This is a genomic window from Streptomyces sp. NPDC007856 (assembly GCF_042868225.1).
GTDB lineage: Bacteria > Actinomycetota > Actinomycetes > Streptomycetales > Streptomycetaceae > Streptomyces.
The window spans coordinates 1-98501 of the sequence record NZ_JBIAEC010000009.1; the positions used below are offsets into that span (position 1 = coordinate 1).

Sequence of the window (98501 nt, forward strand, 5' to 3'; positions counted from 1 at the left end):
TCACCCTCTCGGGCTTTCCTCCGGGCGCTTCCCTTCGGTGTTTCCGACTCTATCAGACCTTTTCTCGATCCGATTTCCTCGGTGCTTTCCAGGTTCCCGCGCTTTCTCGCGGTTTCCTTTCCGGCGGTTCCGACTTTATCAGAAGTTCTGAGTCGGGTTTCCCGCCCCCTCCGGGCACCCGTGTCCAGCGCGTGAAGTGCTGGGGTTCCCGGTTGGGCGGAGCCGTAAACGTACTGGAGCGGGGCGCCTCGATGCAAATCGAGGCGCCCCGCTCGGGTGATGCTCCGACGGGCCGTCAGACCTCCACGACCACAGGCAGGATCATCGGCCTGCGGCGATACGTGTCCGAGACCCACTTGCCGAGAGTGCGCCGGACGAGTTGCTGGAGCTGATGCGGCTCCACGACACCGTCCTGGGCGGAGCGCTCCAGCGCTTCCGTGATCTTCGGGATGACGTCGGCAAAGGCCGAGTCCTCGATGCCGGAGCCGCGCGCCTGGACGTGCGGGCCACCGGTGATCTTGCCGGTGGACGAGTCCACCACCACGAAGACCGAGATGATGCCCTCGTCGCCGAGGATCTTGCGGTCCTTCAGGGCGGGCTCACCGACATCGCCGACGGAGAGGCCGTCGACGTAGACGTAACCCGCCTGGACCTTGCCGGAGATCTTGGCCTTGCCCTCGACCAGGTCGACCACGACGCCGTCCTCGGCGATGACGATCCGGTCGTGCGGGACGCCGGTGAGTGCTCCTAGCTCGGCGTTGGCGCGCAGGTGGCGCCACTCGCCGTGGACCGGCATGAGGTTCTTCGGGCGGCAGATGTTGTAGAAGTACAGCAGCTCGCCCGCGGAGGCGTGGCCGGAAACGTGCACCTTGGCGTTGCCCTTGTGGACGACGTTGGCGCCCCAGCGGGTCAGGCCGTTGATCACGCGGTAGACCGCGTTCTCGTTTCCGGGGATGAGCGAGGACGCCAGGATGACCGTGTCGCCCTCGACGATCCGGATCTGGTGATCCCTGTTCGCCATCCTCGACAGTGCCGCCATCGGCTCGCCCTGGGAGCCCGTGCAGACCAGGACCACCTCGTGGTCGGGCAGGTCGTCCAGCGTCTTGACGTCGACCACCAGGCCCGGCGGGACCTTCAGATAGCCGAGGTCACGGGCGATGCCCATGTTGCGGACCATGGAGCGGCCGACGAAGGCGACCCGGCGGCCGTACTCGTGGGCGGCGTCCAGGATCTGCTGGATGCGGTGGACGTGGCTGGCGAAGCTCGCCACGATGATCCGCTTGCGGGCGCCGGCGAAGACCTGGCGCAGCACGTTGGAGATGTCGCGCTCGTGCGGAGTGAAGCCCGGGACCTCGGCGTTCGTGGAGTCGGTGAGCAGGAGGTCGATGCCCTCCTCGCTCAGCCGGGCGAAGGCGTGCAGGTCGGTGAGGCGGTTGTCCAGCGGGAGCTGGTCCATCTTGAAGTCGCCGGTGTGCACCGCCATGCCGGCGGGGGTGCGGATGGCGACGGCCAGCGCGTCCGGGATGGAGTGGTTGACGGCGACGAACTCGCAGTCGAAGGGGCCGATGCGTTCACGGTTCCCCTCGGCCACCTCAAGGGTGTACGGGCGGATCCGGTGTTCCTGGAGCTTGGCCTCGATCAGGGCGAGGGTCAGCTTGGAGCCGATCAGCGGGATGTCCGGCTTCTCGCGGAGCAGGAACGGGACACCGCCGATGTGGTCCTCGTGGCCGTGCGTCAGGACGATGCCCTCGATGTCGTCGAGGCGGTCCCGGACGGACGAGAAGTCCGGCAGGATCAGGTCGATTCCGGGCTGCTCCTCCTCGGGGAAGAGCACTCCGCAGTCGACGATCAACAGGCGGCCGCCGTACTCGAAGACCGTCATGTTTCGGCCGATCTCGCCGAGACCGCCGAGCGGGGTGACCCGAAGACCGCCCTCGGGGAGGGGCGGGGGCGGGCCGAGTTCAGGATGCGGATGACTCAAAAGACTCTCCTCACCACACGCGCCACGTACCGGTCGGGCACGTGGCGCGTGAGACGTTCGTGCAGAAGCAGTTGTCGTTGTGGGGTGCGGGCACCGGTGGCCCGTCTTTTCTGTTGATCTTCAGTTGTGAAGCCTGGGTGGTGCCAAGTCTGTTGTCAGAGCTGTACCCCGCCTGCGGCAAGATCGATCTTGAGCTGGGCGATCTCCTCGGGCGAGCACTCCACCATGGGCGGGCGCAGCGGGCCCGCGGGCAGTCCCTGGAGGGCGAGCGCGGCCTTGGTGGTCATGACGCCCTGGGTGCGGAACATGCCGGTGTAGACCGGGAGCAGCTTCTGGTGGATCTCGGTGGCCTTGACGACGTCGCCGGAGACGTACGCGTCGACGAGGGCGCGCAGGTCGGGGGTGACGACGTGACCGACGACCGAGACGAAGCCGACCGCGCCCACGGAGAGCAGGGGCAGGTTGAGCATGTCGTCGCCGGAGTACCAGGCGAGGCCGGACTCGGCGATGGCCCAGCTGGCGCGGCCGAGGTCGCCCTTGGCGTCCTTGTTGGCGACGATCCGGGGGTGCTCGGCGAGCCGGACGAGGGTCTCGGTGTTGATCGGGACGCCGCTGCGGCCGGGGATGTCGTAGAGCATGACCGGCAGGCCGGTGGCGTCGGCGACGGCCGTGAAGTGCCGGTACAGGCCCTCCTGCGGGGGCTTGTTGTAGTACGGCGTGACGACCAGCAGGCCGTGCGCGCCGTCGCGCTCGGCCTGGCGGGCCAGCTCGATGCTGTGGTGGGTGTCGTTGGTGCCGACGCCGGCGACGACGTGGGCGCGGTCTCCGACGGCCTCCAGGACGGCTCGTACGAGGTCCGATTTCTCCGCATCGCTGGTGGTGGGGGACTCGCCGGTGGTGCCGTTGATGATCAGGCCGTCGTTGCCTGCGTCCACCAGATGGGCGGCGAGCCGCTGCGCGCCGTCGAGGTCGAGTGCGCCGTCCGCCGTGAAGGGCGTGACCATGGCGGTGAGGACCCGCCCGAAGGGGGTCTGCGGAGTCGAGGTCGGAGCCATGGGTAACACGCTACTCGGTGCTCCCTATGCGGTCTGCCCTCGGGGGGTCGGGAAAGTCAGGACAAATGCGGAGCCCGGCACTGCCTGCTCGGGGGTTCAAGCAGTGCCGGGTCCGTTTGATCAGGCTAGATGAACTTCTCTAAATGCCGCAATACGGACACTTCGCGAGGCTGATCCGTACATCCGTTCCGCGCGGGCGAAGAGGGCTTCGCTACGGAGCCACCCGTCCGTTGGCGTTGAAGGCTGCGTAGGTCAGCGGCATGAGCTTCGCCCACTCCGCCTCCATCTTCTCGCCGACCATCTCGATCTCCCGCTGCGGGAACGACGGCACCTTGGCCAGCTCGTGCTGGGTGCGCAGGCCGAGGAAGTGCATCAGGGAGCGGGCGTTGCAGGTGGCGTACATCGAGGAGTAGAGGCCGACGGGGAGGGCCGCGCGGGCGACCTCACGGGCGACGCCCTCGGCGAGCATCTTCTGGTACGCCGCGTACGCCTGCTCGTACGACTCCCGCAGGGTGCCGGTGACCGCCTCGTGCTGGGCCGGGGTGCCCTCGACGAAGACGTACTTGCCGGGGCGGCCCTCCTGCACGAGCTTGCGCTCGGCGCCGGGGACGTAGAAGACCGGCTGGAGCTCCCGGTAGCGGCCGGACTCCTCGTTGTACGACCAGCCGACCCGGTGCCGCATGAACTCGCGGAAGACGAAGATCGGAGCGCCAATGAAGAACGTCATCGAGTTGTGCTCGAACGGGCTGCCGTGCCGGTCGCGCATCAGGTAGTTGATCAGGCCCTTGGAGCGCTCGGGGTCCTTCTTCAGCTCGTCCAGGGACTGCTCGCCGGCGGTGGAGACCCGCGCGGCGAAGAGGACGTCGGCGTCCGAGGCACTGGACTTCACCAGCTCGACGGTGACGTCAGTGCGGAACGTGAGCGACTCGGGGGTGGTCACGGGGGTTGGGGTCCTTCCCATCACAGCTGTGGTTCGCGCCCACCTTACGGGGCACCCGCCCGGGCCACGGCAGTACCTCGACGGTACCTGGCCTCAAAAATCCCACCACGGATTTTTTCCGACATGGGCACCTTTTGTGTCACTCGAGCGTCTGTATCGGTGAGGCCTACACGTTCGACCCCGAAAGGAGACGTTCCCCCGATGTTCCGTCGGCGCGAGCCCGTACCCTTCGCCTTCCTGGCCGAGGCGGACAGGTTCCGCAGCAATGTCACTCCCCCGCCCCGTCCGCGCTCTTCCCTCGGGGAGATAGCCGGGCGCTGGCTGCTGGGACTCACCCTCGTCGCCGGGCTGGTGGGAGCCCTGATCCTCGGCATGCCGGCGATGTCCACCCCGTCCAGTACGCCGACACAGCAGTCCCAGGCCTCCCAGGGGCACTGACTCTTCCGGCCACCCAAGGGTGGTGGGCGGGCACAGCGGCGGATAGCCTCACCGGCACAGCCACGCATGCACCGAGTGAGGAACAGCCGTGCCCCTGTCCTTTCTGACGGCCGACCGCACCTTCGAGACCTTCGAGGCCGCTTCCGAGAGCGCGCTGCCGTACGACGACCGGGAGCGCTGGCGGCGCCCCTACCGTCCCGGTCCCTGGCGGGTGGCTGTGGCGGCACTGGCGCTGCTGCTCGCCTCCTTCGTGCTGTTCGCCGCGGTGGCCATCGCCCTGACCGGCTCGGTGTCCTCGGCCGGGGCGGTCTTCGTCGGGGCACTCCTCGTCATCGCGGGCTCGCTGCGGCTGCTGCGCATGGGCGTGTGGGTGAGCGGGCGGGGGCTGCGCCACGTCGGCTTCCTGGTGACGCGTACGGCGCCGTGGGCGCGGGTGCTCTCGGTGCGGACGGTGCAGCAGCCGGTGCGCTGGCTGGGGCTGCCGCGGACGGTGCAGGGGCAGGCGCTGACGCTCGTACGCAGGGAGCGGGCGGCCGAGGACACGTCTGAGTTGCTGACGACGCACACGCTGGACTTCCTGGGCCGCCCGGCCGCGTTCGATCGCGCGGCGGACACGGTGGAGGCTTGGGCGGCGGAGTACGGCGGCAGGCGCCGCTGACCGAACTGCGGCCCTGTGCTGGTGCGGGCCGGGGGCGGGGACGGCCGCCGCGCGCCGGGAGGTGCCGCCGTGCCGCCCCCAGCGGCATGACTGCCCGTAGCCAGGTGGGTACGGCCGCCGGCCGGCGTCAGGCCTCGACCGGCCTGCCGTCGTGCAGGGCGATGGCCCGCTGCATCGCCTTGCGGGCGCGTGGGGTGTCGCGGGCGTCGTGGTAGGCGACGGCGAGGCGGAACCAGCAGCGCCAGTCGTCGGGGGACGCCTCGGTCTCGGCCTTGCGCTTCGCGAAGACCTCATCGGCCGAGTCGCGGTCGATCCGGCCGCTGGGCAGGCGCTTCAGCTCGTCGACCGGCAGGCCGCCCTCGGCGTCGAGTTCGGCGGCGAGGGCGTTGGCCCTGCGGACGAACTGGGTGTTCTTCCACAGGAACCACAGGCCGATGACCGGCAGGATCAGCACCGCCACCCCGAAGGTGACGGTCAGGACCGTGCCGGACTGGATGAGCAGCACGCCGCGGCTGCCGACCAGGACGAAGTAGAAGACCAGGACGGCGGCCGTGACGAGGTAGGTGATCTTCGCGCGCATCGGGGAGTCTGTCTCAGCTCAGGTCCAGGAAGTGTTCCAGGCCGAAGGTCAGGCCCGGAGCGGTCACCACGCGGCGGACGCCGAGGAGGATGCCCGGCATGAAGCTGCTGTGGTGCAGGGAGTCGTGGCGGATGGTCAGGGTCTCCCCCTCGCCGCCGAGCAGCACCTCCTGGTGGGCCAGCAGGCCGCGCAGGCGGACGGCGTGGACCGGGATCCCGTCGACGCTGGCGCCCCGCGCGCCGTCCAGGGCCGTCACCGTGGCGTCCGGCGCCGGGGCCGTACCGGCGGCCCTGCGGGCCTCGGCGATGAGCTGAGCCGTGCGCGTGGCCGTACCGCTCGGCGCGTCCACCTTCTTCGGGTGGTGCAGCTCGACGACCTCGACCGACTCGAAGTACGGCGCGGCGATCTGCGCGAACTTCATCGTCAGCACGGCCCCGATGGAGAAGTTGGGCGCGATGAGCACACCGGTCTCCGGAGACTCGGCCAGCCAGCCCTTCAGCTGCGCGAGGCGCTCCTCGGTCCAGCCCGTCGTACCGACGACCGCGTGGATGCCGTGGTGCACGCAGAAGTCGAGGTTGTCCATGACCGAGTCGGGAGTGGTCAGCTCGACGGCCACCTGAGCGCCGGTCTCCGCCAGCGTCTGGAGCTTGTCGCCCCGGCCGAGGGCGGCGACCAGCTCCATGTCCTCGGCGGCCTCGACCGCCTTGACCGCCTCGGACCCGATCCGGCCCCTGGCACCGAGGACCGCCACGCGCAGCTTGCTCATCTCTTGTGCTTCCTTGTCAGGAGTGGTTAGGCGACGGCGTCGTGCAGCCGCGCGGCCTGCTTGTCCTTCAGCGGGCCGATGACCGACAGCGACGGGCGCTGTCCCAGGATGTCGCGGGCGACCGAGCGGACCTCGTCCGGGGTGACCGCGGCTATCCGGTCCAGCATGTCGTCGACGGACATCTGCTCGCCCCAGCACAGCTCGCTCTTGCCGATGCGGTTCATCAGCGCTCCGGTGTCCTCCAGGCCGAGGACGGTGGAGCCCTGGAGCTGGCCGATGGCGCGGGCGATCTCGTCGTCGGTGAGGCCGTTGACGGCGACGTGGTCGAGTTCGTCGCGGCAGATCTTCAGCACGTCGTGCACCTGGCTCGGCCGGCAGCCGGCGTACACCCCGAACAGACCGCAGTCGGCGAAGCCGGAGGTGTACGAGTACACGCTGTAGGCGAGGCCGCGCTTCTCCCGGACCTCCTGGAAGAGGCGGGAGGACATGCCACCGCCGAGGGCGGTGTTGAGCACGCCCATGGCCCAGCGGCGGTCGTCGGTGCGGGCGAGGCCCGGCATGCCGAGGACGACATGCGCCTGCTCGGTCTTGCGGCCGAGCAGCTCGACCTTGCCGGAGGTGCGGATCGTACGGCTGCCGTCGCGCGGGCCGATGGGCTGCGCTTCTAGGCCGTTGAACGCGCCCGCCCTCTCGAAGGCCGCGCGGACCTGTCGTACGACCTTGTTGTGGTCGATGTTGCCGGCGCAGGCGACCACCAGGTGGGTGGGGTCGTAGTGCTTCCGGTAGAAGCGGCGGATGCGGTCGGCGGTGAGGGCGTTGACCGTGTCGACCGTGCCGAGGACGGGGCGGCCGAGGGCGTTGTTGCCGAACATGGTGTGCGCGAACAGGTCGTGCACACAGTCGCCCGGGTCGTCCTCGGTCATGGCGATCTCTTCGAGGATCGCGCCGCGCTCGACGTCGACGTCCTCCTCCAGGATCAGCGAGCCGGTCAGCATGTCGCAGACGACGTCGATGGCCAGCGGCAGGTCGGTGTCGAGCACGCGCGCGTAGTAGCACGTGTACTCCTTGGCCGTGAACGCGTTCATCTCGCCGCCGACGGCGTCGATGGCGGAGGAGATGTCCAGCGCGCTGCGCTTCTGCGTGCCCTTGAAGAGCAGGTGCTCCAGGTAGTGCGTGGCGCCGTTGAGGGCCGGGGTCTCGTCGCGGGAGCCGACGTGCGCCCAGATGCCGAAGGTCGCGGAGCGGACCGAGGGCAGGGTCTCGGTGACGATGCGCAGGCCGCCCGGAAGGGTGGTCTTGCGGACCGTGCCGATGCCGCCTGTGCCCTTGATGAGGGTTTGGGTACGGGCGACGGCCCGCGCCTCCGAAGAGGGGCGGGCCGTCACCTTGGAGCTACGGGACGTCACTGCTCGGCGTCGTCCTTGTTCTCGTCGTTGCCTTCCTCGCCCTCGATCACCGGAACGAGGGAGAGCTTGCCGCGGGAGTCGATCTCGGCGATCTCGACCTGGACCTTCTGGCCCACGCCGAGGACGTCCTCGACGTTCTCCACGCGCTTGCCGCCGGCCAGCTTGCGGATCTGCGAGATGTGCAGCAGACCGTCCTTGCCGGGCAGCAGGGAGACGAACGCACCGAAGGTGGTCGTCTTGACGACCGTACCGAGGTAGCGCTCGCCGACCTCGGGCATCGTCGGGTTGGCGATGCCGTTGATCGTGGCGCGGGCGGCCTCGGCGGAGGGGCCGTCGGCGGCACCGATGTAGATCGTGCCGTCGTCCTCGATGGTGATCTCGGCGCCCGTGTCCTCCTGGATCTGGTTGATCATCTTGCCCTTGGGGCCGATGACCTCGCCGATCTTGTCGACCGGGATCTTGACGGTGATGATCCGCGGGGCGTGCGGGCTCATCTCGTCGGGCCGGTCGATGGCCTCCATCATCACGTCGAGGATGTGCAGGCGGGCGTCGCGGGCCTGCTTGAGGGCCGCGGCCAGGACGGAGGCGGGGATGCCGTCCAGCTTGGTGTCGAGCTGGAGGGCGGTCACGAACTCCTTGGTGCCGGCGACCTTGAAGTCCATGTCGCCGAAGGCGTCCTCGGCACCGAGGATGTCGGTGAGGGTGACGTAGTGCGTCTCGCCCTCGATCTCCTGGGAGATCAGACCCATGGCGATACCGGCGACCGGGGCCTTCAGCGGCACACCGGCGTTCAGCAGCGACATGGTGGAGGCGCAGACCGAGCCCATGGACGTCGATCCGTTGGAGCCGAGGGCCTCGGACACCTGGCGGATCGCGTACGGGAACTCCTCGCGCGTCGGCAGCACCGGCACGAGCGCGCGCTCGGCGAGGGCGCCGTGGCCGATCTCGCGGCGCTTCGGGGAGCCGACGCGGCCGGTCTCACCGGTGGAGTACGGCGGGAAGTTGTAGTTGTGCATGTAGCGCTTGCGGGTCACCGGGGAGAGGGTGTCCAGCTGCTGCTCCATGCGGAGCATGTTGAGGGTGGTGACGCCCAGGATCTGGGTCTCGCCACGCTCGAACAGCGCGGAACCGTGCACCCGCGGAATCGCCTCGACCTCGGCGGCGAGCGTACGGATGTCCGTCACGCCGCGGCCGTCGATGCGCTTCTTCTCCTTGATCACGCGCTCGCGGACCAGCTGCTTGGTGAGCGAGCGGTACGCGGCGGAGATCTCCTTCTCGCGGCCCTCGAACTCCGGCAGGAGCTTCTCGGCGGCGAGACCCTTGACGCGGTCCAGCTCGGCCTCGCGCTCCTGCTTGCCGGCGATGGTGAGCGCCTGGGCGAGCTCGGGCTTGACCGCGGCGGTCAGGGCCTCCAGGACGTCGTCCTGGTAGTCCAGGAAGATCGGGAACTCGCCGACCGGCTTGGCGGCCTTGGCGGCGAGGTCGGACTGGGCGCGGCACAGGACCTTGATGAAGGGCTTGGCGGCCTCCAGACCGGCGGCGACGACCTCCTCGGTCGGCGCCTCGGAGCCACCCTCGACCAGCTTGATGGTCTTCTCGGTGGCCTCGGCCTCGACCATCATGATCGCGACGTCGCCGTCCTCCAGGACGCGGCCGGCGACCACCATGTCGAAGACGGCGTCCTCGAGCTCGGTGTGCGTCGGGAAGGCGACCCACTGACCGCGGATCAGCGCGACGCGGACGCCGCCGATCGGGCCGGAGAAGGGCAGACCGGCCAGCTGCGTGGACGCGGACGCGGCGTTGATCGCCACGACGTCGTACAGGTGGTCGGGGTTGAGCGCCATGACCGTGCAGACGACCTGGATCTCGTTGCGCAGGCCCTTCTTGAAGGACGGGCGCAGCGGGCGGTCGATGAGGCGGCAGGTGAGGATGGCGTCCTCGGAGGGGCGGCCCTCACGGCGGAAGAAGGAACCGGGGATCTTCCCGGCCGCGTACATCCGCTCCTCGACGTCGACCGTCAGCGGGAAGAAGTCGAGCTGGTCCTTGGGGTTCTTGGAGGCGGTGGTGGCCGACAGCACCATGGTGTCGTCGTCCAGGTAGGCCACGGCGGAACCGGCGGCCTGCTTGGCCAGGCGGCCCGTCTCGAAGCGGATCGTACGGGTGCCGAAGGCGCCATTGTCGATGACGGCCTCGGCGTAGTGGGTCTCGTTCTCCACTAGCGTTTTCTCCGTTACATATCGTCTTTCGTCCCTTGGCTGCCCGTGTGGCAGGGGGACTGCGGTGGAGAAGCGCGCCGTGCGGTGCGGGCCGGTCTTCGATCGAAGCACCCGGGGCTCGCTTCCCCCCGGGGGCCACTACCGAGGACCGGCGGCGGCTAGGTGCGCTTCTCCTCGTTCTGTGTCGTACGTCGTTCTGTGTCGTACGTATTGCGTTGTGCTACCACACTACAAAGCGTGAGTGACACTCCGCACGTTTCCGCACGTGCAAGGAAGGTTTCCGCACGTACGACGAAGGGAGCGGCCCCCGGGTCCTTCCGGGAACCGCTCCCTTCACGGCGTCTTACTTGGCGCCGGCCGCACCACGGCGGATGCCGAGGCGGTCGACCAGCGTACGGAAGCGCTGGATGTCCTTCTTCGCCAGGTACTGGAGAAGGCGGCGGCGCTGACCGACGAGGATCAGCAGGCCACGACGGGAGTGGTGGTCGTGCTTGTGGGTCTTGAGGTGCTCCGTCAGGTCGGAGATCCGACGGGAGAGCAGAGCGACCTGGACCTCGGGGGAGCCGGTGTCACCCTCCTTGGTACCGAACTCGGCCATGATCTGCTTCTTCGTAGCGGCGTCGAGCGACACGCGTACTCCTCATAGTCTGTTGAATGCCACCGAGTGCCCCCGGTCTACGTCTCGGGGGAGCTTCCGTTACTCGGGAGGCGGGGATCCGCTGGGCGCGGCCACCAGAGCCCTTTCAGTGGGCTCCGGAGGTGCGTACACAAACGGCCGTCACTCAGGGTACCAGTACGGTTCGGCCGTCCGTGTCACCCGTCGCGCCGGGCGTTCCAGATGAGGACGGCCACGATCACGAGGACCAGGACGATGACCGTGATCCACACGAAGCCGCCGCCACCGGATCCGTGGCTCCCGTAGTGGTGGTGGCCGCTGGAGTAGCTGCCGTGATAGCTGCTGTGGTAACCGCCGCCCCGGCCGCGCCCCAGGGCAAGGGGGTCGGTCGACGGGAGGGACCATGGGGCGGTGCCAGGCATGCTCATGCCCGGGAATTTACGTGCCCATGGCATGTCATGGGCACGCGCATTGCGTGCCTGTGACGAAATCTCCGCGCTCCGGGCACAAGCGGCCGCCCGGTGAGATCGGCCGTCCCTCCTCCAGGCGTTGACCAGCCGGTTTCACGGTACGCGTGCGTGGTCTCCCAGTAGGGTGACGGCGCAACGCCGTCCGTATGCCGAAGGGGGCCGCTTCACCATGGCCGAGACACAGGGCACGAGCGCCGGGACACCGGCGCCGGAATCGCAGGAAGACGTCAAGGCGCGCAAGGAGCGGGAACGGGACGAGCTGTACGCGCTCGACATCTCCGGCGTGGAGTGGCAGTGCGCGCCCGGCACGGAGGAGCACGAGGAGCGGGTCGAGATCGCGTACCTGCCCGGCGGGGCGGTGGCGATGCGCTCCTCCCTCGACCACGACACCGTGCTGCGCTACACCGAGGCGGAGTGGCGTGCGTTCGTGCTGGGGGCGCGGGACGGGGAGTTCGATCTGGAGCCGGCGGAGCGCAACGGGGGACTTTCGGCGCAGTGAGCGGAAGACGGAAAAGGGGCGGCACGGATGCGTGCCGCCCCTTGTCCTCTCCGTGGCTTTCCCGGCGTCGGTCCTCAGCTGGTCATCGCCCGTGCACGCGCGTACACGTCGAACACGGCCAGCGCCAGCGGGATCAGCGTGAGCAGGACGAAGCTCTCGGCGATCTCCAGGAAGCGGCCCCAGAAGGGGGTGACACCGCGGCGCGGAGTGATCAGACCGATCGCGGTGACCAGGGCGGTGGCCGCGCCGACCGCCGCGGCGAGCCAGATGCTGCGGATGTCGAGCGCCGAGGTGTCGCCCTGGAAGGCGTCGATCAAGTAGCCCCGGGGCGGGTTCAGGGCGAGCCCGAGGCCGAGGAAGACGAGGGCGGCGAGGCCGGCCGCCAGGGTGGCACCGACCTGTGCGGTGTAGCGGAAGAGGTGGGCCCGCATCAGCATCGCCACGCCGGTCGCGAGGGCCAGGAGCTGGGCCCAGATGTTGCTGGAGAAGCCGAGGACGATCGACGCGCCCACGGCCACCAGGGCACAGCCTCCGACGAGGCCGACGAGGAGTTCATGGCCGCGCCGGGCCTGGGCGGCCACCCGCTCGGCGTCCACGGGCTCCTGCGGGGCGGGCTCGCCGGTGTCGTAGCCGCCGCGGGAGGGGTTGGGCGGTTCGAAGCCGATGGGCAGCCTCGCGAAGCGCATGGACAGGCCCGGCAGGAAGGCCAGCGCCACGACGGACAGCGGGGCGCAGATGGCGGCCGTCTCGATGGGCTTCAGATCGGTGAGGGTCGCGATGAAGGTGGTGACCAGGCCGATGGTGGAGGCGAAGAGGAACGCCACGAAGGGGCCGTCACCGCCGGGCGAGACCAGGGTGAGCACCAGGGAGGCGACGAGGACCGCTGTGCAGGCGAGGAGGAACTGGAGCCGTCCGATGCCCTCGTGATGGGCGAGCGGCAGCAGTCCCGAACCGGCCACGCCGATGTTCGGCAGGGCGCCGAGTCCCAGCGCGACCGCGGAGCCCCGGTCGTCGTACACACGCGCGCGTACGCAGGCGATGGTGACCAGCAGGATGCCGGTGACGCCCGCGATGATGCCCTGCAGGCTGTGCATGTCGTGGTGGATCTGGGCGCTCCAGGCCACGAAGGCGAGCAGCGCGGGCAGGATGCCGCCCGCGACGAGACCGGCGGCGCGGGTGAGGTCGCCGCTCCACAGGGTGCGGTCGCGGGTGACGGCGGAGGCCACCGCCTCGGAGACGTCGTCGAGGACGGCGGGCGGCAGCGACTCGGCGAACGGGCGCAGGGTGAGCAGCTCGCCGTCGAGGATGCGCTGCGCCGTGAAGGACCGGGCGCCGTCGAGGACGGTGCCGTCGCGCCGTACGAGGTGGTAGCCGACCGGAGCGCCCTCGGCAGGGCTCTGCTGGGCCAGGCGCAGTATCTCCGGGTACAGGTCGGCGACCGGTACGTCGTCGGGCAGCGCCACGTCGATGCGGCTGTCGGGCGCCACGATGGTGACCCTGCAGAAGCCGAATCCCATGCCCGCCCCGGAAGGGGCTCCGGTGCCGTGTCCGCCGGTCGCGCCGGCCGGCGCGGAGGCCGTCATGCTCACCTGCTGTTCCCCCTCGTCGGTGGTGGGGCGGCCGCGGTACCGCCGCGCACCTTCCGCCCGTAAAAATCCTGTGTAGGTTGTGCGGCGCCACACGCTCCACCGGTCAACCGAGCGGTCGCATCCGGGGTTTGCGGGGAGGCGCCTCCTTCGAACCGTTGCGGATTGCCCGAGTTTTCCCGGAACGATTCGCAACTGCTCACGCGTCTCACCGGCACCCTACCGCCAGCCGTTGTCAGTGGTTGTCAGTAGGATCGCGCTTCGCGATCGACGTTCGCCTGACACGGGGCGGCGGACGAAAAATCTCGGTCCGGCAAGGGAATTGGTGCGTAGTGAGCCACATCGTCGTCAAGCGCCCACCGCGGGCACTGCCGAAGGAAGTGCCCACGGACGAGGTCCTGCTGCAAGCTCCGCCGGAACTTCCGCGCGGCCAGCAGGAGAGCGCTTGGATGCAGCTCCTGCCCATGCTCGGCATGGGCGGGTCGGTGGTGTTCTTCTTCAATCCGCAGGCCCAGCCCTTCATGAAGATCATGGGCCTGCTGATGGTGGCCTCCACTGTCGCCATGGGCATCTCGATGCTGGTCCGCTACCGGCGCGGCAACCAGGGGCAGATGGCCGACATGCGCCGTGACTACCTGCGTTACCTCTCGCAGACCCGGCGCGCCGCCCTGGACACCGCCAAGGCCCAGCGCGACGCGCAGTACTACATGCACCCTTCGCCGGAGCAACTGTGGGCGCTGGTCGCCGAGGGCAGCCGGGTGTGGGAACGGCGCACCGGGGACGAGGACTTCGGACAGGTGCGCGTGGGTCTCGGTCCGCAGTCCCTGGCCACTCCCCTGATCCCGCCGGAGACCGCCCCGGTGGACGAGCTGGAGCCGCTCACCGCGGGCGCCATGCAGCGCTTCCTGGCCACGCACAGCACCCTCGACGAGCTGCCGATGGCGGTCTCGTTGCGCGCCTTCTACCACGTGACGATCAGCGGCGAGCCCGGCACCGTGCGCGGCGCCGCCCGTGCCGTCACCGCCTCCCTCGCCTCGCTGCACTCCCCCGAGGACCTGGTCATCGCCGTCGTCGCCGAGCGCCGGTCGGCACCCGAGTGGGAATGGGCCAAGTGGCTGCCGCACGTGCAGGCCCCGGGCCTCGCCGACGGCGCCGGCAGCATCCGTCTGATCACCACCGACCCGGTGGAGCTGGAGGACCGGCTCGCCTCCCGTCTCCAGGGCCGCCCGCGCTTCCACCCCGGCGGCCCCCCGGTCCCCGAGCAGCCGCATGTGGTGGTCGTGCTCGACGGCGCCTCCCTGCCCCCGACCTCCTTGCTGGCCAGCCCCGAGGGCATGCAGGGAGTGACGGTCCTGGAGATCGTGCCGGGCGACCTCACCATCGGCCGCGGCGACCTGTCCGTCGTCGTGCAGCCCAAGGAGCTGCGCCTGGAGTCGGCCCACGGCATGGTCTACGAGGGGACGCCGGACGTCCTGTCGTACGAGGCCGCCGAGGCGCTCGCCCGCCAACTGGCGCCGCTGCGGGTGGCGTCGGGCGGGGACGACGACGAACCGCTGCTCGCCAACCTTGAGTTCACGGACCTGCTGAACCTGGGCGACGCGGCCTCGGTCGACCCGAAGCGGACCTGGCGGCCGCGCTCGCAGTCGGAGCGGCTGCGGGTGCCGATCGGTGTCGGTGAGGACGGCCGGCCCGTCATGCTCGACCTCAAGGAGGCCGCGCAGGAGGGCATGGGCCCGCACGGCCTGTGCGTCGGCGCCACCGGGTCCGGCAAGTCGGAACTGCTGCGCACGCTGGTTCTCGGCCTCGCCGTGACCCACTCCTCCGAGACGCTGAACTTCGTCCTCGCCGACTTCAAGGGTGGCGCCACGTTCGCGGGCATGGCCCAACTGCCGCACGTGGCGGCCGTGATCACCAACCTGGCCGACGACCTGACCCTCGTCGACCGCATGGGCGACTCGATCCGCGGTGAGCTGAACCGCCGCCAGGAGCTGCTGCGCGACGCGGGCAACTACGCCAACATCCACGACTACGAGAAGGCCCGCGCGGCCGGCGCCCCCCTGCAGCCGATCCCGTCCCTCGTGCTGGTGATCGACGAGTTCAGCGAGCTGCTGACCGCCAAGCCGGACTTCATCGAGATGTTCGTGCAGATCGGCCGTATCGGCCGTTCGCTGGGCGTGCACCTGCTGCTGGCCTCGCAGCGCCTGGAGGAGGGCCGGCTGCGCGGCCTGGAGACCTATCTGTCGTACCGCATCGGCCTGCGCACGTTCTCGGCGGCCGAGTCCCGCGCCGCGATCGGTGTCCCGGACGCCTACGAGCTGCCGAACGTGCCGGGTTCCGGTTTCCTGAAGTTCGGCACCGACGAAATGACGCGGTTCAAGGCGGCGTACGTCTCCGGCGTGTACCGCACGAGCTCGCAGCAGGCCGCGGCGTTCGGCGGCCCGCTGCCCGTCGACCGCAGGCCGGTCCTGTTCACCGCAGCGGAAGTGCCGGTGCAGTACGCGCCGATCCCGCAGCAGCGCAAGGAGGTGGCGACCGAACAGCAGGACGACGCGCTCGCCGACACCGTCCTCGACGTGATCGTGCGGCGCCTGGAGGCGCAGGGTCCGGCCGCCCACCAGGTATGGCTGCCCCCGCTGGACAGCCCGCCGTCGCTCGACGCGCTGCTGCCGGGCCTCGCTCCGGTGCCCGGCCGTGGCATGACCCAGCCGGGCTACGAGGGCGCCGGCCGGCTCGTCGTCCCCGTCGGCCTCATCGACAAGCCCTACGAGCAGCGGCGCGACCCGCTGTGGCTCGACTTCGGCGGCGCGGCCGGCCATATGCAGATCATCGGCGGCCCGCAGTCCGGCAAGTCGACACTGCTGCGCTCGATCATCGCGTCGTTCGCCCTCACCCACACCCCTCGAGAAGTGCAGTTCTACGGCCTGGACTTCGGCGGTGGCGGTATGGCCGCGGTGTCCGGCCTGCCCCATGTGGGCGGCGTGGCCTCACGCCTCGACCCGGAGAAGGTCCGGCGTACGGCGGCCGAGGCGTACGGCGTCATGACCCGGCGCGAGGAGTACTTCCGCTCGGCGGGCATCTCCTCCATCGCGGAGTTCCGCTCCCGTCGGGCGCGCGGCGACATCTCGGTCACCGACCAGCCCTGGGGTGATGTCTTCCTCGTCATCGACGGCTGGGGCAACTTCCGCACGGACTACGAGGCGCTGGAGCCGCTGGTCCTGGACATGGCCCAGCGCGGTCTCGGCTACGGAATCCACGTGATCATCACCGCGTCGCGTTCGATGGAGGTCCGATCGAACCTCAAGGACCACCTGATGAACCGCCTGGAGCTGCGGCTCGGTGACCCGATGGACTCGGACATCGACCGCAAGGTGGCGGCCAACGTGCCCACCGGGGTGCCGGGCCGCGGCCAGACCCCGCAGAAGCAGCACTTCATGGCGGCGGTCCCGCGCATCGACGGCCTCTCCTCCGACACGGACCTGGCGGAGGCCACGACCGCGCTGGCGGCCGAGGTCACCCGGCACTGGCAGGAGCCCGGCGCGCCCGAGGTGCGCCTGCTGCCCCGCGAGTTCCCGGCGGCCCAGCTCCCGCCCGGCGACCAGTTCCCGAACCGGGGTGTCTCCTTCGCCCTCGACGAGGACAACCTCGAGCCGGTGTTCGTGGACTTCGAGCAGGACCCGTTCTTCCTGGTGTTCGGCGAGAGCGAGTCCGGCAAGTCCAACCTGCTGAAGCTGCTGATCAAGCGCCTCACCGAGCGCTACGACGGCCAGAGCTGCAAGCTGTTCGTCGTCGACAACCGGCGCTCGCTGCTCGGGGTGACCCCGGACTCGCACCTGGCCGAGTACATCCCCATGTCGAACCAGATGCAGCACCACATGGACGCGCTGGCCGACCTGATGCAGCGCCGTACGCCGACGGCCGACGTGACCCCCGAGCAGCTGCGCAACCGCAGCTGGTGGCGGGGCCCCACGGTGTACGTCGTCATCGACGACTACGACCTCGTGTCCACGTCGAGCGGCAACCCGCTGGCAGGCCTGACGGAACTGCTCCCCTTCGCCCGCGACGTCGGCGTCCGCTTCATCATCGCCCGCTCCACGGCGGGCGCCGGCCGCGCCGGCTACGAGTCCTTCATGCAGCGCATCAAGGAACTCGGCGCCCAGGGCGTCGTCCTCGCCGGCGACCCGGCGGAGGGCGAACTGCTCGGCGGGGTCCGGCCGCGGCCGATGCCGGCGGGGCGGGGGATCTTCGTTTCTCGGAAGCGGGGGAAGCCCATGGTGCAGGTGGGGTTGGTGGAGTCCTAGCGGACAGTCACCCTTTCGAGCGATACGGCTCTCGAGCCGAACCGGATGCCGCGGACCGTGATGGTCCGCGGCATCTTGGCGTTCTGCACAGAGCTGAGGTGGAGGCGTTGTGCGCAATCGGGATCGCCGCTCTGTCAGTTCGTACGTCCTGATATTTTTACCCGCATCAGACGATCCACTGGGGAACGCTAGACGGTCCTGCGGCAAACCCATGACCGAGCGGCCACTTCGCGGGGGATGATCACCCATGGCATGGGAAGAGTGGGAGCAGCTGAAGACGGACGCACAGGCGCGTCGGCAGGGCGGTGTGACACACACGCAGCTCAACCAACTCGCCGCTCCCGATGGAGGAGGCGGCGGCAGCACCCGCGGTGACCTCAACGTGCACCAGAAAGACCTCGCCTCGATCGGATCAGCGGCACGCGCACTCTTCAACGACTTCGACCGGTACCACGACCGGGCCCGCCTCTCTTCCATGAAGGCGGCCGGAGGGCTCAAGAGCGAGGGATTCGCGCTCGGGGCGGCACTCGATCATGTCGCCGAGCACTGGGTCGACCAGGCGCAGACCCTGCTCGACGCCTGCGCCCACATCTCCAATCACCTGCGCTACACCAAGAACCAGCATGCCGCGGACGACACCTACATCGCCGGCACGCTCAGCAGCATCTCCCAGCTGGACAAGGGCTTCGACGAGCGGAAGGGCAGCTGACGGCGATGGATCTCGATGCCCTGCGGCATGGCAACTTCTCGCAGCTCGGTGAGGCCATCACCGACTGGGAGGAGATGACCAAGGATCTCGCGAACCTGGAAGAGGACGCCCGCAAGAACCTGAAGGGCGCTGCGGACAAGGCGAGTTGGGCCGGAGTCAACGCGCAGGTGAGCCGGGAGTTCATCGACAAGACCGCAAAGGAGTTCGCAGACGCCCACACCCAGGCGGACTCCATCACAAAGATCCTCAAGGACACACGTGGCGAACTCATCGGCTACCGCGACCAATTGAACGACACGCTCGAGCGCACCCCCTACAAGTACTGCACCGTCATCGACACCGGTCACGGCACGTTCACCGTCACCGGGAATCCCCGTCCCGACTGGGCCTCCGATCCGAGCGGCAAGACAAGCCCGGTCAGCCAGAAAGACGTCGACGATCTCCGCAACGAGGTCCAGCGCATCCTCAACAATGCGACCGAATGCGACAACACTGCGGCAAGGGCACTCAAACTTCTCGTCGACCAGGCCAAGTACGGATTCTCCAGCGCCCACTACGAGAACCGCGACGAAGCCGCCAAGGCGGTCGCGGACGCCGACCGGATGGCAGCAATCCTCGCGAAGAACCCGCATGACGTGACGAACACGGAGCTGGCGTCGCTCAACTCCACCTTGGCCAAGTACAAGGACGACCCGCTCTTCGCGGAAGAGCTCGCCACGCAGTCCGGCCCCAAGAAGGTGCTCACCTTCTGGGCCGGCATCGCCGACCCCTACCAGGGCACATACGACCCCGACCGTGCCGAGCAGGCCAAGGAGCTCCAGAAGAACCTCGGGACCACCATCGGTCTGGCCACGCTCTCCGACAGCGACAGGATGCAGAGCTGGGAGAAGCAGATGATCAAGCTCGGTCCCGACCTGCTCGGGATCGACGACGCCAGCAATCCGACCGGTTACGCCGTCATGAGCAACCTCATGCGTTTCGGCGACTACGACGACCAGTTTCTCAACGACTACGGCAACGGGCTTCTGGCTTACGACAAGAAGGTCAACGGCGAGGGCATCAACCTCTGGGTCAACAACGCGAACCAGGGCGACCTCAATTACTGGGGGTACAAGAACGACCGGGGTCGCGACCCAGTGACCGGCTTCCTGGAGGCGCTCGGCCACAACCCGGATGCGTCGACGCAGTTCTTCGCGCAACCCGACGGCACCGGTGACACCGTCAACAAGGACTCCGAGGTCAATGACCATCTGAAGTACCTAACCAAGGAACGCGTCTGGGTGTCTGACACCACTCTTGAGGGCAAGCACGACTACGTTGCGGGGCGGGACTCGCTGGGTCATGCTCTAGAGGCGGCCACCACCGGATACTCCTCCGACGCCGACGCAAAGGACGTGGTGGCGGGCGACCGACGCACCGCGGCCACGGCAAGTGTCATGGAGCAGGTGGTCCATCTCTACGGGGGTCAGGATGGACCGAGAATGCTGCATGACCAGCCCGAACTCGCCGACAGCCTGGGCAAGATGGGCGGTGCGTACATCGATGACATCGACTACGAGCTTTCCGGCATCGGCGACCACAGCAAAGACACGGCTGACTTCCCTGCCCGGTACGCGGGGCGCGCGCACTTCGGGAGCCAGGGAGCCATCGATTTCCTGAGCGTTCTCGGACAGGACGAGAACTCGCACAAGGTTGTGACGACGGCCCAGCACCTCTACACCTTGAGCATGCTGGATGCGCACCCGCCGACCAGCGATGCGAACATAAACCACGCGCGGGACATCATGACGGTGGGTGCGGAATCCCGCGGCATCCTGGACAACTCTCGTGTACAGCAAGCAGAAATGACGTACGGCGAGAATTCTGATGATGCCAACAAGGCACTGGGCAGGTCGGCCGACTGGAAGAAACTGATGGTCGGGGCAGTCGTCGCGGGTGGTGTGGCAGCCGTTCCCCTTCCTGGATCAACCGCCGCTGCTCTCTTCATCGCCCCTCTCGCGGCGGACACGGTCACCGACGCGGCCAACACGCTGCTGGGCCATGAAATCGACAAGGCCACGGACGATGCGGAATCCGATCCGCTTGTCCCGTCGCAGATGACCAGCCGCAAGTTCTATGGCCAGGGAGTGGACGACCTCGGTTCGACCTATGACTCGTACTTCAAGGACCATCCGCAGGCGAGGGACAAGGCTGATGAGCAGCAATGGGTCCAGGAAGTAAAGATCAGCTATTTGGGTACCGGCTCACACGAGAACGACTACCGAGGCCGACCGCCGTACAAGGACTGATCATGGATGGAAGATGCAACCTCTGCCAAGATACTGTAGGCGCAGCACGGCCCTTTTTGTAGCAGCCGTGACGCTGCTCGTCGGCGGTTGCGGAGACAACTCCAAGAAGGGTAACAAGGAGGAGTTGGGCACGGGCGTCGCCGCGGGCAGAATCTGCGATGGAACGCTCGACACCACAGCCGGCGAAGCGCTGCAAAGCCTGGGCGGCACGAGTCGGTTCGACGAAGGCTCAGGAACCAATGAGGCAGGTGAGCCGCGCAAGTTTTCGTTGAAGACCGCGGTCGAGCACCTGCATGACGAGTACCGCAAGCGAAGTGCGTGCTGGGTTTACAAGGCGGGTGACGACAGCGGGGAGCCTCTTCTCGAGATCCGGTTCTCGGCATCAAGCAGTTACCCCTCGGCCACTCAGCAGGAATCCGGCGGCCACCAGACCAGGTATGCGCTTGGCGTGTATGCGCACGCGGGGCCCAATGGGGCTGATCTGTTCTTTCGATGCACCACCAAAGCGCCGTCCGAAGAGGCGTACGTCGGCGATACGCGATACGTGAAGGCGGAGCTGTATTCCACCGCCGCCAAAATGCGGGGCAACAGCATCGACAAGGACCGGATGGTGGTCCTCAATTCCATGTCTCGCAAATTGACCCAGGAAGCAGGGTGCTCTTCCGAGGCCGGCCTTCCGGCTGTGGTGCCCTCTCAATGATCGACAACATCGGGGCCGGGGCACGCCCTGCGCGGCACGCTGCAGCGCTCAGAACGCCGCAACAGCGATGACCGAGCTGTCGTGCAGGACAAAGACACGATTGCCGGCGGCGGCAAGGCGGACGTATTCCGACTGGGGCAGACGGTAGCTTCGTGCACTCTGTCCGTCGGCCACCCGCACGGAATTGACCAGCAGCGCCGGCTGGTCCGCACGGTCGTCGAGCTCGACCGCCCAGACGGCGTGGCCCTGCCGTACCACCGGGCTCGCGGGGTCCGCACAGTCGAAGGCATCCCACAGCACCGTGCCGTCCTTCTTGGACAGGTACCGGATGCCGTCCCCCGCGCTGGCATAGACCGCGTCCTCGTAGGCCGCCGGAGGGCCCCACTTGTCCCAGTCGTTCTCCCAGTCGCCGAGCTTGGTGCTCCAGATATTCTCCCCGTCGCTCAGCCGACGGGCGTCCAGTGACTTGCCGTTGATGTACACGGTGTTGTCGTAGACAGCGGGACGGACAGTGACTTTCTGGTGGTCGAGTCGGGTCCACGCCGTGCGGCCGTTACTGGTGTGCACCACGAGCACGGTGCCGACCGAGGTCGACACAACCAGCATGCCCTGGCCGATCACGGCCGGGGTGAGCAACTTGCCTCGGAAGTCGGCGGGGACCGGCGTCGTCCAGCGAATCCTGGCGTCTGAGCGGTTCACACTGCGCAACTTGTTGTCCTTCGTCACGAAGTACACCGCATTCTCGTCGGCGGCGAGGAGCGTGCCCGCCTCGGCCGCCGGGCACGTCCACTTGGGTTCACCGGTGGAGGGCACGAAGGTCCGCAGCACGCCCTTGCTGTCAGCCCCGATGACGAGCCGATCGGAGAGGGAGAGATAGCCGCTCTTCGTTCGGAGGTGAGGCGCCGTCCAGCGGCGCTTTCCGTTCGTGATGTCGAAGGCCGCGACACCACCGGTCGCCACACCGAAGACGATGACGTCTCCGACCGGCAGCAACGGCCGGGAGTAGGCGTCTGCTTGGTCAGGGACTTCCCACAGGTCCGTCGGCTGGACGTCATGGGTGAAGGGGTCCTTGACCCCCTCGATGTCCAGCTTCTGTACGGGCATGCGCACCGCCGGAGGAATGCCGAAGGGGTCGCTCTTCCTCTTCGATGAGGCAGCCCGCGAGCCGATCCACCACGCCGCCGTACCACCCCCGCCTGCCAGGATCACGCCTCCCGCGGCCAGCCCCGTGAGCAGACGCCTCCGGGTCACGGACGGGGCCGTCTCGATCGTGACGGGCGCGGTCAGCCGGTGTGCCGCGGCCTCCCGTTCCTTGATGGCGTCAGCGATCGCTCCACGCCGCCACATCCGGTCGGCCCCCTTGGGCGCCGCCATGGCCTCGCCGATCCGGGCCAGAGCAGGACGCGCGGCGGGGTCCTTGGCCAGGCAGGGCAGGATCAGCTCTTGCAGCTGCGGGGCAATGCCGTCGAGCCGAGGCTCGCCGTGCACCACTTCGTACTGCACGGCTGCGATGTGCGAGCCCTGGTACGCCCGGCTGCCACTTGCCGCGTAGGCCAGCACCGCGCCGAGCGAGAACACGTCGGCCGACGGAGCCACTCGCCGGCCGAGCACCTGCTCGGGGGCGCCGTACCCCGGTGTGACGGGCACCTGTCCGGTCGTGGTCAGGGTCAGCCCGTGTTCGGGCCGGGCGATGCCGAAATCGATGATGCGCGGTCCGGACGAGGTGAGCACGATGTTCGGCGGCTTCAGGTCCCGGTGGATGAACCCGGCCGCGTGGATGTCGGCGAGGGTCCGGGCGAGCACACCGGCAAGAGCGCGCAGAGCCGGCTCGTCGAGAGGACCGTAGGTGTCGACCGCCTGGTCCAGCGTGAGCCCCGCGAGGAATTCGGTGGCGATCCATGGCCGTCCGCCCTCGGTCCACGCGCCGAGCACGTTAGCGATGCCATTGCTCCGCACCGCCCGCGCGGCCTGCGCCTCGCGCACGAACCGCTGGGCGAGATTGGTGTCATGGGTGAGTTCGGGCCTGAGTACTTTGACGGCGGCCAGGCTGCCGGCACTGTCCTGTCCGACGTAGACCTTGCCCATGCCGCCTTCCCCGAGGACCCCGAGGACGCGATAGGGACCGAGACGGAGTGGGTCGCCGGTACCGAGGGGTTTCATAGATGGTCTTTCTGCCGGGAGGCGATGGTCACGTCATTTGAAGGGATAGGCGGTCAGGTCGGTGCTGTTGACGCCGAGGAGCAACTTCGAGTCCGTGTCGGCGTGGAACTGTTTGCCGCTCGTCTGGTACGTCAGCGCGGTGGTGCGGTCCGACAGGCTGACCGCGTGCAGCAGGGCCGCGTTCTTGTAGTAGGCGTAGTCGGTGCCGAGGACGGGTGGCCAAGCGGTGGAGGCCTCGTCCGTCGCTCCGCCCTTCTCGGTCCAGAGCACTCTTCCGGTGTCCGCGTCGAACGCCGTCAGCCCGGTCCCCGCACCCACCGCATGCACCACACCCGCCCTGAGCGTCGGTGGACTGTATGCACGGTCCGTCGTGGTCTGCCAGGCGACGGCCCCGTCGCTCAGCCGCAGCGCACGCAACCGGCTGCCCCCGAGATACACGTGATTGCCATCCGCGGCGATCCCGCCGCGCAGGATGTCCGGATCGTCGATTTCATACGGCCTATCCCACACGACGGCGCCGGTCGAGGCGTCTCGTACGACGATGTGCACGGTCCACTCCTCCACTTCCTGGAGTGTCACCAGGCGGCTGCCGACGGCCCAGGCGGCGAGCATGTGCAGCCTCTTACTGTCGTCCGGCCGCGCAGGCAATCCCTTCGACCACAGCGGCTTGCCGGTCCGAAGGTCGGCGGCGCGGATGGTGAAGGTCTGCCGAGCCATCATGTAGCCGGTGCCGTCCTCCTTCCCGTTGCCGACGACGACGTACGCGACGCGGTCGGTAACGCAGAGGAGTTGATGTGTGGTCAGCTGGTTGTTGCTGTCCGCGAACCGGGCGAGTGTCTTGGCTGTCTTCCCGTTCCGCGGGTCGACGGTCCGCAGGGTGACGGCGGACCCGATCCCGTCGTCGGTCTCGTACCCCAGCTTGAGCCCATAGAGGCGGCCACCCGCCACGACCATCTGCCAGCCGCTCTCCAGGCTGTACATCCGCCACATGCCGGCCCCGGTCCTGGGGCTGACGCCATGGGTGTATCCGCCCATGGGAACCACGATCGTTCCGCCCACCCCCTGGGGGACGACCATGCCGTAGATGTCCGTGAGCATCATGGGGTCGAACGGGTACGACCACAGCGGCTCGAGGTTCCGCGTCTGACGGACGCTGCCCTGGCCGGTCGTACCTCCGCCGCCCCGCGCTGCGGCGCGCTCCTGCCACCACCACGCGCCTCCACCGGCCGCCGCGCCGACGGCGAGCGCCCCACCGAGCGCGAGGAACCCGCGGCGCGACGGGCGACGGCCGGCCTCCGTAGTGCCCGCCGCCTCCGGACCGGCCGCCGGCGCGGGCAGCCGCTCGGGCAGCAGCTTCCAGATGCCGGCGGCCCGTCGAGCGATGTCCGCGAGCAGCTCGTGGGGCAGGTGGTCGGCGAACTCGCCCTTTCCGTCGTGGAGTTGCGTCGCGAGTTCAGCCGTGCTGGGGCGGGCCCCCGGCTCCTTGGCCAGGCAGCGGGCCAGCACCGGCACCAGGGCGGCCGGTACGCCGCTCAGGTCCGCCTCTGCATACCGCACCCGGTACAGCAGATCCGCCGCCTGCCCGTGCCCGAACGGGCCGCGTCCGGTGGCCGCGTACACCAGCACCCCGGCGAGCGCGAACACATCGCCGGCCGCGTCATGTTCCTGACCGGTGGCCTGTTCCGGCGACATGAAAGCCGGCGTACCGACGGCCGCGCCGGCGCGGGTCAGACGGTCGTCGCCGATCGCCCGCGCGATGCCGAAGTCGATGACCTTCGGGCCGTAGGCGGTCAGGAGGATGTTGGACGGCTTGAGGTCGCGGTGTACGACGTCCGACCGGTGCAGCTGGCCGAGTGCGGAGCACAGGGCGGCGCCGAGGGCGCGCACGGACTGCTCGGGCAGCGGTCCCCCGGCCTCGACGACCTCGTCGAGCGGGGGGCCGAGCACGTACTCGGTGGCCAGCCAGGGTGTCTCCGCGAGCGGATCCGCGTCCATCACCCGCGCCCCGAACTGCTCGCCGATGACCCGGGCCGCGTCCACCTCCAGCCGGAACCGCATGCGGGCCGCCGGATCGGTGGCGATGGCGGCGTGCATGGTCTTCAGGGCCACGGTCCGACCGCCAGCGGAGCGCGCCACGTAGACGGTGCCCATACCGCCGCTGCCGAGCCGGGCGGTGAGCCGGAAGGGGCCGAGGACAACGGGATCGTCATGGTTGAGGGGAGTCGGCATAGGGTTCTTGTCGTCAGTGGCTGGGGTGGGTGACGGGGGCCGGGTACGGCGCTGCGCCGGGCGTCCCGGACACGTGCGCCGGTGCCGGCGTGGGCAGCTGCGCCTCGGCGGCCAGGACGGACGCCGACTGGTGGACGACGGCGGCGATGAGCCGGGCGGGCAGCCAGCCGGGGCCGAGGAGGGCGTCCGCACGCGTGGGCGGAGCGAAACCGGCCGGAGTGTCCGGTGGGGCACCTCCCGCCAACTCGCCGATGACCTCGGAGAGTTGCGGGCGATGGGCCGGGTCGCGGGTCAGACACCGCGAGACCAGCGAGCGCAAAGCGGGCGGAAGTTCCTCCCGTTCCGGCATCGTGTACCCGGTGGCGGCGTAGGCCAGTGTCGCACCGAGGGCGTACACGTCGCCCGGCGGGCGCGGCTGCCCGCCAGCGGCCTGCTCGGGCGGCAGGGAGCCGGGGTCGAGCCCGGGCACCTCCTGTCTCGCGGCACCGTCCGGCGCGGCGGCCCGTACCGCCCCGAAGCAGGTGAGCCGGGGTCCGTCCGCGGCGATCAGCACAGCGGCCGGGCAGAGCCCAGCGTGGGTCAGGTTCTGCCCGTGGATGACGGCAAGGTTCTCGGCCAGCGCTACACCGAGCGCCCGTACCGTCCGCGCGGGCAGCGGGCCGCCGTGGACGGCGAGGGCGACGGGCAGCGGAAGCGCGGGCAGATACGGACGCGCATGCCACGCCGGCTCGCCCGGGGCGGCGAGTTCGGCGGCCGGGAGGACCCAGGGCCCCAGGAGATAGCGGGAAACATCGGCTTCGGTCATGAAGCGCTGCGGGTCGACCGTAGCCAAAGGGCTGCTGAGCAGTACGGTGCGGTTACCGTCGGCGCTGCGGGCGATGAAGCGGTGCTCGGGTACGGGCGTGTGCGCGGAAAGGCCGGAGTCGAGCCGCGTGACAACCGTGTACGGGCCGATCTGCCGAGTGCTTCGGGTACTCGGTCCGGTGGCTGACGCGCGCATGCTCACTCTTCGTTCCTCTGATTCAACCGCTCGGCCTTTGTCCCTCGGCACAACAGCAGGGTGGGCGCCTCCCGCGCGCGCCCACCCTGGAGTTGCTTCTGCGAGCCGTGTCCTACTGGAAGTAGGAGGCCGCCTTCTTGTCGCCTTCCATGTACGTACCGCCGGACTGACGGACGACGTGACCGATGCCCTGCAGGGCCTGGTGGATGTCATTCGCCGCCTTGTCCCAGTGCTGCAGCTTCTCGTGGAAGGTGCCCTGGGCCTGGCCCTCCCAGTACTGCAGGCTGTTCACCACCAGGCCGCGCAGGTCCTGCAGATCCTGCTCGAGCTGGCTCGCCTGGTTACCGATGCTGGTAGCCGCGGTGTCGAGCCCGTCGTAAGTGACGGAGAGCCCCTCAGCGTTGTTGGCCATGCCTGTTTACCTCGTCTCGCTGGTGTGTAGCTGGTGAGTGCGCCGGTCGCCCGGCAGATGTGCTGTGGTTCGCTCGACTCAGTAGGAGCTCAGGGAGGACGTCGGAACGGTGGAAGCGCCGTCCTGAAGGCTGATCTTGTTGACGGCCGCGCGCACCTCGTCTTCCTTGCTGTCCTTGATGTTGCGCGTCGTGGTCATGGCCTCGATGACGTCGCCCAGGATGTTGCCGATGTTGCGCAGCGACAGGTTGATCTCGTACTGCTTCTTGTCGAACGCGGCACGGCCAATGCCCTGCCACTGGCCCTCGAGGCTGTCGATGACGCCCTGAAGCGCGTGCACGCGCTTCTGGATGTTCTCGTACTTCTCGAGCATCTGCTTCTCGAGACGGATTACTGCATCATCGTGGAGCTTCTGCGTTCCGCCGGCCATGATCGGCCCTGCCTTTCGTGTGTCCGATGTTGATCTGATGGGCTGCTACGGCAGTTGATGCCGAGGAACTCACCTGGCTCGCCGTGCCCGCGCGATGGCCAGGGCGCCACCGCCGACCACGACGATCGCGCCGACGGCGCCGAGTGCGATCCAAGTGGTGTTTCCCCCGCCACTCGACGACTCCGCGCTCGATCCTGCCGCCGAGGTTGCGCCGGTGGAACCCTTTTCCTGGGCTTGTGACGAGGCTGACTCAGAAGGAGAAGAAGAGCTTTTAGGGGCCACAGGCGCCACACTTGCCCACTCGTGTCCGTCCTGTTTCTGGAGCGGATCGACATCGGCAGGGCCGGGGTTGTAGTTCTTGTCCGCCAGGACCAGGCGGGGACGGATGACTCCGTAGCCGAGGTACTTGCTCGGCTTGTCCTTCGGCCAGGTGCGTCCAGCGGTGTCGAGGAGGGCCCGCTCGACCTGGTACAGGGTCCAGTCGGGGTGCGCGGACCAGATCAGGGCGGCGGCGGCTGAGGTGAGGGCGGTGGCGGGGCTCGTACCTTTGTAGTTGTCGCAATACGAGCGGAAGGTGCCGTCACACCAGCCGGGGTATCCTTCACCAGGGGCTGCCAGGTCGGCATAGCCTCCACTCGAGGAAAAGTCCGACACAGTGAGGGACTTACCGACGGACGCGACACCGAGGACGTATGGGTACGCTGCGGGATAGTCGACTTGGCCGTTCTTCCCGGCGTTACCCACTGACGCGATCAGCAACTTGCCCTTTGAGAGCGCGTATTTGACAGCATCCTCATCCTCGTTGGTGACCAGCCCACCGAGCGAGATACTGATGATCTTTACGTCGGTATCGGCAGCGGCCCTCAGTGCCGTATCGACATCCGGAGTCCGGGCCCTTTCCTTCGCCCCTTTGAGGGCGTCGAGCTTGATGCGGTACGGAACGATCTTCGCGCCTGGTGCCAGCCCCTTCAGCCCACCGCCCGCCCCGGTACCTGCGATCAGCTCGGCCATGGTCGTGCCGTGGCCCAAGTAGTCGTCAGTCGCGTGGTAAGCCATCGCTTTGGGAACCTCATCGGTCAGGACCTGGCCCCTGAGTGACGACGTGTTCGCGTTCACCCCGGAGTCGATGACCGCGATCTTGACGCCCTTTCCCGTGCTCACCTTCCACATTTGTTCGGCTTGCATGGGGCCCAAGTACCACTGCTTCGACTGTTCGTCGGAGGCAGCGGCACCTGGAGCCAAACCGACGGTCACGACGGTCAGGGCGCCAACAACCGCACCCAACGCACGCACTCGTCTTCCGCAGCGCGCCCTGCGGACCTCGGCCCGGTCGGCTCGTCGGCTGGTCCCTGACTTCATGGCGTTGACTGTCCTCGCTTGCGTTCAGTTGGTGACCGGCGGTACATCGCGCCGGCGCGTGTTCGGCAGGTGCGTCTCTTCGTCCTCGACCAGGTAGTCGGGGCGCGGGATCCCGTTCCGCTCGTCGCGGGACTTGCCCGTCTGGCCGGTGCCGCGCGTGAGGCCGACACCACCACGGGTCATGCCGTTGCGTGCAGCTCCTGCCTCGGAGCTTCGCGCGGCCGGCCTGCCCGTGACGGCCTCGGCCGACCCGGCGCCGGCACGGGAACCAGTGGCACCCGAGCCCCCCTGCGCCGAGGACTCGGACGCGCCGAAGACACCACGCTGGCCCAGTCGGCCGGTCGTGGACCGCGAGTTGGCCTCTTCCGCGCCGCCGATGACCGTGCCGCGGGGGATCTTCGACCCGTTCTTCGCCGATGGATTCGTGGTTGAGGGCCGCCCTCCGACCACTCCGTTGGTCCGGCCGGCGCCTGTGGTCGGGCCGCCGGCCGTACGCGATGCCGACGTTTCGGCAGGTCGTGGTGTACCGCCCGTGACTCCCCGACCCATGGGGGAGGATGCCCTCGGCCCGGTACCAGCGCCCTTGGCGACGGATTGGCCCGTCGACGCCGCCCGGCCCATCTGGTCCATGGGCCCTCGCCCGGTGGCGCGGCCGGGACCCGGCTCGGACAAGCCGGACGTACCCGCGCGCCCCTGGGCAGTCGCGGGGTTACGGAATCCGCCGGCGCCACTCAAGGCGCGGCCCGAGGTCGGGTTGGGCATGGGGAGCCTGAAACCACCGCCGTCGAACACGTTGTGCTGGCTGCCACCTGTGGGCGGCGTCCCAGTGACTGGCGGAGTGTGAGTGGGCCCGGGAGTGGTGGTCGTGGGAGGGGGCAGTGTGCCGGTGGTGTCGATGTGCGTACCCACCGGGACGTCCGGGTGCCTGACTCGGTCCGTAACGTCCCCTGCGGGTGGCGGTGTGTCGGCTACATGTGCCGTTGTGTCGCTTGTGCCGGTCACAGCCACATGGCGCGCCGGCTCCACCGTCGCATGATGCCCGCCGACCGCGCTTGAGCTCGGGGCTCCGGAACCATGCGAAGCCGAGCCCTGCGAAGCGGAATCGACATAGGGACCAGGCTTCGGCACCCCGACGTTCGGGAGGCCTCCGAAGTCAGGCGCGCTCTTGTGCAGGTCCTGCAGCGATTGGTTCGACACCGCGTAATACGACGCCAACCGGTTCATCTGGTTGACCGCCTCTTGGCGGTGCTTCTCCACCGTTACGGCAGTGGCATACCCCTCTTTGTCCGCCACCTTTTCGGCCGTCGTGAATTTTTCGGGCCGCGTCGGAACCGCTCTCGTGTCCCGGGGAAGCTGCATGGCGTTGCGAACAGAGGCCAGCCCCTCGGCGGCGGTGGCGATCGAGTCACCAGCTCCGCCTGCGAACTCGGCCAGTGCGTGTGCGTGGCTGACGAGTCCGTCGCCCCATACCCGGAAGTCGTGGCCCGCCTGGCCGACCCAGGGGACCGTGTCGAACTTACCCTTGAGCGTGTCAGCTGCCGCCTTGATGGCATCGCGCGCGTCCCAGAGGGCCCGACCGGAGGACTCCAGGTCCTCCGGGTTCGTCTGCTCGACCAGGTCGAGCATCGCGTTCAGGTCATAGTTGTCGAATTCCGTGCGCTTGACCATGGCCTGCCCGTACGGGGTGGCCTTGGCAAGAGAGCGAAGGATCTCGACGGGATTGAAAAAGAGGCCGCCAGTGCTGGGCTGGTCCCCGAGGCCCCGGGCGAGGTCGGTGAAGTTGTTCTCCGCGGAGACCCGATCCATGTCCGCCTTGTGCTTGTCGGTCATGCTCAGAGCCCTCCCTTCTCCCCGCCGCCGGAGTTCTTGTCGCCCTTCGGATTGAGTCGATTGATCTCCGCCTGGATCTCGTAGAACCTGCGACGCTGCTCTTCCTCGAGGTTCTCGAAGGTGCCGTGCGCCCCCTTGACGGCGATTCCGATCGCCTCGATCTGCAGATGCAGGGTCCTGGAAAGATTCGTCAGCGCCTCGTGAACCGCGTTGAACGTCCCGTACAGGGCGTCGGCCTCATGGAAGGCTGCAGACCCGCTGCGGAGCGACGTGTGCCGGATCGTCTGGTCTCCGACTCGCGCCGGATTGCCCGCCGACTTCTCAAGATCCTGCAGAACACTGTCCACCGTGTTGACGAACTGCTGCAGCGCGTCACCGCTGACCTTGAGGTCCGGCCCTGGCCCGCCCCCGCTCATGTTCCTCCCCGTTTCCCCGTACACCATCGGCCCCGACCGAGGCGAGGCCGGTCGTCCGCCCGCCGTACGATCGCAAAGCGAGCCGCGACTCACAGCACTTGACCACTCTAGTCAACCTGCCCAACGGGTCCAACCGGCATATGTGTTGACTCGGTTACGAGACTGAATCAGGCGTCACGGTTTGCCCTGTTTGCGGGTATGCGGCGAGGTGGTGTGGGGGGGTGCCGTGCGCTCTCGAGGTCGCCGGCCGACCCTGTCCGCGATCGCCTGGGGCGGTGCGGTGCCGACCGGATCTTTGCAGAACTTCCACATGCGACTGGTCGATACCGAGCACCGGCACGCCTGAAGTCGCGCCGGTTGCACCTGCCCGAAGTCCCCTTCGTACGCTGGGCACATGGGACTCTTTGACAGACTCACAGGCACCCGGCATCCACCGGAGGGGCTTTCGCCGGTCCCGAGGGAGGAGTTGCGGGCGGCGCTGCTCGGGCTCAATCAGGCCGATGCCCCGTACGTCATCCGTTACGGCGGCGGGGAGCAGTGCGACCTGGTGGCGGAGTGGCGGTTGACCGCGCCCGCCTGGCAGGGGATCTTCGTCCGGTCCGAGATCAGTCACGCCGTGCGGATCCGGATGCGGCTGAGCCACAAGGAGCACGAGGTGCGTGCGCTCGAAGAGCAGTGGGAGGTCGAGCGGATCGGGACTCCGGCGAGGCTCCAGATGTCCAAGGAGTACTCGCGTGGGCCGAACCGGGTCGTCAGCCGCAAGTGGACCGTCGGTCGGGGGGAGAGCGGTCGGCTGGAGGCGAGGGAGACCTTCGGTTTCGACAGTTCCGAACTGCGCGACCCTCTGCGTGACACCGTCCTCAAGTCCGGCTGGACCTGGCGAGGAGTGGTCTTCGGCAAGCTGTGACGTAAGCCGGTCCGCCTTCGCGTACGCCCATGGCCGGCAGCAAAGGCGGACCGGGGACTGGAACAGGCCAGGGCGTTCAGCGCCCCGTCTGCAGCCTGCCGCGCCTGCGCCGCGCGTCCCGTACCGCCACCGCCGTACCGCTCAGGCCCGCCACCAGGACCAGGGCGCCCACGACCACGTAGGTGGCCATGCGGCTGTCGCGCTGCTCCGCTGTCTCGCCGAAGTGCAGGGGCGTGACGTCCGGGGCCTCCGCCTTGGACACGCCGCCCTCGGGTTGCGGGGACTGGACGGGGTGCTCCGGATCCACGTCCGACAGCGCCTTCACCGGGTCCACCACGCCCCAGCCCACGAGCCGGTCGTGCCCCGGGATCGAGCGTTCCGCGGTCTGTTCGATCTGGGCGACGACCTGCTGGGCCGTCCAGTTGGGGTACTTGGCCTTCAACAGCGCCGCCACGCCCGCCACATAGGGGGCCGAGAAACTCGTGCCGTTGTCCGAGCAGTGGCCGCCGCCCGGGACTGTGGAGATCATGTCGACACCGGGAGCGGCGACTCCCACGAAATAGCCCGACTGTGAGAACGGCGCCCGTTCGTTGTTGCGGTCCGACGCCGCCACCGCCAGGACGCCCTGGTACGACGCCGGGTACGTCACCTTGACGTTGCCGCCGAGGCCGTCGTTGCCGGCCGAGGCCACCACCACGACCTTCTGCCGCAGGGCGTAGTCGATGGCGTCCTTCAGCTTCGAGTCCTGCGGGTCGAGCGCGTTGGCCGTGTCCTGGGAGATGTTGATGACGCCCGCGCCGGTCTGGACCGCGTACGTCACCGCCCGGGCCAGCGTGTCCGCCGTGCCGTCGCCTTCGGCGTCGTTCTGCTTGATCGGGATGATCGTCGCGTCCGGGGCCAGACCGACGAAGCCCGTTCCCTTCATCGGGCGGGCCGCGATGATGCCCGCCACGCGCGTGCCGTGGCCGACCGTGTCCGTGGTGCCGGAGCTGTTGCCGCGGTCGATCTTCTCGCCCTTGGAGTTCGTGGGCGGCAGCAGGTTCTTGCCCTTGGCGGCGTCCACGGCCTTGGTGAGCTGCCGGTTCTTGACGTCCACCCCGGTGTCGATCACGGCCACCCGGACGCCCTTGCCGGTCGACAGCGCCCACAGCTCGTCCAGGTTGACGCGCTGCAGCGCCCACGGCCGGCCCGTGTAGGGCTTCGACGGGAACGTGCACTGGCCGTCGTCCGCCAGGGCCGGGGCGGCGGGGAGGGCGAGCACCGTGGTCGTGGCGGTGAGGGTCAGCGCGGCGGCCAGGGCCGCCGTTCTGGCCACGGTGCCCGAGGTCCTCGTCACGGGCGTCCTTGCCTTCAGCATGATTCCGTTCTCCTCCGCCCCGCCGCTAGGAGCCCTGCGGCTGCCGCGCCGCCGCCTCCGACAGGCGCGGGCCCGTCGGCAGGAACGTCGACCACTCCATGGGGACGGGGGTGGGAGACACCTTCTCGTAGCCGAGATGGGTCTGGGCGATCCTCGCCTCCTGCAGTTCCTCCTTGCGCTGCTGGGCGGAGGTGCCGATGCCCTCGTTGTTGCTGTCGCTGTCGCTGTTGGACTGCAGGGCGTAGCGCAGTCCGGTGTCGGTCACCAGGAAGACGCCGCCGACCGAGGTCTCCGTGCCCTGGAACTGGCGGTAGAGCTGGCCGGAGCCCGGGGTGACGTAGCCGCTGGAGGATCCGGTGGGCAGCTGGGCGGGGAAGTCATCGCCCGCCCAGGTCGACAGGGTGGTGCTGCCCTGGGCGCCGACCGAGCGCAGGACGTTGCAGACCGTGTTGCGGCCGCTGGTGGCGCTGGAGCTGTCGTTGACCGTCCTCGGCTTGTACGCCGGCCAGTTCTTGTCGCCCTCGAACGTGCTGCTGTCGGCGATCGCCCCCGGAGCGACCTGCTGCGCCTCACCGGCCTGGCCGACGTTGACGAGCTGTCCGCTGTTGAGCAGGAGCGTGGCGGTGAACTCGGAGATGCGGGCCACCTTGCCCTGCAGCGCGACGTAATACCGGAGCGTATGGCCGTCGTACGCCTTGATGACCTCGCCGACCTTGTCGTACTGCGCCGGCAACCCGGCACCGGCCTTCGCGCCGGGCGTGCCCTGGATGCGGGGGATCGAGACCGGGCTGCCCTTGTGCAGGGTGGCGAGCCACTCCTGGGAGACGCGCTGGGGGGCGCGGCCCTGGGTGTCGAGGGCCTTGAGCAGTTCCTTGTCGTCCGGATTCCCGATCGGGTACGCGGTGCCCTGCGCGTCGACGACGTACTGGGTCTTGCCGTCCGGGGCGACGACGTACATCAGGTCGCCGCCGGTGAGCCGGTCGGATCCCTCCGTCTTGGGCCATTCCTTCTTCGCGAGGACGAAGGCCGCCTTCTGGATGGCCCGGCCGCCGGCGCCGGGCCGTTCGCAGACCGCCCAGCGCTTGGCGGCCGAGGCCTCGTCCGCGGAGGGCAGGCGGTCGGGGGCGTAGGGGATGCCGATGGTGACGCCGTGCGGGGGCTTGCCGCTGTCCAGGACCTTCTCGTCGACAGTGATGACGCTGTCGTTCTCGGGGCTCAGCAGGAGCTTGGCGGAGGCCATGTTGAGGACCGGGTGCAGCTGCACCTGCTTGCCCGTCTTCAGGACGACGTACCGCGTCGTCGACTCGCTGGCGACGATGACGTGTTTCCCCGGGTCGTCCCAGCCCTTGGGCGCCGTCGGGCTGAACATGCCGATCCCGCCGAACACCGCGAGGACCACGGCGCCGACGACGAGACCGGGCACCAGTGCGCCCAGCGGCTTGGGGGCGCCCTCCTCCGAGCCGGAGGGCGAAGGCTGAAGGAATGCTGCGAGCGTGCGGCGCTTCGCGAAGGTGTAGGCGTTGAGTTCGTCCCGCCGTGATGCCATCTGTGTCCGCTCTCTCCCCGTTGCGGAGCCGTGGGGGACCTGTGAAGATCCGTCCCCCGCCCTCGGTTGCCTCTGGTGCCTCGACTGTCAGACCCGCCCCCTACTATGCCTGTTGCGTGGGTGTGGTTGTGGCACGGGTAGGGTGCTCACGGCTTGAAGGGACCGGAGCTCAGAGGGTTTCCGGGTGAGTTCGGGGGTTTTGGAGTGATGGCTTCCGCAACGCGGACCCGGTCGCGATCGCAATCGGGATCACGACCTGGTCGCACACGCCGGTCGGGTGCCCGTGGCGCGTCCGCCTCTCAGCCCACCACCCAGCAGGCACCGACTGTTTACCGGGGTTCCTTCGCGCCGCATCTGGAGTCCCGCTCGGGCCGTGGCGGTTCGTTCGCGCTGCAGCGGCTGGTGCTGCTGGAGATCGCGGGCGCGCTCGTGCTGTGCGGGTGGCTCGTGGGGACGGTCGCGCTGATCGCCGTCGCCCCGGTCGCCGTGCTGTTCGTGGTGCTCGCGGTCGTACGCCGCCGGGGACGCTCCCTGCCGGAATGGCTCAGCACCCTCCTGGCGCTGCGGGCCCGCAATCGGCGGGCGGCGAGCACACCGGTGCCGGCGGGCACGGACGCCGGACTCGCTCCGGCCGTGGAGTGCGACCCGACCCTGCGCACCTACAGCTACAGCCGCGGCGACGACCGCGACCAGCGGCCGATCGGCATGGTCGGCGACGGCGGCTTCCTGACCGCGGTCCTCCAGGTGGAGTCGGACGCCGACGCGCTGCGCGCGGAACGCGGCCGCAGACCGCTGCCGGTGGGTCTGGTGCGGGACGCCCTCGAAGTCGACGGGATCCGGCTGGAGTCGGCGCAGATCGTCGTGCACACCCAGCCCGCGCCCGCACTGCACCTGCCCCAGCAGTCGGTGGTCGTCAGCAACTACGCCCCGCTGCAGGCCCAGACCGGCTCCCCCGCGGTCCGCATCACCTGGATCGCGCTGAAGTTGGATCCCGAGCTGTGCCCGGAGGCGGTTGCCGCGCGCGGCGGCGGACTTCAGGGCGCCCAGAAGTGCCTGACCCGCTCGGCCGAGCATCTGTCGAGCCGGCTGACCGGTGCCGGGTTCCGGGCGAGCGTGCTCACCGAGGAGGAGCTGACGGCCGCCATCGCGACGTCCGCCTGCGCCAACCCCATGGTGACGGCGCAGGCCGGGCGCGGCGAGGCGCCGCAGCGCCGCACCGAGGAGTCGAGCCGCAGCTGGCGCTGCGACAACCGCCGGCACACCACCTACTGGGTGCGCCGCTGGCCCCAACTGGGCGGATCCGGCGGCTCGCTGGCGCAGTTGGTCGCGCAGCTGACCGAGGTGCCCGCTCTGGCGACGACCTTCAGCCTGACCCTGGCCAAGGGCGCGCAGCAGGATGTGGCTCTCACCGGCCACGTCCGCATCACCGGCCGCAGCAACCAGGAACTAACCGACGCCCGGCGCAGTCTGGAGCAGGCGGCTCGGCAGACGCGGACCGGACTCGCTCGCCTCGACCGTGAACAACTCCCCGGCGTTCTGGCCACTCTGCCGCTCGGAGGTGCCCGCTGATGGCCCTGTCGACCTCTCCCACGCCGTCGCGCACGGCCGCGCCGACGCCCGGCCTCGGCGAACGGCTGCGCACCGGCTTCGGCCTCCTCGGCCCCCGCAACCCGCGGCACGTGCTGCCCGTGGAGCAGGCCGACGCGCTGTCGTTGCCCATCGGCGACGACGGCGTGGTGGTCGGCGTCAACGCCGAGGGCCAGCCCGCCGTGCTCGGCGTGAACCGCCCCACGCCGTACGACATCGTGCTCATCGGCGGCCTGTGGACCGCGCAGGTCATGGCGCTGCGGGCGGCGGCGACGGGGGCGCGCGTTGCCGTCGAGACGGGGCGCGCGCAGGCCTGGATGCCCATGGTGCACGCGATGGGCGGCGGACAGAACGGCCTCGCGGTGTACGACGTCGGGCGGGTGCCCCCGCAGGGCGCCTCGGCCGGCACGCCCGTGCTGGTGGTGCGGGACTGCGGCATGCGGCCGCCGCGCGGACGCGTGGTGTCGGCTCCCTGGCAGTCGGTGCTGACGCTGCTGCCGTATCTGAGCCCGGTCGCGCCGCGGTTGATGCGTCAGGCGCGCCTGGTGGGCGTGCAGCGGGTGTCGCCGGACGAAGCGGTGGAGATCGGGCGGGTGATGGGGCTCCCGCGCCCCGAACTCGACACGCTGCCCACGCTTCCGGACGGGGTGACCCTCTGGTGCACCGAGCGGGACCGGCAGTACGTGGTGACCCGGGCGACCGACGCCGAGACGGGACTGCTGGGCGTGGCGCGCCGGATGGACTGACACGTCCAACTTGCCTGGTATTTCAGGAGCGCTGTTGTCACGGTTTGGTGTACGTCCGCATGCGCCGTGGCCGTCTCGGGCCCGGTGTGACGCGTCGGACGGGCAGGAAGGGGCAGCCGGGCCTGCCAGTTGCGTCGCTTTGGTGATTAGGCTGGGGTCGGGCGGTGCGCGCGCTGCGACGCAGGGGTCCGTCGACCCAAGGGGAAGCCCGGCGAATCGTACGACAGGAACGGTCGCCCCCAAGCACGGCATGAGGGTGTTCGACCACACCAGGAGGAACTGTGAACAGCGATCGGGACGGGATCCGCGGGGGCTGGGACACACCCGACGACGACCAGACCGACGCGGAGTCCGCCATCGAGATGACGGGCGAGTTCACCATCGACTACGCGCCGCCCGCCTGGTACACGCAGAACGCACAGGGTTCGTCGGGCGCGCCTGCGACGGCTCCGGTCCCCCCGCCGCCCCCTCAGGGCGCTCCGTTCACGCCGCCCCAGGGGACGTCGTACGCGCCGCCACCGCCCCCGCAGGCCCAGGGCGCTCCCTACGCCGCGCCCGTGCCGCCGGCGCCGCCGGCGCCGCCCGTCGGAACTCCTGTCCCGATGCCGCGGTTGCCGGAGGGCTACGAGGCGCAGCAGCCGCAGGCCGCGCAGCCGGCTCAGCAGGCGCAGCCGGAGCCGCCGGTGCCCGCGGTCGAGCCGGAGACGAGCAACGGGGACCTGGAGAGCGGGGCCACCATGCGGTTCTCCGCCGTGGCCCTGAAGCGCGAGATGGCCGAGATCGCCGAGCGCGCGGCCGCGCTGCGGGACGGCGCCGGCGACGAGGGCGCGGCGGAGGGTGCGGACACGGGCTCCGCCGGTGCCGAGAGCGACGCGGTCGAAGCGTCCGCGCCGGAGGGCTCGGCCGAGGACGCCGAGGGTGCCGAGGAACGGTCGGGTACGGAGCCCGCGGACGTGGTCTCCGCGGAGGCCGGGTCCGGGGAGGACGCGGCTGTCTCCGAGGCCGGCACCGCTGAGGACGAGGGCGAGGGCGAGAGCAAGGCCGAGGTCGAGGACACGACCGAGGGCGACGCGGGGGCCGGGGCCGGGGACACCGACGGTGCCCGGGACGCGTCCGCCGACGACGCCGACGCCGACTCCAAGTCCGACGACGCCGAGGCCGAGGCCGACGCCTCCGCGTCCGTGGACGCCGCCGTGCCGCAGGACGCCGCGCCCCAGCCCGGCGTACCGGAGAGCGGCGCCCAGCCGGACGGCTCGCCGCAGACCGGCGCGCCCCAGGCCGCCATACCGCCCGCTCCCGCCCAGGACGCCCATCCCGGCTGGACGCCGCCGCCCGCGCCGCAGAGCGGGGTGCCCCCGCTGCCGCCGTCCTACCAGCCCGCGGCGCCCGCTCCGGCGGCCCAGTGGCCCGCGCAGCAGCAGCCCGGCCCGATGCCCGGCCAGCAGCCGCCGTTCCAGCCGCAGGCCCCGCAGCCCGCGCCCGCCGCCTGGCACCAGCCCAACCAGGCGAACCAGCCCGGCGTGCCCGCTGCACCGCAGCCCGGTCAGCCGAACCCGGCGGGCCACGCCGCGGCGGGCGGTTACGGCTTCCCGCAGCCCCCCGCGCCCCAGCCGAACCCCAACCACCCCAACACTGCAGGCGGTTACGGCTTCCCCCACCCCGGCACCCCCATCCCCCAGCCCCAGCCCCAGCCCCAGCCCCAGCCGGGTGGTTACGGCTTCCCGCAACCGCCCGCACCCCAGCCGAACCCCAACCACCCCAACGCCGCAGGCGGTTACGGCTTCCCCCACCCCAGCGCCCCCACCCCCCAGCCCCAGCCCGGCGGTTACGGCTTCCCGCCGCCGCAGAGCCCGCAGGGTCCGGACGGCGCGCCGGCGGCCGAGGCCCCGCAGGCACCCGCCTCGCAGGCACCCGCACCGCAGGCCCCGCAGGCACCCGCACCGCAGCCCCCGCAGGCGCCGGTCGATCCGCGGTCCGGTGCCGCGTGGCCGCAGCCGGTCCAGCACGACCAGCGGCAGCCGACCAACCCCGGTGCCGCGCCGCTCGGTTACACGGCCGCCGTGGAGCTGTCCTCGGACCGGCTGCTGAACAACAAGAGGCAGAAGGCGAAGAGCGGACGGCCCGCGGCGGCGGGCGGCAGGTTCAAGCTCGGCGGCAAGAAGGAGGAGGCCGAGCGGCAGCGCAAGCTGGAGCTGATCCGCACGCCGGTCCTGTCCTGCTACCGGATCGCGGTCATCAGCCTCAAGGGCGGCGTCGGCAAGACGACCACGACCACCGCGCTGGGTTCCACCCTCGCCACCGAGCGGCAGGACAAGATCCTCGCGATCGACGCGAACCCGGACGCCGGCACGCTCGGGCGGCGCGTGCGCCGGGAGACGGGTGCGACGATCCGTGACCTCGTGCAGGCGATCCCGTACCTCAACTCCTACATGGACATCCGGCGGTTCACCTCGCAGGCGTCCTCCGGTCTGGAGATCATCGCCAACGACGTGGACCCGGCCGTCTCGACCACGTTCAACGACGAGGACTACCGGCGCGCGATCGACGTCCTCGGCCGGCAGTACCCGATCATCCTGACCGACTCGGGCACGGGTCTGCTCTACAGTGCGATGCGCGGGGTGCTGGACCTCGCGGACCAGCTGATCATCATCTCCACGCCGTCCGTGGACGGCGCGAGCAGCGCCAGTACGACGCTGGACTGGCTGGGCGCGCACGGCTACGCCGACCTGGTCTCCCGCTCGCTCACGGTGATCTCCGGTGTCCGGGAGACCGGCAAGATGATCAAGGTCGAGGACATCGTGGCGCACTTCGAGACGCGCACGCGCGCGGTCGTGGTCGTGCCCTTCGACGAGCATCTGGCCGCCGGTGCCGAGGTCGATCTCGACATGATGCGGCCGAAGACGCGCGAGGCCTACTTCAACCTCGCCGCGCTGGTGGCCGAGGACTTCGTACGGCACCAGCAGGCGCACGGCCTGTGGACCAGCGACGGCAACCCGCCGCCGGTGGCCGCCCCGCCGATGCCGGGCCAGCCGATGCCGGGCCAGCCCTATCCGCCCCAGCAGGGCCAGCCGTACCCGCAGGTACCGGGCCAGCAGCCGTACCCCCAGGCCGCCCCCGGCCAGCAGCCGTACCCGCAGGCCGCGCCGGGTCAGCAGCCGTACCCGCCGCAGCAGCCCGGCCAGCCGTACGGCTACCCGCAGCCGCCGCAGCCCGGCTACCCGCAGCAGCAGCCACCGCAGGGCCCGCCCCCGCAGCAGTAGCAGCAGTGAACGAGAGGGCGGCCGGTGCGATCAGCACCGGCCGCCCTCTCATGTCGTAGAGCCCGCCGAAGGCCTACTCCTCCGCCGCCACGATCTCCCGGCACCGCTTCACATCGGCGGCCATCTGCTCCAGCAGGGCCTCCAGCGAGTCGAACTTCGCCTGGCCGCGCACGTAGGCGAGGAAGTCGACGGCGACGTGCAGGCCGTACAGGTCGAGGCCGACGCGGTCGATGGCGTACGCCTCCACCGTGCGCTCGGTGCCGTCGAACTGCGGGTTCGTGCCGACGGAGATCGCGGCCGGCATGACCTCGCCCTGCGCGTGCAGATAGCCGGCGTACACACCGTCGGCGGGGATGGCGGTGTGCGGGAGGGTCTCGACGTTGGCCGTCGGGAAGCCCAGTTCGCGGCCTCGCTGGGCGCCGCGGACGACCACGCCCTCCACGCGGTGCGGGCGGCCCAGGATCTCCCGGGCGCCTTCGACGTCGCCCTCGGCGACCAGGCGGCGGGTCAGGGTCGAGGAGAAGGGCCGGCCGCCGCCCGCCTCACCGGTGACGTACAGGTCGACGATCTCGACCTCGAAGTCGTAGGTCTTGCCCTGCTCGGCGAGGAACTCCACGTTGCCCGCGGCCTTGTGGCCGAAGCGGAAGTTCGGGCCCTCCACGACCGCCTTCGCGTGCAGCTTGTCCACCAGGACCTTCACCACGAAATCCGCGGGCGAGAGCTTCGAGAACTCGGTGGTGAAGGGGAGGATGAGGACCGCGTCCACGCCCAGGTCCGCCATCAGCTCGGCGCGGCGGTGGTGCGGGGCGAGCAGCGGCGGGTGGCTGCCGGGGCGGACGACCTCGCTGGGGTGCGGGTCGAAGGTGACCACGACGGCCGGGACGCCCAGCTCGCGGGCGCGGTCGACGGCGTGCCTGATGATCAGCTGGTGGCCGCGGTGGACGCCGTCGTAGGAACCGATGGTGACGACGCTGCGCCCCCAGTCCTGGGGGATGTCCTCCAAGCCACGCCAGCGCTGCACTGTGACCGCTCCTCGAACCCGTGTCCATATCGACGCCTAAGACTTGCGCAGGTCTAAGGGTGCCATGCCGGGTGCCCCGGACCCGCATCGGTATCGGGGCTGTGACCGGGCGCACGTTCCCGGCGACGCCCTGTGGCCGCTCACGCCGGTACGCGGACGCCGGCGAGGTTCTCCAGCATGCGGCGGGTGCTGGGGCCCACGACGGCGGCCCATTCGTCCGGGGTGGCGGCCAGCCAGCCGGCCATCCGCGCGGCGAAGCCGGGAACGTGCCGGCCCAGGTCGACCAGGCCGCGGTCGAAGCGGGTGGCGCCCTCGGGGGTGCGGACGAGGAGCAGACCGGTGCGGTGGACGAGCCCGCGGACCTCCTCCTCCCGGCCGTCGCCGTAGTCGTCCCCGTGCTCGGCGGCCGCGTGCAGGACGGCGTCCAGCACGGACGGCTCCTGTTCCCGGGCGAGCAGCAGCTCCAGGAGCTCGCGGCGCAGCGGACGGGAGGCGGGGGTGCCGGCGGCGGCGAGGACGGTGGCGAGGGCGGCACGGAGCTGTTCGGGGGCGTCGACCAGCAGACCGGTGACCAGGGGCAGCAGAACGGCGCGGGCGGTGGGGCCCTCGGCGAGGCGGCGGTCGACATGGGCGGCGAGGTGGCCGGCGGTCTGGGGGTGGAGCCGTACCGCCTCCTGGAGCAGGGGCGCGATGCGGCGGGCCAGGGCCGGGGTGGTGGCCTCGGCGAGGGTGCGCAGCGCCTCCCCCGCGTGCGGGCCGCGCAGCCGGGCGCGGAAGGCCTCCAGGACCGGTTCCGGGTGGCCGGCCAGGACGGGGACCAGGGCGCTCGGCGGGAGCTGCGGGTCGCCGTCGGAGAAGTGCCGTAGGGCCGCGGCGAGGTGCCGGTCGCGGGTGTGCGGGTCGCGGACCAGCAGGGCGAGGGCGCCGCCGTGCAGGGCGCGGTCGGCGGGGCGGGCGAGCAGGGCGAGGGCGGCGTAGCGCAGCAGCTCGCGGTCGGCCTCCGCACGGGCGTGCGGCGCCGCGCGCAGGCCGTGGGCCACGGCCGCGGCCCGGCGGGCGGGGCGCTCGTCGTGCGCCCAGCGGTCGACCGCCCGGCAGATCGCCGACGGCTCGTCCTCGGCGAGGGTCGCGAGCAGTTCGTCGGCGCGCCGGTGCGCACTGGCCACCAGGTTCTCGACGAGCTCGTCCAGCGCGCCGTGCCGGTGGGTGTGCAGCAGCGCCTGCGCGGCGGTCGCGACCGTGGCGTGCGGGGTCGCGGGCAGCGGCCGTTCGTCGTCGAACCAGCGGGTCAGCCGCGGCTGTACGACGGCTGGCGCGGCCGCGAGCAGCCGGGCGACGACGTCCAGGTAGCGCTCGCCGGTCTCGGGGGGCACCGGGTCGGCCAGCACGAGCCGGCGCAGCAGATCGAGCCGCTCGGTGTCGTGGACCGGCAGCTCGGTCCAGAAGCCGGGGCCGAACTCGGCGGGCACGGGCCGCTGGGCGCGGCGCCAGGCGACGATCCGGTCGGCGAGCAGCCGCAGCACGTCGGTGTACGGCGTAGCGTCCGGGATCTGCAGCAGGGTGCGGGCGAGCAGCCGGGCGGCCCACCAGGAGCCGGTGTCGCGGTCCAGGGCGTCCGTCAAGTCCCGCAGTCGGGCCGCGAGTTGGCGGTCGCCGTGGTGCCGGGCGAGGAGCAGCAGGGCCTGGACGACGGGACCGACGCAATGGTGTGGCACCGGGACGGGAGCGGTTTCCCGGGCGGTACGGGGGCGGTGGACCAGGGCGCGCAGGGCCTCGTCGAGGTCGAGATGCATGCCCTGGATCCAGTCGGCCAGCTCCTCGTGCGCGAAGCGGTAGCCCCGGCCGGCCGGAACGAGCAGACCCTCGGTCAGTACGGCGGACGCCCAGCCGGTGCCGCCGCCCAGCCGGGCCGGGGCGGGCCCCCAGGGGAACACCGCCTCGAACGACGCCCGGTCCAGCTCGCCCTGCCCCGCGCCGAGGCTCCGCCGGGCGGCCTCGTGCACCTGCCCGGCCACGCGAGCGGCGAGCCGGCGTACGGCGGTGCCGCGCAGGCCGCTCTCCGCGGCGAGCCGGACCGCGATCCGCAGGCACATCAGATCCAGGTGGGCGGCGAACACCTCGTGCCGTTCGACGGGTCCGGCGCCGGTCTGGACGTCCGGGGCGGCGGCCCGGACCTCGGACAGCAGCCGGAGGGTGAGCGGATGCCGGGCGTCGCGATCGGAGAGGGCGCCGTCGGGGACCTCATACCGGACCCGGGCCAGCCGGGCCTCGTCCGGTGTGAGGTCGGGGAGGCGGAGGCAGGGCGGGAGGGGGGTGGAGGCAGTGGCGGGAGCCTCCGAAGCCGCCGATGCCGCCGGAGCCGCCGGAGCGTGCAGCAGGTCGGCGGGGAATTCCGCCCCCGCTCGCTCCCAGTGCTCCTCCCGGCAGGCCACCACCAGTCGTGCCCCGGTCCGGCGCAGCCACGCGGCCGTTCCCCTGGTCCAGTCGGGAAGGCGGTGGGCGAGCACGGGGGGCATCTCCTCGGGGCCGTCCAGCAGGAGCAGGAGCGGGCGGCCGGCCCGGACGGCGAGGTGGGCCAGGTGTTCGGGGCTGACGTCCCCGAGGGATTCCGGGTGGACGGAGCGGGCGGCGGCGACGATCCTGGCGGCCCGTTCCAGGGTGCGGCGGGCCGCGTCGGCCACGGAGTCGTCGGCATCCTCCAGGTCCGCGCCACGCAGCCAGAGCGTCGGGGCGGGCCGCTCGCCGGCCCGGCGGGCGGCGAGGGCAGCGAGTGCCGTCGTACGCCCGCTGCCGGGCGCGCCGACGAGCCCGAGCACGGCCCGGTCACCGGCCGTGAAGGCGGCCAACTCCCGTGCGACACCGTGGCGTTCGACCGGCTCCACGACGCCGGCGAGAAAGCCCTGCGGGCCCTCCTGGCCGACCGAGGTGGCGGTCAGCTGCAGAACGCCGGCCTGGTTGAGGTCGGTGCCGTAGACGGGCACCGTGGCCGCGTTGCGGGCGAGCAGCTCGCCGAGGGGGCCGCCGGCCGGCCGGAGCGGCACCGCGAAGCCCGTGTCACGCTGCGGGGAGTGCAGGGCGGTGCCGAGGACGCCGATCACCGCGCCGGTCTCCGCGTCGAGCACCGGTCCCCCGGCCGCCCCGCCGCCCAGCCGCAGCGCGTCCTGTCCCGCGGTGCCGACCGCCAGCTCCAGCGCGTCCGGGAGGAGGTGGAAGCGGTCGGTGGCGGTGTACGTCACCTCGGTGGCGGCCAGCACCCGTGCCTCCCGCCAGCAGCCGGCGGGGATCCGTACATAGGTTCCGGCGTCGATCCGCTCCCGCACGGACAGCGGCAGCGGGTCGAGACCCAGGCCCTCGGTGCGGACCAGGGCCAGATCGCGCTCGGGCAGCGGGGTGACGGCGTCGGCGGCGACGACACAGGTGCGGTCGCCGCCTGCGATCTGCAGCACGAGCCGGGTCAGGCCGTCGACCGCCTCGTGGCTGGTGAGCAGGGTGCCCTGGTGATCGGCGAGGAAGCCGACGCCCCGGGGTCGCCCGGCGAGGTCGCGGATCTGGACGAGGGCGGGGTCGGGGCCGGGGTGCGGGTCCGGGATGACCGAGGGGTTCGAGAGGCCTGCTGCGGGGTTCGAGAGGCCCTTGGTGCCGCCGATACCTGTGGTACCGGTGGTGTATCCGGTGGCGCCCGCGGCGCCCGTGCCGTCCGTACGGTTCCGGTCCCCCCGCTGGAAGTCGTCCGCTGTCTCCCGCGTACGGTCCGCCGCTGCCCGTCGACCGCCTCTGTTGCGCGGGCCCCGTCCCGCCATGGCCGTACCTCCCCGCCCTTGCCCATGTGCCCTGTTGACGACGGTAGGCGCGCGATGATCGGCGGGACAGCTCGCGTGGCGAACGCGCCCCCTTCCGCTCCCCCGGTTCACTCCGAGCGCCTGCCCGGTCGGGTGAATAGGCGGGAGCCGATGGATAACCCTAGAGGTGGGGGAACCGAGGGGGGATCGTGGAGCGGCGGCAGGGGCCCACCCCGTGGCCGGCCGCCGCTCCACGGGCAGCGCCCACGGCGGGTGTCTCGGCGGATGTCTCGGCGGATGTCTCAGCCGAAGACGGCCACGCTCTTGGCCTTGCCCCTGTGCTGTTCGACCAGTGCGAGGAAGCGGCCCTCGGGGTCGAAGACGGCGACGGGACCGGCGCCCGCGTACTCGTCGGGCATCTCCAGCCGGACGCCGTTCAGCAGCAGCCGGGCGCGCCGGGCGTCCACCTCCCAGCGCGGGAACGCGGCCGCGGCGGCGTCCGCGATCGGCATCACGGTCAGCTCCTGCTGGAGCTGGTCCAGCGTCTTCGCCGTATCGATCTTGTACGGTCCGACGCGCGTCCGGCGCAGCGCGGTGAGGTGGCCGCCGACGCCGAGGTCGGCGCCCAGGTCACGGGCGAGGGCGCGGATGTAGGTGCCGGAGGAGCAGACGACGGACACGACCAGGTCGAGGACCTGGGTGCCGTCGGCGGCGACGGCGTCCCGGACGTCGTACACCGCGAAGGAGGAGACGGTCACCGGACGGGCCGGGATCTCGAAGTCCTCGCCCTCGCGGGCCCTCTTGTACGACCGCACGCCGTCGATCTTGATGGCGCTGACCTTGGACGGCACCTGCATGATGTCGCCGGTCAGCTTGGCGATGCCGGCGTCGATGGCGTCCCGGGTCACCCTGGAGGCGTCGGTGGACGAGGTGACCTCGCCCTCGGCGTCGTCGGTGATCGTGTTCTGGCCCAGGCGGACGGTGCCCAGGTACTCCTTCTCCGTGAGGGCGAGGTGCCCGAGGAGCTTGGTGGCGCGCTCGACACCGAGGACCAGGACGCCGGTCGCCATCGGGTCGAGGGTGCCGGCGTGGCCGACGCGGCGGGTGCGTGCGATGCCGCGCATCTTGGCGACCACGTCGTGCGAAGTGAAGCCCGACGGCTTGTCGACGATGACGAGGCCGTCGGGCGTGGTGTGCTTCTGGGTCATTCCGCGGCGTCGCCGTCCGTCTCGTCGTCCGCCGGCTTCTTGTACGGGTCCGCGCCGCCCGCGTAGCTGGCGCCCGCGGAGGCCTCGCGGACCTTCTCGTCGGACTGCCGTGCCTTGTCGAGGAGGTCCTCGATGGTCCGGGCGGTGTCCGGCAGGGCGTCCGCGACGAAGGTCAGGGTCGGCGTGAACTTCACACCGGCCGCGCGGCCCACCTCGGAGCGCAGGATGCCCTTGGCGCTCTCCAGGCCCGCGGCCGCGGCCTTCCGCTCCTCGTCGTCGCCGTAGACCGTGTAGAAGACGGTCGCCTCCCGCAGGTCACCCGTGACCCGGGTGTCCGTGATGGTGACGTGCGAGCCGAGCCGCGGGTCCTTGATCCCGCGCTGCAGTTTCTGGGCCACCACCTCCCGGATGAGGTCCGCCAGCCTTTTCGCCCGCGCGTTGTCGGCCACTGGTCCGTCTCCCGTTCTTTCTTCTGCTTGCTCTGGTGTTGGGTCTGGTCGTCAGTCGTCTTCGCCGTGGAAGCGCCGTCGCACGGACAGCAGCTCGACCTCGGGGCGGCCGGCGACCAGCCGTTCGCACCGGTCCAGTACGTCGGTGAGGTGCGCCGCGTCGCCGGAGACCATGGCGAGGCCGATGACCGCTCGCCGATGGAGGTCCACGTGGTCCACCTCTGCCGCGCTCACCGCGTACTTCCGCTGGAGTTCGGCGACGATCGGGCGGACGACGGAGCGCTTCTCCTTCAGCGAGTGGACGTCGCCGAGGAGGAGGTCGAAGGACAGAGTCCCCACGTACATGTGTGTAACCGGTTCACCCGCCGGTACGGGATCGATGGCCCCGGGCCCGTGTGGGCCGGGGACACCAAAAGGTTACGCGAACCGGCGCGGTCGCTCGACGGGGTTTCCGTGGCCCCCGCAACAGCTCCCGCAACGGCAAGCTGGCCGGCAGGACCGTGGTCCCGCCGGCCAGCTTCAGAATCCGTGGGCCATTACGCCCGCGGCTTCTCCCGCATCTCGTACGTCGCGATGACGTCGTCGACCTTGATGTCGTTGAAGTTTCCGAGGTTGATACCGCCCTCGAAGCCTTCGCGGATCTCGGTGACGTCGTCCTTGAAGCGACGCAGGCCCTCGATGTTGAGGTTCTCCGCGACCACCTTGCCGTCGCGGATGAGGCGGGCCTTGGTGTTGCGGCGCACCTCGCCGGACCGGATGAGGACACCGGCGATGTTGCCCAGCTTGGACGACTTGAAGACCTCGCGGATCTCCGCCGTACCCAGCTCGACCTCTTCGAACTCCGGCTTGAGCATGCCCTTGAGGGCCGCCTCGATCTCCTCGATCGCCTGGTAGATGACCGAGTAGTACCGGACGTCCACACCCTCGCGCTCGGCCATCTGCGCCGCGCGGCCGGCCGCGCGGACGTTGAAGCCGATCACGATGGCGTCGGAGCCCATCGCCAGGTCGATGTCGGACTCCGTGACCGCACCGACGCCGCGGTGCAGGACGCGGATGTCGACCTCTTCGCCGACGTCCAGCTGGAGCAGGGAGGACTCCAGGGCCTCGACGGAACCAGAAGCGTCACCCTTGATGATCAGGTTCAGCTGCTGGACCTCGCCGGCCTTGAGCACCTTGTCCAGGTCCTCCAGGGACACGCGGCGCGTGCGCTTGGCGAAGGCCGCGTTGCGCTCACGGGCGGCGCGCTTCTCGGCGATCTGACGGGCCGTACGGTCCTCGTCGACCACCAGGAAGTTGTCACCCGCGCCCGGGACGTTGGTCAGGCCCAGGACCTGGACCGGCGTCGACGGGCCGGCCTCGGCGACGTTGTTGCCGTTGTCGTCGAGCATGGCGCGAACCCGGCCGTAGGCGTCGCCTACGACCATCGTGTCGCCGACCCGCAGCGTGCCTCGCTGGACGAGGACCGTCGCCACGGCACCACGGCCGCGGTCGAGACGGGACTCGATCGAGATGCCCTGCGCGTCCTGGGCCGGGTTGGCCCGCAGGTCGAGCGAGGCGTCGGCCGTGAGGATCACGGCCTCCAGCAGCGAGTCGATGTGCAGACCCTGCTTGGCGGAGATGTCGACGAACATGGTGTCGCCGCCGTACTCCTCGGCCACCAGGCCGTACTCGGTCAGCTGACCGCGCACCTTGGTCGGGTCGGCACCCTCGACGTCGATCTTGTTGACCGCGACCACGATCGGCACGTCGGCCGCCTTGGCGTGGTTGAGCGCCTCGACCGTCTGCGGCATGACGCCGTCGTTGGCCGCGACGACCAGGATCGCGATGTCGGTCGACTTCGCACCACGGGCACGCATGGCGGTGAACGCCTCGTGACCCGGGGTGTCGATGAAGGTGATCTTGCGCTCTTCGTCGTTGACCTCGGTCGCGACCTGGTAGGCACCGATGTGCTGGGTGATGCCGCCGGCCTCGCCCGCGATGACGTTCGTCTTGCGGATCGCGTCCAGCAGTCGGGTCTTACCGTGGTCGACGTGACCCATGACGGTGACGACCGGCGGACGGACCACCAGGTCCTCCTCGTCGCCCTCGTCCTCGCCGAACTCGATGTCGAAGGACTCGAGCAGCTCGCGGTCCTCCTCCTCCGGGCTGACGATCTGAACCGCGTAGTTCATCTCGTCGGCGAGGAGCTGGAGCGTCTCGTCGGAGACGGACTGCGTCGCGGTGACCATCTCGCCGAGGTTCATCATGACCGCGACGAGCGACGCCGGGTTGGCGTTGATCTTCTCCGCGAAGTCGGTGAGCGACGCGCCGCGGGAGAGACGGATGGTCTCGCCGTTGCCGCGCGGCAGCATCACGCCGCCGACGCTCGGGGCCTGCATGGCCTCGTACTCCTGGCGCCGCTGCCGCTTCGACTTGCGGCCACGACGCGCGGGACCGCCGGGACGACCGAAGGCGCCCTGCGTGCCACCGCGGCCACCGGGACCGCCGGGACGGCCGCCGAAGCCGGGACGGCCACCGCCGCCACCGCCGGGACCGCCGCCGAAGCCGCCGCCACCGCCGCCGGGACGACCGGCGAAACCGCCGCCACCGCCCGGACGGGCGCCGCCGCCACCACCGGGACGACCGGCGAAACCGCCGCCGGGACGACCGCCGCCGCCGCCGGGACGACCGGCACCGGCCGGACCGCGACCGCCGCCGCCGGGGCCGGGACGCGGGCCGGCAGCGGGACGCTGCGGCATCATGCCGGGGTTCGGACGCGGACCGGCCGGGCCGGGACGCGGACCGCCCTGCGGCCGGGGCATGCCGGCCGGGGTCGGCCGCCCGGAGGGACCGCCGTGCCCGCCGGGAGCCTGCGGACGCGGACCGCCGCCCTGGGCGCCGGGCGCCTGCGGACGGGGACCGCCGCCGGGGCCGCCGGGGCCGGGACGCGCGCCGCCCTGCGGGCGCGGGGCCTGCGGGCGGGCCATGCCGGTGGAGCCACCGGAGGTGAAGGGGTTGTTGCCCGGACGCGGACCGGCCGGACGGGCACCCGGACGCGGGGCCTGGCCACCGGCACGCGGGGCACCCTGGCCCGGACGGGCCTGGCCCTGACCGGGACCGCCCGGACGGGCACCGGCGGGCTTCGGGGCACCCGGACGGGCGCCGGGACGCGGACCCTGCGCGGCCGGGGCCTGCGGGGCCTGGGCGGCCGGCGGAGCGGTGAACTCCGGGGCGGCCGGAGCCGGACGCGGCGCGGGCTTGGGACCCGGCACCGGACGCGGGCCCGGGGCGGGCGCGGACGCCGCAGGGGCCGCCGGGGCGGCCGGCTGCTGGGCAGCGGGCGCCGTCGGAGGCTTGGGGGCCGGCCTCGGGGCAGCCGGACGGGCCGCCTGCGCCGGAGAGGGCGCCGCGGGCCTGGGGGCAGCCTTGCGCGGGGCGGGCTTCGCGGCGGACTTGCCGTTGCCACCGCCCTGGAAGGCGTCAGTCAGCTTGCGTACTACGGGCGCTTCGATGGTCGAAGACGCCGAACGGACGAATTCACCGAGCTCCTGGAGCTTGGCCATGACGACCTTGCTCTCAACGCCGAACTCCTTGGCGAGTTCGTAGACCCGGACCTTAGCCACTTCGCTCCTTTGAGGTCCGGGTGAAGCCGGACCGTCGCTAGTTCATGGGCGTACTCATCGCGTACTCATCGAGTGCTCATCGCAATCTCGACCTGCTTTCGACTCGCGAGGTACCAGGCCGCACGGGGTTCCGTGCGGCACGTCTTACGGTGTTGCCTGCTCGGCAACTGTTGTCTGCTCGACGTATCGGCGCAACGCCTTTGTGTCGAGCGGCCCCGGGGCGCGCAGTGCCCGCGGGAACGCCCGGCGGCGTACCGCCTGGTCGAGACAGACCAGTGCGGGGTGTACATAGGCACCCCGGCCGGGCAGCGTACCGCGAGGATCGGGGGCGCACGCGTCCTCGATCTTCACGATCCGCAGCAGATCGTCCTTGGCCGCCCGCTCCCGGCACCCCACACAGGTGCGTTCAGGGCATGCTCCGGCGTGCGTCCGGCCAGACACAGTTAAGTCTACCTCCCCGCACCGACCTCACCCCTTCGGGGGAAAGATCGAACGGTTGTTGTCGTAAACCAAGCGGCCCGCGGCTTGGATCTATTCCCGGAGCCGCCCGGTTACCGGCTGTTACTCGCTCTTATTCGGCCATCTGTTCGGTGTCCGGCCGGATGTCGATCCGCCAGCCGGTGAGCCGGGCGGCGAGGCGGGCGTTCTGCCCCTCCTTGCCGATCGCGAGCGACAGCTGGTAGTCCGGCACGGTCACCCGGGCGGAGCGGGCGGCCAGGTCCACGACCTCCACCTTGCTCACCCGAGCGGGTGACAGGGCGTTCGCCACCATCTCGGCCGGGTCGTCCGACCAGTCGACGATGTCGATCTTCTCGCCGTTCAGCTCGCCCATCACATTGCGCACCCGGCCGCCCATCGGGCCGATGCAGGCGCCCTTGGCGTTCAGGCCCGAACGGGTGGACCGTACGGCGATCTTGGTGCGGTGACCGGCCTCACGGGCGATCGCGGCGATCTCCACCGAGCCGTCGGCGATCTCCGGCACCTCCAGGGCGAAGAGCTTCTTCACCAGGTTGGGGTGCGTACGGGACAGGGTGACCGACGGACCGCGGACGCCCTTGGCCACCCGGACGACGTACGAGCGCAGCCGCATCCCGTGCGGATACGTCTCGCCCGGCACCTGCTCCTGCACCGGCAGGATGGCCTCCAGCTTGCCGATGTCGACCAGCACGTTCTTCGGGTCGCGGCCCTGCTGGACCACGCCGGTGACGATGTCGCCCTCGCGGCCGGCGTACTCGCCGAGCGTGGCGTCGTCCTCGGCGTCGCGCAGCCGCTGCAGGATCACCTGCTTGGCGGTGGTGGCGGCGATCCGCCCGAAGCCCGACGGGGTGTCGTCGAACTCGCGGGCCTCCTGCCCCTCTTCCAGGTCCTCGGGGTCCTCCTTCGCCCACACGGTCACATGCCCGGTCTCCCGGTTGAGCTCCACGCGCGCGTGTCGGCGGCTTCCCTCGGTGCGGTGGTAGGCGATGAGGAGGGCCGACTCGATCGCCTCGACCAGCAGGTCGAAGGAGATCTCCTTCTCCCGAACCAAGCCCCGCAGGGCACTCATGTCGATGTCCACGGCTACGCCTCCTCCTCTTCCTTCATGTCCTTCTTGACCTTGTCGTCCTTGCGGCTGAACTCGACCTGCACGCGCGCCCTGGCGATCTCCGGGAAGCCGAGCCGGCGGCTGGTGGCCTTGCGGCCCTTGACCCCGGGAACCTCGACGTCCAGACCGTCCTCGTCGACCTTCAGGATCCGGGCGATCAGCTCGCCGCCCTCGGTCAGCTGGAACTTCACGAGCCGGTCGGTGGCGCGCACGAAGTGCCGGTGTTCGGTGAGGAGGCGCTCCGCGCCGGGGGTGCCGACCTCCAGGTCGTACGCCGCGTCGCCCATCGCGTTGGTCTCGTCGAGCTTCGCCGAGAGCGCACGGCTCACATCGGCGATGGCGTCCAGATCGGCTCCGGTGTCGGAGTCGACGACCACGCGCAGCACCCGCTTGCGTCCGACGGAGTCCACGGCGATCTCTTCGAGATCCAGTCCCTGGGAGGTGACGAGCGGTTCGAGCAGCTCTCGCAGCCTCTCGCTCTGGGTGGTGCTCATCCGGGTGACTCCTCGGCCGCGTGTGCTGTTGTGGGATGGGTCGCGTGTCTGGTCAAAGGGTATCCGGTCGCGGGCACTGTTGCGTGCGTGTGCCTCCGGCGGTGGGGCGGGCGCCTTCCAGCTCGGGGGGGCTGTTGTTCGTTGGCGGGTGCGGGTCGTGGGGGGCTGGTCGCGCCGTTCCCCGTGCCCCTGGGGTGGGTTCACTGAGCCGGTGACATGAGGCGCAGGGATGCGCGGGTACCGTGATCACGGCGGGCTGCCCTCCCGCCCGTGTGTTCGTACGAGCCCCCCGAGGACGTCAGCCGTGCCGTACCCCCCACCCTTGCGCGCCCCCTCGGGGCCGCGCAGAAGAACCCTGCTCGCCTCGGCCGCCGGGGCCGCCCTGCTGGTGGGGTGTTCGGCTGGGCCGGACTCCGGTGGCAGCAGCGCCGCGTCGGCTTCTGAGCGGGCACGCGCGCGTGCCGCGCGGGACAGCCAGGGGCTGCTGGAGCGGTACGACGCCGTGCTCGCCGCGCACCCGGGGCTGGCGCAGCGGCTGGGCCCGCTGCGGGCCCAGGTGGCCGCGCATGTCCGGGCGTTCACGGACGGTACGACGCCCAAGCCCGCGAAGTCCTCGGCCTCCCCGTCCGCCGAGCCGGCCGTCCCGGCCGCCGAGAGGGACGCCCTCGCCGACCTGGCCGCCGCCGAGCGCACGCTGGCCGACCGGCGTGCCAAGGCCCTGCTGGAGGTGCCGGGCGAGCTGGCGCGGCTGCTGGCGTCGGTGGCGGCGGCCGGGGCCACGCACGCGTACCTGCTGACGGAGGGGGCGAAGTGAGCGACGAGGCGAGGTCGGCCGAGCTGAGGGCGCTGCAGGCGGCGCTGGCGGCGGAGCACGCGGCGGTGTACGGCTACGGTGTCGTCGGCGGCAAGATCAGCGCGGCCCGCCGGACCGAGGCACGGGCGGCGTACGACGCCCACCGGGCGCGCCGGGACGCGCTGACCCGCGAGGTCCGTGAGCTGGGCGGGCAGCCGGTCGCCGCGAACGCCGCGTACGCGCTGCCGTTCCCGGTGCCCGACGCGGCGGCAGCCGTGCGGCTCGCCGCCCGGCTGGAGGAGCGGGTGGCGGGCGTCTACGCGGACCTGGTGCGGGCGGCGACGGGCGCGCGGCGCGGTGCGGCCGCCGCAGCGCTGCGGGAGGCCGCGGTGCGCGCGGTGCGCTGGAGCGGGGAGAGCGTAGCCTTCCCTGGGCTCGCCGAGCGGTCCTCCGGCGAAGGGACCGGCGCGGCCGGTACGACACCCTCGGCCTCCGCCTCGGTGACCCCGTGAGCCCGTGAGGCCGTAGACACCTCGTACGACAGGACCCGGACTGGAAGGAAACGACTCGCGCATGGCTTTCGAACCGCCGCCGCGCCTGGTACGGGCGCTCGGTGAGACGGCACCGGCCGGGGACGACTGGCTCGCCCGGCTGCCCACGATCGCCGAACAGGCCGTTGCCAGGCACGAGTTGACGGTGGAGCGGGTTCAGGTGCCGGGCGGGCGCAGCAGCCTGGTGGTGCTGGTGCGGCGGGCCGACGGCACCCCGGCCGTGCTGAAGTTGGCCCCGCCCCGGGCCCGTCCGGAGAGCGAGCGGGCGGCGCTGGCGCACTGGGGCGGGCTGGGCGCCGTACAGCTGCTGGGAGCCGGTGCGGAGGACGGTGTGCTGCTGCTGGAGCGGCTGCACCCGGATGTCTCCGTGCGGTCGCTGCCGGAGGCGAAGGCGCTGCTGGAGGCCGCGGGCACGCTGCGGCGGCTGTGGGTCGAGCCGCCGGCCGGTCATGCCTTCGAGACCGTCGCCGAGCGCACGGGGCGCCAGGCGGCGGCGATGCGGGCGGGTGCGGAGGCCGACCCCGAGGTGGCGCCGCTGGTCGACGCGGCGCTCGCGGCCCGCGAGGAGCTGCTGGCGGCGCCGCCCGAACACCGGTTGCTGCACGGCACGTTCCGGCAGAGCAAGGTGCTGGCCGGGGAGCGGTGGCCGTGGCTCACGGTGGGCCCTGATCCGGTGGTGGGTGAGTGCGCGTTCGACCTGGCGCGGCTGGTGCGGGACCGGGTGGAGGACCTGATCGCGACACCGGCGGGTGCGGCGACGACGCGGCGCCGCATCAAGCGGCTCGCCGAGTCGCTGGAAGTGGATCAGGAGCGACTGCGGGGGTGGACGCTGTTCCGGGCGGTGGAGTCCGGGGTGCGGGCGCGCCGGGTCGGGCGACCGAAGGACGGGGAGCTTCTGCTGGAGTTCGCCGGGTGGCTGTAGAGCCGACGGAGCCCCCTGAGCGCATCTCAGGGGGCTCGTTGACGTTTGCGTGCTACGCCGCCAGACGGGCGATCGCGTCCTCGACGGTGAGTTCCTCGCGCTCGCCGGTCTTGCGGTCCTTCAGTTCCAGGACGCCCTCGCCGGAGCGGCGGCCGGCGACCAGGATCTGCGGGACGCCGATCAGCTCGGCGTCGGTGAACTTCACGCCCGGGGAGACGCCGGCCCGGTCGTCGACCAGGACGCGGAGGCCCGCGGCGGCCAGCTTCTCGGCGACGTCGAGGGCCAGCTCGGTCTGCAGGGCCTTGCCGGCGGCGACCACGTGCACATCGGCCGGGGCGACCTCCTTGGGCCACACCAGTCCCTTGTCGTCGGCGCTCTGCTCGGCGATGGCCGCGACCGCGCGGGAGACGCCGATGCCGTAGGAGCCCATGGTCACACGGACCGGCTTGCCGTTCTGGCCGAGGACGTCGAGCTTGAGGGCGTCGGTGTACTTGCGGCCCAGCTGGAAGATGTGGCCGATCTCGATGGCGCGGTCCAGGTTCAGGCCGGTGCCGCACTTGGGGCAGGGGTCGCCCTCCCGCACCACGACGACGTCCACGTAGTCGTCGACCTCGAAGTCACGGCCGGCGACGACGTTCTTGGCGTGGGTCTGGTCCTTGTTGGCGCCGGTGATCCAGGAGGTGCCGGGGGCCACGCGCGGGTCGGCGACGTACTTGACCTTCTCGCCCAGGCCCTGCGGGCCGACGTAGCCGCGGACCAGGTCGGGACGGCCGGCGAAGTCCGCCTCGGTGACCATCTCGACGACGGCCGGGGCGAAGTGCGCCTCGACCTTGTCCAGGTCGACCTCGCGGTCGCCGGGCACGCCGACGGCGACGATCTCGCCGTCCACCTTGACCAGCAGGTTCTTCAGCGTGGCGGAGGCGGGGACGCCGAGGGAGGCGGCCAGGGTCTCGATGGTCGGGGTGTCCGGGGTGGGGATCTCCTCCAGCGCGGGCACGTCCGAGGCGTCGACCGGCTTGAGCGCGTAGGTGATCGCCTCCGTGTTGGCGGCGAAGTCGCAGTTCGGGCAGTCGGCGAAGGTGTCCTCGCCGGCCTCGGCCGGGGCCAGGAACTCCTCCGACTTCGAGCCGCCCATCGCACCGGCGGTGGCCGCGCAGATGCGGTAGTCCAGGCCGAGGCGCTCGAAGATCCGCTGGTAGGCCTCGCGGTGCAGGGCGTACGACTGCGCGAGCCCCTCGTCCTCCAGGTCGAAGGAGTACGAGTCCTTCATCAGGAACTCGCGGCCGCGCAGGATGCCGGCGCGGGGGCGGGCCTCGTCACGGAACTTGGTCTGGATCTGGTAGAGGATCACCGGCAGGTCCTTGTAGGACGTGCACTGGTCCTTGACCAGGAGGGTGAAGATCTCCTCGTGGGTGGGGCCGAGGAGGTAGTCGCCGCCCTTGCGGTCCTTGAGGCGGAACAGCTCCTGGCCGTACTCGTCCCAGCGGCCGGTCGCCTCGTACGGCTCCCGGGGCAGCAGGGCGGGGAGGGTGACCTCCTGGGCGCCGATGGCGTCCATCTCCTCGCGGACGATCCGCTCGACGTTGGAGAGGACCTTCTTGCCGAGGGGCAGCCAGCTCCAGATGCCGGCGGCCGTGCGGCGGACGTAACCGGCGCGGACGAGGAGCTTGTGGCTGAGGACCTCGGCGTCCGCCGGGTCGTCGCGCAGCGTCTTCGCCATCAACTGGGACATGCGCTGGACCGGTGCGTTGGCCATGGTTCTCGTACTCCTGCCGGGTAAGGGTGATGGCATAGGAGGTTAGCCGGGCTGCCTGTGCCGGTGGAAATCGGATTCGCCCCGGCTCTACTTGCGGCGCAGTGGCAGGTGGGCGCCCATCACGGCGTACGGCTTCGGCGCGCTCGGGAAGTGGACCTGGCGGGCGAGGTCGACATAGCCGAGGGAGAAGTACAGACCGCGGGCGGGACTGTCGGTGTCGATCGCGGAGAGGATCGAGCGGGGCTCGGCGGCGGTGTCGGTGATCGCGGTGATCAGGCGGCGCCCGATGCCCCGGTTCTGGTGACGGGGGTGGACGTGCAGTTCCGTGATCACGAAGGAGTCGTCCAGCCAGAAGTCGTTGCCGGTGGCGCGGAGGTACGGCTCCACCACGGTGGACCACCAGTGGGTGCGGGAGTTCGGCATGCCGTAGACGAAGCCGACGAGGTGACCGCCGACGGTGGCGCCGAGGGCCCGCGCGCCCGGGAACTGCATATGGCGCTGGACGATCTGCCGGCGTACGGCGACCTCGTCGGGGCCGAGTCCGAAGGCTACGGCCTGGACGGCCAGGGCCTCGTCGACGCGGGCAACGAGGTCCAGGGGGCCGATCACGAGGTCCATGCCGGGAGCGTACAGCGGCTTCAGAACAGGACGCTCATGAAGGCGCCGACCTCCTGGAAGCCCACGCGGCGGTACGTCCTTCTCGCCGCCGTGTTGAAGTCGTTCACGTACAGGCTGACGACCGGGGCCACGTCGGCGAGGGCATAGCGCAGGACCGCCGCCATGCCGGGGGCGGCCAGGCCCCTCCCCCGGTACTCGGGGGCCACCCAGACGCCCTGGATCTGGCAGGCGTGGCTGGTCGCCGCGCCGATCTCCGCCTTGAAGACGACCTTGCCGTGCTCGTCGAGGCGGGCGAAGGAGCGGCCGGAGCCGACGAGTTCGGCGACGCGGGCCTGGTAGAGCAGGCCGCCGTCACCGGCCATCGGCGATACGCCGACCTCCTCGGTGAACATCGCCACGCAGGCCGGCATGATCGCTTCCATCTCGTCCTTGCGGACGCGGCGGACATAGGGGTCGGGGGCGATGTCGGCGGGCATGCGGTCGGTGACCATCAGCGGCTGGTGGGCGCGCACCTCGCGGGCGGGGCCCCAGTGGGGTTCCAGCAGGCGCCACAGCGAGGCGGTGGCATCGGCGGGCCCGACGATCGAGGAGCAGCGGCGGCCGGCCCTTCTCGCCCGGTCCGCGAAGGCGCGGATGGCGCGGGGGGTGGCGCAGACCGGGACCAGGTTGGCGCCCGCGTAGCACAGGGACGTGAGCATGCCGTCCTCGTACCAGCCCCACATCTCGCCGCCGAGCCGCCAGGGGTCGAGGCCCGCGACCTGCACCCGGGAGGTCACGAAGGCGTTCGCGACCGGCTCGCGGCCGAGGACGGCGAGCGCGGCGTCAAGGTCGCTCGGTTCGAGCACCCGTGAGGTGGTCTGGGTCAACACGTGCGGGGCCTCACCCTGGGGTTCTGCTGGTCCCGGCACTGTACCTCGTGCGATTGTGCGGCGCCTCGGGGTGACGAAAGGGGGACCTACCTGCGAGGAAGCTCTCGGCGGAGGTCTTCCTGGGCCTCGCGCGGGCACAGCGGTACAACGCCGAAGGTGATCTTCTACTGTCCCGATAGTCCCGCGGGGCGTCCCACTTCCAGCCGAAGTAGTCGGGGAGGCGCAGTGCCTCGTGGAACTGATCACCCTTCGAGCACGTCGGTCACGTATTCACCAAGCTCGGGCGGCAGTTGCTCGATGCGGATCTCCTGCAGCTGTGAGACATGGTCAAGACGAACATGGCCTGTTGACATCAACTCAAGGATGGCGTGAAGCTCGGCCTCCAGGGCCGAGTTCTCCTCCTCGGAAACCGCAGCCGCCGACAGCAGCGTCGCCAAGGCCGAAGCCTGAGCGGGCGAGTAGGCACTCAAACGGTCAGTAACTTCGTCAGCCGCGCGTTCACGCACGCCCGATTCGATATCCAGGACCTTACGCACTATTTCGATATATTCTCGGGATTCCATACACGAAACCTTGGTAATCAATACGGCAGTGGATATTGGCTCGGCCAGGGCATGTGTGTGCCGTTGGCCGCGTCGGGGTTGTAGTGCGGACTGTTTGGGTTGTGGACTTGCCGATGGTACAGGTTCCCCGCGTCATCCTGGTATTTGCCGCCGATCGAGATGCGGTAGACGTCGCCGTTCGCCGCATTCGAGCCCGCCGGGGCAGTTCCATCCTTATCATGCACCCGAAGTCGAACGGTGTTCCCCGTCTCAGGATCTTTCCATTTGTATTCGACTCCCTTTTGCGCACCCCCGTTGGGATCCGGTTTGAGAACGCGCACCTCCGCGTCATCGGGCACGATGTCTAGTGGATTATGGTTCCTCAGATCCCACCCACCGTCCTTGATACGGGGCGGGTAGGGACTCAAACCGAGCGGATCAGCCCACGCATGCGGGTTGGACACATATGCGATGGGATTGGGTGAGGGCTCCAGGCCGAGGGGATCGGGGGTGGCGTAACGGGCGGTTTCGGGGTCGTAGTGGCGGAAGTGGTTGTAGTGCAGGCCGGTTTCCGGGTCGTAGTACTGGCCCGGGAACCGGAGGGGTGTATAGGTGGTGCTGTCCGTTGCCCACGCTGTGGTTCCCCACAGGGTGCTTCGGGTGCGCCAGGCGATGTCACCCTGTTCATCTATGAGTTCGCTCGGGGTGCCGACGAGGTCGGTGACTATGGCGAAGAAGCGGGAGTCAATTTCCTCCCGGGGTGCGTCTGCCGCTGTGATGCGCTCTGTTTGGGACAGGGGGCGGTGGCCCTCGTGGTCCCAGGTGAGAGTGACCGGGTTGGGAAGGGACGAAGACGTCGTAGTCTGTTCACAGAGAGTTGTGCCGTCCCAGGCGAAGTCCACCCTTTCCAGCACCGTTTCGCCGTCTTCCGCCAGCCGGAGTTTTGCTGTGCGGCGGCCCAGGGGGTCGTAGGTGTAGCGCCAGCGGGTGCCGTCCGGGGTGGTCACCGAGATAAGGCGGTCTTCGGCGTTCCATTCGTAGCGCCAGGTGTCCGGCTTCCTCGAAAGGCGGGTCTTCTGGCGGAGGGTAACGCGGCCGAGCGCATCGTGTTCGTAGCGGACGTTGCCCGCTCGGGTGATGCGGGTGCCCGTGTAGGAGCGGGGGCCCATTGCCTCCGTGCCCGGGTGGTTCGTCGGCCAGGTCGCTTCTGTTTGGTTGCCTGCCTCGTCGTAGGCGTAGCGTTCCGACCAGTTCGCCGCGTGGACCGCTGTCACCCGGCCCGTCGCGTCCAGGTCGAAGCGGCGGGTGCCTGAGAGGTGGTCGTCTATGGCGGTCAGGTTGCCGTCGGCGCGGTAGGTGTACGCCCTTCTTTGCAGCATGCGGCCCTGTGTGCCGGTCACCGACTGGGTGGTCAGGCGGCCAAGGGGATCGAAGGTGTGGGCCAGGGTGATGGTTTCGCCTATGTGGCGGGTCAGTTCGCGGCCCGCCTCGTCGTAGGCGAAGTCGATCGTACGGCCGTTGGTGGTCAGCTGGGTGCGGTTGCCGGCCGCGTCGTACGTCCAGGTGCTGTGGGCGCCGGTGGGGGTGGTGCGGGCTGTGCGGCGGCCCAGGGTGTCGTAGGCGTACGTCACCGTGCGGCCGTTGACCGTCTCCGAGTGCAGGCGGCCGTAGCGGTCGCGCAGCAGCGTCAGTATCGTGCCGTCCGGGCCCGTGGCCTGGGCGAGGTTGTCGGTGAAGTCGTAGGCGTAGGTGGTGACGGCGCCTGCGGCGTTCTTCGTGGTGATGCGGCCCAGGGCGTCGCGTTCGAAGGCCGTCACCTCGCCGAGAGCGTTCCGGCGGGAGACCAGGCGGCCGGCGGCGTCGTGCTCGTACGTCAGCGTGCGGTCGTCGAAGTCCGTCTCCGACAGCAGGCGGCCAGCGCCGTCGTAGGCGTACTCCCACGTCAGGCCCTGGGGGTTCGTCACCTTCGTCAGGCGCAGTTCCGCGTCGTGGGCGAATTCGTAGCGGACGCCGTCCGGGCCCGTGCGGGCCGACAGGAGGTCGAAGTGGGTGTATTCGAAGTGGGTGACGCCGCCGAGGGGGTCGGTGTGGCTGGTGCAGTTGCCCTCGCCGTCGTACGTCCAGCTCTCCGACGTGCCGTCCGGGGCCGTGCGGCGGGCCAGTTGGCCTTCCACCGTCCATTGCAGGTGGGTCGTCGCGCCGGTGGGGTCCGTGATCGCGATCGGGCGGCCGAAGGCGTCCCGTGTGTAACGGGTGACCGCGCCGAGTGGGTCGGTGACCTCGATCGGCAGGCCCGCGCGGTTGCAGAGCACCCTGGTCGTGTGGCCCAGCGGATCCGTGACCGATGTCAGGTGGCCGGCCTGCGTGTAGGTGAAGTGCGTTGCCTGGGACGCCGGGTCCGTCATAGACGTCCGGTTGCCCCGCTCGTCGTACGTACGGCGGTGGGTGTTGCCGTCAGGGCCGGTCACCTTTACCGGCAGGCCGAGGTCGTTGTACTCCGCTCTCGCCTCGCGGCCGTCCGGGCGGATGACCGAGAGCAGGTTGCCCTCGTCGTCGTAGCGGAACGTCGTCGTGTGGCCCAGGGGGTCCGTCGTGGACAGCAGGCGGTTGTAGCGGTCGCGGGTGAAGTGGGTGGCCGCGCCCAGCGGGTCTATCTCCGTGACGACCTGGCTGTTGGCGTTGATCAGGTAGCGGCGGGTGTGGCCCTCGCCCGTCACCGTGGTGGTGACGCGGTGGCCGGTCGCCGGGTCCGTCTCGTCGTACGACAGACGCAGGGCCATGTGGCCGTGGGAGCCGCTCTCGGCGATGCAGCGGTCCCGGTTGTCGTACTCGTACGTGTAGCTGCGATTGTTCGTGTCCGTCCAGGACACCACCCGGGCGCGGTCGTCGTACGCGAAACGCAGGGGCAGACCCGAGGAGTTGATGACCTCCGTCAGGTGGCCTTCGGGTGAGTAGGCGTAGCGCTTGATCTCCTGGTCCGTGCCGTCGGGCGCCGCGCCCGCCAGGTGCAGGGCCGTGACCCGGTCGCCGGATGTGGTGATCTTCAGGCGGTAGCCGCCGGAGGAGACGATCGCCAGCGGGGTGCCCTCGGCGTCGTACTCGAAGGTCAGCCAGTTGCCGTTGCGGTCGTCCATCTGCTCCAGGACCGCGCGGTCCTCGCCCCGGTCGGCGAAGTGCCACACCCGGCCCGAGCGGGGGTCCGTGACCGTGTAACCGCCCTCCACCCGGGCCAGCGGCCAGCGCTTGCTGCCGTGGGTGGGGAGCGTGGGGGCGCCGGGCTGGGGGTGGGGGTAGCTCAGGAGGAGGCCGTCCTCCGTGACGAAGATGACGCCCTCGGTGTCGATCGCCAGGTGCTGGTCGACCGTCGAGGACCAGGACGGGCCGAACCAGTGGCCCAGGCGGTAGCCGGACTCCACGCGGCGGGTGAAGACCAGGGGCAGGGTGCCGGGCAGGGTGATGTCGGTCTGCGGCAGGTACATCTTGCCGGTGACCAGGTCCACCGGGTCGGTGTTGTCGTCCTGGACCTTGTTGCCCGGGTTCTCCGCCACGCCCTCCGGGTCCTCGCCCGCGGCCTGGCGGGCCGTGCTCCGCGCGTCACCCGCCGCCACGTCACCCAGCCCGTCCAGCTCACTGGGCAGCGCCCGGGCGCCGGGGATCGAGATGCCGTCGAACAGGGCTCCGAAGCCGCCCGCCTCGCCTGCGACCTTGGCCATGGCGCCGGCGCCGCCGAACATGCCGCCGAAGACTATGCCGGACGTCGCCGCGTCGCTCGCCTCGTCCAGGCTGAAGCCCTTGCTCTCGCCGGTGGCGATGGCGACCGGCTGGCTGACCGCCAGGTCCACGGTGACCGACTCCACGCCGCCTATCGCGGCCGTTGCCAGGGTCGTACCCGCGATCGTGGCGATCTCCGTGGAGACCTCGATGCCCAAGGTCCCGGCCAGTTCCACGATGCCCGCCGTGGCCGCCGCCGCCGCGCCCTCGGAGATACCGGCCGTGAAAATGGCCAGCGCGGTGCCCGCGACGATGGTCGCGCCGACGATCTCCAGCTCGTGCTCCAGGCGCGTGACCGCCTTGTGCACGGCGTCGGCGTACTTGTCGAGCGCCCTGGCCATGTCCCGGGCGGCGTCGGCCATGTCCTTCAGCCAGCCGTGCCCGTTGTAGTAGTAGCGGCGCCAGAACGGGTCGTCGAAGGCGGAGATCGCCTCGCCCTTGTTGTCCTCGATGATGTGCCGCGCCGTCTTGTTCGCCGCGGACAGCACGTTCTCGATGTCGTCGGCGAAGGCCCGCCAGGCCTTGGCCGCCTCCCGCAGTCCGTGCTCGTCGGCCGCCGGCCACCACATGCCGGTCATGTCCTGGACGATCTGCTTCGCCTTGTCGGCCGCGCTCACTTCGGCTGGCCCCCGCCCTGCCCGTGGCCCTGCACATGGATCCGGCTGAACATCGAGCGGACCAGCTGCTCGTTGTCGATGTGGCCGTCCGCCATGTCGCTCATCGCCTCATGGATGCTGGCCAGGCCCTGGGCGAGGATGTCCGCCGCGTGCTCGATCTTCGTGACGTTCGGGCCGTACGCCTGGTGGAACTCCTTGCCCTGCTTGTCGTCGCCCCACGGCGAACCCGCCGCCGCAAGCGCCGTCTTGAGCTTGTTCAGCGCCTTGGTGAGATCCTGGCTGTGCGTCTGGAAATGCGGAGCCGTCTGCTTCAGATCAGCGATCTTGATATCGAGTATCTTGCCGTCGCCGCCGCTGCCGCCCTGGTCACCCATGGTGCCGCGTCCCTCCCCGTCAGCCTGCACATCAGCCCGAAAACACTAGTAGGCAAGACGAGTTCGCAATCGGGACCGGCACCAAAGGGGCGGTAAAACTCCGCTCAAGATTGGACAAGATCGAGGAACGCCTGCCAGGCAGCCGGGGGCAGGGCGAGGGCGGGGGCCGTGGCGGGGTTCTGCTTCGAGTCTCGTACGTGGATGGTGGAGCGCTCCCCCAGTTCCCTGACCGTCGAGCGATCGATGAAGAGGCGGCTGCTCTTGTATGCCTCCACGTACGCGATCCTGCGCCCTTTCGTCGTCTCGATCAAGGTGAATCGTCCGGAGAGGGCCGCATGCTCCTCGCGAGCGTCCGGCATTACCTGGATCTCCACGTTGGTCCGTTGACCGATGAGCAGGATCTGCTCCAACTGGCCCCGCACTACCTCCCGTCCACCCAGCCCTTTCCGTAGAACCGCCTCTTCCATCACGAAGCTGATGGTGGGCATCGGCTTCCGCCCGAAGATCTCCTGACGAGCCAACCGGGCCGTCACGCGCTGTTCGATCGTCGCCTCATCCAGCGGGGGACGCCGGACGGTGAAGACCGCCCGCGCGTAGTCCTCGGTCTGAAGCAGACCGGGCACGGTCTGCACGGCGAAGAAGTGCAACGCGACAGCCTTCTTCTCCAGCGGCCGCCGCATCTTGTAAGAACGCCGGGTACTGCGCTTTCTCCATCTCCTCGATGAAATCGACCAGCACCCCCTGCGCGCCCAGCACCTCATCAGCGTGCCTGATGAACCTCGCCGATGGAATGCGCCTCCCCTGCTCGAACGACGCGATGGTCGCCGCCGAGTACCCGGTATGGGAACCGAGTTCGGCGCGTTCCATGCCCGCCTGAGTCCGCAGCCGCTTCAACAACCGCCCGAAGATGAGCGGAACAGCCGAATCGATCCCGGACTCGCCCTCCGGCTCCGTCACTTCAGGCTCCGCCTGCGCTTCCTCGCTCACATACACCCCCAATTCCCTCGCGCCACCGCCGGTCACAGCGCGCCCGTGTAGAGCGGCACCCCTCGCTCGTACAACGCGGGTTGGTCAAGGTGCGGCCGCTGTTCAACGTTACTGAGCGTGCGCGAGCGTAAGCGGCATGACGTCGGAAATCTCCACCCGCGAATTCGCCATGCGCTTCACCTCCACCCCACGCGGCGCACGCCTCGCCCTGCGGCTCGTCTCGCTCCGGCTGGACGAGTGGGGGCACGCCTACGACGGCCCCGTGAACGAAGCCGTCACACTCATCGCCGCCGTGGCGAATGCGGTCCGGCACGGGCACGTACCCGGGCGGGACTTCCGTCTCCGGCTCACCGAGTCGTCCGGCACCCTGCGCCTGGAGGTCTCCGACACCCGTACCGAGCGGCTGCCCGAGCGGCGGGTCCCGACCGGCGAGTCCGGGCGAGGGCTGGTCCTGGTCGGGGCGCTCGCCGACAAGTGGGGCGTCACGCCGCTACAGCCCGGCAAATCCATCTGGGCGGAGGTATGGCTGAGTCCCGCCACCCAGGGGTGACGGGACTCACGAAAGCAGGCAAAGATCAGCCGGCCACCGACACCGACGGCTCGCCGGAGGCCACGCCGTCCTCCTCCATCTGCTCGGCCAGCTTCATGGCCTCCTCGATGAGGGTCTCCACGATCTTGGACTCGGGGACCGTCTTGATGACCTCGCCCTTGACGAAGATCTGGCCCTTGCCGTTGCCGGAGGCGACACCGAGGTCGGCCTCGCGGGCCTCGCCCGGGCCGTTCACCACACAGCCCATGACGGCCACCCGCAGCGGGACCTCCATGCCCGTGAGGCCCGCCGTGACCTCCTCGGCCAGCTTGTAGACGTCCACCTGGGCCCGGCCGCAGGACGGGCAGGAGACGATCTCCAGGCCGCGCTGGCGCAGGCCGAGGGACTGCAGGATCTGGAGGCCGACCTTGACCTCCTCGACGGGGGGAGCCGACAGGGACACGCGGATGGTGTCGCCGATGCCCTGCGAGAGCAGCGCGCCGAACGCCACCGCCGACTTGATCGTGCCCTGGAAGGCCGGGCCCGCCTCCGTCACGCCGAGGTGGAGCGGGTATTCGCACTGCTCGGCGAGCTGGCGGTAGGCCTCGATCATGACGACCGGGTCGTTGTGCTTGACGGAGATCTTGATGTCCCGGAAGTCGTGCTCCTCGAAGAGGGACGCCTCCCACAGGGCCGACTCGACCAGGGCCTCCGGGGTCGCCTTGCCGTACTTCTGGAGCAGGCGCTTGTCCAGGGAGCCGGCGTTCACACCGATGCGGATCGGGGTGCCGTGGTCCTTGGCGGCCTTGGCGATCTCCTTGACCTTGTCGTCGAACTGCTTGATGTTGCCGGGGTTCACACGGACCGCCGCGCAACCCGCCTCGATGGCGGCGAAGACGTATTTGGGCTGGAAGTGGATGTCCGCGATCACCGGGATCTGGGACTTCTTCGCGATGGTCGCCAGGGCGTCCGCGTCGTCCTGGGTCGGGCACGCCACGCGCACGATCTGGCAGCCGGACGCCGTCAGCTCGGCGATCTGCTGAAGGGTGGCGCCGATGTCCGACGTACGGGTCGTGGTCATCGACTGGACCGAGACGGGCGCGTCTCCGCCGACCGCCACGCTTCCGACCTGGATCTGCCGGCTCTTCCGGCGCTCGGCGAGCTTGGTCGGAACGGACGGCATGCCGAGAGAAATCGCAGTCATCTGCTGTGCAACCCCAAGTCGTGGATCAAGGTCCGGTCCCGTCTACGGGCGGGCTCCAGGCTTCGAGATTACGGTACGGGCCCAGGCGCCAGCACATCCCACCCGGTAAACACACCCGATGGAATGCGGCCCGGAACACCGGGTTCCGGGCCGCCTCCAACGCCGTATGGCTAAGAGATTTTCACGGGGTTAACGACATCCGCCACCAGGACCAAGATCGTAAAGCAGACGAAGATCCCCGCCACCACATACGCGACCGGCATCAGCTTCGCCACGTCGAACGGACCGGGGTCCGGGCGGCGCAGCACCCGGGCGACGTTGCGTCGCAGGGCCTCCCACAGGGCGCCCGCGATGTGGCCGCCGTCGAGCGGGAGCAGCGGGAGCATGTTGAACAGGAACAGGGAGAGGTTGAAGCCGGCGAGCAGCATCACGAACATCGCCACCTGCTGGGAGGCGGGGATGTTCAGGGTGGCGATGTCGCCGGTGATGCGGGCCGCGCCGATGATGCCCACCGGGGAGTCCGGCTGGCGCGGGGCGTTGCCCAAGGCGGCGTCCCACAGGGCCGGGATCTTGGCGGGCAGGGCGGCGAGGGAGTCGACGGCGTCGCCGACCCTGTCGGTCATCCAGGTGACGGACTGACCGAGGTCCTGGTGGACGACGCCGGTGGCGGCGCTGAAGCCGAGGAAGCCGGCCTTGACGTACTTGCCCTGGACGTACTGGCCGCTGGAGTCCTTCTTGGCGACCAGGTTGGTGGCGATCCTGGCGTGCAGGGTGAGCTGCTTGCCGTCGCGCTGGACGACGATCGGGACGGTCTTGCCGGCGCTGTCCCGGATCAGGTCCGAGAGGGTGTTCCAGTCCTGGGTCGGCTTGCCGTCGAAGGAGACGATCTTGTCGCGCTTCTTCATGCCGGCGGCCTGGGCCGGGGAGGCCGGGTCGGACTTCTTGCAGCTGTCGCGGTTCTCGCTCTGGGCGATGACGCAGGGCGAGACGGAGGAGACGGTGGTGGTCTGCTGCTGGATGCCGAAGCCCATCAGGACCGTGAAGAACAGGGCGATCGCGAGGATCAGGTTCATGAACGGGCCCGCGAACATGACGATCACGCGCTTCCAGGGCTTGCGCGTGTAGAACATGCGCGTCTCGTCGCCGGGCTGGAGCTCCTCGAAGGCGGCCGAGCGGGCGTCCTCGATCATGCCGCGCCACGGGGAGGTGGAGCGGGCGGAGACGCGGCCCTGGTCGTCGGGCGGGAACATGCCGATCATGCGGATGTAGCCGCCGAGCGGGACCGCCTTGATGCCGTACTCGGTCTCGCCCTTCTTCCGCGACCAGATGGTCGGGCCGAAGCCGACCATGTACTGCGGCACGCGGATGCCGAAGAGCTTGGCCGTGGACAGGTGCCCCAGCTCGTGCCACGCGATCGAGACGAGCAGGCCGACCGCGAAGACCAGTATGCCGAGGATGAACATCAAGGTCGTCATGCACGCGCCTCCGCGGTCGCCGTCGTGGCTGTGAGTTCGCGGGCCCGGGCGCGTGCCCAGGCCTCCGCTTCGAGGACGTCCGACACGGTGAGTGAAGTTCCCGCGGCCGGGGTGCCGTGCTCCTCGACCACCCGGGTGACGGTCTCCATGATGCCGTTGAAGGGCAGTGCGCCGTTGCGGAAGGCCTCGACGCACTCCTCGTTGGCCGCATTGAACACCGCGGGGGCCGTGCCCGCGAGCTGCCCCACGTGCCGGGCGAGGTTCACCGAGGGGAAGGCCTCGTTGTCCAGCGGGAAGAACTCCCAGGTGGAGGCCTTGCTCCAGTCGAAGGCGGGCGCCGCGTCGGGGACGCGTTCGGGCCAGCCCAGACCGATGGCGATGGGCCCGCGCATGTCGGGGGGCGTCGCCTGGGCGATCGTGGATCCGTCGGTGAACTCGACCATCGAGTGGACATACGACTGGGGATGCACGACCACCTCAATGCGGTCGAAGGGAATGTCGTAGAGGAGGTGTGCCTCGATGACCTCCAGGCCCTTGTTGACGAGGGTCGCGGAGTTGATCGTGATCACGGGGCCCATCGCCCAGGTGGGGTGGGCGAGGGCGTCCTCGACGGTCACCTGGGCCAGGTCGGCCTTCGTACGGCCGCGGAAGGGCCCTCCGGACGCCGTGACGACCAGCTTGCGTACGTCGGCCCGCGTCCCGGCGGCCAGTGCCTGGAAGAGGGCGGCGTGCTCGGAGTCGACCGGGATGATCTGTCCCGGCTTGGCGAGCGCCTTGACCAGCGGTCCGCCGACGATCAGGGACTCCTTGTTGGCGAGCGCCAGGGTGCGGCCGGCCTCCAGGGCGGCGAGGGTGGGCGCGAGGCCGATGGAGCCGGTGATGCCGTTCAGCACGGTGTGGCAGTCGGAGGCGGCGACCTGGGTGGCCGCGTCCGGTCCGGCGAGGATCTCGGGGAGCGGCTCGCCGGGGCCGTACTCGGCGGCGAGCGCCTCGCGCAGGGCCGGTACGGCGTCCTCGCGGGCGACCGCGACGGTCCGTACGCGCAGCCGGCGGGCCTGCTCGGCGAGGAGGGCGATGCGGCCGCCGTTCGCGGACAGGGCGGTGACCCGGAACCGGTCGGGGTGGCGCAGCACGAGGTCGATGGCCTGGGTGCCGATGGATCCGGTGGAGCCGAGGATCACCACGTCCTTGGGGCCGTCGCCCGCGAGAGGGTCGTAGACGAGGTGGGGATCGGCGAGGGGTGCCGGATGGGCGGGGCTGTCGGTCATCCCCCCATTGTTGCCCCAACCGGTGACGGCACGGACACGGCGTCCCTCGCGCGGGTGTGTCCGTACTCTTCGTCACGGTTTGCGATGGTTCTCCTGATCTGCGGTCACCGTGAAGATCGGGGTCCGTCCGGTCGGGATCAACCCGTTGGGACGCAACCATGGGAAATCGCGCGCACGCGGTGGCCGTCGATGGCATCCTTCCGGTGCAGCCCGTCATGGAGGGCGAAAGAGGGGGAGTACCACCATCATGAATCGCATGCGCGCGACCGCGGCCGTCCTGGCCACTGCCGGAATGCTGACCGCTGCTCAACTCGGTCTCGCCGGAGCGGCGTCGGCCGCCACGCAGACGCCGCAGAGTTCCGGTTGCCCGGTCGACCTGGTCTATCCGAGCAGCTTCTACATCAACTCGCAGGGCTGGGTGACCAACGGGGGGTTGTACTTCGGCATCAAGAACAAGAGCACGACGAAGAGCTTCAAGAAGGTCAGCTTCACGGTCACGGACGTGAAGAACATCCGTTTCGGCTCGGCCAAGGCCACGGGTGGCAAGGTCACGCACAAGACGTCGACGACGGTGACCGTCTACACGGGCACGCTGAACACGAAGGCGAGCCTCGGGGTGAAGGTGCAGACGCATCTGCTCAACACCCACACCTACAAGGCGAAGTTCACCCTGCACGGCTCGGGCTGGACGTGCGCCGTGGACCAGGGCACCTGGGGCAACTGACCGGCCCCAGGCGCCCGGTCGGCGGGCGGGAGGGCGGCTCAGTCCCCGAAGGGGCGGCGCTCGCTCTCCCGCTTGGACGCTCCAGGGGTCGCGTCGGCGATCCACGGGCCGTCTCCGGACGGGTCGACGACGCCTTCCTCCAGCCAGGTGTAGGACCCGGCGAGCACGCCCTTGACCACCTTGCGGTCGAGGGCGTCGGTGTTGGTCCACAGCCGGTCGAAGAGTTCCTCCACGCGGATGCGGGACTGCCGGCAGAAGGCGTCGGCCAACTGGTAGGCCTCGCGGCCGTGTTCGCCCCGGCTGCGCAGCAGCTCGGCCCGGACGCAGGACGCGCTCATCGCGAACAGTTCGGCGCCGATGTCCACGATCCGCCCGAGGAAGCCCTGCTTGGTCTCCATCCGGCCCTGCCAGCGGGACATGGCGTAGAAGGTGGAGCGGGCCAGTTTGCGGGCGGTGCGCTCGACATAGCGCAGATGCCCGGACAGGTCGATGCCGTACTTGAACTGGCCGTAGGACGTGGGGAGTTGTCCGGGTCCGGCGACCAGTTTGGGCAGCCACTTGGCGTAGAAGACGCTGGCGTTGGCGCCCGCTTTCGCCTTGTCGCTCAGGGACTTTTCGGGGTCGATGAGGTCACCGGCGACGGAGAGGTGGGCGTCGACGGCCTCGCGGGCGATCAGCAGCTGCATGATCTCCGTGGAGCCCTCGAAGATGCGGTTGATGCGCAGGTCGCGCAGGATCTGCTCGGCCGGGACGCCGCGCTCGCCGCGCGCCTTCAGCGACTCGGCGGTCTCGTAGCCGCGGCCGCCGCGGATCTGGACCAGTTCGTCGGCCATCTTCCAGGCCATCTCGGAGCCGTAGAGCTTGGCGAGGGCGGCCTCGATGCGGATGTCGTTGCGGTCCTCGTCGGCCATCTGGGAGGACAGGTCGAGTACGGCTTCGAGGGCGAAGGTCGTCGCCGCGATGAAGCTGATCTTGGAGCCGACGGCCTCGTGCAGTGCGACCGGCTTGCCCCACTGCTCGCGCTCCGCCGACCATTCGCGGGCGATCTTCAGGCACCACTTGCCGGCGCCCGCGCACATCGCCGGCAGTGAGAGCCTGCCGGTGTTGAGGGTGGTGAGCGCGATCTTCAGGCCCGCGCCCTCCGGGCCGATCCGGTTGGCGGCCGGGACCCGGACCTGGTGGAAGCGGGTGACGCCGTTCTCGATGCCGCGCAGGCCCATGAAGGCGTTGCGGTTCTCGACGGTGATGCCCTCCGCGGTCGCCTCCACGACGAACGCGGTGATGCCGCCCTTGTGCCCCTCGGACTTCGGCACGCGTGCCATGACGACGAGCAGGTCGGCCACCACCCCGTTGGTGGTCCACAGTTTCACTCCGTCGAGTACGTAGTCGTCACCGTCGGGTACGGCCGTGGTGGCGAGGCGGGCGGGGTCGGAGCCGACGTCCGGCTCGGTGAGGAGGAAGGCGGAGATGTCGGTGCGGGCGCAGCGGGGCAGGAAGGCGTCCTTCTGCTCCTGGGTGCCGAAGATCTTCAGCGGCTGGGGTACGCCGATCGACTGGTGGGCGGAGAGCAGGGCGCCGACGGCGGGGCTGGCGGAGCCGACCAGGGCGAGGGCCTTGTTGTAGTAGAGCTGGGTGAGGCCGAGGCCGCCGTACTTGGGGTCGATCTTCATGCCGAGGGCGCCGAGTTCCTTGAGGCCGGTGACGACCTCGTCGGGGATGCGGGCCTCGCGCTCGATGCGGGCGGAGTCGATCGTGGACTCGCAGAAGGCGCGGAGCTTGGCGAGGAACTCCTCGCCGCGCCGGACGCTCTCGGGGTCCGGGAGCGGATGGGGGTGGATGAGGTCGAGCCGGAAGCGCCCGAGGAACAGTTCCTTGGCGAAGCTGGGCTTGTGCCAGTCCTGCTGCCGGGCGGCCTCCGCCACCCGGCGTGCCTCGCGCTCGGTGACGGTGGTGCGTGACTTGGTAGGGGCGGACATTGAGGCTCACCTCGCCGCGAAGAGGGACGATTCGGACCGTTCGTTACCGACCAGTGCTACTGGATCGTTGGTACCCGAAACGGGCCGACCCCACCACCCCTCGCGCGGCCATCCGGCCGAAAGCCCGGCCGGAGAGCCGTCACGCGGGTGTGTACCGGCGCTCCGGAGCGCGCCACTTTGCGCCGCCCGGGAAAAGGTGTCGAAGCGCTTCGACAGCCCATGGACACCCCGCCCCGGCCGAGGCCAGTGTCAATCTCACCCTCACTCACCCCCGTCAGCAATGCGCGACAGTCGAAGCGCTTCACAACGCTTGGAGCTCGGATGGTCACCCTCGCCGAGGTCGCGCAGCACGCCGGAGTCTCGGCGAGCACGGTGAGCTATGTCCTCAGCGGCAAGCGGTCCATCTCCGCGACCACCCGGCAGCGCGTCGAGCAGGGCATCCGGGAACTGGGCTACCACCCGAACGCCGGCGCCCGCGCCCTGGCCGGCAAGCGGTCGAACATCATCGCGCTGATGATCCCGCTGCGCACCGACATGTATGTGCCGGTGATGATGGAGATCGCCATCGCGGTGGCCACCACCGCTCGCATCCACGGCTACGACGTCCTGCTGCTCACCGGAGAGGAGGGCCCCGACGCGGTGCGCCGGGTGACCGGCAGCGGTCTCGCCGACGCGATGATCCTGATGGACGTCGAGCTGGAGGACGAGCGGCTGCCGCTGCTCAGGCGTGGGGGTGCCCCCGCTCGAGCGAAGCCGAGAGTGGGGGACGATCAGCCCTGGGTGCTGATCGGCCTGCTGGCCGATACGGCGGGTCTGACCTGTGTGGACCTGGACTGGACGGCGACCGGCGCGCTGTGCGTGGAGCACCTGGCGGGGCTCGGTCACCGTGACATCGCTGTCATAGGCGAGGCCCCGGCCGTCTACGAGCGCCACACCGGTTTCGCCGAGCGCACCCTGGACGGACTGCGCTCCCGGGCCCGCGAGGCGGGCGTACGGCTGCTGCACCGCCCGTGCGACGGCGGCCACGACGCGATGGCCGTGACGCTGGCCCGGATCCTCGACGAGCGCCCGGCGACGACCGGGTTCGTGGCGCAGAACGAGTCGGCGGTGGAGCCGCTGCTCGCGCTGCTGCGCCAGCAGGGCCGGGCCGTGCCGGAGGACGTGTCCGTGGTCGCGATCTGCCCGGACCAGGTCGCCGTGCAGGCCTCGGTGCGGCTGACCTCGGTCGCCATCCCGGCGCAGGAGATGGGCCGGTACGCGGTCGAGCATCTGGTGGCCAAGCTGGACGGACGGGGCGGCGACGAGGTCGTGCTGCTCGCACCCGAGCTGACGGTACGGGCGAGTTCGGGACCGGCACCGGCCGCCTCCTGACCGCACCTTCCCGTGCTCTGGTGCGTCCGGGGCACCCCTCTGCCTGCCTTGTCCCTGTCCCGCGCTCCTTCAGGAGCATGCAGTGAATCAGCCTGCCGTCACGCAGCCCAAGGTCTCCCTCGCCCAGTCCTCCCCCACCACCGGCACCTTCCGTGAGCGGGACGGGGCGCTGGAGTGGAGCGGCCGTCAGGAGACGGTGTGGATCGAGCCGTGGGGTCCGGACGCGGTCCGGGTGCGCGCCCGGCTCGGCGGCCCGGTGCTGGACGGGCTGCCAGGCGCGCTCCTCGACCCCCCGCCCGCCCAGGACGCCACGGTCGGGATCGGTGCCGGTGCGGCGCGGCTCACGGTCGGCGCGCTGACCGTCGAGGTGAGCGCCGAGGGCATGCTCCGCTTTCTGCGCACCGAGGACCGTACGGAGCTGCTCGCCGAGGAGCCGACCCACTTCTGGTGGCCCGGGTCGCGGCTCCACACGGCGGTCGGCAACGGCCACCACCGCCTGGAGCAGCGCTTCGCCGCGTACGAGGGCGAGCGGCTGTACGGCCTCGGCCAGCGCCAGCAGGGACGCCTGGACCAGAAGGGCCTGGTGCTGGACCTGGTGCAGCGCAACGCCGAGGTGAGCGTCCCGGTGCTGGTGTCCAGCCGGGGCTACACCCTGCTGTGGAACAACCCGGCGATCGGCCGGGTGGAACTGGCGGGCAACGGCACCCGCTGGGTCGCGGATTCGGCCCGGCAGATCGACTACTGGATCACGGCGGGCACCCCGGGCGACGGCCAGCGCGCCTACAGCACGGTCACCGGCCGCTCCCCCATGCTCCCCGGGCCGGGATCTGCTGGTCGCCCTGGTGCTGACCGTCGGCGCGACGGCCCGGACGACCCACCTTCCGGCGGGCGCGCGCTGGACGGACGCGTGGACGGGTGAGACGTACGAGGGCGGTACGGCGGTGACGGTGGACGCGCCGCTGGACCGCATCCCGCTGTTCCTGCGGGACGGGGCGGAACTGCCCATCGCACGGTGAGGAGCGAGTGAGCGCGGCAGGGAGCCGGTTCCGGCGTGGGCCCGGCCCCCTGTCGTCCTGGTGGGTCAGTAGGCGCAGACCGACCGCAGGGACCGGGCCAGCGCCTTGGTGTGCAGGTGGTCCAGGTCCTGGTCGTGGCGCACCTGAAGGGCGGCCAGGACGAGTTCCGGACGACAGGTGAGGGCCGTACGGTCCGCCGTCGTGTCGGCGATGGCCTGGACGAGGGCCGTGTTGATGCGGTTGATCCGCTGGCGGACCACGCTCAGGTCGGGCCGGGTGGTGGGGGCCTGCTCCGGGTGATCGGTCCAGAGCTGGAACAGGCCGCGCTGCACGAGTTTGTTCGCCTCGATCTGGTCGCGGAAGATCGCCCGGACCTCGTCGGGGTCGGCACCGAGCTGTACGGCCTGGGCGGCCACGGAGTCGAGAACCTGCTGTTCGCGGGCGGGGTCGTCGATGGGGCTGTCGGTGCCCCATTTCGCGGCGGCCACCAGGTCGGCGGTGGCCAGCCGCTCGGCGGACAGCTCGGCGACGGGGTGCAGGGCGCTCGGGTCGGGGACCGACGCGGTGTACGCCGGGGCGGCGGGCCGGGAAGCGGGAGCCGCGACCGCGGTCGCCGTCGTGGTGAGCAGGACGGCCGCGGTCGCGACGGTGGCCAGCAGAGGGCGCAGGGTAGTGGTGTTTCGCATGCCCACCATCAAACCGCACCCGGCCGGGTCAACTGCTGCTGGTGCTCTCGCTGTTGACGGTGAAGTCCAGTCCGCCGGAGGAGGAGGTGACCGTTCAGCGTGGTGCTGCCCCACTGGTCGCAGGAGGACCAGACGGCGGCGGAGGCGGGGGCCGAGGCGAGGCCTACGGTGGCACCGAGGGCGAGCGCGGGGGCGATCAGGGCCTTGGCGACCGCTCAGCGTGCTTGTTGCCATGGTGTCTCTTCCATGGGTGGGGGCGGCGACGAGGTCGAGCGGTGCGGCACCGGAGGAAGTCCGCAGGTCGATGCGGTGGGTGCGGCCGGGCTTGAGAACGGCCCGAGCACCCTGCCGCACCTGGAAGGCGGGGTGGAAGGGCTGCACCCACTGCAGCGGGCGGCCGTCGGTGAAGCCCTCGGCGGCGGTGCGGTCGCGGGCGAGCAACCGGTCCTGGAGTGCGGGGAGTCGGCGGCCAGGCGGGGCGGCCGGGCGTGCTCGCCCCCGTTGGGGCGGACCAGGGTGTGGTGGGTGACGACGACCCGGTCGTCGGACGTGGCCCGGCTTCCGGCGGTGCTGTGGACCGCGCACGGCGGCCAGGCGGCGGGCACCGCCCTGGCCCGCACCCTGGCGGGAGACGTCTCCCCGGCCGGCTCCCGCAGACCTGGTACGCCTCCGACGCCGACCTGCCCGACCTGCTCGCCTACGACGTCATCGGCGGCCGGCAGACCTACCTCTACTTCGAGGGCACCCCGCTCTTCCCCTTCGGCCACGGCCTGTCGTACGCGTCCTTCGGCTACGCCGACCTCGCGGCCCGCATCGAGGACGGCTCGGTGCGCGTCTCGTGCGCGGTGACGAACGCCGGGGACCGGGCGGCGGACGAGGTGGTGCAGCTCTACGGCCGGGCCGTGGAGCTGTCGGTGGTCCGGCCGCGCCGTGAGCTACTGGCCCACCGTCGGCTCATCCTCGCCCCCGGCGAGACGGCCCCCGTCTCTTTCGAAGTCCCGCTGAGGGCCTTGGAGTTCTGGGACGTGGCGCAGGGCTGCCGACGGATGGAGGGCGGCCCGTACGACCTGTTGCCCGGCGCGTCCAGCGAGGACATCCGGCTGCCACGACCGTGCACCTCGACGGCACGCGCCCGGCCCCGCGCCCGGTCGTGCAACGCGGTCTGGCGGCGGCCGACTTCGACGAGCAGTCCGGCATCGCGATCGTGGACCGGACCAGGGCGGCGGGCGACGCGGTGAACACCGGCGCACGGCAAAACGGCCGAACTGGTCTGCCACGCCTGCGACTTCGGTGCCGGGGTGAGCGAGGTGAGGGCGCAGGTGGCGGACGAGGGCGTACTTGAGGTGTCCCTCGACGGCGGCCCGGTGCCGGCCACCCTGACACCGGCCACCCCCACCGCCGGCGTCTACGACTACACCGCCCTGGGCGCCGGCCTCGCCGCCAACGGTGTGCACGACGTCCGCCTCGGACTGCGCGGCCCGCTGCGGCTCGCGCACGTCGGTTTCTCCGGTTGAGGGTCTGGAGGAGACCGACGACGGGAAGGGGCCCGGCACCGAAAGGCAGCGGTGCCGGGCCCCTTCTGCGGGACGTTCAGCCTCTGTGAAGACGGCCTCCGTCAGTGCTTGCCGGCGAAAGCCTGCACGAGGCGCAGGGCGTCCAGCGTGCCCACACCGGTGGCCATGTCGTAGCCGTTGACGGCCTTGTAGCCCTTGACGCCCTGGTAGCTGTTGTCCGTGCCGTCGTTGACGTCGACGATGCCCGGGTTCTTGTGCTTCAGCAGGGTGTAGAGGGCCGGGTTGATGTCGCCCACGCGGTGGCCGGCCGCCTGGTCGACGAGCGCGACGATGCCCGAGAACAGCGGACTGGCCTCGCTGGTGCCGCCGGAGACGTCCCAGCCGGTGGCGGTCGGGTCGTAGCTGGAGTACACCCAGGCACCGCCGTTGACCGCGGCGGCCATCGAGATGTCCGGGGTGCCGCGGCGGGTGCCGACGACGTTCTTCACTCCGTCCTGGAAGGACGGGCGGGTGAACACGTGGGACTGGCCGCCGCCACCCGCGCCGTAGTCGTTGTAGACGCTGTCCGGCTTGACGCGCTCGCCCTTGTCGTTCAGGTGGAGCTGGGTGCCGCCGATGGAGGTGACCAGCGGGTCGGACGACGGCCAGGAGTTGACGGGCTTGTTGTAGTACGTCTTGCCGTCCGTCTTCAGGTCGGTGGCGCCGCCGTCACCGGAGGAGGCGAGCACGGTCACGTGCTTGCGCTGCGCCGCCTCGAAGGCGTACCGGAGCTTCTTGATGCTGGAGAAGTCGCCCTTGTCGAAGCCCGGGAAGGTGTTCTCCGTGGCGCCGAAGCTCTGGCTGATGACGTCGCCGACACCCTGGTCGATCAGGTGCTTCTCGGCGGACATCATCTCCGGCAGACCGGTGGTGCCCTCGGTCTCGGCGACCGCCGTCTCCACCAGGACGATCTTGGCGCCGGGCGCGACGGCGTGGGCCATCTCGACGTCCAGCGTGGTCTCGCCGGCCCAGCCCGTCATGTCGGAGTTCTTGGGGTCGAACTTCGGGACGTTGCCCCACTTGACGACCTTGACCTTGGTGCTGGGCAGCCCGAACTGCTTGCTGTAGACGTCCAGGTCGTGCTGGACGGTCGGGGACCCGAAGGAGTCGACGATGACGATCGTCCGCCCCTTGCCGGTGATGCCCTTCTTGTACAGCGGGTTGAGGTTGTACGCCGTCCTGTACTGGAGCGGGTTGTAGCAGTTGATGTGCCATTTCGCCTGGCACTGGGCGATGGGCAGGGGGCTGGCCACGCCGTGGACCAGGGTGTGCCCCGTGATGGCCGGCTGCGCGAAGGTGTGCGGTACGCCGGCGGGCGCGGCGGCGGTGGTGCCGGCCGAGGAAATGGTCGCCAGCCCTGCGGCGACGAGTGCGGCGGTGGCGGCGGACGCCGCGAGGCCGCGCCCGGTTCGGGCTATGTGCATGTGGTCCCCTGAGTGATCCGGAGACGTCCTGGACAGGACGAACCTGAGCAGGACGAAGTGGTCAGGCGCATCCCATCGGGTGAGTCATGGACAGATCAAGACTCAGGGCAGGACTCTTGAACCGCCGATGCCGAATCCTTTACCAGGGGACAGGAAACAGGGACAGCAAACAAGGGGCGGGAAACGTGAACGGCCGGCGCCCCCGCACAGTGGGCACCGGCCGTTCTGTTTCCGACCTGTCCGTGGCAGGTCAGAGCGCGAGGCCGGTCAGGACCAGCACGCGCTCGTAGGTGTAGTCCTCCATCGCGAACCGCACGCCTTCGCGGCCCACGCCGGACTGCTTGGCGCCGCCGTACGGCATCTGGTCGGCGCGGTAGGACGGGACGTCGCCGATCACCACGCCGCCGACCTCCAGGGCGCGGTGGGCGCGGAAGGCGACCTGCAGGTCATGGGTGAACACGCCCGCCTGGAGGCCGTACTTGGAGTTGTTGGCCGCGGCGAAGGCCGCCGCCTCGCCGTCCACCTTCTGCACGGTGAGGACGGGCCCGAAGACCTCCTCGCAGGCGAGGGTGACGTCCGCCGGTACGTCGGTGAGGACGGTCGGCGCGTACGAGGCGCCGTCGCGGTCGCCGCCGGTGTGCAGCGTGGCGCCGGCCTCGACCGCCTCCTTCACCCAGGACTCCACACGCTTGGCGGCGTCCTCGCTGACCAGCGGGCCGACGTCCGTCTTGGCGTCGGACGGGTCACCGGTGACCTGGGCCTCGACGGCGGCGACGATACGCGGCAGCAGGCGGTCGTACACCGACGCGTCGGCGATCACGCGCTGCACGGAGATGCAGGACTGGCCGCCCTGGTAGTTGGAGAAGGTCGCGATGCGGGTCGCGGCCCAGTCCAGGTCGGCGTCGGAGGCGTAGTCGCCGAGGACGACCGCGGCTCCGTTGCCGCCCAGCTCCAGCGTGCAGTGCTTGCGCGGCACCGAGTCCATGATCGCGTAGCCGACCTTGTCGGAACCGGTGAAGGAGATGACCGGCAGGCGCTCGTCCTGGACCAGGGCGGGCATGCGGTCGTTGGACACCGGCAGGACCGACCAGGAACCGGCCGGCAGGTCGGTCTCGGCCAGCAGCTCGCCCAGGATCAGGCCGGAGAGCGGGGTGGCCGGGGCGGGCTTGAGCACGATCGGCGCGCCGACGGCGATCGCCGGGGCGACCTTGTGGGCGCACAGGTTCAGCGGGAAGTTGAACGGCGCGATGCCGAGCACGACACCCTTCGGGAAGCGGCGGGTCAGCGCCAGCCGGCCCTGGCCGCCGGCGTCGGTGTCCAGCCGCTGGGCCTCGCCGCCGTTGAACCGCCGGGCCTCCTCGGCGGCGAACCGGAACACGGAGACGGCACGGCCGACCTCGCCCCGGGCCCACTTGATGGGCTTGCCGTTCTCGGCGGAGATCAGCTGGGCGATCTCCTCGGTGCGCTCGGCCAGCCGCTTGCTGACGTGGTCGAGGGCGGCGGCGCGCACGTGGGCCGGGGTGGCGGCGAACTCGTCCCGCACGGCGTACGCGGCGGCCACGGCCTCCTCGACCTGGGCGTCGCTCGGCACGCTGACCTTGCCGACGAGTCGGCCGTCCCACGGGGAGGTGACGTCGAAGCTGTCCTCGCCGGTGACCTGGCGGCCGGCGAGCCAGAAGGCGTGGGTGGAAGTCATTGCGAGTCCCGGCCCTTCCGCGTTGGAGGTGTGCTTGGCTTTCGTGGTCCACGGTAGGGCGGGCCCGGCCGGGGGTCGCTTGTCCGAGTCGTAGCAGTAGCCGGGCCGCGCACTACTGTTTGGACTACTCGCCGCCGATCTGTTTCGACCATCTGTTTCGACTACTCGGGGCTGGTCGCCTTCAGCGCGAGCCACAGCTCCATGCGGACGTCGGGATCGTCCAGGGAACGCCCGAGGATCTCCTCGACCCGCCGCATCCGGTAGCGGAGCGTGTGCCGGTGCACCCCCAGGTCCGCGGCGGCGGCGTCCCACTGCCCGTGCCGCGACAGCCACGCCCGCAGCGAGGCGACCAGATCCCCCCGCCCCGTCGCGTCGTGCTCGTGCAGCGCCCGCAGCAACCCGTCGGCGAACGCCTTCACCGCGTCGTCGGCCAGCAACGGCAGCACGGACCCCGCGGCCAGCTGCTCGTGCTCCACCAGCACCCGCCCCCGCCGCCGCGCCACCGACAGCGCCTGCTCGGCCTGCTTGTAGGCGGCCGCGGCGGCGATCGGCCCGGCCGGCGCGGACAGTCCGACCACCAGCTCCTCCTCGTCACCCCCGGCCTGCTCGGGCACCGCCCGCGCGGCCTCCAGCGCCGCCGTGTGACTCGTGCAGGCGGCCACCGCCGCGCCTCCGTCGGTGACGAGCACCACCAGCCGCTCCCCCTCGGGCACGACCAGCACGGCCTCGCCGGAGCGCGCGGCGGCCGACTCCACGCTCTCCGTCAGCCCGCCCAGCGGATCGCCGCCCGGGCCGACGGTGGGTGCGGAGGCGTGCGCCCGAGCGGCGGATCCCGGCACCGACTCGGCGACGATCACCCGGAACGGCGCGTCGAGCAGGCCGCCGTACAGGTCCCCGGCGACGGCCCGGGCGTGGTCGGGCTCTCCGGCGAGGAGCATGCGCAGCACCGCCGTGCCGATGCGCTGCTCGGCCGCGTGCAGGGACCGGGAGCGTTCGGTGGTGAGGGTGAGCAGGGCGATGGCGGAGTGCACGGCGTAGCGTTCGGCGGTGCCGAGTGCCGCGGCGGTGCCCACGGCGAGTGCGGCGCGCGGCCGCCGTCCGGTGCCCAGGGAGTGCAGCTCGACCCGGTCCTCGTGCTCGGGTCCGCCGACGACGGACGACGCCGGCGCGGGCCGCTCCCGCAGCCGCTCGACATCCGCCGTCAGCCGGGCGGCGCGCCGCCCGGCCCACTCGGGCGCGGCGGCGACGACGGAGCCGGAGGCGTCGTACAGGGCGGCCCATCCGTCGACCTGCCCGGCGAGCGCGCCGAGCAGCCCCTCGGGGCCGGCGTTGAGGGCCTGCTTGGTCAGCTCACGCTGGGCGGCGAACCCTGCCGTGACGGCCCGGTACTGATCGGCGGCGATGGCGGCGGACACGGCCTTGCTGATGGCGAGGAAGGGGGTGCGGCGGGGGACCTCCAGCAGCGGCAGCCCCTCCTGCCGGCAGGCGTCGACGAGGGCCGCCGGGATGTCCTCGTAATTGACCCCGACGGCGAACCCGAGCCCCACGACACCGGCCCCGGCCAGCCGCTTCACATACCGCCGCATGGCCTCCGGGTCCTCGGCGTCCAGCTTGAGCGCGGTGATCAGCAGCAGCTCACCGCCCTCCATGTACGGCACGGGGTCGGCCAGCTCGCTGACGTGGGCCCAGCGCACGGGCACGTCGAGACGGTCCTCGCCCGCGCGCACGGTCAGCTTCAGCGCGGAGTGGTGGACGAGCGAGGCGAGGGTGGGGGGCATGGGGCCTTCAGGTGACGGGATCCGCGGTCCATCCGGATGGGATCATTTGGCCGATCCGTATGAACGACCTACACCGATTCTGCCTCACCGTAACGATCCCCCGCCGCCGTTCACCCCCTCAGATCCACCAACAACGGCGGCGCGTGCTCCCCCCGCACACTCGTCAACGACACCACCGCATGCCCCGCGGGCACCCCATGAGCCAACTCGGACGCCGACCAACGCTCACGTTCCACCTGCCGGACGGTGACGGCCTCGGTCGTCACCGCCTTGCCGGTCACCAGCTTGCGCAGGGCATGGATGGCGCGTGTCATCGGCTGGTCCGCGAAGACGGTGTGCCGGGCCACGTCCCGGGTCTCCACCCACTGAGTGCCCCAGGCGTCCGCGAACCTGCCGCCGTCCCATGTGGTCACCCCGGAGAACGCCATATGGCAGCCGACGGCCGCGTACAGCGGCCCGTGCAGCGCCTCAGGTACATCGCCGACCGTGCGCAGGGCGAGCACCACGCCCGCGTTGCGGGAGCGCAGGCGCTGGATACGGCGGACGGACTCGGCGGTCACCGCGCCGGTGGCATCGTCCAGGACGAGGCAGGTGAAGTGGGTCCGCTCACCTGCCGAGGCCACCGCGCCGAACTGAGCGAGGAGCAGCCGGGTGACGATCCGGGACGCCTCCTCGTGTCCGCGGTCGGGCAGGTCGATACGGACGCGCAACGGATGATGGGCGACGGCGCGCAACGAGAACGGCCGGGCGCTTGCGCCGTCCCCGCCGAAGAACTCGGCGAACGCCGGCCGGTCCAGTACGGCGAGCCGGTCGGCCAGGACCGGCCCGGGATCGCCGGCGATGCCCGACTGGCGGGCACGCGCCTCGAGTTCGCGGCGCATCACGGCGTGCTCGTCCCCGGCAAGCGCGTCACGCAGCGCGGCCAGGGCCGAGGAATCGCCTTCGAGGAGCTCCCGCAACACGGGCAGGGTCGGAAAGCGTCCGTAGGCCGCCCGGTATGGGCCGAGGAGCTGGGCGAGCGCGGTGACCGAGCGCTGACCGCTCACGGTGTCCAGGTCGCCCGCCAGCCCCTCCGCCAGGAAGGCGGCCGCCTCGTCGGGGTCGTCGGAGTCCGCGTACGGGTCGAGGTCGTGCACGGACCCCGGGTCGCCGAGGCGTACGACCACGTCGTAGGCCGAGTCGGGTCCCAGCGGGGTGCCGGCCGCGGCCACAGCCACGACGGCGCACTGTCCGGCCAGTGCCTGCAGGCCGAGCGTCTCCACGACGGGCCGGATCAGGTGGCGTGTCTTGCCGGAGCCCGAGGGTCCGACGGCGAGCAGCGAGGTGCCCAGGGTGTCCGGCGCGAGTGCCGCGCCCGCGCCGCCGTAGGCGAGCGGGGTGCGTTCTCCCGCCACCCACTGCCCGATGCGCACCTGCCCGGCGAGCAGATCATGCCGCGCGGCCCGGCCGGGCAGGTCGCGGTCCCCGGAGGGGTGGGTCCAGGCGGCGGCGCCCTCGCGCAGGACGGTGTCGGTGAAGGAGGACAGCCGGGCCCGGGCACGCGCCACGGCCCACATGCGGCCGACCCTGGCGCAGTCCACGTCGTTCATCCGGCCGGCCTCGACCTCGGCGGCCAGCACGTCCGCGGCCCCGTGCTGACCGGCCTCACGCAGTTCGGGCCACTGCGACGGCCGCCGGTCCACGGCCGGTTCCGCGGCCGCGGCCGTCCTGGCCCGCGCCCGCGCGCCGAGCGCCTCCTTCGCGAGGGGCCACCAGCCGCCGATCCGGGCGAACGGCCACAGCACCAGCAGGCTGATGAGCGTGTACAGCCCGTCCGTGAGCAGCTTCGACGCGAACACGCCGTAGTCGCCGCCGTTGAGCAGGACGATCAGGGAGAACAGCGGATCCTGGACGGGCAGGGCGTCCCAGCCGAGGCCGAACCAGCTCGGGAAGACGAAGGCCAGCGCGATCAGCGCGCCGAGGGCCGCGACGAGGGCGCGAGCGGGTTGTTCGCGCCGGGTGACGAAGTGCCGGATGACGTCGGACCAGCTGCCCAGGCGCGCCATGGCGTAGACGAGGATCGCAAAGAAGACACCGTCGGCGACCGTCTTGACCTCGTGACCCTGGTAGCCCTTCGGTGATGTGGTGCCGGGCCACCACCAGTCGCCGGGAGTGAGCAGCTTGAGGATGGTCCACTGGTATGGGAGGCCGCCGTGCCGCCACAGTGACCACAGAAGCAGTCCCGCGGCCAGGGGGACGACGAAGCCGACGATGGTGACGGGGGCCAGGCGCTGTCCCTGGCGTGCGGTCGCGGGCCGGCGGTAGCCGAAGCGCCAGATACCGGGCTCGACGGACGGGCGCGGCTCGTCGAGCCATTCGGCGAGGGGCGAGCGGGGATGCCGTGGATCGGGGGCGTACCCCGGCTGGGCGGCCGTCGGCGGCACACCGGGTGGCATCGGTGGCATGGGGGGTGCGGCGCTGTCCTCGCGTGGTGCCGCTGGGCGGGGTACAGGATTCGCATGCGTGCCGCGTGCGTCGCGCGTGCCGTCGCTGTCCATCGCCCTTGCCCCCTGACCAGCCGTTCCGTCCACCATCAGCGAGCAATCTAACGCCCCGGCAAGGGGAGTTCACCGCTTACGCGGCCGAGAGCACCCGCCGACCGGGCGTGCCCCGGCCACGCGGCTATGTCCATCACGGACAACCGGAGTGACCGACAACGCCCACATGGAGCATGCCCACCCCCCACCCCCGGCCCTAGCCTGCGAAGAAAGAGTAGGTAAGCGGCCGAAAACTCACCGCCCGGGACTGTCCGGGACACCAGATCAGACCGCTCGGTACGCAAGATCATCAGGAGCCCCCATGACCGCACTTCCGCAGGAGCGCCGCGTCGTCACCGCCATCCCCGGCCCGAAGTCGCAGGAGCTGCAGGCCCGCCGTACCGCCGCGGTCGCGCAGGGCGTGGGCTCCGTGCTGCCGGTCTTCACCCAGCGCGCGGGCGGCGGGATCATCGAGGACGTCGACGGCAACCGGCTCATCGACTTCGGGTCCGGTATCGCCGTGACCTCCGTCGGTGCCTCCGCCGAGGCCGTCGTACGGCGCGCGAGCGCCCAGCTCGCCGACTTCACCCACACCTGTTTCATGGTCACCCCGTACGAGGGGTACGTGGAGGTCGCGGAGGCGCTCGCCGAGCTGACGCCCGGTGACCACGCCAAGAAGTCCGCGCTGTTCAACTCCGGCGCCGAGGCCGTCGAGAACGCCGTCAAGATCGCGCGTGCCTACACCAAGCGGCAGGCCGTGGTCGTGTTCGACCACGGGTACCACGGCCGGACCAACCTGACCATGGCGCTCACCGCCAAGAACATGCCGTACAAGCACGGGTTCGGGCCGTTCGCGCCCGAGGTGTACCGGGTGCCGGTGGCGTACGCGTACCGCTGGCCGACCGGGCCGGAGAACGCCGGTCCCGAGGCCGCCGCGCAGGCCATCGACCAGATCACCAAGCAGGTCGGCCCGGACAACGTGGCCGCGATCATCATCGAGCCGGTGCTCGGTGAGGGCGGCTTCATCGAGCCGGCCAAGGGCTTCCTCCCGGCGATCCGGCAGTTCGCCGCCGACAACGGGATCGTCTTCGTCGCCGACGAGATCCAGAGCGGCTTCTGCCGGACCGGACAGTGGTTCGCGTGCGAGGACGAGGGGATCGTTCCCGACCTGATCACGACCGCCAAGGGCATCGCCGGTGGGCTTCCGCTCGCCGCCGTGACCGGGCGCGCCGAGATCATGGACGCCGCGCACGCCGGTGGCCTCGGTGGTACGTACGGCGGTAACCCCGTCGCCTGCGCGGGTGCGCTCGGCGCCATCGAGACCATGAAGGAGCTCGACCTCAACGGCAAGGCCAAGCGCATCGAGGAGATCATGAAGGGTCGCCTCACCGCCATGGCCGAGAAGTTCGACGTCATCGGTGACGTGCGTGGGCGCGGCGCGATGATCGCCATCGAGCTGGTCAAGGACCGCACCACCAAGGAGCCGAACCCGGAGGCCACCGCCGCCCTCGCCAAGGCCTGCCACGCCGAGGGTCTGCTGGTCCTGACCTGCGGCACCTACGGCAACGTGCTGCGCTTCCTGCCCCCGCTGGTGATCGGCGAGGACCTCCTGAACGAGGGTCTCGACATCATCGAGCAGGCCTTCGCCCGCATCTGAGGCCGCGCCTCCGAGCGACTGGTCCGCCCCTCTGAGCGGTACCTGCGGCAGGCCATGTGAAGAAGGTGTGCGAGGTGGATGGCGGGAGCCGATTCCGTCTGCCCAAGCGGCCCGGGCTGCCGTAGGTTCTAACCAGATGAGAGATACACCCCGCCCACAGGGGACTGTGGGCGATCTCAGGCCGGGGCCTCCCCAGCTTCGACCTGGTCGTGCCCTCGCGCACACAACCGGCGCCTGACGGCTCCGGGATCTCCTCACCGATCGGACGGTCGCCGCCCCAAACCCCCCGGGGCGCGCGACGTTCCGATCCGGTCGGCCGCCTCGGAACGCCCCCCCTGTTCCGGGGCGGCCGACCTCCTTCCTTCTTCCGTGAACACCGGTCCATGAACATCGAAGGGCCCCGACCGCTCCTGCCGAGTGGTCGGGGCCCCTTCGCATGGGCTCGTGACTCCGGAGCAGAACGGGCACGAAACTGCAGAATTTCATCCTGCAGGACCATGTGACACGCTCAGGAAACGGAAGCGGACCTGCGAAGCTGGGCACCGTGTCGTCCTCAACCCGCCGCTGCCTGCTCCTCGGTGTCCCGGCCGTCCTCCTCGTCCTGATCACCTGGCAGGTCGTCAGCCACGGCCCGCTGCTGCACCCGGACGCCCGGCTCAGCCGGGCCCTCGTCCACCCGGACCGGTTCTCCGGGCTGCTCTCCCATCTGGGCGACATCCAGGTCGCGGGCCTGGTCCTCGTCACCACGCTCGGCCACGTAGCCGGCCGGGGCCGCACGGCCGGTACGGCGCGGTGGTGGCTGCCGCCCGCCGCGGCAGCCGTCGCGATGGCGCTGGTCCCGGCGATCGTCGTACCGCTCAAGGACTGGACCGCGCGGCCGGGGACCCCCGTGGTGCCCCCGACCGTCGGCTATTTCCCCTCCGGGCACACGGCCACGGCGGCGGTCGCCTACGGCTCCGCGACCCTGCTGCTGCTCCCCTGGCTCCGGTCGGCCGTCACCCGCCGGCTCCTGGTGGCCGGCTGCACGCTGCTGGTCCTCGGGGTGTCGTACGGCCTGGTCCGCCACGGCTATCACTGGCCGCTGGACGTGGTGGCCAGCTGGTGCCTGTCCACCGTGCTGCTGACCACCCTGAGCCTGGTCGTCAGCCGAAGTACGCGTCGAAGGTGTTCTGGAACTCCCAGTTCGAGTAGCGGTCCCAGTTCACCGACCACGTCATCAGACCGCGCAGCGCGGGCCAGGTCCCATGAGTCGGATAGGAGCCGCAGTTCGTCCTCTTCGTCAGGCAGTCCAGGGCCCTGGTGACCTCGGAGGGGGCCACATAGCCGTTGCCCGCGTTCGTGGACGCCGGCATGCCGATCGCCACCTGGTCGGGGCGCAGCGGCGGGAAGACGTTGTTCGGGTCGCCCGCGACCGGGAAGCCGGTGAGCAGCATGTCGGTCATGGCGATGTGGAAGTCGGCGCCGCCCATGGAGTGGTACTGGTTGTCCAGGCCCATGATCGGCCCGGAGTTGTAGTCCTGGACGTGCAGCAGCGTGAGGTCGTCGCGCAGCGCGTAGATGACCGGGAGGTACGCCCCGCAGCGCGGGTCCTGACCGCCCCACTTGCCGGTGCCGTAGTACTGGTAGCCCATCTGCACGAAGAACGTCTCCGGTGCCATCGAGAGCACGAACTTCGACCCGTACTTCGCCCTCAGGGTCTTCAGGGCGGAGATGAGGTTGACGATCGCGGGGGTCGTCGGGTTCTTGAAGTCGGTGTCGCTCGTGTCGAGGGACAGGGAGTGGCCCTCGAAGTCGATGTCGAGGCCGTCGAGGCCGTAGGTGTCGATGATGTTCGAGACCGAGGAGACGAAGGTGTCCCGGGCGGCGGTGGTCGTGAGCTGGACCTGGCCGTTCTGGCCGCCGATCGAGATCAGCACCTTCTTGCCGGCCGCCTGCTTGGCCTTGATCGCGGCCTTGAAGTCGGCGTCGCTCTCCACGTTCGGGCACTCGGTGACCGGGCAGCGGTGGAAGCGGATGTCTCCCGAGGTGGGCGAGGTGGGTTCACCGAAGGCCAGGTCGACGACGTTCCAGCTGTCGGGTACGTCGGCCAGGCGGGTGTAGCCGGAGCCGTTGGCGAAGCTCGCGTGCAGGTAGCCGACGAGGGCGTGGGTGGGCAGGTCGGCGGAGCCGCCGGTGCCGGTGCCCGCGCTGGTGGTGGCGGTGACGACGGCGGACTTCGCGGACTCGCCGGCGTCGTTGCTCGCGGTGACCTGGAAGCCGTACGCGGTCGAGCCGGACAGCCCGGTCACGGTGGCCGAAGTGCCGCTCGCCGTCTGGGACTTGGTCCCGTCGCGGTAGACGGTGTATCTCGTGGCGCCGCTGACCGCCGACCAGGACAGGGTCACGGAGGACGAGGTGACCGCGGTGGTCTTCAGGCCGGTGGGCGCATTGGGCGGCTGTCCGGCGCCGCTGCCGCCGGGCCCGACGAGGGAGATGTCGTCGGCGTAGTACGTGCCCGTCCCGTACCAGCCGTGCGTGTAGACGGTGACCTGCGTGGTGGCCGCGCCGGTGGTGAAGGTGGTGGTCAGCTTCTGCCAGTCGGGGGCGGACTGGGTCCAGGTGGAGACGTCGGTGGTGCCGGTGCCGTTCGCGCCGAGGTAGACGTACGAGCCACGGACGTAACCGGACAGCGTGTACTGCGCGTTGGGCTGGACGGTCACCGTCTGCGCGCACTGGGCGTCGTCACTGCCGGCCGGGGTCGCCCGCAGCGCGGAACTGCCGCTGTGCACGGGCGAGTCGACCGTCGTACCCGCCGTGCAGGTCCAGCCGTCGAGACCGGACTCGAATCCGCCGTTCCGGGCGATGTCCGCGTCGGCCGCGCGGGCGGCCGACGAGAGCGCGGTGATGCCGGGCACGGCCAGCAGGGCGGCCGTGAGCAGGGCGAGGACGGATCTGGGACGTCGTGCGCGCGGGGGGCGCGGGCCGCGTAGGGCAAGGGGGGCGCGTTCCACAAGGGCCTCCGGTTCGGGGGGAGTTGGAGGGTGGAGCGCACTCAACTTGGTCCAGACCAATCCTGTTGTCAAGGTTTCCGGACGCCATCCTTCCCCGTCCCCTCCCCCGGCCAGCCATGCCGCCGCCTCGTGCATCGCCGGCTCCCGCAGCGCGGGGTCGGTCAGCGCGGCCGAGCCGTCCGGCGGCACCAGTCGGCGCACGCCACGGGTCGCCCGGCCGGAATACGGCACGACGATCCAGGTGCCGGATCCGGCGGTGCGGACGCCGGTGCCGATCCAGCGGGCCGCGGTGCCGGGCGGCACGAAGAACCCGACCCGGTCGTCGCCGAAGTCGATCGAGTACCGGGCCGGGCCGGTCGAGCACACGGGTGAGCACGTCCAGGGTCGGACACCCGAGGCCGCCCGGCAGGATCTGCAAGTCCCAGGCCCGGCCGGCGGGCCGCAGCACGACCCCGAGGGGACTGCGCTCCCATTCCCAGCGGCAGGCAGCGGGGTCCGGTGCGACGGATGCCGGCCATTCGACAACCGTCTTCGCCCCAGTCATGAGAAGGCCTCCCTCTCTCTCGGCGCTCAGCGGCGCACAGCCCCCGACGGTGTGACGCCTGGAGACGGCCGGTACGACGGCATGGCGATGCAACCCCTCCCCGTGAGCGACGGCGTTCCCCCGGTCGCAGAGTGATGGGCGCGAGAGAGACGGGTCTGGTAGGTACCCGTCACGCGCGGAGTGAGGCCAATGACGATCAGAGATGGCTGATTTACGACACCCAGCTGCTTCGAGCCACCGCGATCTTGCCTGTCGCACACACGACACTCGCAGGGCACCTGCTCCCCCACCAGGGCGTCCGCTGCTGGTTCAAGTGGCCCGAGCACGATGCAGGGTGCCTCCTCCATGTCCGGAGAAGGCACCCTGCATGCTCTGAGCGCCGGCTTGCGGTCCGGGATCACCTACCGTCGGCCGACATGTCAGTGGTGGTGTCAGCCGCGGTGGCCACGGTCGTGGCCCCAGGAGACGCCGTCGACGAAGCGGCCGCGGTCGTTGCGCAGGGCCGCGGTGTCACTGCTACGGCCTAGTCGTAGTTCGGGCCCCAGTCGTACACCCAGTAGTAGCAGTGGTGATCGTGGTCCCAGTAGTAGTGCCAGTGGTCGTGGTGCTCCCAGTGGTCTCCGTCGTGGTCGTCCCAGTAGTCCCCGTCGTGATGGTCGTGCCGGGGAGTCATGGAGACCGCGGACGCCGGGTGCATCGGCGCCGCCGTGGCGGCCGCCGCCGGCAGCATGACGCCTCCGGCGACGACGGCGGCGGAGGCCACCGCCGTCGCCAGGCCGGCCAGGCGGCGCCTGGACCGGCTGTCGTCGTGCTTGCGGGTGACGCGAGTGATGAGACTCATGATCTTCTCCTGCTGATCCGGTGTGTCGAAGTCGGTGCCTCCCGGTGAGGCCCGTGCTTCCAGTACGCCGGATCGCGGGAGCCGGGTCATGCTCCGTAATCTCGGGGCTTGACGCAGCCATGAGGACCGGGTAGAAGCCAGGCCTGCCTCAGCTGTCGAAGCCCAGCCCCAGCCGGTCCATCGTCCGCAGCCACAGATTGCGGCGGCCACCGTGCGCGTCCGCGCGGGCCAGGGACCACTTGGTGAGGGCGATCCCGGTCCAGGCGAACGGCTCGGGCGGGAACGGCAGCGGCTTCTTGCGGACCATCTCCAGCTCGGTCCGCTCGGTGCGCTCCCCGTCCAGCAGGTCGAGCATCACGTCCGCGCCGAAGCGGGTCGCGCCGACGCCCAGGCCGGTGTACCCGGCCGCGTACGCGACCTTCCCCTGGTGCGCCGTGCCGAAGAACGCCGAGAAGCGCGAGCAGGTGTCGATCGCGCCGCCCCAGGCGTGGGTGAAGCGGACGCCCTCCAGCTGCGGGAAGCAGGTGAAGAAGTGGCCGGCGAGCTTGGCGTACGTCTCCGGCCGGTCGTCGTACTCGGCGCGCACCCGGCCGCCGTAGTGGTGGATCGCGTCGTAGCCGCCCCACAGGATCCGGTTGTCGGCGGAGAGGCGGAAGTAGTGGAACTGGTTGGCCGAGTCGCCGAGTCCCTGCCGGTTCTTCCAGCCGATCGACTCCAGTTGCGCGTCGCTCAGCGGCTCGGTCATCAGCGCGTAGTCGTACACCGGGACGGTGTAGGAGCGCACACGGCGCAGCAGACTGGGGAAGATGTTGGTGCCGAGCGCGACCCGGCGGGCGCGGACCGCGCCGTACGGCGTGCGTACGGCCATGCCGGCGCCGTACGGCTTCAAGGTCAGCGCGGGCGTGTGCTCGTACACCCGCACCCCGAGCTTCAGGCACGCCTTCTTCAGGCCCCAGGCCAGCTTCGCCGGGTGCAGCATCGCCACGCCCCGGCGGTCCCACAGGCCGGCCTCGAAGGTGGGCGAGTTCACCTGCTCGCGCACGGCGTCGGCGTCCAGGAACTCGATGCCGTCCGCGAGCCCCTTCTCCGCCAGCTCCCGGTGCCAGTCCTTCAGTTCCCAGGCCTGGTAGGTCTCGGTGGCGACGTCGATCTCGCCGGTGCGCTCGAAGTCGCAGTCGATGCCGTGCCGGGCGAGCGCGGCCTCGATCTCGTCGAGGTTGCGCCGGCCCAGCTCCTCCAGTTTCTGGATCTCGTCGGGCCAGCGGGTGAGGCCGTTGGGCAGGCCGTGGGTGAGGGAGGCGGCACAGAAACCGCCGTTGCGGCCGGAGGCGGCCCAGCCCACCTCGCGGCCTTCCAGCAGGACCACGTCGCGCTGCGGGTCGCGCTCCTTGGCGTTCAGCGCGGTCCACAGCCCGCTGTAGCCGCCGCCGACGACCAGCAGGTCGCAGGTGACGGTGCCGGTGAGGGCGGGCTCGGCGGGTGGCTTGCCGGGGTCTTCCAGCCAGTACGGGACCGGCTGGGCTTCGGAGAGAGAGGCGATCCAGTTGTCTTTGCCACGACTCATGGCGCTTGGGGCCATGATTTCAACTCCCTACAGAGGCTTATGCCTTTTGCTTGTTACGGCTGTTGCCGACGAGCATCGAGAACAGCGTGATGAGGACGGCGACGAGGAACATGGCCGTACCGATGACGTTGATCTGGACGGGCGTGCCGCGCTGCGCCGAACCCCACACGAACATCGGGAAGGTGACGGTCGAGCCGGCGTTGAAGTTCGTGATGATGAAGTCGTCGAAGGACAGCGCGAACGACAGCAGCGCACCCGCGGCGATGCCCGGTGCCGCGATGGGCAGGGTGACCCGCAGGAAGGTCTGCACGGGACCGGCGTACAGGTCCCGGGCGGCCTCCTCCAGGCGCGGGTCCATCGACATCACACGCGCCTTGACCGCGGTGACGACGAAGCTGAGGCAGAACATGATGTGGGCGATGAGGATCGTCCAGAATCCCAACTGAGCACCCATGTTGAGGAACAGGGTGAGCAGCGAGGCGGCCATGACGACCTCGGGCATCGCCATCGGCAGGAAGATCAGCGAGTTGACGGCGCCGCGGGCCCGGAAGCGGTACCGGACCAGCGCGAAGGCGATCATCGTGCCGAGCAGGGTGGCGCCGACCGTCGCCCACACGGCGATCTGGAGGCTGATGGACAGCGAGCCGCACATGTCGGCGACGCCGCACGGCTGCTTCCAGGCGTCCAGGGAGAACTGCTGCCACTGGTAGTTGAAGCGCCCCTTCGGCTTGTTGAAGGAGAACACCGTCACGATGACGTTGGGCAGCAGCAGGTACGCGAGTGTCAGGGTTCCCGCGATGACGACGAGATGGCGCTTGAGCCAGTTGACGAAGGGCATTTAGACCAGGTCCTCCGTCCCGGACCGGCGGATGTAGATCGTGACCATGGCCAGGATGGCGGCCATGAGGATGAAGGAGAGCGCCGCGGCGGTCGGGTAGTCCAGGATCCGCAGGAACTGCGTCTGGATGACATTGCCGATCATGCGGGTGTCGGTGGAGCCGAGCAGTTCGGAGTTGACGTAGTCGCCGGCTGCCGGGATGAAGGTCAGCAGCGTGCCGGAGACCACGCCCGGCATCGACAGCGGGAAGGTGACCTTGCGGAAGGTGGTCCAGGGCTTGGCGTACAGGTCGCCGGCCGCCTCGTGCAGCCGTCCGTCGATCCGCTCCAGCGAGGTGTACAGCGGCAGGATCATGAACGGCAGGAAGTTGTACGTCAGTCCGCACACCACCGCGAGCGGTGTGGCGAGGACGCGGTCGCCGGCCGTCCAGCCGAGCCAGCCGGTGAGGTCCAGCAGGTGCAGCGAGTTCAGGGTGTGCACCACCGGGCCGTTGTCGGCGAGGATCGTCTTCCAGGCCAGGGTGCGGATCAGGAAGCTGGTGAAGAACGGCGCGATCACCAGGATCATGATCAGGTTCCGCCAGCGGCCCGCGCGGAAGGCGATCAGATAGGCCAGCGGGTAGCCGAGCAGCAGGCACAGGACCGTGGCGGCGGCCGCGTAGAAGACGGACCGCAGGAACTGCGGCCAGTACTCGCCGAGCGCGTTCCAGTAGGTCGCGAAGTGCCAGGTGACCTTGTAGCCCTCCTCCAGCGAGCCCGTCTGCACGGACGTGGAGGCCTGGTAGATCATCGGCAGCGCGAAGAAGACGATCAGCCACAGCAGGCCGGGCAGCAGCAGCCAGTACGGGGTGAACCGGCCGCGCCCCCGCGGGGGCTTCTTCTCCTCGGTCGCGGGCGCGAGGGGCGGGGGCGCCTCGGCTTCGGTCAGGGTCGTCATCAGGCGGCCGCCTCTTCCTCGGTGCCCGCGTCGATGTCCTGGGTGGCGTCCAGGCCGAAGGTGTGTGCCGGGCTCCAGTGCAGGACGACGTCGGCGCCGGGCACGAGCCGGCCGTCGCGCTCGACGTTCTGGACGTACACCGAGAGTTCGTCGCAGACCGGGCTGTCGATCACGTACTGGGTGGAGACGCCGATGAAGCTCGCGTCGGCTATCTTGCCGGTCAGCCGGTTGCGGCCCTCGGGGATGTCCCCCGCGTCGTCGGCGTGCGTGAGGGAGATCTTCTCCGGGCGGATGCCGACCAGCACCTTGCCGCCGGCCGTCGCCGGGGCCGAACACCGCGCCTTGGGCAGCACCAGCTTGCCGTCGCCCGCCTTGAGCACGATGTCGTCGCCGTTCTTCGTGTCGACCTCGGCCTCGATGAGATTGGAGGTGCCGAGGAAGTTGGCGACGAAGGTGGTGTTCGGGTTCTCGTACAGGTCGGTCGGGGAGCCGAGTTGCTCGACTCGGCCCGCGTTCATCACGGCGACCGTGTCAGCCATGGTCATGGCCTCCTCCTGGTCGTGCGTGACATGGACGAAGGTGATGCCGACCTCGGTCTGGATGCGCTTGAGCTCCAGCTGCATCTGGCGGCGCAGCTTGAGGTCGAGGGCGCCGAGCGGCTCGTCGAGGAGGAGCACCTTGGGGTGGTTGATGAGGGCGCGGGCGACGGCGACACGCTGCTGCTGGCCGCCCGAGAGCTGGTGCGGTTTCTTGCGCGCCTGCTCGCCGAGCTGGACCAGCTCCAGCATCTCCTCGACCTGCTTCTTCACGCTCTTGATGCCGCGCCGGCGCAGGCCGAAGGCGACGTTCTCGAAGATGTCGAGGTGCGGGAAGAGGGCGTAGGACTGGAAGACCGTGTTCACCGGCCGTTTGTACGACGGCAGATGGGTCACTTCCTGGTCGCCGAGGTGCACGGTGCCGGAGGAAGGTTCCTCCAGGCCGGCGATCATGCGCAGGGTGGTGGTCTTGCCGCAGCCGGAGGCGCCCAACAGGGCGAAGAAGGAGCCCTGCGGCACGGTCAGGTCCAGCGGGTGTACGGCGGTGAAGGCGCCGTAGGTCTTGGAGATACCGGAGAGGCGGACGTCGCCGCTGTTGTCTGGTGTCGTCATCGTCGTCGTCACGCCCCTGTGAGCTTCGAGAACTTCTGCTGGTAGGCCGTCTCTTCCTTCTGCGTCAGCGCGCGGAAGGCATGGGACTTCGCCTGCATGGCCTTGTCGGGAAGGATCAGCGGGTTGCTCGCCGCCGATTTGTCGATCTTCGCAAGATAGGGCTGCACTCCCCCGACGGGGCTCACGTAGTTGACGTACGCGGCGAGCACGGCGGCCGGCTCGGGCTCGTAGAAGAAGTCGATGAGCCGCTCGGCGTTCGTCTTGTGGCGCGCCTTGTTGGGGATCAGCATGTTGTCGGTCGATGTCATGTAGCCGCTGTCGGGGATGACGTAGCCGACGTCCGGGTTGTCCGCCTGGAGCTGGACGATGTCGCCGCCCCAGGCCACACACGCGGCGAAGTCGCCCTTGGTGAGGTCCGAGGTGTAGTCGTTGCCGGTGAAACGGCGGATCTGGCCCTTGTCGACGGCCTTCTGCAAGCGGGCGATCACCGCGTCGTAGTCGTCGTCGGTGAACTTCGCCGGGTCCTTGCCCATGTCGAGCATGGTCATGCCGATGCTGTCGCGCATCTCGGTCAGGAAGCCGACGCGGCCCTTGAGCTTGGGGTTGTCGAGCAGGTCGGAGACCGACTTCACCTCGATGCCGTCGAGCGCCTTCTTGTTGTAGGCGATGACGGTCGAGATGCCCTGCCAGGGGTAGGAGTACGCCCGGCCCGGGTCCCAGTCGGGGGCGCGGAACTGGTCCGACAGGTTGGCGAAGGCGTGCGGCAGGTTGGCCGGGTCCAGTTTCTGGACGTACCCGAGGCGGATCATGCGGGCGGCCAGCCAGTCGGTGAGCACGACGAGGTCACGGCCGGTGTCCTGGCCGGCCGCGAGCTCCGGCTGGATCTTGCCGAAGAACTCGTCGTTGTCGTTGATGTCCTCGGTGTACTTGACCTGGATACCGGTCCGCTTGGCGAAGGCGTCGAGCGTGGGGTGCCGCTTCGTCTTGTCGTCCACGTCGATGTACTCGGGCCAGTTGGAGAAGTTGACGACCTTCTCCTGGGCCGAGTGGTCGTCGGCGGACACGCCTCCTTGGGTCTTCGTCGCCGCGGGGATGCCGCAGGCGCTCAGCGCCCCGAGTCCGCCGACCGTGAGCGCGCCTCCCGCGGAGGCGCGCAACAGCGACCGACGGGTCATCGCGGCCCGGCCATTGCGGAAGCTGCGCCGTATGGCGGCCAGTTCGACCGGTGTGAAGCGGTCGGGCTCGTACTGCTCCATGCGCGTGGTGCCCTTTCGGGAGGAATGGGTGGTCGGCCTGGTCGAGGGCCGGAACGTCACACCCGGCGGCGGCCGGCTCCTGCTGATGTCCGGTTGCTACCGGTCCCCGAAGATCGTGCGGTGCCAGTCCTTCCTGGCCACCGCGGTGTTGTCGAACATTACGTGCTTGACCTGCGTGTACTCCTCGAAGGAGTACGCCGACATGTCCTTGCCGAAGCCGGATGCCTTGTATCCCCCGTGCGGCATCTCGCTGATGATCGGGATGTGGTCGTTGATCCACACACAGCCCGCCTTGATCTCCCGGGTGGCCCGGCCCGCGCGGTACACGTTGGTGCTCCACGCGGAGGCGGCGAGGCCGTACGGGGTGTCGTTGGCCAGCCGGATGCCCTCGTCGTCGCTGTCGAAGGGCAGGACGACCAGGACCGGGCCGAAGATCTCGGACTGGACGATCTCGCTGTCCTGGGCGGCGTCCGCGATCAGGGTCGGCCGGTAGTAGGCGCCCTGCTCCAGGTCGCCCTTCGGGGCCTCGCCGCCGGTCACCACGCGCGCGTAGGCACGCGCCCGGTCCACGAAGCCGGCGACCCGGTCCCGCTGGACGTGCGAGATGAGCGGCCCGAGGTCGGTGCCGGGTGCGAAGGGATCGCCGAGCCGCACGCTCTCCATCAGGGCGGCGGTCTGCTCCACGAAGGCCTCGTACAGCGGCCGCTGCACGTACGCGCGCGTGGCGGCCGTGCAGTCCTGCCCGGTGTTGATGAGCGCACCGGCGACGGCACCGTGGACGGCGGCCTCCAGATCGGCGTCGTCGAAGACGACGAAGGGAGCCTTGCCGCCCAGCTCCAGATGGATGCGCTTGACGGTGGCGGTGGCCACCTCGGCGACGCGCCTGCCCACGGCGGTGGACCCGGTGAACGAGGTCATGGCGACATGCGGGTGGCCGACCAGGTGCTCCCCCGCCTCTCTCCCCGTCCCGGTCACGATGTTGACGACACCGTCGGGGAGGCCGGCGTCCGTGGCGGCCTGGGCGAACAGCAGCGAGGTGAGCGGGGTCAGCTCGGCGGGCTTCAGCACGATGGTGTTGCCGGCGGCGATCGCCGGGAGGATCTTCCAGGCGGCCATCTGGAGGGGGTAGTTCCAGGGCGCGATCGACCCGACGACACCGATCGGCTCGCGCCGGACGTACGACGTGTGGTCCCCGGAGTACTCCCCGGCGGACTGCCCCTGCAGGTGCCGGGCGGCGCCCGCGAAGAAGGCGGTGTTGTCGATGGTCCCCGGCACGTCGAACTCACGGGTGAGCTTCAGCGGCTTGCCGCACTGCAGGGACTCGGCGCGGGCGAAATCCTCCGCGCGGTCGGCGAGCACGGCGGCGAACCTGTGCAGGGCGTCGGAGCGCTCGCCTGGCGTGGCCGAGGCCCAGCCGGGGAAGGCCTCGCGCGCGGCGGCGACGGCCGCGTCGACGTCGTCGGTGCCGGCCAGCTCGTAGGTGTACACCTCCGCGCCGGTGGCGGGGTCGACCACGGCGTGGGTGCGGCCCGAGGTGCCCTTCGTCGGCCGGCCCGCGATGAACTGCGCGCCCTCGGCGAATCGCTCCTCGGCGGGGAATCGTTCCGGGGTGGCGGTGCCCGGGTTGTGCATGTCGCTCTCCTCCGCCGTTTCGCCCCGTCCCGGGGGGGTGGGTGGCGTAGCTCCAGCTCGATTTGAGTGCCGATCCTGACAGAGCAATAGGACTCCAACAAGTGATTCCGTTGTTGCCTTTTGGTTACGCGACGGAATCTGTCGACCAGGTGTCGAGTCGGGGCGGAAAAGGGCGGACGGAGTGTCAGTGGTGCGTGCCAGACTCGCGTGCATGGGAAAGATCGACGGGGTGGAATCCCTGATCAGAGAGGTCCGGGCGGGGTCTCGGATCAAGTACCTCCACTTCTGGGGGCACCGGCCGAGGCCGGACGGCAGGCTCGGGGCGAGCTGTCTGAGCCAGTGGTGGCCCTCACCGTTCGTGGTGGACGGGGTCGAGTACGCGACGGCCGAGCACTGGATGATGGCCGGCAAGGCGCGGCTGTTCGGGGACGCGGAGGCGGAGCGCCGGGTGCTCGCCGCGGGACATCCCGCCGAGGCGAAGAAGGCGGGGCGGCTGGTCCGGGGTTTCGACGACGCGGTGTGGGAGCGGGAGCGCTTCCGGATCGTGGTCGAGGGCAGCGTGCACAAGTTCGCGTCGGACGACGATCTGCGCGGGTTCCTGCTGGGCACGGGCGACCGGGTGCTGGTGGAGGCGAGCCCGGTGGACCGTATATGGGGCATCGGCCTCGCGGCGGACGACGAGGCGGCCTCGGACCCGGAGCGCTGGCGGGGGCCGAACCTGCTGGGCTTCGCGCTGATGGAGGCACGCGAGCGGTTGTCGGGGACCGGGGCGTGACGGGGGCCGGGGCGCTGCGGCGGTCTGGGGCATGAAGGAGGCCAGGGCGCTGCGGGGGGCTGGGGTCCTGCTGCGGGCCTGAGCACTGCAGCTAGCCGGGGCCCGCTGCGGGCCGGAGCCCTGTGATGGGCCGGGGGCTGAGGGGGTCAGGGCCCTGCGACGGGCCGGGGCCGTGCGTTGGACCTGAGCGCTGCGACGGGCCAGGCTCCAGCTGCGGGCCGGGGTCCGAGGGGCCAGGGAGCTGCAGCGGGTTGGGGCCCTGTGCAGGCCGGAGCCCTGAGTGGGGCCGGAGCCCTGGAGTGGGCCGGGGCCCTACGTCGGGCCGGAGCCCTGCGTCGGGCCGGGCTTGAGGGGAGCCTGAGCCCTGGAGCGGGCGGGGCCGTACGTCGGGCCTGAGCGCTGCGACGGGCCAGGCTCCAGCTGCGGGCCGGGGTCCGAGGGGCCAGGGCCCTGCGACGGGCCAGGCTCCAGCTGCGGGCCGGAGCCCTGCGTCGGGCCGGGGCCCGCTGCGGGCCGGAGCCCTGTGATGGGCCGGGGCCGTGCGTCGGGCCTGAGCGCTGCGACTGGCCGGGGTCCTGCTGCGGGCCGGAGCCCTGCGACGGGCCGGGGGCTGAGGGGGTCAGGGCCCTGCGACGGGCCGGGGGCTGAGGGGGTCAGGGCCCTGCGACGGGCCGGGGGCTGAGGGGGTCAGGGCCCTGCGACGGGCCGGGGGCTGAGGGGGA

72 protein-coding genes and 5 pseudogenes are annotated in these 98501 nt (G+C 70.4%); 23 read left to right on the top strand and 54 right to left on the bottom strand.

What is annotated here, in order from left to right:
* Positions 1-295: 295 nt before the first annotated feature.
* The 3 genes from ACFYOH_RS21665 to thyX all read right to left on the bottom strand — a co-directional run bounded on the left by ACFYOH_RS21665 (position 296) and on the right by thyX (position 3997).
* Positions 296-1981, bottom strand: a complete 1686-nt coding sequence (locus ACFYOH_RS21665; RefSeq protein ID WP_388627750.1) for a ribonuclease J — start codon at positions 1979-1981, stop codon at positions 296-298.
* Between the two features lie 155 nt (positions 1982-2136).
* On the bottom strand, positions 2137-3036 hold the full coding sequence (gene dapA, locus ACFYOH_RS21670) for a 4-hydroxy-tetrahydrodipicolinate synthase (RefSeq protein WP_388627752.1): 900 nt from the start codon (positions 3034-3036) through the stop codon (positions 2137-2139).
* 211 nt (positions 3037-3247) lie between these two features.
* The gene (thyX, locus tag ACFYOH_RS21675; protein ID WP_388627754.1) at positions 3248-3997 is read right to left on the bottom strand and encodes an FAD-dependent thymidylate synthase; all 750 of its coding nucleotides are present in this window, start codon (positions 3995-3997) and stop codon (positions 3248-3250) included.
* A 180-nt stretch (positions 3998-4177) separates the two neighbouring features.
* Between thyX and ACFYOH_RS21680 the strand changes: the two genes are divergently transcribed.
* Positions 4178-4414, top strand: coding sequence for a hypothetical protein (locus tag ACFYOH_RS21680; protein WP_388627755.1), 237 nt, complete (start codon positions 4178-4180; stop codon positions 4412-4414).
* 88 nt (positions 4415-4502) lie between these two features.
* The gene (locus ACFYOH_RS21685) at positions 4503-5072 is read left to right on the top strand and encodes a hypothetical protein (RefSeq protein WP_388627756.1); all 570 of its coding nucleotides are present in this window, start codon (positions 4503-4505) and stop codon (positions 5070-5072) included.
* A 127-nt stretch (positions 5073-5199) separates the two neighbouring features.
* On the opposite strand, the gene ACFYOH_RS21690 is transcribed toward ACFYOH_RS21685, so the two are convergent.
* From ACFYOH_RS21690 to ACFYOH_RS21715, 6 genes are all read right to left on the bottom strand, one after another.
* A complete protein-coding gene (locus tag ACFYOH_RS21690) occupies positions 5200-5652 on the bottom strand; it encodes a hypothetical protein (protein ID WP_388627758.1) in 453 nt (150 codons plus the stop codon).
* Between the two features lie 13 nt (positions 5653-5665).
* On the bottom strand, positions 5666-6418 hold the full coding sequence (gene dapB, locus ACFYOH_RS21695) for a 4-hydroxy-tetrahydrodipicolinate reductase (RefSeq protein ID WP_388627759.1): 753 nt from the start codon (positions 6416-6418) through the stop codon (positions 5666-5668).
* Between the two features lie 26 nt (positions 6419-6444).
* Complete coding sequence (locus ACFYOH_RS21700; RefSeq protein WP_388627760.1) at positions 6445-7824, bottom strand: M16 family metallopeptidase; 1380 nt, start codon at positions 7822-7824, stop codon at positions 6445-6447.
* Positions 7821-10040 (bottom strand): polyribonucleotide nucleotidyltransferase, encoded by a 2220-nt coding sequence (locus ACFYOH_RS21705; protein WP_388627762.1) that lies wholly within the window; start codon positions 10038-10040, stop codon positions 7821-7823. The genes ACFYOH_RS21700 and ACFYOH_RS21705 overlap by 4 nt, the downstream gene beginning before the upstream one ends.
* 343 nt (positions 10041-10383) lie before the next feature.
* On the bottom strand, positions 10384-10671 hold the full coding sequence (gene rpsO, locus ACFYOH_RS21710; protein ID WP_031118350.1) for a 30S ribosomal protein S15: 288 nt from the start codon (positions 10669-10671) through the stop codon (positions 10384-10386).
* A gap of 182 nt (positions 10672-10853) precedes the next feature.
* The gene (locus ACFYOH_RS21715) at positions 10854-11084 is read right to left on the bottom strand and encodes a hypothetical protein (protein ID WP_388627764.1); all 231 of its coding nucleotides are present in this window, start codon (positions 11082-11084) and stop codon (positions 10854-10856) included.
* A 211-nt stretch (positions 11085-11295) separates the two neighbouring features.
* On the opposite strand from ACFYOH_RS21715, the gene ACFYOH_RS21720 reads away from it, so the two are divergent.
* The gene (locus tag ACFYOH_RS21720) at positions 11296-11625 is read left to right on the top strand and encodes a DUF397 domain-containing protein (RefSeq protein WP_388627765.1); all 330 of its coding nucleotides are present in this window, start codon (positions 11296-11298) and stop codon (positions 11623-11625) included.
* Positions 11626-11699: 74 nt separating this feature from the next.
* Here ACFYOH_RS21720 and eccD read toward each other — a convergent pair whose 3' ends face one another.
* Positions 11700-13208: a type VII secretion integral membrane protein EccD gene (eccD, locus tag ACFYOH_RS21725; RefSeq protein ID WP_388627766.1), complete on the bottom strand. Its 1509-nt coding sequence runs from the start codon at positions 13206-13208 to the stop codon at positions 11700-11702.
* 335 nt (positions 13209-13543) lie between these two features.
* On the opposite strand from eccD, the gene eccCa reads away from it, so the two are divergent.
* The 4 genes from eccCa to ACFYOH_RS21745 all read left to right on the top strand — a co-directional run bounded on the left by eccCa (position 13544) and on the right by ACFYOH_RS21745 (position 21206).
* On the top strand, positions 13544-17509 hold the full coding sequence (eccCa, locus tag ACFYOH_RS21730) for a type VII secretion protein EccCa (protein ID WP_388627767.1): 3966 nt from the start codon (positions 13544-13546) through the stop codon (positions 17507-17509).
* Between the two features lie 247 nt (positions 17510-17756).
* Positions 17757-18218 (top strand): hypothetical protein, encoded by a 462-nt coding sequence (locus ACFYOH_RS21735; RefSeq protein WP_388627768.1) that lies wholly within the window; start codon positions 17757-17759, stop codon positions 18216-18218.
* A gap of 5 nt (positions 18219-18223) precedes the next feature.
* Entirely contained in the window at positions 18224-20506 is a 2283-nt protein-coding gene (locus ACFYOH_RS21740) for a hypothetical protein (RefSeq protein WP_388627769.1), read from the top strand.
* A 67-nt stretch (positions 20507-20573) separates the two neighbouring features.
* Positions 20574-21206, top strand: coding sequence for a hypothetical protein (locus ACFYOH_RS21745; RefSeq protein WP_388627771.1), 633 nt, complete (start codon positions 20574-20576; stop codon positions 21204-21206).
* Positions 21207-21254: 48 nt separating this feature from the next.
* Here ACFYOH_RS21745 and ACFYOH_RS21750 read toward each other — a convergent pair whose 3' ends face one another.
* From ACFYOH_RS21750 to ACFYOH_RS21785, 8 genes are all read right to left on the bottom strand, one after another.
* Positions 21255-23366 carry a protein kinase gene (locus tag ACFYOH_RS21750; RefSeq protein ID WP_388627773.1) on the bottom strand — a complete coding sequence of 704 codons (2112 nt, stop codon included), beginning with the start codon at positions 23364-23366 and terminating at the stop codon, positions 21255-21257.
* A gap of 33 nt (positions 23367-23399) precedes the next feature.
* Positions 23400-25595 (bottom strand): protein kinase, encoded by a 2196-nt coding sequence (locus ACFYOH_RS21755; protein WP_388627774.1) that lies wholly within the window; start codon positions 25593-25595, stop codon positions 23400-23402.
* 13 nt (positions 25596-25608) lie between these two features.
* Positions 25609-26595, bottom strand: coding sequence for a serine/threonine protein kinase (locus ACFYOH_RS21760; protein WP_388627776.1), 987 nt, complete (start codon positions 26593-26595; stop codon positions 25609-25611).
* A gap of 112 nt (positions 26596-26707) precedes the next feature.
* The gene (locus ACFYOH_RS21765; protein WP_388627778.1) at positions 26708-27007 is read right to left on the bottom strand and encodes a WXG100 family type VII secretion target; all 300 of its coding nucleotides are present in this window, start codon (positions 27005-27007) and stop codon (positions 26708-26710) included.
* Between the two features lie 78 nt (positions 27008-27085).
* Positions 27086-27436 (bottom strand): WXG100 family type VII secretion target, encoded by a 351-nt coding sequence (locus tag ACFYOH_RS21770; protein WP_388627779.1) that lies wholly within the window; start codon positions 27434-27436, stop codon positions 27086-27088.
* Between the two features lie 69 nt (positions 27437-27505).
* Positions 27506-28729 (bottom strand): S8 family serine peptidase, encoded by a 1224-nt coding sequence (locus tag ACFYOH_RS21775; protein WP_388627781.1) that lies wholly within the window; start codon positions 28727-28729, stop codon positions 27506-27508.
* A 90-nt stretch (positions 28730-28819) separates the two neighbouring features.
* The gene (locus ACFYOH_RS21780) at positions 28820-30625 is read right to left on the bottom strand and encodes a hypothetical protein (protein ID WP_388627783.1); all 1806 of its coding nucleotides are present in this window, start codon (positions 30623-30625) and stop codon (positions 28820-28822) included.
* 2 nt (positions 30626-30627) lie between these two features.
* The gene (locus ACFYOH_RS21785) at positions 30628-31041 is read right to left on the bottom strand and encodes a hypothetical protein (protein ID WP_388627786.1); all 414 of its coding nucleotides are present in this window, start codon (positions 31039-31041) and stop codon (positions 30628-30630) included.
* A 394-nt stretch (positions 31042-31435) separates the two neighbouring features.
* Between ACFYOH_RS21785 and ACFYOH_RS21790 the strand changes: the two genes are divergently transcribed.
* The gene (locus tag ACFYOH_RS21790; RefSeq protein WP_388627789.1) at positions 31436-31948 is read left to right on the top strand and encodes a hypothetical protein; all 513 of its coding nucleotides are present in this window, start codon (positions 31436-31438) and stop codon (positions 31946-31948) included.
* A gap of 76 nt (positions 31949-32024) precedes the next feature.
* Here the strand turns inward: ACFYOH_RS21790 and mycP are convergent, their stop codons facing one another.
* Positions 32025-33305 carry a type VII secretion-associated serine protease mycosin gene (gene mycP, locus ACFYOH_RS21795; RefSeq protein WP_388627792.1) on the bottom strand — a complete coding sequence of 427 codons (1281 nt, stop codon included), beginning with the start codon at positions 33303-33305 and terminating at the stop codon, positions 32025-32027.
* Positions 33306-33330: 25 nt separating this feature from the next.
* Positions 33331-34851, bottom strand: a complete 1521-nt coding sequence (eccB, locus tag ACFYOH_RS21800) for a type VII secretion protein EccB (protein ID WP_388627795.1) — start codon at positions 34849-34851, stop codon at positions 33331-33333.
* A gap of 207 nt (positions 34852-35058) precedes the next feature.
* Here eccB and eccE point away from each other — a divergent pair, with 207 nt between their 5' ends.
* From eccE to ACFYOH_RS21815, 3 genes are all read left to right on the top strand, one after another.
* The gene (gene eccE / locus ACFYOH_RS21805; protein WP_388627797.1) at positions 35059-36420 is read left to right on the top strand and encodes a type VII secretion protein EccE; all 1362 of its coding nucleotides are present in this window, start codon (positions 35059-35061) and stop codon (positions 36418-36420) included.
* On the top strand, positions 36420-37184 hold the full coding sequence (locus ACFYOH_RS21810; protein WP_388627800.1) for a hypothetical protein: 765 nt from the start codon (positions 36420-36422) through the stop codon (positions 37182-37184). Before eccE ends, ACFYOH_RS21810 begins: the two co-directional genes overlap by 1 nt.
* Positions 37185-37465: 281 nt before the next feature.
* Positions 37466-40444, top strand: a complete 2979-nt coding sequence (locus tag ACFYOH_RS21815) for an SCO5717 family growth-regulating ATPase (RefSeq protein ID WP_388627802.1) — start codon at positions 37466-37468, stop codon at positions 40442-40444.
* Positions 40445-40517: 73 nt separating this feature from the next.
* Here the strand turns inward: ACFYOH_RS21815 and ACFYOH_RS21820 are convergent, their stop codons facing one another.
* The 9 genes from ACFYOH_RS21820 to rimP all read right to left on the bottom strand — a co-directional run bounded on the left by ACFYOH_RS21820 (position 40518) and on the right by rimP (position 52582).
* A complete protein-coding gene (locus tag ACFYOH_RS21820; protein ID WP_388627804.1) occupies positions 40518-41465 on the bottom strand; it encodes a bifunctional riboflavin kinase/FAD synthetase in 948 nt (315 codons plus the stop codon).
* Positions 41466-41605: 140 nt separating this feature from the next.
* Complete coding sequence (locus ACFYOH_RS21825) at positions 41606-45265, bottom strand: trypsin-like peptidase domain-containing protein (RefSeq protein WP_388627807.1); 3660 nt, start codon at positions 45263-45265, stop codon at positions 41606-41608.
* Positions 45266-45546: 281 nt separating this feature from the next.
* Positions 45547-46452, bottom strand: a complete 906-nt coding sequence (gene truB, locus ACFYOH_RS21830; RefSeq protein WP_388627809.1) for a tRNA pseudouridine(55) synthase TruB — start codon at positions 46450-46452, stop codon at positions 45547-45549.
* Complete coding sequence (gene rbfA / locus ACFYOH_RS21835) at positions 46449-46901, bottom strand: 30S ribosome-binding factor RbfA (protein ID WP_388627812.1); 453 nt, start codon at positions 46899-46901, stop codon at positions 46449-46451. The genes truB and rbfA overlap by 4 nt, the downstream gene beginning before the upstream one ends.
* Positions 46902-46952: 51 nt before the next feature.
* Positions 46953-47246 (bottom strand): DUF503 domain-containing protein, encoded by a 294-nt coding sequence (locus tag ACFYOH_RS21840; RefSeq protein ID WP_365718710.1) that lies wholly within the window; start codon positions 47244-47246, stop codon positions 46953-46955.
* 191 nt (positions 47247-47437) lie between these two features.
* Positions 47438-50503: a translation initiation factor IF-2 gene (gene infB / locus ACFYOH_RS21845; RefSeq protein ID WP_388627815.1), complete on the bottom strand. Its 3066-nt coding sequence runs from the start codon at positions 50501-50503 to the stop codon at positions 47438-47440.
* A gap of 144 nt (positions 50504-50647) precedes the next feature.
* A complete protein-coding gene (locus ACFYOH_RS21850) occupies positions 50648-50944 on the bottom strand; it encodes a YlxR family protein (RefSeq protein ID WP_388627818.1) in 297 nt (98 codons plus the stop codon).
* Between the two features lie 130 nt (positions 50945-51074).
* Positions 51075-52061 (bottom strand): transcription termination factor NusA, encoded by a 987-nt coding sequence (nusA, locus tag ACFYOH_RS21855; protein ID WP_388627821.1) that lies wholly within the window; start codon positions 52059-52061, stop codon positions 51075-51077.
* Between the two features lie 2 nt (positions 52062-52063).
* The gene (gene rimP / locus ACFYOH_RS21860; protein ID WP_388627824.1) at positions 52064-52582 is read right to left on the bottom strand and encodes a ribosome maturation factor RimP; all 519 of its coding nucleotides are present in this window, start codon (positions 52580-52582) and stop codon (positions 52064-52066) included.
* Between the two features lie 304 nt (positions 52583-52886).
* Here rimP and ACFYOH_RS21865 point away from each other — a divergent pair, with 304 nt between their 5' ends.
* From ACFYOH_RS21865 to ACFYOH_RS21875, 3 genes are all read left to right on the top strand, one after another.
* Positions 52887-53396 carry a hypothetical protein gene (locus ACFYOH_RS21865; protein ID WP_388627827.1) on the top strand — a complete coding sequence of 170 codons (510 nt, stop codon included), beginning with the start codon at positions 52887-52889 and terminating at the stop codon, positions 53394-53396.
* A complete protein-coding gene (locus ACFYOH_RS21870) occupies positions 53393-53887 on the top strand; it encodes a ferritin-like domain-containing protein (RefSeq protein WP_388627829.1) in 495 nt (164 codons plus the stop codon). The genes ACFYOH_RS21865 and ACFYOH_RS21870 overlap by 4 nt, the downstream gene beginning before the upstream one ends.
* Positions 53888-53948: 61 nt before the next feature.
* Positions 53949-54848 carry an aminoglycoside phosphotransferase family protein gene (locus ACFYOH_RS21875; RefSeq protein WP_388627831.1) on the top strand — a complete coding sequence of 300 codons (900 nt, stop codon included), beginning with the start codon at positions 53949-53951 and terminating at the stop codon, positions 54846-54848.
* 52 nt (positions 54849-54900) lie between these two features.
* Here the strand turns inward: ACFYOH_RS21875 and ACFYOH_RS21880 are convergent, their stop codons facing one another.
* The 7 genes and pseudogenes from ACFYOH_RS21880 to ACFYOH_RS21910 form a co-directional block, all read right to left on the bottom strand.
* On the bottom strand, positions 54901-56604 hold the full coding sequence (locus tag ACFYOH_RS21880; protein ID WP_388627834.1) for a proline--tRNA ligase: 1704 nt from the start codon (positions 56602-56604) through the stop codon (positions 54901-54903).
* An 87-nt stretch (positions 56605-56691) separates the two neighbouring features.
* Positions 56692-57222, bottom strand: coding sequence for a GNAT family N-acetyltransferase (locus ACFYOH_RS21885; protein WP_388627836.1), 531 nt, complete (start codon positions 57220-57222; stop codon positions 56692-56694).
* Positions 57223-57242: 20 nt separating this feature from the next.
* The gene (locus ACFYOH_RS21890) at positions 57243-58091 is read right to left on the bottom strand and encodes a GNAT family N-acetyltransferase (RefSeq protein WP_388627839.1); all 849 of its coding nucleotides are present in this window, start codon (positions 58089-58091) and stop codon (positions 57243-57245) included.
* A 242-nt stretch (positions 58092-58333) separates the two neighbouring features.
* Complete coding sequence (locus tag ACFYOH_RS21895; protein WP_388627841.1) at positions 58334-58654, bottom strand: hypothetical protein; 321 nt, start codon at positions 58652-58654, stop codon at positions 58334-58336.
* A 17-nt stretch (positions 58655-58671) separates the two neighbouring features.
* Positions 58672-63021 (bottom strand): polymorphic toxin type 30 domain-containing protein, encoded by a 4350-nt coding sequence (locus ACFYOH_RS21900; RefSeq protein WP_388627844.1) that lies wholly within the window; start codon positions 63019-63021, stop codon positions 58672-58674.
* Positions 63018-63395, bottom strand: a complete 378-nt coding sequence (locus ACFYOH_RS21905; protein ID WP_388627847.1) for a WXG100 family type VII secretion target — start codon at positions 63393-63395, stop codon at positions 63018-63020. The genes ACFYOH_RS21900 and ACFYOH_RS21905 overlap by 4 nt, the downstream gene beginning before the upstream one ends.
* 104 nt (positions 63396-63499) lie before the next feature.
* Positions 63500-64382, bottom strand: a pseudogene (locus ACFYOH_RS21910) (helix-turn-helix domain-containing protein).
* A 136-nt stretch (positions 64383-64518) separates the two neighbouring features.
* Between ACFYOH_RS21910 and ACFYOH_RS21915 the strand changes: the two are divergent.
* Entirely contained in the window at positions 64519-64932 is a 414-nt protein-coding gene (locus ACFYOH_RS21915) for an ATP-binding protein (RefSeq protein WP_388627849.1), read from the top strand.
* 25 nt (positions 64933-64957) lie between these two features.
* Here the strand turns inward: ACFYOH_RS21915 and ispG are convergent, their stop codons facing one another.
* The 3 genes from ispG to dxr all read right to left on the bottom strand — a co-directional run bounded on the left by ispG (position 64958) and on the right by dxr (position 68858).
* On the bottom strand, positions 64958-66115 hold the full coding sequence (gene ispG / locus ACFYOH_RS21920; protein ID WP_388627852.1) for a flavodoxin-dependent (E)-4-hydroxy-3-methylbut-2-enyl-diphosphate synthase: 1158 nt from the start codon (positions 66113-66115) through the stop codon (positions 64958-64960).
* A 170-nt stretch (positions 66116-66285) separates the two neighbouring features.
* Positions 66286-67590 carry a M50 family metallopeptidase gene (locus tag ACFYOH_RS21925; RefSeq protein WP_388627856.1) on the bottom strand — a complete coding sequence of 435 codons (1305 nt, stop codon included), beginning with the start codon at positions 67588-67590 and terminating at the stop codon, positions 66286-66288.
* A complete protein-coding gene (gene dxr, locus ACFYOH_RS21930; protein WP_388627858.1) occupies positions 67587-68858 on the bottom strand; it encodes a 1-deoxy-D-xylulose-5-phosphate reductoisomerase in 1272 nt (423 codons plus the stop codon). Before dxr ends, ACFYOH_RS21925 begins: the two co-directional genes overlap by 4 nt.
* Before the next feature lie 256 nt (positions 68859-69114).
* On the opposite strand from dxr, the gene ACFYOH_RS21935 reads away from it, so the two are divergent.
* Positions 69115-69582, top strand: a complete 468-nt coding sequence (locus ACFYOH_RS21935) for a hypothetical protein (protein WP_388627861.1) — start codon at positions 69115-69117, stop codon at positions 69580-69582.
* Positions 69583-69620: 38 nt separating this feature from the next.
* Here ACFYOH_RS21935 and ACFYOH_RS21940 read toward each other — a convergent pair whose 3' ends face one another.
* Positions 69621-71558: an acyl-CoA dehydrogenase family protein gene (locus tag ACFYOH_RS21940; RefSeq protein ID WP_388627863.1), complete on the bottom strand. Its 1938-nt coding sequence runs from the start codon at positions 71556-71558 to the stop codon at positions 69621-69623.
* A 321-nt stretch (positions 71559-71879) separates the two neighbouring features.
* On the opposite strand from ACFYOH_RS21940, the gene ACFYOH_RS21945 reads away from it, so the two are divergent.
* The 3 genes and pseudogenes from ACFYOH_RS21945 to ACFYOH_RS21955 all read left to right on the top strand — a co-directional run bounded on the left by ACFYOH_RS21945 (position 71880) and on the right by ACFYOH_RS21955 (position 73945).
* Positions 71880-72929 (top strand): LacI family DNA-binding transcriptional regulator, encoded by a 1050-nt coding sequence (locus tag ACFYOH_RS21945; protein ID WP_388627865.1) that lies wholly within the window; start codon positions 71880-71882, stop codon positions 72927-72929.
* 82 nt (positions 72930-73011) lie between these two features.
* Positions 73012-73746 (top strand): annotated as a pseudogene (locus ACFYOH_RS21950) (family 31 glucosidase); the annotation flags it as partial.
* Positions 73747-73771: 25 nt separating this feature from the next.
* Positions 73772-73945, top strand: coding sequence for a hypothetical protein (locus ACFYOH_RS21955; protein ID WP_388627868.1), 174 nt, complete (start codon positions 73772-73774; stop codon positions 73943-73945).
* Between the two features lie 65 nt (positions 73946-74010).
* Here the strand turns inward: ACFYOH_RS21955 and ACFYOH_RS21960 are convergent, their stop codons facing one another.
* Positions 74011-74631: a chorismate mutase gene (locus ACFYOH_RS21960; RefSeq protein WP_388627871.1), complete on the bottom strand. Its 621-nt coding sequence runs from the start codon at positions 74629-74631 to the stop codon at positions 74011-74013.
* 348 nt (positions 74632-74979) lie between these two features.
* Positions 74980-75176, bottom strand: a pseudogene (locus ACFYOH_RS21965) (hypothetical protein); the annotation flags it as partial.
* 1 nt (position 75177) lies between these two features.
* Here ACFYOH_RS21965 and ACFYOH_RS21970 point away from each other — a divergent pair.
* Positions 75178-76145 (top strand): annotated as a pseudogene (locus ACFYOH_RS21970) (fibronectin type III-like domain-contianing protein); the annotation flags it as partial.
* 101 nt (positions 76146-76246) lie between these two features.
* Here ACFYOH_RS21970 and ACFYOH_RS21975 read toward each other — a convergent pair.
* The 4 genes from ACFYOH_RS21975 to ACFYOH_RS21990 form a co-directional block, all read right to left on the bottom strand.
* Complete coding sequence (locus ACFYOH_RS21975; protein WP_388627873.1) at positions 76247-77608, bottom strand: S8 family serine peptidase; 1362 nt, start codon at positions 77606-77608, stop codon at positions 76247-76249.
* 250 nt (positions 77609-77858) lie between these two features.
* Entirely contained in the window at positions 77859-79304 is a 1446-nt protein-coding gene (locus ACFYOH_RS21980) for an aldehyde dehydrogenase family protein (RefSeq protein WP_388627875.1), read from the bottom strand.
* A gap of 161 nt (positions 79305-79465) precedes the next feature.
* Positions 79466-81082 (bottom strand): PucR family transcriptional regulator, encoded by a 1617-nt coding sequence (locus tag ACFYOH_RS21985; RefSeq protein WP_388627877.1) that lies wholly within the window; start codon positions 81080-81082, stop codon positions 79466-79468.
* Positions 81083-81192: 110 nt separating this feature from the next.
* The gene (locus ACFYOH_RS21990; protein WP_388627880.1) at positions 81193-83619 is read right to left on the bottom strand and encodes an ATP/GTP-binding protein; all 2427 of its coding nucleotides are present in this window, start codon (positions 83617-83619) and stop codon (positions 81193-81195) included.
* Between the two features lie 301 nt (positions 83620-83920).
* On the opposite strand from ACFYOH_RS21990, the gene gabT reads away from it, so the two are divergent.
* Positions 83921-85255, top strand: coding sequence for a 4-aminobutyrate--2-oxoglutarate transaminase (gabT, locus tag ACFYOH_RS21995; protein WP_388627882.1), 1335 nt, complete (start codon positions 83921-83923; stop codon positions 85253-85255).
* Between the two features lie 826 nt (positions 85256-86081).
* A pseudogene (locus ACFYOH_RS22000) lies at positions 86082-86348 on the top strand (phosphatase PAP2 family protein); the annotation flags it as partial.
* A 49-nt stretch (positions 86349-86397) separates the two neighbouring features.
* On the opposite strand, the gene ACFYOH_RS22005 reads toward ACFYOH_RS22000, so the two are convergent.
* The 8 genes from ACFYOH_RS22005 to ACFYOH_RS22040 all read right to left on the bottom strand — a co-directional run bounded on the left by ACFYOH_RS22005 (position 86398) and on the right by ACFYOH_RS22040 (position 97004).
* Positions 86398-88611 (bottom strand): chitinase, encoded by a 2214-nt coding sequence (locus ACFYOH_RS22005; protein ID WP_388627885.1) that lies wholly within the window; start codon positions 88609-88611, stop codon positions 86398-86400.
* 701 nt (positions 88612-89312) lie between these two features.
* Positions 89313-89630 (bottom strand): hypothetical protein, encoded by a 318-nt coding sequence (locus ACFYOH_RS22010; protein WP_388627888.1) that lies wholly within the window; start codon positions 89628-89630, stop codon positions 89313-89315.
* Between the two features lie 148 nt (positions 89631-89778).
* The gene (locus ACFYOH_RS22015; RefSeq protein ID WP_388627890.1) at positions 89779-91209 is read right to left on the bottom strand and encodes an NAD(P)/FAD-dependent oxidoreductase; all 1431 of its coding nucleotides are present in this window, start codon (positions 91207-91209) and stop codon (positions 89779-89781) included.
* Between the two features lie 22 nt (positions 91210-91231).
* Complete coding sequence (locus ACFYOH_RS22020) at positions 91232-92032, bottom strand: ABC transporter permease (RefSeq protein ID WP_388627893.1); 801 nt, start codon at positions 92030-92032, stop codon at positions 91232-91234.
* Entirely contained in the window at positions 92033-92968 is a 936-nt protein-coding gene (locus ACFYOH_RS22025) for an ABC transporter permease (protein WP_388627896.1), read from the bottom strand.
* The gene (locus ACFYOH_RS22030) at positions 92968-94116 is read right to left on the bottom strand and encodes an ABC transporter ATP-binding protein (protein ID WP_388627899.1); all 1149 of its coding nucleotides are present in this window, start codon (positions 94114-94116) and stop codon (positions 92968-92970) included. The genes ACFYOH_RS22025 and ACFYOH_RS22030 overlap by 1 nt, the downstream gene beginning before the upstream one ends.
* An 8-nt stretch (positions 94117-94124) precedes the next feature.
* Positions 94125-95372, bottom strand: coding sequence for a PotD/PotF family extracellular solute-binding protein (locus tag ACFYOH_RS22035; RefSeq protein WP_388627901.1), 1248 nt, complete (start codon positions 95370-95372; stop codon positions 94125-94127).
* Between the two features lie 96 nt (positions 95373-95468).
* A complete protein-coding gene (locus ACFYOH_RS22040) occupies positions 95469-97004 on the bottom strand; it encodes a gamma-aminobutyraldehyde dehydrogenase (RefSeq protein ID WP_388627903.1) in 1536 nt (511 codons plus the stop codon).
* A gap of 211 nt (positions 97005-97215) precedes the next feature.
* Here ACFYOH_RS22040 and ACFYOH_RS22045 point away from each other — a divergent pair, with 211 nt between their 5' ends.
* Positions 97216-97779: an NADAR family protein gene (locus ACFYOH_RS22045; protein ID WP_388627905.1), complete on the top strand. Its 564-nt coding sequence runs from the start codon at positions 97216-97218 to the stop codon at positions 97777-97779.
* The last annotated feature ends 722 nt before the right edge of the window (positions 97780-98501 follow it).

Coding starts and splice junctions, on each gene's coding strand:
- dapA (WP_388627752.1), bottom strand. CDS start 3,036: ATGGCTCCGACCTCGACTCCGCAGACCCCCTTCGGGCGGGTCCTCACC.
- thyX (WP_388627754.1), bottom strand. CDS start 3,997: ATGGGAAGGACCCCAACCCCCGTGACCACCCCCGAGTCGCTCACGTTC.
- ACFYOH_RS21680 (WP_388627755.1), top strand. CDS start 4,178: ATGTTCCGTCGGCGCGAGCCCGTACCCTTCGCCTTCCTGGCCGAGGCG.
- ACFYOH_RS21690 (WP_388627758.1), bottom strand. CDS start 5,652: ATGCGCGCGAAGATCACCTACCTCGTCACGGCCGCCGTCCTGGTCTTC.
- dapB (WP_388627759.1), bottom strand. CDS start 6,418: ATGAGCAAGCTGCGCGTGGCGGTCCTCGGTGCCAGGGGCCGGATCGGG.
- ACFYOH_RS21715 (WP_388627764.1), bottom strand. CDS start 11,084: ATGAGCATGCCTGGCACCGCCCCATGGTCCCTCCCGTCGACCGACCCC.
- ACFYOH_RS21720 (WP_388627765.1), top strand. CDS start 11,296: ATGGCCGAGACACAGGGCACGAGCGCCGGGACACCGGCGCCGGAATCG.
- eccD (WP_388627766.1), bottom strand. CDS start 13,208: ATGACGGCCTCCGCGCCGGCCGGCGCGACCGGCGGACACGGCACCGGA.
- ACFYOH_RS21735 (WP_388627768.1), top strand. CDS start 17,757: ATGGCATGGGAAGAGTGGGAGCAGCTGAAGACGGACGCACAGGCGCGT.
- ACFYOH_RS21740 (WP_388627769.1), top strand. CDS start 18,224: ATGGATCTCGATGCCCTGCGGCATGGCAACTTCTCGCAGCTCGGTGAG.
- ACFYOH_RS21750 (WP_388627773.1), bottom strand. CDS start 23,366: ATGAAACCCCTCGGTACCGGCGACCCACTCCGTCTCGGTCCCTATCGC.
- ACFYOH_RS21755 (WP_388627774.1), bottom strand. CDS start 25,595: ATGCCGACTCCCCTCAACCATGACGATCCCGTTGTCCTCGGCCCCTTC.
- ACFYOH_RS21760 (WP_388627776.1), bottom strand. CDS start 26,595: ATGCGCGCGTCAGCCACCGGACCGAGTACCCGAAGCACTCGGCAGATC.
- ACFYOH_RS21765 (WP_388627778.1), bottom strand. CDS start 27,007: ATGGCCAACAACGCTGAGGGGCTCTCCGTCACTTACGACGGGCTCGAC.
- ACFYOH_RS21770 (WP_388627779.1), bottom strand. CDS start 27,436: ATGGCCGGCGGAACGCAGAAGCTCCACGATGATGCAGTAATCCGTCTC.
- ACFYOH_RS21780 (WP_388627783.1), bottom strand. CDS start 30,625: ATGACCGACAAGCACAAGGCGGACATGGATCGGGTCTCCGCGGAGAAC.
- ACFYOH_RS21785 (WP_388627786.1), bottom strand. CDS start 31,041: ATGAGCGGGGGCGGGCCAGGGCCGGACCTCAAGGTCAGCGGTGACGCG.
- ACFYOH_RS21790 (WP_388627789.1), top strand. CDS start 31,436: ATGGGACTCTTTGACAGACTCACAGGCACCCGGCATCCACCGGAGGGG.
- mycP (WP_388627792.1), bottom strand. CDS start 33,305: ATGCTGAAGGCAAGGACGCCCGTGACGAGGACCTCGGGCACCGTGGCC.
- eccB (WP_388627795.1), bottom strand. CDS start 34,851: ATGGCATCACGGCGGGACGAACTCAACGCCTACACCTTCGCGAAGCGC.
- eccE (WP_388627797.1), top strand. CDS start 35,059: ATGGCTTCCGCAACGCGGACCCGGTCGCGATCGCAATCGGGATCACGA.
- ACFYOH_RS21810 (WP_388627800.1), top strand. CDS start 36,420: ATGGCCCTGTCGACCTCTCCCACGCCGTCGCGCACGGCCGCGCCGACG.
- ACFYOH_RS21825 (WP_388627807.1), bottom strand. CDS start 45,265: ATGGCGGGACGGGGCCCGCGCAACAGAGGCGGTCGACGGGCAGCGGCG.
- truB (WP_388627809.1), bottom strand. CDS start 46,452: ATGACCCAGAAGCACACCACGCCCGACGGCCTCGTCATCGTCGACAAG.
- ACFYOH_RS21840 (WP_365718710.1), bottom strand. CDS start 47,246: ATGTACGTGGGGACTCTGTCCTTCGACCTCCTCCTCGGCGACGTCCAC.
- rimP (WP_388627824.1), bottom strand. CDS start 52,582: ATGAGCACCACCCAGAGCGAGAGGCTGCGAGAGCTGCTCGAACCGCTC.
- ACFYOH_RS21875 (WP_388627831.1), top strand. CDS start 53,949: ATGGCTTTCGAACCGCCGCCGCGCCTGGTACGGGCGCTCGGTGAGACG.
- ACFYOH_RS21880 (WP_388627834.1), bottom strand. CDS start 56,604: ATGGCCAACGCACCGGTCCAGCGCATGTCCCAGTTGATGGCGAAGACG.
- ACFYOH_RS21885 (WP_388627836.1), bottom strand. CDS start 57,222: ATGGACCTCGTGATCGGCCCCCTGGACCTCGTTGCCCGCGTCGACGAG.
- ACFYOH_RS21895 (WP_388627841.1), bottom strand. CDS start 58,654: ATGGAATCCCGAGAATATATCGAAATAGTGCGTAAGGTCCTGGATATC.
- ACFYOH_RS21905 (WP_388627847.1), bottom strand. CDS start 63,395: ATGGGTGACCAGGGCGGCAGCGGCGGCGACGGCAAGATACTCGATATC.
- ACFYOH_RS21915 (WP_388627849.1), top strand. CDS start 64,519: ATGACGTCGGAAATCTCCACCCGCGAATTCGCCATGCGCTTCACCTCC.
- ispG (WP_388627852.1), bottom strand. CDS start 66,115: ATGACTGCGATTTCTCTCGGCATGCCGTCCGTTCCGACCAAGCTCGCC.
- ACFYOH_RS21925 (WP_388627856.1), bottom strand. CDS start 67,590: ATGACGACCTTGATGTTCATCCTCGGCATACTGGTCTTCGCGGTCGGC.
- dxr (WP_388627858.1), bottom strand. CDS start 68,858: ATGACCGACAGCCCCGCCCATCCGGCACCCCTCGCCGATCCCCACCTC.
- ACFYOH_RS21935 (WP_388627861.1), top strand. CDS start 69,115: ATGCGCGCGACCGCGGCCGTCCTGGCCACTGCCGGAATGCTGACCGCT.
- ACFYOH_RS21940 (WP_388627863.1), bottom strand. CDS start 71,558: ATGTCCGCCCCTACCAAGTCACGCACCACCGTCACCGAGCGCGAGGCA.
- ACFYOH_RS21945 (WP_388627865.1), top strand. CDS start 71,880: ATGGTCACCCTCGCCGAGGTCGCGCAGCACGCCGGAGTCTCGGCGAGC.
- ACFYOH_RS21960 (WP_388627871.1), bottom strand. CDS start 74,631: ATGCGAAACACCACTACCCTGCGCCCTCTGCTGGCCACCGTCGCGACC.
- ACFYOH_RS21975 (WP_388627873.1), bottom strand. CDS start 77,608: ATGCACATAGCCCGAACCGGGCGCGGCCTCGCGGCGTCCGCCGCCACC.
- ACFYOH_RS21980 (WP_388627875.1), bottom strand. CDS start 79,304: ATGACTTCCACCCACGCCTTCTGGCTCGCCGGCCGCCAGGTCACCGGC.
- ACFYOH_RS21985 (WP_388627877.1), bottom strand. CDS start 81,082: ATGCCCCCCACCCTCGCCTCGCTCGTCCACCACTCCGCGCTGAAGCTG.
- ACFYOH_RS21990 (WP_388627880.1), bottom strand. CDS start 83,619: ATGGACAGCGACGGCACGCGCGACGCACGCGGCACGCATGCGAATCCT.
- gabT (WP_388627882.1), top strand. CDS start 83,921: ATGACCGCACTTCCGCAGGAGCGCCGCGTCGTCACCGCCATCCCCGGC.
- ACFYOH_RS22010 (WP_388627888.1), bottom strand. CDS start 89,630: ATGAGTCTCATCACTCGCGTCACCCGCAAGCACGACGACAGCCGGTCC.
- ACFYOH_RS22015 (WP_388627890.1), bottom strand. CDS start 91,209: ATGGCCCCAAGCGCCATGAGTCGTGGCAAAGACAACTGGATCGCCTCT.
- ACFYOH_RS22020 (WP_388627893.1), bottom strand. CDS start 92,032: ATGCCCTTCGTCAACTGGCTCAAGCGCCATCTCGTCGTCATCGCGGGA.
- ACFYOH_RS22025 (WP_388627896.1), bottom strand. CDS start 92,968: ATGACGACCCTGACCGAAGCCGAGGCGCCCCCGCCCCTCGCGCCCGCG.
- ACFYOH_RS22030 (WP_388627899.1), bottom strand. CDS start 94,116: ATGACGACACCAGACAACAGCGGCGACGTCCGCCTCTCCGGTATCTCC.
- ACFYOH_RS22035 (WP_388627901.1), bottom strand. CDS start 95,372: ATGGAGCAGTACGAGCCCGACCGCTTCACACCGGTCGAACTGGCCGCC.
- ACFYOH_RS22040 (WP_388627903.1), bottom strand. CDS start 97,004: ATGCACAACCCGGGCACCGCCACCCCGGAACGATTCCCCGCCGAGGAG.
- ACFYOH_RS22045 (WP_388627905.1), top strand. CDS start 97,216: ATGGGAAAGATCGACGGGGTGGAATCCCTGATCAGAGAGGTCCGGGCG.